This window comes from Silvimonas sp. JCM 19000 (genome assembly GCF_054652575.1).
The window spans coordinates 171,045-284,130 of record NZ_BAAIHC010000002.1 but is presented as its reverse complement, the minus strand read 5'-3'; the positions used below and the strand labels follow the sequence as shown (position 1 = coordinate 284,130).

General features: G+C 60.4%; 106 protein-coding genes, 1 tRNA gene and 2 pseudogenes (2 of these 109 only partly in view). 61 read left to right on the top strand and 48 right to left on the bottom strand.

Features of this window, described 5'->3' with window-relative positions; all coding sequences use genetic code 11:
• Nucleotides 1-452 carry the 3' end of an HdeD family acid-resistance protein gene (locus tag ACYQ1A_RS03675; protein ID WP_499360296.1) on the top strand. Its footprint begins 913 nt before the window's first position, so only the last 452 of its 1,365 coding nucleotides appear in the window; its start codon lies beyond the left edge, outside the window; it ends in the stop codon at nt 450-452.
• A 21-nt stretch (nt 453-473) separates the two neighbouring features.
• On the opposite strand, the gene ACYQ1A_RS03670 is transcribed toward ACYQ1A_RS03675, so the two are convergent.
• Entirely contained in the window at nt 474-710 is a 237-nt protein-coding gene (locus tag ACYQ1A_RS03670; protein ID WP_062225131.1) for a hypothetical protein, read from the bottom strand.
• 292 nt (nt 711-1,002) lie between these two features.
• Here ACYQ1A_RS03670 and ACYQ1A_RS03665 point away from each other — a divergent pair, with 292 nt between their 5' ends.
• The 5 genes from ACYQ1A_RS03665 (at nt 1,003) to ACYQ1A_RS03645 (ending at nt 6,709) form a co-directional block, all read left to right on the top strand.
• The gene (locus ACYQ1A_RS03665) at nt 1,003-2,988 is read left to right on the top strand and encodes an arylsulfatase (RefSeq protein ID WP_499360294.1); all 1,986 of its coding nucleotides are present in this window, start codon (nt 1,003-1,005) and stop codon (nt 2,986-2,988) included.
• Nucleotides 2,989-2,990: 2 nt separating this feature from the next.
• Nucleotides 2,991-4,016, top strand: a complete 1,026-nt coding sequence (locus ACYQ1A_RS03660) for a formylglycine-generating enzyme family protein (protein ID WP_499360292.1) — start codon at nt 2,991-2,993, stop codon at nt 4,014-4,016.
• A 1-nt stretch (nt 4,017) separates the two neighbouring features.
• Entirely contained in the window at nt 4,018-4,782 is a 765-nt protein-coding gene (locus ACYQ1A_RS03655) for a MetQ/NlpA family ABC transporter substrate-binding protein (RefSeq protein ID WP_499360290.1), read from the top strand.
• Entirely contained in the window at nt 4,776-5,579 is an 804-nt protein-coding gene (locus ACYQ1A_RS03650) for a YkgJ family cysteine cluster protein (protein WP_499360288.1), read from the top strand. The genes ACYQ1A_RS03655 and ACYQ1A_RS03650 overlap by 7 nt, the downstream gene beginning before the upstream one ends.
• 215 nt (nt 5,580-5,794) lie before the next feature.
• A complete protein-coding gene (locus tag ACYQ1A_RS03645; protein ID WP_499360286.1) occupies nt 5,795-6,709 on the top strand; it encodes a LysR family transcriptional regulator in 915 nt (304 codons plus the stop codon).
• Nucleotides 6,710-6,721: 12 nt separating this feature from the next.
• Here the strand turns inward: ACYQ1A_RS03645 and ACYQ1A_RS03640 are convergent, their stop codons facing one another.
• The 5 genes and pseudogenes from ACYQ1A_RS03640 to ACYQ1A_RS03620 form a co-directional block, all read right to left on the bottom strand.
• Entirely contained in the window at nt 6,722-9,568 is a 2,847-nt protein-coding gene (locus tag ACYQ1A_RS03640; RefSeq protein ID WP_499360284.1) for an ImpA family metalloprotease, read from the bottom strand.
• A 145-nt stretch (nt 9,569-9,713) separates the two neighbouring features.
• A pseudogene (locus ACYQ1A_RS03635) lies at nt 9,714-10,148 on the bottom strand (methyl-accepting chemotaxis protein); the annotation flags it as partial.
• Between the two features lie 120 nt (nt 10,149-10,268).
• Nucleotides 10,269-10,946: pseudogene (locus tag ACYQ1A_RS03630) on the bottom strand (PAS domain-containing protein); the annotation flags it as partial.
• A gap of 238 nt (nt 10,947-11,184) precedes the next feature.
• On the bottom strand, nt 11,185-11,454 hold the full coding sequence (locus tag ACYQ1A_RS03625) for a hypothetical protein (protein ID WP_499360282.1): 270 nt from the start codon (nt 11,452-11,454) through the stop codon (nt 11,185-11,187).
• Between the two features lie 191 nt (nt 11,455-11,645).
• Nucleotides 11,646-12,779 carry an ABC transporter substrate-binding protein gene (locus tag ACYQ1A_RS03620; RefSeq protein WP_499360280.1) on the bottom strand — a complete coding sequence of 378 codons (1,134 nt, stop codon included), beginning with the start codon at nt 12,777-12,779 and terminating at the stop codon, nt 11,646-11,648.
• 446 nt (nt 12,780-13,225) lie between these two features.
• Between ACYQ1A_RS03620 and ACYQ1A_RS03615 the strand changes: the two genes are divergently transcribed.
• Nucleotides 13,226-15,340, top strand: coding sequence for an acyltransferase family protein (locus ACYQ1A_RS03615; RefSeq protein WP_499360278.1), 2,115 nt, complete (start codon nt 13,226-13,228; stop codon nt 15,338-15,340).
• Here the strand turns inward: ACYQ1A_RS03615 and ACYQ1A_RS03610 are convergent.
• Nucleotides 15,324-16,526 (bottom strand): MFS transporter, encoded by a 1,203-nt coding sequence (locus ACYQ1A_RS03610; protein ID WP_499360276.1) that lies wholly within the window; start codon nt 16,524-16,526, stop codon nt 15,324-15,326. The two genes, ACYQ1A_RS03615 and ACYQ1A_RS03610, sit on opposite strands and share 17 nt — an antisense overlap.
• A 169-nt stretch (nt 16,527-16,695) precedes the next feature.
• Here ACYQ1A_RS03610 and ACYQ1A_RS03605 point away from each other — a divergent pair, with 169 nt between their 5' ends.
• From ACYQ1A_RS03605 to ACYQ1A_RS03590, 4 genes are all read left to right on the top strand, one after another.
• Nucleotides 16,696-17,220 (top strand): GNAT family N-acetyltransferase, encoded by a 525-nt coding sequence (locus ACYQ1A_RS03605; protein ID WP_499360274.1) that lies wholly within the window; start codon nt 16,696-16,698, stop codon nt 17,218-17,220.
• A gap of 281 nt (nt 17,221-17,501) precedes the next feature.
• A complete protein-coding gene (locus tag ACYQ1A_RS03600) occupies nt 17,502-17,786 on the top strand; it encodes a hypothetical protein (RefSeq protein WP_499360272.1) in 285 nt (94 codons plus the stop codon).
• Nucleotides 17,787-17,886: 100 nt separating this feature from the next.
• Nucleotides 17,887-19,473, top strand: coding sequence for an aspartate:alanine exchanger family transporter (locus tag ACYQ1A_RS03595; protein WP_499360271.1), 1,587 nt, complete (start codon nt 17,887-17,889; stop codon nt 19,471-19,473).
• Between the two features lie 9 nt (nt 19,474-19,482).
• The gene (locus tag ACYQ1A_RS03590) at nt 19,483-20,853 is read left to right on the top strand and encodes a TAXI family TRAP transporter solute-binding subunit (protein WP_499360269.1); all 1,371 of its coding nucleotides are present in this window, start codon (nt 19,483-19,485) and stop codon (nt 20,851-20,853) included.
• Nucleotides 20,854-20,877: 24 nt separating this feature from the next.
• Here ACYQ1A_RS03590 and ACYQ1A_RS03585 read toward each other — a convergent pair whose 3' ends face one another.
• The 4 genes from ACYQ1A_RS03585 to ACYQ1A_RS03570 form a co-directional block, all read right to left on the bottom strand.
• Nucleotides 20,878-21,396 (bottom strand): cupin domain-containing protein, encoded by a 519-nt coding sequence (locus ACYQ1A_RS03585; RefSeq protein WP_499360267.1) that lies wholly within the window; start codon nt 21,394-21,396, stop codon nt 20,878-20,880.
• A gap of 35 nt (nt 21,397-21,431) precedes the next feature.
• Nucleotides 21,432-21,614: a hypothetical protein gene (locus ACYQ1A_RS03580; protein ID WP_499360266.1), complete on the bottom strand. Its 183-nt coding sequence runs from the start codon at nt 21,612-21,614 to the stop codon at nt 21,432-21,434.
• A gap of 82 nt (nt 21,615-21,696) precedes the next feature.
• The gene (locus tag ACYQ1A_RS03575; RefSeq protein ID WP_499360265.1) at nt 21,697-22,281 is read right to left on the bottom strand and encodes an FxDxF family PEP-CTERM protein; all 585 of its coding nucleotides are present in this window, start codon (nt 22,279-22,281) and stop codon (nt 21,697-21,699) included.
• 41 nt (nt 22,282-22,322) lie between these two features.
• Nucleotides 22,323-24,227, bottom strand: a complete 1,905-nt coding sequence (locus ACYQ1A_RS03570; RefSeq protein WP_499360263.1) for a S53 family peptidase — start codon at nt 24,225-24,227, stop codon at nt 22,323-22,325.
• Between the two features lie 1,340 nt (nt 24,228-25,567).
• Between ACYQ1A_RS03570 and ACYQ1A_RS03565 the strand changes: the two genes are divergently transcribed.
• Entirely contained in the window at nt 25,568-26,257 is a 690-nt protein-coding gene (locus ACYQ1A_RS03565; protein ID WP_499360261.1) for a CTP synthase C-terminal region-related (seleno)protein, read from the top strand.
• Nucleotides 26,258-26,421: 164 nt separating this feature from the next.
• Here ACYQ1A_RS03565 and ACYQ1A_RS03560 read toward each other — a convergent pair whose 3' ends face one another.
• Nucleotides 26,422-27,603, bottom strand: a complete 1,182-nt coding sequence (locus ACYQ1A_RS03560) for a CHASE3 domain-containing protein (RefSeq protein WP_499360260.1) — start codon at nt 27,601-27,603, stop codon at nt 26,422-26,424.
• A 117-nt stretch (nt 27,604-27,720) separates the two neighbouring features.
• The gene (locus tag ACYQ1A_RS03555; protein WP_499360258.1) at nt 27,721-28,764 is read right to left on the bottom strand and encodes a LacI family DNA-binding transcriptional regulator; all 1,044 of its coding nucleotides are present in this window, start codon (nt 28,762-28,764) and stop codon (nt 27,721-27,723) included.
• Nucleotides 28,765-29,073: 309 nt separating this feature from the next.
• Here ACYQ1A_RS03555 and ACYQ1A_RS03550 point away from each other — a divergent pair, with 309 nt between their 5' ends.
• The 4 genes from ACYQ1A_RS03550 (at nt 29,074) to ACYQ1A_RS03535 (ending at nt 34,659) form a co-directional block, all read left to right on the top strand.
• Nucleotides 29,074-30,348, top strand: a complete 1,275-nt coding sequence (locus ACYQ1A_RS03550) for an extracellular solute-binding protein (protein WP_499360256.1) — start codon at nt 29,074-29,076, stop codon at nt 30,346-30,348.
• A 103-nt stretch (nt 30,349-30,451) separates the two neighbouring features.
• A complete protein-coding gene (locus tag ACYQ1A_RS03545; protein ID WP_499360254.1) occupies nt 30,452-31,378 on the top strand; it encodes a carbohydrate ABC transporter permease in 927 nt (308 codons plus the stop codon).
• 3 nt (nt 31,379-31,381) lie between these two features.
• On the top strand, nt 31,382-32,227 hold the full coding sequence (locus ACYQ1A_RS03540) for a carbohydrate ABC transporter permease (RefSeq protein WP_499360252.1): 846 nt from the start codon (nt 31,382-31,384) through the stop codon (nt 32,225-32,227).
• Nucleotides 32,228-32,292: 65 nt separating this feature from the next.
• Nucleotides 32,293-34,659 (top strand): glycoside hydrolase family 3 N-terminal domain-containing protein, encoded by a 2,367-nt coding sequence (locus ACYQ1A_RS03535; protein ID WP_499360251.1) that lies wholly within the window; start codon nt 32,293-32,295, stop codon nt 34,657-34,659.
• 9 nt (nt 34,660-34,668) lie between these two features.
• On the opposite strand, the gene ACYQ1A_RS03530 is transcribed toward ACYQ1A_RS03535, so the two are convergent.
• Complete coding sequence (locus ACYQ1A_RS03530) at nt 34,669-35,271, bottom strand: TetR/AcrR family transcriptional regulator (RefSeq protein ID WP_499360249.1); 603 nt, start codon at nt 35,269-35,271, stop codon at nt 34,669-34,671.
• A gap of 77 nt (nt 35,272-35,348) precedes the next feature.
• On the opposite strand from ACYQ1A_RS03530, the gene ACYQ1A_RS03525 reads away from it, so the two are divergent.
• The 5 genes from ACYQ1A_RS03525 to ACYQ1A_RS03505 all read left to right on the top strand — a co-directional run bounded on the left by ACYQ1A_RS03525 (nt 35,349) and on the right by ACYQ1A_RS03505 (nt 39,019).
• Nucleotides 35,349-36,077 (top strand): SDR family oxidoreductase, encoded by a 729-nt coding sequence (locus tag ACYQ1A_RS03525; protein WP_499360248.1) that lies wholly within the window; start codon nt 35,349-35,351, stop codon nt 36,075-36,077.
• 121 nt (nt 36,078-36,198) lie between these two features.
• Nucleotides 36,199-36,714 (top strand): hypothetical protein, encoded by a 516-nt coding sequence (locus tag ACYQ1A_RS03520; RefSeq protein WP_499360246.1) that lies wholly within the window; start codon nt 36,199-36,201, stop codon nt 36,712-36,714.
• Between the two features lie 3 nt (nt 36,715-36,717).
• Nucleotides 36,718-37,233, top strand: coding sequence for a hemerythrin domain-containing protein (locus ACYQ1A_RS03515; RefSeq protein ID WP_499360244.1), 516 nt, complete (start codon nt 36,718-36,720; stop codon nt 37,231-37,233).
• A gap of 87 nt (nt 37,234-37,320) precedes the next feature.
• Nucleotides 37,321-37,878 (top strand): GNAT family N-acetyltransferase, encoded by a 558-nt coding sequence (locus ACYQ1A_RS03510; RefSeq protein ID WP_499360242.1) that lies wholly within the window; start codon nt 37,321-37,323, stop codon nt 37,876-37,878.
• 322 nt (nt 37,879-38,200) lie between these two features.
• Complete coding sequence (locus tag ACYQ1A_RS03505; RefSeq protein ID WP_499360240.1) at nt 38,201-39,019, top strand: hypothetical protein; 819 nt, start codon at nt 38,201-38,203, stop codon at nt 39,017-39,019.
• Nucleotides 39,020-39,086: 67 nt separating this feature from the next.
• On the opposite strand, the gene ACYQ1A_RS03500 is transcribed toward ACYQ1A_RS03505, so the two are convergent.
• Both ACYQ1A_RS03500 and ACYQ1A_RS03495 read right to left on the bottom strand, forming a co-directional pair.
• A complete protein-coding gene (locus ACYQ1A_RS03500; protein WP_499360238.1) occupies nt 39,087-39,620 on the bottom strand; it encodes a hemerythrin domain-containing protein in 534 nt (177 codons plus the stop codon).
• Between the two features lie 182 nt (nt 39,621-39,802).
• Complete coding sequence (locus ACYQ1A_RS03495) at nt 39,803-40,882, bottom strand: YeiH family protein (RefSeq protein ID WP_499360236.1); 1,080 nt, start codon at nt 40,880-40,882, stop codon at nt 39,803-39,805.
• Nucleotides 40,883-41,103: 221 nt separating this feature from the next.
• Between ACYQ1A_RS03495 and ACYQ1A_RS03490 the strand changes: the two genes are divergently transcribed.
• From ACYQ1A_RS03490 to ACYQ1A_RS03470, 5 genes are all read left to right on the top strand, one after another.
• Nucleotides 41,104-41,433: a CzcE family metal-binding protein gene (locus ACYQ1A_RS03490; protein WP_499360234.1), complete on the top strand. Its 330-nt coding sequence runs from the start codon at nt 41,104-41,106 to the stop codon at nt 41,431-41,433.
• Nucleotides 41,434-41,486: 53 nt separating this feature from the next.
• Nucleotides 41,487-42,164: a heavy metal response regulator transcription factor gene (locus ACYQ1A_RS03485; protein ID WP_499360232.1), complete on the top strand. Its 678-nt coding sequence runs from the start codon at nt 41,487-41,489 to the stop codon at nt 42,162-42,164.
• The gene (locus ACYQ1A_RS03480; protein WP_499360230.1) at nt 42,161-43,558 is read left to right on the top strand and encodes a heavy metal sensor histidine kinase; all 1,398 of its coding nucleotides are present in this window, start codon (nt 42,161-42,163) and stop codon (nt 43,556-43,558) included. Before ACYQ1A_RS03485 ends, ACYQ1A_RS03480 begins: the two co-directional genes overlap by 4 nt.
• Nucleotides 43,559-43,805: 247 nt before the next feature.
• Nucleotides 43,806-44,912 (top strand): catalase family peroxidase, encoded by a 1,107-nt coding sequence (locus tag ACYQ1A_RS03475; RefSeq protein WP_499360229.1) that lies wholly within the window; start codon nt 43,806-43,808, stop codon nt 44,910-44,912.
• Nucleotides 44,909-45,451, top strand: a complete 543-nt coding sequence (locus tag ACYQ1A_RS03470; RefSeq protein ID WP_499360228.1) for a cytochrome b — start codon at nt 44,909-44,911, stop codon at nt 45,449-45,451. The genes ACYQ1A_RS03475 and ACYQ1A_RS03470 overlap by 4 nt, the downstream gene beginning before the upstream one ends.
• 63 nt (nt 45,452-45,514) lie before the next feature.
• On the opposite strand, the gene ACYQ1A_RS03465 is transcribed toward ACYQ1A_RS03470, so the two are convergent.
• Nucleotides 45,515-46,810, bottom strand: a complete 1,296-nt coding sequence (locus tag ACYQ1A_RS03465; protein ID WP_499360226.1) for a sugar MFS transporter — start codon at nt 46,808-46,810, stop codon at nt 45,515-45,517.
• Nucleotides 46,811-47,583: 773 nt separating this feature from the next.
• On the opposite strand from ACYQ1A_RS03465, the gene ACYQ1A_RS03460 reads away from it, so the two are divergent.
• Nucleotides 47,584-47,674: transfer RNA gene (locus ACYQ1A_RS03460), tRNA-Ser, on the top strand.
• Between the two features lie 521 nt (nt 47,675-48,195).
• Here the strand turns inward: ACYQ1A_RS03460 and ACYQ1A_RS03455 are convergent.
• The 4 genes from ACYQ1A_RS03455 to ACYQ1A_RS03440 form a co-directional block, all read right to left on the bottom strand.
• Entirely contained in the window at nt 48,196-48,576 is a 381-nt protein-coding gene (locus ACYQ1A_RS03455; protein ID WP_499360224.1) for an SseB family protein, read from the bottom strand.
• A 909-nt stretch (nt 48,577-49,485) separates the two neighbouring features.
• On the bottom strand, nt 49,486-50,529 hold the full coding sequence (locus ACYQ1A_RS03450) for a WD40 repeat domain-containing protein (RefSeq protein WP_499360222.1): 1,044 nt from the start codon (nt 50,527-50,529) through the stop codon (nt 49,486-49,488).
• Nucleotides 50,530-50,622: 93 nt separating this feature from the next.
• Nucleotides 50,623-51,069 carry a hypothetical protein gene (locus ACYQ1A_RS03445; protein ID WP_499360220.1) on the bottom strand — a complete coding sequence of 149 codons (447 nt, stop codon included), beginning with the start codon at nt 51,067-51,069 and terminating at the stop codon, nt 50,623-50,625.
• A gap of 629 nt (nt 51,070-51,698) precedes the next feature.
• Nucleotides 51,699-52,094, bottom strand: coding sequence for a beta-barrel domain-containing protein (locus tag ACYQ1A_RS03440; RefSeq protein WP_499360218.1), 396 nt, complete (start codon nt 52,092-52,094; stop codon nt 51,699-51,701).
• A gap of 850 nt (nt 52,095-52,944) precedes the next feature.
• On the opposite strand from ACYQ1A_RS03440, the gene ACYQ1A_RS03435 reads away from it, so the two are divergent.
• From ACYQ1A_RS03435 to ACYQ1A_RS03425, 3 genes are all read left to right on the top strand, one after another.
• The gene (locus ACYQ1A_RS03435) at nt 52,945-54,201 is read left to right on the top strand and encodes a porin (protein ID WP_499360216.1); all 1,257 of its coding nucleotides are present in this window, start codon (nt 52,945-52,947) and stop codon (nt 54,199-54,201) included.
• Nucleotides 54,202-54,463: 262 nt separating this feature from the next.
• Entirely contained in the window at nt 54,464-55,405 is a 942-nt protein-coding gene (locus ACYQ1A_RS03430; RefSeq protein WP_499360214.1) for a sugar kinase, read from the top strand.
• 192 nt (nt 55,406-55,597) lie between these two features.
• Nucleotides 55,598-56,326 (top strand): GntR family transcriptional regulator, encoded by a 729-nt coding sequence (locus tag ACYQ1A_RS03425; RefSeq protein WP_499360213.1) that lies wholly within the window; start codon nt 55,598-55,600, stop codon nt 56,324-56,326.
• A gap of 137 nt (nt 56,327-56,463) precedes the next feature.
• Here ACYQ1A_RS03425 and ACYQ1A_RS03420 read toward each other — a convergent pair whose 3' ends face one another.
• From ACYQ1A_RS03420 to uxaC, 4 genes are all read right to left on the bottom strand, one after another.
• Nucleotides 56,464-57,738 (bottom strand): MFS transporter, encoded by a 1,275-nt coding sequence (locus ACYQ1A_RS03420; protein WP_499360348.1) that lies wholly within the window; start codon nt 57,736-57,738, stop codon nt 56,464-56,466.
• A 249-nt stretch (nt 57,739-57,987) separates the two neighbouring features.
• Nucleotides 57,988-59,433, bottom strand: coding sequence for a tagaturonate reductase (locus ACYQ1A_RS03415; protein ID WP_499360211.1), 1,446 nt, complete (start codon nt 59,431-59,433; stop codon nt 57,988-57,990).
• Between the two features lie 20 nt (nt 59,434-59,453).
• A complete protein-coding gene (locus ACYQ1A_RS03410; protein WP_499360209.1) occupies nt 59,454-61,055 on the bottom strand; it encodes a UxaA family hydrolase in 1,602 nt (533 codons plus the stop codon).
• Between the two features lie 67 nt (nt 61,056-61,122).
• Entirely contained in the window at nt 61,123-62,517 is a 1,395-nt protein-coding gene (uxaC, locus tag ACYQ1A_RS03405) for a glucuronate isomerase (RefSeq protein WP_499360207.1), read from the bottom strand.
• A gap of 403 nt (nt 62,518-62,920) precedes the next feature.
• Between uxaC and ACYQ1A_RS03400 the strand changes: the two genes are divergently transcribed.
• Nucleotides 62,921-64,531 carry a methyl-accepting chemotaxis protein gene (locus ACYQ1A_RS03400; RefSeq protein WP_499360206.1) on the top strand — a complete coding sequence of 537 codons (1,611 nt, stop codon included), beginning with the start codon at nt 62,921-62,923 and terminating at the stop codon, nt 64,529-64,531.
• 65 nt (nt 64,532-64,596) lie between these two features.
• Here the strand turns inward: ACYQ1A_RS03400 and fnr are convergent, their stop codons facing one another.
• Nucleotides 64,597-65,337 carry a fumarate/nitrate reduction transcriptional regulator Fnr gene (fnr, locus tag ACYQ1A_RS03395; protein WP_062221998.1) on the bottom strand — a complete coding sequence of 247 codons (741 nt, stop codon included), beginning with the start codon at nt 65,335-65,337 and terminating at the stop codon, nt 64,597-64,599.
• A gap of 249 nt (nt 65,338-65,586) precedes the next feature.
• Between fnr and ACYQ1A_RS03390 the strand changes: the two genes are divergently transcribed.
• Nucleotides 65,587-66,546, top strand: coding sequence for a hypothetical protein (locus ACYQ1A_RS03390; RefSeq protein ID WP_499360203.1), 960 nt, complete (start codon nt 65,587-65,589; stop codon nt 66,544-66,546).
• A 281-nt stretch (nt 66,547-66,827) separates the two neighbouring features.
• Here ACYQ1A_RS03390 and ACYQ1A_RS03385 read toward each other — a convergent pair whose 3' ends face one another.
• A complete protein-coding gene (locus ACYQ1A_RS03385) occupies nt 66,828-67,097 on the bottom strand; it encodes a hypothetical protein (protein WP_499360202.1) in 270 nt (89 codons plus the stop codon).
• On the opposite strand from ACYQ1A_RS03385, the gene ACYQ1A_RS03380 reads away from it, so the two are divergent.
• On the top strand, nt 67,090-68,772 hold the full coding sequence (locus ACYQ1A_RS03380) for a rhamnogalacturonan lyase B N-terminal domain-containing protein (protein WP_499360200.1): 1,683 nt from the start codon (nt 67,090-67,092) through the stop codon (nt 68,770-68,772). The genes ACYQ1A_RS03385 and ACYQ1A_RS03380 overlap by 8 nt on opposite strands.
• A gap of 125 nt (nt 68,773-68,897) precedes the next feature.
• On the opposite strand, the gene ACYQ1A_RS03375 is transcribed toward ACYQ1A_RS03380, so the two are convergent.
• Complete coding sequence (locus ACYQ1A_RS03375; protein ID WP_062224160.1) at nt 68,898-69,620, bottom strand: glycoside hydrolase family 16 protein; 723 nt, start codon at nt 69,618-69,620, stop codon at nt 68,898-68,900.
• Between the two features lie 46 nt (nt 69,621-69,666).
• Nucleotides 69,667-70,611: a LysR family transcriptional regulator gene (locus ACYQ1A_RS03370; RefSeq protein WP_062224149.1), complete on the bottom strand. Its 945-nt coding sequence runs from the start codon at nt 70,609-70,611 to the stop codon at nt 69,667-69,669.
• Nucleotides 70,612-70,737: 126 nt separating this feature from the next.
• On the opposite strand from ACYQ1A_RS03370, the gene ACYQ1A_RS03365 reads away from it, so the two are divergent.
• Both ACYQ1A_RS03365 and ACYQ1A_RS03360 read left to right on the top strand, forming a co-directional pair.
• A complete protein-coding gene (locus tag ACYQ1A_RS03365; RefSeq protein WP_499360197.1) occupies nt 70,738-72,177 on the top strand; it encodes an NAD-dependent succinate-semialdehyde dehydrogenase in 1,440 nt (479 codons plus the stop codon).
• 12 nt (nt 72,178-72,189) lie between these two features.
• Nucleotides 72,190-72,528, top strand: coding sequence for a carboxymuconolactone decarboxylase family protein (locus ACYQ1A_RS03360; protein ID WP_499360195.1), 339 nt, complete (start codon nt 72,190-72,192; stop codon nt 72,526-72,528).
• A 96-nt stretch (nt 72,529-72,624) separates the two neighbouring features.
• Here the strand turns inward: ACYQ1A_RS03360 and ACYQ1A_RS03355 are convergent, their stop codons facing one another.
• Nucleotides 72,625-73,830 carry a serine hydrolase domain-containing protein gene (locus ACYQ1A_RS03355; protein WP_499360193.1) on the bottom strand — a complete coding sequence of 402 codons (1,206 nt, stop codon included), beginning with the start codon at nt 73,828-73,830 and terminating at the stop codon, nt 72,625-72,627.
• 463 nt (nt 73,831-74,293) lie between these two features.
• Here ACYQ1A_RS03355 and ACYQ1A_RS03350 point away from each other — a divergent pair, with 463 nt between their 5' ends.
• Nucleotides 74,294-74,497, top strand: a complete 204-nt coding sequence (locus tag ACYQ1A_RS03350) for a hypothetical protein (RefSeq protein WP_499360192.1) — start codon at nt 74,294-74,296, stop codon at nt 74,495-74,497.
• 226 nt (nt 74,498-74,723) lie between these two features.
• Here the strand turns inward: ACYQ1A_RS03350 and ACYQ1A_RS03345 are convergent, their stop codons facing one another.
• Together ACYQ1A_RS03345 and ACYQ1A_RS03340 are read right to left on the bottom strand one after the other, a co-directional pair.
• Complete coding sequence (locus tag ACYQ1A_RS03345; protein WP_499360190.1) at nt 74,724-75,275, bottom strand: hypothetical protein; 552 nt, start codon at nt 75,273-75,275, stop codon at nt 74,724-74,726.
• Nucleotides 75,276-75,402: 127 nt separating this feature from the next.
• Complete coding sequence (locus ACYQ1A_RS03340; RefSeq protein WP_499360188.1) at nt 75,403-75,912, bottom strand: hypothetical protein; 510 nt, start codon at nt 75,910-75,912, stop codon at nt 75,403-75,405.
• Between the two features lie 281 nt (nt 75,913-76,193).
• Between ACYQ1A_RS03340 and ACYQ1A_RS03335 the strand changes: the two genes are divergently transcribed.
• A complete protein-coding gene (locus tag ACYQ1A_RS03335) occupies nt 76,194-76,928 on the top strand; it encodes a PEP-CTERM sorting domain-containing protein (protein WP_499360187.1) in 735 nt (244 codons plus the stop codon).
• Nucleotides 76,929-77,054: 126 nt separating this feature from the next.
• Here the strand turns inward: ACYQ1A_RS03335 and ACYQ1A_RS03330 are convergent, their stop codons facing one another.
• Both ACYQ1A_RS03330 and ACYQ1A_RS03325 read right to left on the bottom strand, forming a co-directional pair.
• Nucleotides 77,055-77,258, bottom strand: coding sequence for a hypothetical protein (locus ACYQ1A_RS03330; RefSeq protein ID WP_062225560.1), 204 nt, complete (start codon nt 77,256-77,258; stop codon nt 77,055-77,057).
• Between the two features lie 237 nt (nt 77,259-77,495).
• On the bottom strand, nt 77,496-78,422 hold the full coding sequence (locus ACYQ1A_RS03325) for a LysR family transcriptional regulator (RefSeq protein ID WP_499360184.1): 927 nt from the start codon (nt 78,420-78,422) through the stop codon (nt 77,496-77,498).
• Between the two features lie 122 nt (nt 78,423-78,544).
• Here ACYQ1A_RS03325 and ACYQ1A_RS03320 point away from each other — a divergent pair, with 122 nt between their 5' ends.
• Both ACYQ1A_RS03320 and ACYQ1A_RS03315 read left to right on the top strand, forming a co-directional pair.
• Nucleotides 78,545-78,973 (top strand): DMT family transporter, encoded by a 429-nt coding sequence (locus ACYQ1A_RS03320; RefSeq protein ID WP_499360183.1) that lies wholly within the window; start codon nt 78,545-78,547, stop codon nt 78,971-78,973.
• Nucleotides 78,974-78,986: 13 nt separating this feature from the next.
• A complete protein-coding gene (locus ACYQ1A_RS03315) occupies nt 78,987-79,484 on the top strand; it encodes a DMT family transporter (protein ID WP_499360181.1) in 498 nt (165 codons plus the stop codon).
• 104 nt (nt 79,485-79,588) lie between these two features.
• Here the strand turns inward: ACYQ1A_RS03315 and ACYQ1A_RS03310 are convergent, their stop codons facing one another.
• Entirely contained in the window at nt 79,589-80,464 is an 876-nt protein-coding gene (locus ACYQ1A_RS03310; protein ID WP_499360179.1) for a manganese catalase family protein, read from the bottom strand.
• Between the two features lie 416 nt (nt 80,465-80,880).
• Here ACYQ1A_RS03310 and ACYQ1A_RS03305 point away from each other — a divergent pair, with 416 nt between their 5' ends.
• Nucleotides 80,881-81,798: a pyridoxal-phosphate dependent enzyme gene (locus ACYQ1A_RS03305; protein ID WP_499360178.1), complete on the top strand. Its 918-nt coding sequence runs from the start codon at nt 80,881-80,883 to the stop codon at nt 81,796-81,798.
• A gap of 97 nt (nt 81,799-81,895) precedes the next feature.
• Here ACYQ1A_RS03305 and ACYQ1A_RS03300 read toward each other — a convergent pair whose 3' ends face one another.
• Complete coding sequence (locus ACYQ1A_RS03300) at nt 81,896-82,612, bottom strand: SDR family oxidoreductase (RefSeq protein ID WP_499360177.1); 717 nt, start codon at nt 82,610-82,612, stop codon at nt 81,896-81,898.
• A gap of 120 nt (nt 82,613-82,732) precedes the next feature.
• On the opposite strand from ACYQ1A_RS03300, the gene ACYQ1A_RS03295 reads away from it, so the two are divergent.
• Complete coding sequence (locus ACYQ1A_RS03295) at nt 82,733-83,674, top strand: LysR family transcriptional regulator (RefSeq protein WP_499360176.1); 942 nt, start codon at nt 82,733-82,735, stop codon at nt 83,672-83,674.
• Nucleotides 83,675-83,905: 231 nt separating this feature from the next.
• On the opposite strand, the gene ACYQ1A_RS03290 is transcribed toward ACYQ1A_RS03295, so the two are convergent.
• Nucleotides 83,906-85,069, bottom strand: a complete 1,164-nt coding sequence (locus ACYQ1A_RS03290) for an MFS transporter (protein ID WP_499360174.1) — start codon at nt 85,067-85,069, stop codon at nt 83,906-83,908.
• Between the two features lie 123 nt (nt 85,070-85,192).
• Here ACYQ1A_RS03290 and ACYQ1A_RS03285 point away from each other — a divergent pair, with 123 nt between their 5' ends.
• The gene (locus tag ACYQ1A_RS03285; protein WP_499360173.1) at nt 85,193-86,074 is read left to right on the top strand and encodes a LysR family transcriptional regulator; all 882 of its coding nucleotides are present in this window, start codon (nt 85,193-85,195) and stop codon (nt 86,072-86,074) included.
• Between the two features lie 24 nt (nt 86,075-86,098).
• Here ACYQ1A_RS03285 and ACYQ1A_RS03280 read toward each other — a convergent pair whose 3' ends face one another.
• Nucleotides 86,099-87,202, bottom strand: coding sequence for a nickel/cobalt efflux transporter (locus ACYQ1A_RS03280; protein ID WP_499360171.1), 1,104 nt, complete (start codon nt 87,200-87,202; stop codon nt 86,099-86,101).
• Nucleotides 87,203-87,321: 119 nt separating this feature from the next.
• On the opposite strand from ACYQ1A_RS03280, the gene ACYQ1A_RS03275 reads away from it, so the two are divergent.
• From ACYQ1A_RS03275 to ACYQ1A_RS03240, 8 genes are all read left to right on the top strand, one after another.
• Nucleotides 87,322-87,594, top strand: a complete 273-nt coding sequence (locus ACYQ1A_RS03275) for a metal/formaldehyde-sensitive transcriptional repressor (RefSeq protein WP_499360169.1) — start codon at nt 87,322-87,324, stop codon at nt 87,592-87,594.
• Nucleotides 87,595-87,706: 112 nt separating this feature from the next.
• Nucleotides 87,707-88,408: a RibD family protein gene (locus ACYQ1A_RS03270; RefSeq protein WP_062225336.1), complete on the top strand. Its 702-nt coding sequence runs from the start codon at nt 87,707-87,709 to the stop codon at nt 88,406-88,408.
• A gap of 149 nt (nt 88,409-88,557) precedes the next feature.
• Complete coding sequence (locus ACYQ1A_RS03265) at nt 88,558-89,070, top strand: ferritin-like domain-containing protein (protein ID WP_499360167.1); 513 nt, start codon at nt 88,558-88,560, stop codon at nt 89,068-89,070.
• A gap of 116 nt (nt 89,071-89,186) precedes the next feature.
• Nucleotides 89,187-89,771 carry a (2Fe-2S)-binding protein gene (locus ACYQ1A_RS03260; RefSeq protein ID WP_499360164.1) on the top strand — a complete coding sequence of 195 codons (585 nt, stop codon included), beginning with the start codon at nt 89,187-89,189 and terminating at the stop codon, nt 89,769-89,771.
• Nucleotides 89,768-90,832, top strand: a complete 1,065-nt coding sequence (locus ACYQ1A_RS03255; RefSeq protein ID WP_499360162.1) for an FAD binding domain-containing protein — start codon at nt 89,768-89,770, stop codon at nt 90,830-90,832. The genes ACYQ1A_RS03260 and ACYQ1A_RS03255 overlap by 4 nt, the downstream gene beginning before the upstream one ends.
• On the top strand, nt 90,829-93,132 hold the full coding sequence (locus ACYQ1A_RS03250) for a xanthine dehydrogenase family protein molybdopterin-binding subunit (RefSeq protein ID WP_499360161.1): 2,304 nt from the start codon (nt 90,829-90,831) through the stop codon (nt 93,130-93,132). Before ACYQ1A_RS03255 ends, ACYQ1A_RS03250 begins: the two co-directional genes overlap by 4 nt.
• Nucleotides 93,133-93,357: 225 nt before the next feature.
• Nucleotides 93,358-93,726, top strand: a complete 369-nt coding sequence (locus ACYQ1A_RS03245; protein ID WP_499360159.1) for a VOC family protein — start codon at nt 93,358-93,360, stop codon at nt 93,724-93,726.
• 94 nt (nt 93,727-93,820) lie between these two features.
• The gene (locus ACYQ1A_RS03240) at nt 93,821-95,743 is read left to right on the top strand and encodes a hybrid sensor histidine kinase/response regulator (RefSeq protein ID WP_499360157.1); all 1,923 of its coding nucleotides are present in this window, start codon (nt 93,821-93,823) and stop codon (nt 95,741-95,743) included.
• Here the strand turns inward: ACYQ1A_RS03240 and ACYQ1A_RS03235 are convergent.
• Together ACYQ1A_RS03235 and ACYQ1A_RS03230 are read right to left on the bottom strand one after the other, a co-directional pair.
• A complete protein-coding gene (locus tag ACYQ1A_RS03235) occupies nt 95,692-96,315 on the bottom strand; it encodes a PEP-CTERM sorting domain-containing protein (RefSeq protein ID WP_062223931.1) in 624 nt (207 codons plus the stop codon). The genes ACYQ1A_RS03240 and ACYQ1A_RS03235 overlap by 52 nt on opposite strands.
• A gap of 3 nt (nt 96,316-96,318) precedes the next feature.
• Nucleotides 96,319-96,921 (bottom strand): PEP-CTERM sorting domain-containing protein, encoded by a 603-nt coding sequence (locus ACYQ1A_RS03230; RefSeq protein WP_062223933.1) that lies wholly within the window; start codon nt 96,919-96,921, stop codon nt 96,319-96,321.
• Nucleotides 96,922-97,174: 253 nt separating this feature from the next.
• Here ACYQ1A_RS03230 and ACYQ1A_RS03225 point away from each other — a divergent pair, with 253 nt between their 5' ends.
• The 8 genes from ACYQ1A_RS03225 (at nt 97,175) to ACYQ1A_RS03190 (ending at nt 105,210) form a co-directional block, all read left to right on the top strand.
• Complete coding sequence (locus tag ACYQ1A_RS03225; protein ID WP_499360155.1) at nt 97,175-97,531, top strand: hypothetical protein; 357 nt, start codon at nt 97,175-97,177, stop codon at nt 97,529-97,531.
• A 446-nt stretch (nt 97,532-97,977) separates the two neighbouring features.
• Entirely contained in the window at nt 97,978-98,883 is a 906-nt protein-coding gene (locus ACYQ1A_RS03220) for a ribokinase (protein ID WP_499360154.1), read from the top strand.
• Nucleotides 98,880-99,278, top strand: a complete 399-nt coding sequence (gene rbsD / locus ACYQ1A_RS03215; RefSeq protein WP_499360153.1) for a D-ribose pyranase — start codon at nt 98,880-98,882, stop codon at nt 99,276-99,278. The genes ACYQ1A_RS03220 and rbsD overlap by 4 nt, the downstream gene beginning before the upstream one ends.
• Before the next feature lie 10 nt (nt 99,279-99,288).
• Nucleotides 99,289-100,818, top strand: coding sequence for a sugar ABC transporter ATP-binding protein (locus ACYQ1A_RS03210; protein ID WP_499360152.1), 1,530 nt, complete (start codon nt 99,289-99,291; stop codon nt 100,816-100,818).
• A 43-nt stretch (nt 100,819-100,861) separates the two neighbouring features.
• Nucleotides 100,862-101,800 (top strand): ABC transporter permease, encoded by a 939-nt coding sequence (locus ACYQ1A_RS03205; RefSeq protein WP_499360151.1) that lies wholly within the window; start codon nt 100,862-100,864, stop codon nt 101,798-101,800.
• An 89-nt stretch (nt 101,801-101,889) separates the two neighbouring features.
• Entirely contained in the window at nt 101,890-102,840 is a 951-nt protein-coding gene (gene rbsB, locus ACYQ1A_RS03200; RefSeq protein WP_499360149.1) for a ribose ABC transporter substrate-binding protein RbsB, read from the top strand.
• Between the two features lie 316 nt (nt 102,841-103,156).
• A complete protein-coding gene (locus ACYQ1A_RS03195) occupies nt 103,157-104,158 on the top strand; it encodes a substrate-binding domain-containing protein (protein ID WP_499360146.1) in 1,002 nt (333 codons plus the stop codon).
• Between the two features lie 80 nt (nt 104,159-104,238).
• The gene (locus ACYQ1A_RS03190; RefSeq protein ID WP_062223348.1) at nt 104,239-105,210 is read left to right on the top strand and encodes a gluconeogenesis factor YvcK family protein; all 972 of its coding nucleotides are present in this window, start codon (nt 104,239-104,241) and stop codon (nt 105,208-105,210) included.
• Between the two features lie 185 nt (nt 105,211-105,395).
• Here ACYQ1A_RS03190 and ACYQ1A_RS03185 read toward each other — a convergent pair whose 3' ends face one another.
• The 4 genes from ACYQ1A_RS03185 to ACYQ1A_RS03170 all read right to left on the bottom strand — a co-directional run bounded on the left by ACYQ1A_RS03185 (nt 105,396) and on the right by ACYQ1A_RS03170 (nt 108,657).
• Complete coding sequence (locus ACYQ1A_RS03185; RefSeq protein ID WP_499360144.1) at nt 105,396-105,932, bottom strand: hypothetical protein; 537 nt, start codon at nt 105,930-105,932, stop codon at nt 105,396-105,398.
• 168 nt (nt 105,933-106,100) lie between these two features.
• Complete coding sequence (locus ACYQ1A_RS03180; RefSeq protein WP_499360143.1) at nt 106,101-107,618, bottom strand: fumarate hydratase; 1,518 nt, start codon at nt 107,616-107,618, stop codon at nt 106,101-106,103.
• Nucleotides 107,619-107,807: 189 nt separating this feature from the next.
• Nucleotides 107,808-108,260 (bottom strand): hypothetical protein, encoded by a 453-nt coding sequence (locus ACYQ1A_RS03175; RefSeq protein WP_499360141.1) that lies wholly within the window; start codon nt 108,258-108,260, stop codon nt 107,808-107,810.
• Nucleotides 108,261-108,324: 64 nt separating this feature from the next.
• Nucleotides 108,325-108,657 carry a hypothetical protein gene (locus ACYQ1A_RS03170; RefSeq protein WP_499360139.1) on the bottom strand — a complete coding sequence of 111 codons (333 nt, stop codon included), beginning with the start codon at nt 108,655-108,657 and terminating at the stop codon, nt 108,325-108,327.
• A 208-nt stretch (nt 108,658-108,865) separates the two neighbouring features.
• Here ACYQ1A_RS03170 and phnF point away from each other — a divergent pair, with 208 nt between their 5' ends.
• Together phnF and ACYQ1A_RS03160 are read left to right on the top strand one after the other, a co-directional pair.
• A complete protein-coding gene (gene phnF, locus ACYQ1A_RS03165; protein ID WP_499360138.1) occupies nt 108,866-109,597 on the top strand; it encodes a phosphonate metabolism transcriptional regulator PhnF in 732 nt (243 codons plus the stop codon).
• Entirely contained in the window at nt 109,597-110,409 is an 813-nt protein-coding gene (locus tag ACYQ1A_RS03160) for an NUDIX hydrolase (protein WP_499360136.1), read from the top strand. Before phnF ends, ACYQ1A_RS03160 begins: the two co-directional genes overlap by 1 nt.
• A 68-nt stretch (nt 110,410-110,477) precedes the next feature.
• Here ACYQ1A_RS03160 and ACYQ1A_RS03155 read toward each other — a convergent pair whose 3' ends face one another.
• Entirely contained in the window at nt 110,478-110,756 is a 279-nt protein-coding gene (locus ACYQ1A_RS03155) for a hypothetical protein (RefSeq protein ID WP_499360135.1), read from the bottom strand.
• 294 nt (nt 110,757-111,050) lie between these two features.
• On the opposite strand from ACYQ1A_RS03155, the gene ACYQ1A_RS03150 reads away from it, so the two are divergent.
• The gene (locus ACYQ1A_RS03150; RefSeq protein ID WP_499360134.1) at nt 111,051-111,302 is read left to right on the top strand and encodes a hypothetical protein; all 252 of its coding nucleotides are present in this window, start codon (nt 111,051-111,053) and stop codon (nt 111,300-111,302) included.
• Nucleotides 111,303-111,404: 102 nt separating this feature from the next.
• Here the strand turns inward: ACYQ1A_RS03150 and ACYQ1A_RS03145 are convergent, their stop codons facing one another.
• From ACYQ1A_RS03145 to ACYQ1A_RS03135, 3 genes are all read right to left on the bottom strand, one after another.
• Nucleotides 111,405-111,923 carry an HhH-GDP family DNA glycosylase gene (locus tag ACYQ1A_RS03145; RefSeq protein ID WP_499360132.1) on the bottom strand — a complete coding sequence of 173 codons (519 nt, stop codon included), beginning with the start codon at nt 111,921-111,923 and terminating at the stop codon, nt 111,405-111,407.
• A 73-nt stretch (nt 111,924-111,996) separates the two neighbouring features.
• The gene (locus tag ACYQ1A_RS03140; protein ID WP_499360130.1) at nt 111,997-112,536 is read right to left on the bottom strand and encodes a DUF4142 domain-containing protein; all 540 of its coding nucleotides are present in this window, start codon (nt 112,534-112,536) and stop codon (nt 111,997-111,999) included.
• 14 nt (nt 112,537-112,550) lie between these two features.
• Nucleotides 112,551-113,086 carry the 3' portion of a hypothetical protein gene (locus ACYQ1A_RS03135; RefSeq protein WP_499360128.1) on the bottom strand. Its footprint extends 451 nt past the window's final position, so the window shows 536 of its 987 coding nt (coding positions 452-987); its start codon lies beyond the right edge, outside the window — the gene reads right to left on this strand; it ends in the stop codon at nt 112,551-112,553.

Here is a 113,086-nt window from a genome sequence, read left to right as displayed (position 1 = left end):
GTTTGTTCCAGCCCAGCTACGCCTATGAATCCCAGGCCTGGTGCGAATCCACCGTCAAGGTACGCATCCGTAACTACAGCCCGGAACGCCTGCGTTTGTTCTGGGAGCAATATCGGCAAGACAGCACCTACAACCTGACCTGGCGCAATTGTTCCAGCACCGTGGCGCGGGCGCTGGAGGCGGCGGTGGAAGGCTCGGTCGGTCATTTCTACGGGCGTGACCGCGGCTGGCAGGCGTTTTTCCGCATGCTGTTGACGCCCGAACTATGGGTGGCCGCGCAAATCCGCAAGCGCGCCAAAACCATGGCGTGGACGCCCGGCTTGACGCTGGATTACGCCCGCGCCGTCAGCATGCTGGTCGATCCGCGCCCGTTTGGCTGGTTCAAGATGGCGCGTGTGGCCATCCGCAAAATGGTGCGCAACCGGCGCGAACAAACCCGCCGCGCCGCTTGAATCCAGCGCCCGCAGCGGTGCTTATTTGTGAAAACGCGCCGTCAATTTGCGCGCAAAGATATCGATACGTTCGCGCACCGACACCTCGGTCTTCAGCGCTTCGTAATAGCGGTCCAGCGCCAGCCGCAGCTCCGGGCTTTCTATGCCTTCAGGCGTTTGCCCCGCCACTCGGTACAACACCTTGCGGGCATCGATCACGTCCAGACTGGCGCGTTCGGCCATGTCCAGCGTGGCCAGTTCGTCTTCCGGAATCAACATGGCAGTTCCCTCTTCTGGTCAGTTCAAAACAGCGTAGTCAGATAGAGGGATGGTGCATCGCAACGTATCAGCGCGGCAGCGCAGCGCGGATTAAAGCGTTGCCAGACAGCCACTGACGGCGCTGTCATCAGCGCTGTCCGTCTGGTTGGGGCGGCCCCGGTCGGGCGTTGATTCTGCTCACAAAGCGCCATCCGCGGTTACAAATCGCATATGGCTAGCTACATTTGTTCTTTCAGTTTTTTATAACCAACTCATAGGATCGCCGTCGTCTCTTATAACGCGAAGCGCAATCATGAGCCTACGGCCACCGCATTCCCTCCGCCATACCTTGCTTAACGCCACCCTGATCGGCAGCACGCTGCTGGCCGGTTGCGGCACCGGTAACGATGGCAGCACGGCAACGTCGACCACCCCTGCCGTCACCACCACGCCCACTGCCACGCCCACGCCGACCCCGGTGGCGCAGAAGAAACCCAACATCCTGTACATCATGGCGGATGACCTGGGCTATTCGGATATCCACGCCATGGGCGGCGAGATCGATACGCCCAACCTGGATGCGCTGGTGGCCCAAGGCCGTATCCTTACCAACCATCACACCGGCACCGTGTGCGCCATTACGCGTTCGATGCTGATTTCGGGCACCGATCACCATCTGGTGGGCGAAGGCACCATGGGCGCGCCCAGCGATGAACGCAAAGGCTTGCCCGGCTACGAGGGCTATCTGAACGACCGCGCGTTGTCAGTGGCGCAACTGCTGCAAGACGCGGGTTACCACACCTATATCGCGGGCAAGTGGCATATCGGCTCGGGCATTGTGGGCGCGGCCAGCGGCTCGGGCCAGACGCCAGATCAATGGGGCTTTGAACACAGCTATGTGTTGCTGGGCGGCGCAGCCACCAACCACTATGCGCATGAGGCAGCCGGTTCCAAAAACTACACGGAAGACGGCGTGTATGTGCAGCCAGGCCAGCCGGGCCAACCAGGCGGCACCGGCGGATCTCCGGCCACGTTTTATTCCACCGATTTCTATACGCAAAAGCTGATCAGCTATATCGACGCCAACCACGCCGACGGCAAGCCGTTTTTTGCCTATGCCGCGTACACCTCGCCGCATTGGCCGTTGCAAGTACCGGAACCCTATCTGCACCAGTACGCGGGTAAATACGACGCCGGGTACGACGTGATCCGTGCCGCCCGCATTGCGCGGCAAAAGTCGCTGGGTTTGATTCCGGCCGACTTTACCCCCAGCGCCGGTTTTGCTCGCACGCTAACGCGCAGCCCGGCCAGCACCAACAATGGCACCTCGGCTGCCAAATACACCAGTGCCGTGCATAGCCCGGCCGACGGCTACGTGGATTATGGCCAGGGTTACGTCAACAAGAAGTGGGCCGATCTGACCCCGCTGGAGCAAAAAGCCCAGGCGCGTTATATGGAAATCTACGCCGGGATGGTGTCCAACCTGGACCACAACATCGGCCTGCTGATCCAGCATCTGAAGGACATCGGCGAATACGACAACACCTTCATCATGTTCCAGTCCGACAACGGCGCAGAAGGCTGGCCGATTGATTCGGGCGCTGATCCGCAAGCGACGGATGAAGCCAATGCACAAGATCCGATCTACTCAACCCTGGGCACCGATAACGGCCTGGTCAACGCACGCCGTCTGCAGTACGGCCTGCGCTGGGCCGAAGTCAGCGCCACCCCGTTGAGCCAGCTCAAAGGCTATCTGGGCGAAGGCGGCGTATCGGTGCCGGCCATCGTGCATTTGCCTGGCCAGACCACCGCTTTGCCCACGCTCAGTGCGTTTACCCATGTGACTGACAATACCGCCACGTTCCTGGCGCTGGCTGGCGTTACCCCGCCATCCACGCCTGCGCCGGCGTTGATCGACCCCGCTACTGGCGTCGACAAAAACAAGGGCAAGGTGGTGTACAACAATCGCTACGTGTATCCGGTGACGGGCGTGTCTTTGCTTGGCGTATTGCAAGGTACGGCGAGCGGCGAGGTGCATACCCAGGCCTTTGGCGATGAATCGTACGGCCGCGCTTATCTGCGCAGCGCCGACGGCAAATGGAAAGCACGCTGGACCGAACCGCCGTCGGGCCCGGTGGATGGGCATTGGGAGCTGTTTGACATCGGCGCGGATCGCGGCGAAACCAACGATCTGGCCGCCGCCAACCCCAGCATCGTCAGCGGTCTGGTGTCGCAATGGCAGCAATATCTGGGCAATGTGGGCGGGGTGGAACCGCTGCAACCCAAGGGTTATTACTAAGCATGAAACGCGCATACACCGTTGTAATCGCCAGCGTGGTTTTGGCCGCGCTGGCGGGTGGCGCGGCCTGGCGCGCCCAGGCGCAGTCGGTGGCGGAACATCCGCCGCTGGCGGCCCTGGGCACGCCGCAGCAATGCAGCCAGTATTCCGGGCTGCCTGCGGGCTGGGGCAAACAGAACAATGCCGGCATGGTGCACGTGGCCGCGGGCAGTTTTACCTTTGGCACCACGCTGGGTTATGCCGATGAACGCCCGGCGGGCGACGGCAAAACCCATGTTGCAGGCTTCTGGATTGATCAGACCGAAGTCACCAATGCGCAATTCGCCAGCTTTGTGGCCCAAACGCATTACGTGACGGATGCCGAACGCCAGGGCGGCGCAGTGGTTTTCCACGTGCCGACCGATAGCGAGCTGCATGCGCGGCCGTATGCATGGTGGAGCTGGGTCAAAGGCGCGGACTGGCGTCATCCCACCGGCCCGGACAGCCAGCTGGAGAGCGCACAAAACAATCATCCCGTAACGCTGGTCACGCAAGCGGATGCACTGGCCTATGCGCACTGGCTGGGGCGCGATCTGCCCACCGAAGCGGAATGGGAATACGCCGGTAAAGCGGGCCACGATGGCGCAAAGCTGGAAGTAGCGCCGCGTTACGCCAACGGCAAACCGTCGGCCAATTACTGGCAAGGCGTGTTTCCGCAAGTCAACAGCGCGGAAGACGGCAACGCCGGTCTGGCCGCAGTGGGCTGCTACACCGCCAGCGATTTCAAGCTGTACGACATGATCGGCAATGCCTGGGAATGGACGCGCGATGCCTATAGCGGCGTGCATCAATATCACAGCAATGGCGATACCGCGGCCGTGGCCAACCAGGCCACCACGCGTAAATCCGATACGCCGATGGTGATCAAAGGCGGCTCATTCTTGTGCTCGCCCGATTACTGCGTGCGCTACCGTGCTTCGTCACGCGAGGCGCAAGAAGCGGATTTGCCCGCGTCGCATATCGGCTTCCGTACCATTTTGCGAGGCTGAAGTGATAAAGACATTTGTGCAATTGAGCGCAGGCGCGCTGGCACTGCTGGCGGGCCTGGCGCAAGCGCAAACAGTACGGATCGGCGTAGTGGACGGCATCGACGCTGAGGTGATGCAGCAGGCGGCGCAGGTGGCGGCAGCGCGCGGGCTGACCTTGCAAATCCAGCCCTATGCCGATCTCGAAAAACTGCACGCCGCAGTGGCGCTCGGCGCGGTCGATGGCGCCAGCCTGCCCGATGCGCAAACCCTGGCGCGCTGGCAGCAAGGCGCGCTCAAGGAAGTCGGCACCAGCATTACCTTGCCCATGGGTTTGTATTCACGCCAACTCCCCAATCTGCGCGCCTTGCGTAACGGCGCGCGGATCGGCATTCCGGCAGAACCGGCCGCGCAAAGCCGCGCCTTGATCTTGTTGCAGAACTACGGCCTGATCCAGTTGCGCGATAACGCTGGCATCCATGCACGAATTGCCGACGTGAGCAGCAACCCGCGCGGCTACCGGCTGCTGGCGCTGAGTGAGCCCCGCTTGCTGGCCGCCCTGCCCGATCTGGCGCTGGTGGCGTTGCCGGGCGACTTTGCCATGCAACACCAGCTGTATCCGGCGCGCGATGGCCTGGGTATGGAAGATGCACGGTCACCGTGGGCGGGCGTGCTGGTTGCCGTCACGCCAGGCGCATGGACAGCGCAATGGCGCGCCGCGTATCAATCTCCGGCGGTGGCCGCGTTTGTACTGACGCGCTATCAGGATTCGGTGCGGCGGCCATGGTAAGCGCAGACTGGTCGCTGCATTGCACCGCCTGCGGCCGCTGCTGTAACTCGCCACCGCTGCTGTCGCTGGATGAACTGTGGCAGCACCGGCACACGTTTATAGGCTGCATCAGCGTGCGGCGTTTGCCGCGCAATGCATCGGCCGGCCAACGCGCACTGGCCGCGCAATTGCTGCCCGGCGGTGCGGCCGATGATCTGGTGTTGCTGCTGCAAGGCTATCAGTGGGCTAGCCAGCCGTCCTGTCCGGCGCTGCAAAGCGATCAGCGCTGTGGCGTGCACGGCGCGCATAAGCCAGCCACCTGCCGCGTGGTGCCGTTGGATGCGTTGTTACCGGACGCCGAACAAGCCCTCTTGTTGCCACAACGCGCCGAAAGCGCGGCCTTTATCGGGGCGGATTGCTTGCAGCCAAACGTGGCTGGCGCGGGCCAGATATTGCTGCGCCAGCTGCAGGTGGTAGAACCGGAATATCTGGGCGCGCTGCAACAACGACGCGCTGATCTGGCGCGGGACCGCACGCTGTGGGGCGACGCGCTGCATGCAATACTGCGGCCGGAGCTGGCACGTTCAGGGCGCAATCTGCAGGACGGGTATCTATCGCTGCCACTGGTGCCCTTGCTGGCGCATCTGGCCTTGCACGATGCGATCTGGCGCGAGCGCGTGCACGCCCTGCTCGATGCGCAAATCGCGCTGATCGAAAGCGGCATCGCCGCCGCGCTACAACGCAAAGACCCGCGCGACCGCCCCGCCACGCAAGAAATGCGCCAATTCTTAACGGCCTATCAAAAGCTCCGGGCATAGGGTGGGTCGAGACCCACCACGCAAAGCCGTCGCCAAGGACGAGAAACTCGCGGGTCATATCGTCGGCCGTGACTGGATTGAGCCATCGCATTCCGAATCACCGGCTTTGATGGGTGGGTCTCGACCCACCCTATGCAACGGAATCAGTCATGCCGGGCAAGCCGAGTCAGACTCGATGCGCTACCATCCGTGCGCATTGATTCCGGAATGATCCGATGAGCTCCATTCTTGATCTTGAAGTGTTGGTGCGCACCGCCGACAGCGGCAGCATCTCGGCGGCCGCGCGCGCGCTCGATATCACGCCTGCGGCGGCCAGCGTGGCGCTCAAGCGGCTGGAAGACCGGCTGGGCACGCGTTTGTTTGTGCGCTCCACCCGCAGCATGCGCCTGACCGAAGACGGCACGCGCTATCTGGAAAGCGTGCGGCTGGCCTTGGGCGCGCTGCACGAGGGCGCAGCCGCATTGCGGCATAAAACCACGGGCTGGAGCGGCGTGTTGCAGCTGTCCGCGCCGTCCGACCTCGGCCGCAACCGGCTGCTGGGCTGGCTGGATGAACTCAAGCTGCAGCATCCGGCTTTGCGTATCCAGTTGCAGATAGGCGATCGGCAAAGCGACCTGTATCGCGAGCCGGTCGATCTGGCTTTGCGCTACGGCGTGCTGGCCGATTCCAGCATGGTGGCCTTGCCCATCCTTGAAACCAATCGCCGGGTTTTGTGTGCCAGCCCGGCGTGGGTACGACAACACGGCCCGCTGACGCATCCGACGCAACTGGCGCAACACAAAGCCGTCCTGTTTTATCTGAACGGCCGCCCCTATTCCAGCTGGCGCTTCAGCCAGGGTGACCAGACCGTAGAAGTAGAAATGAGCGGCGATCACCTGTGTGATGACGGCGATGTAGCGCGGCGCTGGACCGTGGCCGGGCACGGCGTGGCGTATAAGTCACGGCTGGATGTGGCGGCCGATCTGGCCAGCGGCGCGCTGGTCGATGTTTTGCCGCAGTGGGAAGGAGAACGCAGCCCGCTGTATCTGGTATGCCCGCATCGGGCCATGGCGTCGGGACGGGTCAGCATGCTGCAGACGTTTTTACGCCAGAAATGTGCGGCCGCCGTCGCACCGGCGGCGGCCGCTTGATTGCGCTGGCCGTCAGACCGGGTACGGCGGCGTGCTGCTGTCGATATTCATCCAGACGCCAGTCTGCAACTGGTTATGTTTGAGCGCTGGCAAGGCATAGAACTGCGCTGGCGCCACCGGCAAGCCCAGATCGACAATCGAACCCAGCGCATCCGCGCTGAGCGGAATGCCATACATGGCAAACATCTTGCGCAAGTCCTGGCCGATGATCTTCGAGCTCAATACGTAGAGCAGATCTGAATTGCCTATTGTGTTGCTGGCATAGCGGCCCATGCCGTAACTGGCGGCGTTGGCGCTGCTGAAGTTTTTGGCCACCAGCCGGTCACCCTTGGTCAGCAGGCTGAAAAAATCCAGCGTGGTTTCCATGGTGGGCTGGGCCAGACCGCTGCGATAGCGGGTAAACAGATAGGCCAGCTGGAAATGCACCGGCCGCATCACGTCCTGACTGGGGTTGCTCCAGACCCGCGTTTCCATATCGGCAATCTGCGCATCGCCGCTCAGACCCGTATTGCGGTTGGCCACAATCAGGCTGTACAGGCCCGGGTTATCGAGCGGATGGCCGCCGCTGATTTCGATGCCCAGCGTTTTGTACACGCGCAAGGCGGTGGTGCTGGCAAGAATGTTGTTATCGCATTCCACCACGCAGCCGTGAGTACCATCGGGCACGATATGCATCACGCGCTGCACCGTGTTGTGGCCCATTTCGTGCGCGTAACCCCAGCCGATATCAATACCGGCATAGCCATCGATCGGGTTGCCCGAACACAGATAACCGCAGGCGGCCAGCCAGCCGACAAAGTGCTGCACCACCGGCGCGTTATGGATCGGGCCATCGCAGGTCCAGCCCAGCGTGGCGCACAGATTGGCCACTTCGGTGGTCATGCCGGCGTCGTTGTAGCCATTGGCGATGTGGTTGCTCATGAACAGACCATCGCGGATGCGCTGGTTAACGTACACGGCCGGATCGGTATTACCGATGACCGCCTGCGCCAGTTTGGTGGTCTGTTCGATTTCGCCGCCGACCAGCTTGGTGGTTTGCCAGCCAAACGTGCCTGCTTTGAGGGCGGCCAGGGCATCGGCCGTGTCAGTCGCGCTCATGCTGCGGGTGAAATCAAAATGCGCGTATTTGGCGCCGCCTTTCACGCGCAGTTTGACCACGCTGTTGGCGGTGGCGCCGCTATATGACAGCACCAGCGGGCCCCCAAACGGCGTGACAAAATTCGTCGTCGCCGTGGTTAGCGGAATGTTGAAGGAATTGGGGCGGCGTGGCCGCAGATAGGTCGCATCGCTGTCCGTCAACGGGTTGCCCCAGGTGCGGATATAGCTGGTCTGGATACCCAGACTGCTGGCGCCTGCCGCATCGACCACCTGAATCTGCAAGGGTTTGCCGGGTATGGCGGCGCGGCCGATCAAGGTATTGCCGCTGGCTTGCGCGATGGTCACCTCGATCTCTTCCCAATCGCTGGCGACGGCCATGGTCTGCGCCGAGGCAGGCATGTAATCCCCCTGCCCGCCTGGCGAAACGCGGGTACCGACGCGGTTGTAATCCACCCACGAATCCGCGGCATAGGCGCGCAGAAAATTAGCGGCATCGCTGCGTAACACCTTGCCGTACACGATATTGGGCCGCCACAGATCGGCCCATAACACCAGCAGGCGCTGCAGCGCGTAACGCGCGTCTCCGGCAAACAGATCGACGCTGGCGCTTTGCAGTGTTTGCAGCTCGTTCATGCTGCGGGTGATGGCGCTGGGCGAACTGGTATCGCTGGCCAGATCGACGCTGATGCTGGCTTGCTTGAGCTGATTGAGCGTAGTCACCAGCGGCGTCAAGGTATCGGCGCTGGCCAGGGCCGCTGCGATGGTGCGCGTGCTGCTGACCGACACCGCCGCAGTCGCGGCAAAGTAGTTGCCGGGATAGCCGCCCAAAGTCATGCCCATGCCCGCCAACACCTGGCGCCCGCCGACGGAATCTCCCCAGCCCGGCTGCATGTAAACCACGGCTTTGCCCGCCGCCAGATATTGCGTTACCAGCGCCTGCAGCCCGGCATTGCTGGCGACGCTACCGCCAAACACCAGCACATCAGCGTTGTTCCAGCAGGTATTGGATGGACTGGTCAGATCGCAGCTGACGGCGACGGCGGTGCTGCCGGTACGTTCGATCAGCGCTTTGACATTGGCCGCGGCGTAACCGGCGGTGGCGTAGCGCACGCTGGCTGGCAGGGCGCTGTTGGCGTTGCCGCTCAGCAACCAGCCCCAGGCGCGGCGGAACAACGGATAGTGCTGCTGTTCTTTAGTGCTGCCCGCCATCCATGCCAGCACGTCGGCGCCATAGGCCAGCGCGCGGCCATTGCCGTAGGTGGCAATCGCGGCCAGGCTGCTGCCGTCATCGGCCGCCAGCAAGGTCATGGCAGTGGTCGCGGCACGCGGCGCGATATCGCTGCTGTTGGTACCGATATTGAGCGCGAGGCTGGGCACCAGCGTGCTGTTGCCATAGATGTTGGCGAGGATGCTGGCCTGCGCATCCCGCGTGCTGGTGGCGCTGGCGATGGCCATATCGAGCAAGGTGGCAGCATCGTCACTGGTCAGACCCGCCGGGTTGCCACTGGCCGCGGCGGCCGCGACGCGGTCCGCGCTGCTTATCGGCACTGGCGTGGTGCTGCCAGCGCTGCCGCTGCCAGCGCCGTCCACCGGCGCGCCACTGCCACTACTGCCGCTGCCGTTGTTACCACCGCTGGCGACACCGCCGGCGCCGGTATTGCCCGCCGTGCCCGTCGACCCATCGGCACCGCCACCGCCACCACACGCACTCAAGCCTGCCGCCAGGCACATTGCCAGCAGCCACGCACTCACTCGCATCATTCGTACACCCCGTATTTTGTTTTGTAGTGATTTGCGTCATTGCGTAACGCAGATACACAGGGCGGCGATGATAGTGGGATTAATCCGGCGCGCCGTACGGCGACGCCGGATGGTGTAGATGTCCGCAGCGCGGATAGCGCACGGACTAAGCGCTGGCGGCGTCACTCATCGAAAACTGGCCGATCATGCCGGCCACTTTCTGGTTGCCGGAGAGGATTTCGCGGATGGCCGCGCCAGCGTGAGTGGCGTGCGTCAGGCCTTGCTCAGCCTGCGCCAGCATATTGTGCACGCTGCTGATGGCATCACCGGTGCCGCTGTCGATACTGGCGATCATGCCCGCAACTTCTGCCGTCGATTGCGTGGTGCGCTCAGCCAGCTTGCGGACCTCGTCCGCCACCACCGCAAAACCGCGTCCGGCCTCCCCGGCGCGGGCGGCTTCGATGGCCGCGTTGAGCGCCAGCAAATTGGTCTGATCGGCAATGGCACGGATGGTGGCGACGATGCTGTTGATGCGCGAGGTTTGCGTGCCCAGCGTCTCGATCAAACCGGCCGCGTTCTTGGCGCTGGCCGCAATCGAGCCCATTTCTTCGACGGTTTTCTGTATCACCACACCGCCGTCACGCGACACGGCTGCGGTCTCGGCAGACAAAGCGCGCATGCTGCCGACCAGTTGCATGTCTTTGCGGATACTCATTTCGCGTTCGGTCACGTCGGTGGCAAATTTGACGATCTTATACAGACGGCCATCTTCGTCATACATCGGGTTGTAGGAGGCCTCCAGCCAGATCACCTTGCCGTGTTTGCCGCGCCGTTCAAACAGACCCGAGATATATTCGCCCGCATCCAGCCGCCGCCAGAACGTGGCGTAGGCCGGGCTGGAGGTATACGCCGGATCGCACAAAAGACGGTGATGCTGGCCCACCAGTTCGGCCTCGGTATAACCCACCGCATTCTGGAAATTCTGGTTGGCCTTGAGGATGGTGCCGTCGGGCGCAAACGCAATCACCGCCATCGACCGGTCCGCCGCCTTGATCTTGTTCTGGTATTCGTGTTCTTCCTCGGTGACGGCGGTGACATCCTGGGCAAATTTGACCACGCGCACCACTTGCCCGGTCTCATCGCGGATCGGGTTGTAGCTGGCCTCCAGCCAGATGGTGCGGCCCCCTTTGCCCACGCGCCGGAACTTGCCCGAAACAAAATCGCCATGACGCAGGCGTTGCCACAGTTGCTGGTATTCCGGGCTGTTGACGTAGCCGGGCTGGCACAGCATGCGATGGTGCTGGCCAACCAGCTCGGCCAGGCTATAGCCGACTACCCGCAGGAAATTGGCGTTGGCATCCAGAATGACGCCGTCCAGATTGAATTCAATCACCGCCATCGAACGGTTGATGGCGTCGAGCAAGCCCTTTTGTTGTGCCAGGGCGTGGCATTGCTGCTGCAGCAGCGCCTTCTGCTTGTGCATGAACATCCCCGAACCCCCTACTGATCTTGTTTTTGAATAATGAACAGGGTTTTTTAAATGCGTGTGGCAGGGTTCAGTCTAGCGCACGCCAGGCACGTCGCAAGGCGGCTTAAACCGCCTGGCTACGCGCTGGAACGGGGGCTGGCGCTCACGCTCAGTACGGCTGTTTGCCTTCGGCGCGCAGGGTTTCGCCGATGGCTTTGGTCAGTTGCGCATAGGCGGCGCTGACGTCGGCCGGATTGTGGCTGTTGGCGGCTTCGGCCAGGGCATTGAAGGTGACTTGCCAGGTTTCGGGGTTGGGCGTGTGTTCGCTTTCTTTTTTGACCAGCGCGTAATCCAGCGCGGCCTCCAGCGTGGTGAGCGTACGGTGCAAACCACCGGTTTCACCGGTTTCGATAGCAGGGGTCAGCGCGATGGTGGACATGGTTGGCACTCCGTAATGAACAAGGTGGGCGCAGCAAGCGCGACGTTTGCAGTATAGCCAGCGCCCCAAAGTAACAACGGCCCGATCGCACATGGCGTTTACCCCGTTCTGTCGGCTGGTTTAAGGCGATAAAAAACCCGGCCCTCTGCAGGAGGGTCCGGGTGGGTGCTGATGGCGGCGCTGTGGCGGGCTTAACGCGCCAGTGCCCCGGTCGGCGAAATCATCGTCATGTCGACAAAACGCGAACCGACGCGGCCATCGCCAAAGTCGAGCACATAGCCGCCCAGATCCACTTTCTGCAAGGAACTCAACGCTTTGAATACCAGCGGGCGGGTTGGACGTTTGCCGGCTTGCTTGAGGGCATCGGCCAGCAAATGCGCGGCCAGATAACCTTGCAGCAAGGCATATTCCGGTACACCCTGGTTCAGATAGGGTTTGGCATCGGACTGGAATTCGCGCACCAGCTTGCCGGAATAGCTGGCTGGCGACGGGTAGACCTGCGAAATCCCCAGGCCGGAGGCGGCAGCCGCACCGGCCAGGCGCACCACTTCGGTGGCCTGAATCTGTGACAAGCCATACAACTGCGCCGTGCCGCCCAGACCCTTGAACTGTTTGATAAAGCTGGCGGCCGGGGCCGACGGCACCATCAGAATGACCGCGTCCGGCTGCACTTTGTACAAGGCGCCGGCAGCCGTCTGGGTGTCATTGGCGGTCTTGTCATACCAGCCCTCGCCCACCAGTTGCAGCTTGCGCCGCGCCAGCTCGGCCTTGAGGGCGGCAACATTGGCTTCGCCCGCGCCGTCCTTCTGCGCCAGGACGGCAAACTTGCTCATGCCAAGCTTGCCATTGAGCAGGGCAACGATTTTTTCGATTTCCTGGCTGGAGCTGGCGCGCAAATGAAACAGATACGGGCTGCCCGGCTTGCGCAGATTCTCCGCACCCGAATCAACGCCCACCAAGGGCACGCCCGCGTTTTCCAGCGTTTTGCTATCGAGCAGTTTGCGCACCGCGTCGCCGTTCTGATAACCAAGTAGCGCCACCACATCGTTCTTGTTAACCAGATCGAGCGTATTGCTGACGCTGCGAGCCGGTTCGCCGCCATCATCAAGCGTGGTCAGCTTGACCTCTTGCCCAGCGATACCACCCTCCGCATTCAGATGCGAAAAATAGATGGACGCGCCCAGCGCGATGGCTTTGCCGGTTGCGGCATCGGGGCCGGAGGTGGCCACCGACTGGCCGACATTGATGTCTGCGTGAACCAGGGAAGATGCCGCCAGTGCGGCGACCGTCAATGCGGCCGTGAATACTTTTTTTGTCTTGAGCATGCCGGATGAAAACTTCTGCAAGGGCGATGCGGCGCCGAGGGATACGCAGGCCGCACTAGCGCCGTTAATCAAACGTAGTGCCGCTCGTGGACGGAACTAAGGGGCGCCATGATAAATGCATACAGGCACGCCGCCGCTAGTCGCGGGCTTGCGGTGTGGCTTCTGTGCACAGCTTTGCTGCAACGCGGCAAAAGCTTGTACTGCTTGTCAGCAAAGCATGCTGCTGCGCCGCAGCATCCAGCCACTTTTTTGCAATCTGTAAAGGAACTTCTGACAGACGACGCCACCTATACCGCATGGCAAGTCGCGTAGGCGACATCACCACGTAAGCTATCTTGTCTTTCGTTTAAGCTTTTGGCATAGTGCCCAAGGACGCCACGTGCCGTCCGCAGTCGCGGCCGACCCCGCTGCGCTGCAGCCCTTGCAATCTGGAGTGATGGACCCGCATGAATTCTGGACGTAAAGCACATATCGCGGCCATAGATGGCCTGCGCGCGGTGGCCGTGCTGGCCATTATCCTGTTCCACATCCAGTCCGCCTGGCTGCCCGGCGGCTTTATTGGCGTTGATATCTTTTATGTGATCTCGGGCTTTGTGGTGGCCAAATCAGTGGCCTCGGCGCCCACTGAGGGCCTGCTGGTTTATTTTCAGTGGTTTTATCGGCGTCGCCTGCTGCGCATCCTGCCGGCAGCGGCCGTATTCATTATCTTGATGTCGCTGCTGTCCACGCTGTTTATTCCGCCCTACAGCCGCTTTATTGAAGTCACCGGCATTTCCGCCCTGTTCGGCCTCAGTAACTTTGTGCTGCTGTATACCTCGGGCGACTATTTTGCCGCCGCCAGTTCCTACAACCCGTTTACCCACACCTGGTCGTTGGCGGTCGAAGAACAGTACTACCTGCTGTTTCCGTTTTTCTCTTATCTGATTCTGATCAGCCCGCGCACCTCGCCCCAGCGGCGCAAGCAACTGCTGTGGGGCCTGGGGCTTATTACGCTGGCTTCGATGCTGTATTGCGCCTGGCTGACCCCGCGCAATGGCGCAACCGCGTTTTATATGCTGCCCACGCGCTTCTGGGAACTCGGCGCCGGCTTCTTCGCCTTTGTGTTGTGCAAAAACCCCGACGGCAGCACCGGCCGCATTCTGCAGCGCCTGAACCAGCACGGCGCATTCAGCCTGCTGGCATTGCTGGCTTTGGGCGTGGGTTTGTGGATTGCCAACGAGAAAATGTTTCCATGGCCATGGGCGCTGTTGCCATGTATCGCAACCAGCGTGCTGGTGATCGGCACGGTGTTTGGCAGCACCAACCTGGTCAACCGCCTGTTGGCCAATCCCCTGTTTACCGCCATCGGCAAGATTTCGTATTCGCTGTATCTGTGGCACTGGGGCGTGATCGTGCTGATGCGCTGGACCACCGGCATCGACACCCCGGCCCTGCAAGCGCTGTCCATGGTGTTGATGACCGCCCTTGCCATCGCCAGCTATGTCTTGATCGAGAAGCCGCTGCGGTTTAATCCGTGGCTGGGCCAACGCGGTTATCGCCAGTTCTATTCCGTGGTGGCGAGTGCGCTGGTGGTGCTGTCGATTTTCAGCACCGCGCTGTATCTGGGCAAACCTGAGATCGGCCTGTTTGCAGCACGTGATCAACAGGTCTGGTCGGCGGAGACCTATGCGCCGCACCAAGTGGGCGACTGCGCTGCACCCAAGACGTTCAGCCATTGGCAAGGCGGCATGATCATCGCCTTTGACGGCAGCGACTGCGCGCAGGAAAAGCCGCAGCACATCTATATATTTGGTGATTCGCATGCCAGCTCGTATGAGCGCATGGCGCAGCGGCTGGCGGCCAAGGACGGTTATCAGGTTGAGATTGTCACCATGGGCGGTTGCAAGCTGGTGGGCTATCTCGACGCCGGCACGGTGGCCGGTTGCCCCGAGTTCCGGGTGCAGGCGCTCAAACGCATCGAAACCGAAGCCAGACAAGGTGACTATCTGTTGCTGGCCGGTCTGTACACCCGGCGCTTTCGCGATATCTGGGACAAAACCTATCTGCCAACCGACCAGATTGATCTGGCCATCAAGCCCGAGGATCACGTGGCGGCGGAGCAAATCCAGACCGCACTCAAACCCCTGGTCGACAAGGGCATCAACGTGATTCTGGAAGCGCCCAAGCCGGTGGTGACGGTGGCGCAATTCCGCTGCGCTGACTGGTTTAACCGCATCAATTCATATTGCCGCTCGGAAACCGAACCGACCCGCAGCGAGATGTTGCATCGCCGTTCGCGCGCCAACGCTTTGCTGCAGGAAGTGGCCACCGAGCCCGGCGTCAAAGTGTGGGATCCGTTTGATACCTTGTGCCCGGGCGCAATCTGCAAAGGCTATATCGACGGTAAACCGGTGTTTGCCGACACCGACCACCTGAGCGCGTTTGGTAACGATCTGCTCTATCCGGGCTTCAAGAAAGCCATGCAAAGCGGCAATGCCACCGCCAGTACCCGCCCGCGCGCCGCGCAAGATCAGGCCGCCCGCCCGGCAGGCAGCAGCGCCAGCCCTAACTCCGCTGGCTAAGCGGCGCGCCGGTGGGGGCGTCTTGATTGGCAGGATGCGCCGTGTTGCGCACGCGCCAGGCATTGGCGGTAATCGCCAGCATCAGCAGGCTGATGCCGCCAAAGGCCAGAGGCAAAGACGTCGCGTGTGCGGCATAGCCGACCAGGGCCGGCCCGAGCAGGATGCCGGTGTAACCCATCATCACCGCAGTGGGCAGCGCCACGCTGGCGGGCACGCCCGGCATGCGGCTGGCGGCGCCAAACAACACCGGCACGATATTGGAAGCGCCGAGGCCCACCAACACAAACCCTGCCACGCTCAAGGCCGGTAACGGCGCCAGCACGATGGTCAGCACGCCGCTGGCGGCGACCAGGCTGCCGCCCAGCACCACGCGAAACGGGCCAAAGGCCTTGATGATGCGATCGCCCGTCAGCCGCCCCACCGCCATTGCCACCGAGAACACCGAGAAACCAATGCCGGCACTGGCTTCATCAACGCCACGTTCAAAGCGCAAAAACACGGCGCCCCAATCCAGCATCGCGCCCTCGGTCAAAAAGGCGCAGAAGCACAGCGCGCCAATAATCACCACGCCCCGGTTATTGAACGCCAGATGGGTTTTGTGTTCGGCCGCCTCGGCCGGGCCATGCGGGATCAGCGCGGCGTAACTCCAGACACAAGCAATCGCGCATAACAATCCCACCGCCACCGCACAAACGCCCAGCGACAAGCCGGACTTGAGCAGGGCCGCCAGGATAGCGCCGCCGACCAGGCCTCCCGCCGAATACAAGCCGTGGAACGACGACATCAACGGCCGTGCGGCGATGTTTTCGACGGCTACGGCCTGGCTGTTCACGGTGATATCCAGCACACCGTGCTGCGCGCCAAAGATAAACAGCAATACCGCCAGCGCCCATGGTGTGGGCGCCAGCGCCAGCGCCGGAATCGACACCACCAGCAAAGCACCCGCCACGCGGATCAATTGCGCACTGCCCCAGCGTTTGATCAGATGCCCGGTGAGCGGCATCGCCACCATGGCGCCCCCGCCCAACGCCAGCAATATGCTGCCCAGTTGCGCGTCGTCCAGTTGCAGCCGGATCTTGGCGTACGGCACCATCACCGCCCAACATGCGGTGGCGACACCGATTACCAGAAACACCAGCCGCGTGGATAAACACGCTGGCTTCCAGGCCACAGATTCATTACTCATCGAAACCACTCCGGCAAATTCAAGGCGCATTGGCGACACGTGAATAGTGCCAATCTGCACTAAATCAAAGTTTGCTTATGGCCCGAATTTCTCCACAATCAGCTCATTCAAGCGCCCACTGAAAAGCCGATCCATGCATGCCCCCATCCAGCTCGAAACGCAGCGCCTGGTGCTACGCCAGCTGACTGCGGCGGACCGCGCCCTGTTTTTTGCCCTGCACCGCAATCCGGAGGTGATGCGTTACGTGGCCGATCCACAATCCGATCACCATCTGGATGCCAGGTTTTCCAGCCGGCTGCCACCATGGACAGCACAGTCACGGCACTGGCTTACCCTGGTCATGCAACTCAAAACCAGCGGCGCAACGATCGGTGTGCATGGCATGCAAATCCAGCAGTCCGGAATGGCGGACCTGGGCTATTTGCTGCTGCCGCAATGGCAGGGCAAGGGCTACGCCAGCGAGGCGACGGCGGCAGTCATCGCTTTTGCCTTCGAGCACTGCGGACTGCATACGCTGCAGGCGTGGGTGACGGCTGGAAACGTCGCTTCAGAACAGCTTTTACGTCGCCATGGCTTTGTGCTGGCGGCACGACTAGCTGGCGCCGTGCCGCTGCATGGCGAGGTGTATGACGACCAGAAGTTCATTCTCGAAGTGACTGAATTTATTAAGCATTCTCAGAAATTTCAGGATTGATCTGGCTCAATTTTTTGAGGGTGAAATCCTTTGCTGACGGCAAGCATTTGGCGCAAGCTGGCTGCACTCAATCACAAGGATCGCATCATGCCCCTCGCCGTAGACCCGGCCGCCGAAGACGCCGATATACGCCGCCACAGCCTGGTGGTACACAGCGGCTCTGATGGCGACTGCCGCCACTGTGAGTTGCTCTGGATTTTTCTGGCATACGCGGTCAGTTCACAGCGGTGGAGCATCAATTCGCAGAGGTGTATCAGCGCTTGAACCACATAGAGCTACGCTTGAACAGCATCGACCTACGCATGGATGGCATCGATCTACGCCTGGCCAGTATCGATCAGCGCTTATCCGAGGTAGATCGTCGTTTCGACAAAGTCGACCAGCGTTTTGATCGGCTGGAAGACTATATGGAAAAACGCTTTGATCGCGTCGACGATCGCTTTATCGCCATCCAGCACGAAATCAAAAGTGATTTCCGCATACTGTTCGGCGCGCTGATCACCGTGGCGCTGGGTCTGGCCGGGATGATTTTTCAGCTCACCCAACTGGTCCACACCCTGGTTTAAGCCAGGCCCGATTCCCTGCCCCGTTCTGTCCGGTTAGATCGCAATGCGCCCACTATATTAAGAGGCGGGCGCAGCGGGCCCGCATCTGACAAGGACGGCTATGGAAGTCATCAAGGCATTTCTGGAACAACAACCGTTGATGGTGATGTTTCTGACCATCGCACTGGGCCACCTGGCCGGTGAACTCAATATCAAAGGCTTTTCACTGGGTGTAGGTGCGGTGTTATTCGTGGCTTTGGCGGTGGGTTGGCTAGTGCCCAAAGCTGCGCCCGCCCCGATGATAGGCACACTCGGGCTGGCGCTGTTTTTGTATACCGTGGGCATACAATATGGCGGCCAGTTCTTGCTGGGCCTGACCAGCGTGGCCGGGCGCCGGGCCAATCTATTGGCGATTATCGGCGTGGTCTGCGCGGCGCTGGTGACTTTGCTGATCCAGAAATTCACCGGCATCAAACTCGGCTATGCCCTCGGCCTGTTTGCCGGTGCCGGTACCAGCACGGCGTCGTTGCAGGCCACCATCGCCACGCTGGGTAATGATGATGCCGCGGTCGGCTATTCCATCTCTTATCCCTTTGGCGTGGCCGGGCCGATTCTGCTGTTGTATATCGCGTTTCTGCTGCTCAAGCCGAAAATCGACGCTGCCGCCCCCACCGGCGCACGCGCATTGGAAGTCACCTTGCACAACCCCGATCTGGTCGGCAAAACACTGGCCGAGATCACCGCCGCCTTGCCCTCCGATGCGCAAATCGTCGCCCTGCGAACCGGCCACCACAACAAGCCAGCAGCGCCCGAGCTGGTGGCGCAAGCGGGCGACGGTGTGCTGTTGGTGGTCAGCAACGCCAACGTGTTGCAGCAAGTCAGCGCCATCCTTGGCGAGCTCACGCCAGGGCGCTTGATCCGCGACCGCACCGACCTCGATTATCTGCGCGTGTTTGCTTCACGCCCGGGTATAGTCGGGCGCGCCTTGGGCGATCTGGATGTGCCTGGTGGGCCTGGCGTCGTCATTACGCAGTTGCGCCGCGGCGATACCAACATCATGCCCAACCCGGATGCCGTCATCGAGTTTGGTGACCGCATCGGCATGCTGGCGCAGCGTGACCAATTTGCCACCTTGCGCAAGTACTTCGGCGACTCGATCAAAGGCACGGCGGAGTTCAGCTATATCTCGATTGGCCTGGGTATGGCATTGGGCTTTTTGCTGGGCGCCATCCAGATTCCCATGCCGGTGATCGGCAAACTGGCGGTCGGTGTCTGCGGGGTGTTGATTGTGGCGCTGCTGCTGGGCATCGTGCGCCGCACCCGTGGCATTAACTGGACCATGCCGCTGTCGGCCAATATGGTGTTACGCAACCTGGGCCTGACGCTGTTTCTGGCGCAAGTCGGGATGTCGTCCGGGCCCAAGTTCGCCGCCACCATCGCCGACACCGGCCTGCTGATGCTGGGCCTGGGTGCAATCGTGTTGCTGGCGTTGGCGCTGCCGGTGCTGCTGTTGGGCATATTTGTGTACAAGCTGCCCTACGACGAGCTCGCCGGTATTGTGGCGGGTGCCTGCGGCAATCCGGCCATCCTGGCCTATTGCAACAAACTGACGCCCACCGACCAGCCTGATGTGCGTTACGCGATGATTTTTCCGGCCATGACCATCGTCAAGATCTTGATCGTCGACGTCATCGGCTCGGTTTTATAAAGGAGCAGCATGCAGCACACGCCGCGGCCACAGCCGCATCTGGAGCAAGGCCGCCTGGTCATTCCGCGCCGCGATTTGTGGATGTTATGGGGTGGCATAGTCGCGATTATATTGCTGGCCCTCGCCACCCTGTTCTGGCTGGTCGAGCCTGCCCCGCCGCGCACCCTGGTTATCAGCGCCGGGGCGCAGGACAGCTCGTTTTTGCCCGCTGCGCAGGCTTATAAAGAAATCCTGGCGCGCAATGGCATTACGCTGAAAATCCTGCCGTCCGATGGCTCGCTGCAAAACCTCAGGCGCCTGCTCGACCCAAGCCAGCACGTTGATATCGCGCTGGTGCAAGGCGGCGTCGCACAAGGCCTGGATACTTCGCGCTTGATGTCACTCGGCAGCATGTTTTATGCGCCGGTGATCGTGCTGTATCGCGGCGAAGGCGTATCGCGCTTGTCACAATTTGCCGGCAAGCGCATCGCCATCGGCCAGGTGGGCAGCGGCACGCGCGTGCTGGCGCTGGATTTGCTCAAGGCCAACGGCATTACGCCCGGCGGCCCGACCACGCTATTGCCTATGGATGGCGAAGACGCAGCCAGGCAACTGGTGGATGGCACGGTAGACGCGGTCATCCTTAATGGCGATTCGACGGCGCGTAACACCATGGTGCGGCTGTTCAAAACGCCGGGCATTGCGATGCTCGATTTCAGCCAGGCTGCGGCTTATACCCGGCGCTTTCGCTATCTCAACGAAATTGATCTGCCCGCTGGCGTGCTGGATCTGGGCCAGAACATTCCGCCCGATACGGTGCATCTGGTCAGCCCGATGGTGGAATTAGTGGCGCGCGCCAGCCTGCATCCGGCGATTTCGGATTTGTTGATCGAGGCCGCGCAAGAAGTTCATGGCAAATCAGGCTTGTTGCAGCATGCGGGCGAGTTTCCCAACCCGGTGGCCCATGAATACCGCATCAGCGAAGACGCCGCGCGCTATTACAAATCGGGCAAAGGGTTTTTCTATCGCGCGCTGCCGTTCTGGCTGGCCAGTCTGGCCGATCGCATGCTGGTCTTGCTGCTGCCGTTGGCGGTGCTGATCATACCCACGCTGCGCGCTTTGCCCGCGCTGTACCGCTGGCGCGTGCGCTCGCGCATTTATCGCTGGTACGGCGCGCTGATTGCCATTGAACGAGGCGCGATGGCCAATGCGGTGGGGGCAGAGCGCGAGGCCTTGCTACGCCAGCTCGACCAGATCGAAAACGCCGTCAACCGCTTGAAAATGCCGCTGGCGCACGCCGATGCATTTTATGTGCTGCGCGAGCACGTCAACTTTGTCCGCACTCGTCTGCAGCAAGGCCACAACAGCCACGACGACGCTGAGGCCGGGACCAATATATAAACCGGGCCCGCCTGCCGCCGTAGCCTAAGGCTGTGCGGGCGTGTCGACGTCTTCGCCATCCCAGTAGCCGGGCACCACGCTGTCGGCATAGCCACGTCCGGTCAGTTTGACTTGCACAAAGCCGTTGTCCGTATGGATGGCCACATCATGCGGATGCGGCGTGCCCCAGACCAGATAGCGACAGGGTTGCTCGGTGTGGTTGATCAGCGCATGGCCCGCCTTTTGCCCGGCCGGAAAACACACATAGTGATCCGGCGTCATCACATAACGGGCGTCGCCCAGGCGCAAGGTGAGACTGCCCTCAAGGATCAATACGTGTTCTTCTTCCAGCAGGTGATAATGCGCGGGGTTGGCCTGGCGCCCGGGCGGCAAGGTTTCCAGCGACACGCTGATCTGGCTGCCCCCGCCGTAGCTACTCAGATGGCGATAATCCATGCCAAAGCGCAGACCATGGCGATGCTGCACCAGCGGCACTTGCGCCACATCAAACGGCTCGAACAGTCCGTCTGCATTCTGTGAGGTCGGTTCTGCTGCTTCTGTCATAACGGGCTCCTGCCGCGTTCGGTGGTATGCCCATACTAGAAAACCTTGTTGCGGATTACAGCCATGATTGCATTGATATTTCTGCTGGCCAGCGCGGCCAGCCTGCCCGCTACGGCCTGTACGCCAGGCCCGGCGGCGGCCGCCGCCGCAAGCAGCCCGGCATTGTTGTACACGCCGATCAGCAACAAGCGCCGCCGCATTGCAAACGAGGACAACACATGCGTTGTCCCCGTCCGTGGCAAATCTACAGCAGCGCCAGCCAGTGCACCGGCCGCCGCAGCGGCCAGCGCGCCAACACCATCAAGCCAGCGCGACTGAAGCCACCTGCTTGCTTGCCGCGCGCCGACGTCGGCTGGCCGCCCACGCGCCTATCCCACCCATCGCCATCAGCGCCCAGGTTTCTGGCTCCGGCACCGGCTGAATGGCCGCCAGAATGCCGGAGTAAGTCGCGCCGGTTTTCAGATAAGTGCCGGTCAGTTCAAAGTAGTAAGTGCCGCTGTCCAGCGTGACGTCGCCGCCATTGATAAAGAAACCGACGCTGCTGCCGCTGCCAAAAGTGGGCGACGTGCCGTCGCCCCACGGCCCGACATACAAGTAATTATCAAACTTGATGCCCAGCGCATCAGCCCATGCGGTAAAGCTGATTTCGCGCGTGTCCGGCACATTAAAAATAAACAGATCGTCAAAGGTATCGCCCTTCAACCGATCGCCGCCACCGGCGACATCGTTGGAGAAGTCCCACGACAAATCGGTATCGCCTGGGGTGTCGACGGTGCTGGGGGGCAGAAAGAAAACATTGGTTTCAACCACGGCGTGGGCCGCGCTGGCTGCGCCAAAGCTGGCCGCGGCCAGCACAGAAAGTGCGAGTGTTTTAAAGCGGGTCATGGCAAGTCCTGAAAGTGATGGTGTCAATCTATGAGCCTGGCTTATTTGCCGCCCAAGGCTGCGCTCAAGGCGGTAACGTCGAGCGAACCCAGGCCGCTGGCCGGGTTATAGCTGGCGCTGGCCTTGTAATACTCGTTATCCCCGGCCGTGATGGCCTTGAACGGCGAGCCGCTGGCGTAGCCTTTGCTCTTGAACAGTGAATACAGCTGCGGATTGATCGGGCCGACGCGGCCCGGCAAGCCGGAAGCAATCAGGGTCAGAATCCCGTTCAATTGCGGTGACACAAAGCTGGTACCGCCATTGCCGCTGCCCCACTCACCGTCTTGCAGCACGGTATAGCCGCTATACGGATCGGCGTTCAAAGACACGTCTGGCAGATTGCGCCCGGCCACTTTGGCGGGCATATCAATCACGTCGGTCCAGCTGGTGAACCCGGCGCCATCAAGCAGCGGACCGCAAAACATCGACTGCGCCGAAGCCGAAACCTGCACGCCCGCCAGACCGGCCTGATAGTCAGGCACTGGCTGCGTCACGCTCACGCCACCGCCGCCACCCACCGTGTAGTAGTTGGAGTAATACGTGGCCGTGCCGTAGTACTTGACGATGTAATCCTGCAGATAATTCCAGCCCCATGGCCGTTCATACAGCTCGGTGACCGGCCCCAGCTTGTGCTGGAAGGTATTTGGCAAGGTGGTGCCGCCTGCTGCCAGCACGCCGGTATCGGCGGCCGGAAAGTCAACCGACAACAGCGTGGTGCATGCCGGATAGTAGTAACTGCGGTTGATATCAAACGCACCCGCATCGCCCGACGCCGCAATCACCGGAATGCCTTGCAATGCCGCCTGCAGGAATACCGCGTGATACGCGTCCAGCATGGCCTGGTCGTAGAAGATTTCCGGCGAGCCCCAGCTCACGGACAAGGTATCGATCACGTTTTCGTTGATGGCCTGCGCAAACACATCAAGAAAGCCAGCATCGGTGTTCGGCGCGATATACACGCGAATATCCGCCCCCGGCGCCACGCCGCCCGATTGCTGCACATCCAGCGTGGTCTCGCCCGCCCCGGCCGTACCCGGCCCCGCATCCGCATCCGCCCCACCGTCCACCGAAATATCGGTAATGCGGTTCGGCTTGACGGTCAGGCCCACGGCTTTCCAGTAGTCATAGGCATCCGACTGGTTGTAACCCGCCAGCGTGGCAATGCCGATGGTGCGCCCGGCACCGGTCAGGCCCTTGGCGTACAACGGATTGATGTTGTATTTGGCCGCCAGATCAGCCACGGTCCAGTCGCCAAAGGCATTGCCCGCGGTGGCTTTCGGCTTGGCGTTGCTCAGCCCGACGGCATCACCGGCCAATTTGCCGCTGTTGGGTACCCTGGTGGCATAAGAGCCCAGGCGCGGCCGGGTATTCAAGCCCGCCACCGACGTCACCACCCCACCGATGGCGGTCGGGATAGCAACGGCCGTAGCCGGTGCTTGCCAGGTATGAACGCTGTCGGTGTAGCTATGGATGCTGGTGCCGAACACGGCGGCAAATTGCGCGTTGGTGCCGGTCACGGTGATCAACAGGTTATTGGCAAACACCTTGTTGATCTGAAAGCCTTGCGCGGCCAGATATTTGGTCACTTGTGCCACGGTGGCGGCGCTCTGCCCGTACTGCGCGGCAAACTGCGCCGGGGTCAGAAAATGCCGGTAATTGGGGCTGGCCGGATTGGTCAGGCTGGCCAGATAGGTATTAAGCGCAGCCTGATTGCGCAAGCCCATCGCCAACGTAACAGTCTTTAAATCCCCCGCACGGGCGGCGCCCAGATCCTTGACGCGCGCATCCGCCGAAATACGTACCGCCGCTTGCGCCGGAACGCTAACGGCAAAGGTGGTGGCTAGCAGCATAGCCATTGCCGTCAGCCGCAAAGGCGTAACGGCTTGAGCCAGGTTCAGTTTTTTCATGGAATAGCAACTCACTCTTCTGTTTGAAAAGACGTTGAAATCAAGCCGTCGTCGCACGGGTCTACGTGACTGTCACGGCCGGGTGCCTGAACCAACAAAACGTGGCGACCACAACGGCGCGCCACGTTTCGTAAGGCGATTTATTACAAATGCAAGGCAATCTCTACCATAGAGGCCAGACTGACCATGTCAAGGCTTTCATGGATATGACTATTGCAGCATGGTTACAGCACGAAACATGCCAGTTACGCGCGTAATGAATCACGACGTATTGCGCACAATGTTTGCACCAGCATCGAGCCACGCCAGCCCACCACGCCCCAGCGAGGCGCAGCAAGTGTTTGAATTGATGAGTAAATATTAGAGATGACTGATTTAGGCTGCACGCAGAAAGAACCGATCCGACAAAGCCGGACAAAGTCACCCGCCGCAAACCTGGGCAGCCCCATTGAGGTTGTTGACCGCGCGGGATGTGCAAATCGCGGTGATGTAGCGATGGCTTTGGCTGGTGGGTCACGACCCACCCTATGGATCATCGTCACGGCCACCCCGGGTATCAAAAATGCGCCGCAGGCTAAGCGGTAAAAGGTTTCAAAGTCACCCGCCGTAAACCTGGGCAGACCCATTGAGGTTGTTGACCGCGCGGGATGTGCAAATCGCGGTGATGTAGCGATGGCTTTGGCTGGTGGGTCACGACCCACCCTATGGATCATCGTCACGGCCACCCCGGGTACCAAAAATGCGCCGCAGGCTAAGCGGTTAAAGGTTTCAAAGTCACCCGCCGTAAACCTGGGCAGACCCATTGAGGTTGTCGACCGCGCGGGACGTGCAAATCGCGGTGATGTAGCGATGGCTTTGGCTGGTGGGTCACGACCCACCCTATGGATCATCGTCACGGCCCAGCCACCACGCCCACCCGATGTTGCCGAAGGCAACGAGGCCAGCGGTCGCAGCTATGCCACGCCATCTCCTGAGCGCGCGAAGGTAGGAGACCCGAAGGGGCTCCGACTGAGCGTCGCGTCCGCGGAGCGGCAGCTGAGCCATCGAAGTAACAGACGGTCCGTTTCGGTTTTTGACCTGCGGGCCCCCTGGCGAGCGAAGGATTCGCGAGTGGGGTCGCCTTTCTTTTGCTTACTTTTCTTTGGCGAAGCAAAGAAAAGTGAGGCGCAACGGGGCGCCCCCCGGTTTCAAACATGCGCCGCAGGCTAAGCGGTAAAAGGTTCCAGGTCCGGCAACGCCGGACACGCCGCACGCCCAAAAAAACCCAGCCCCACCCAACCACAGCGCATCAAACTGGCATAATCCCCCAAACCTCCCGCCCACCCTCCGGAGCCCCCCGCATGCTCATCCGTATCGGTCTGATCGGAGACTTCAACCCCGAAGTCGTCGCCCACCAAGCCATCCCGCTCGCCCTGGCCGACGCCGGCCGTGCCCTCGACGTTGAATGGCAAGCCGACTGGCTGCCCACCGAAACCATCACCTCGGCCGCCGCCCTTGCCGGCTATCACGGCTTATGGGCGGTGCCGGCCACGCCCTATCGCTCCATGGACGGCGCGCTCCTCGCCATCCGCCATGCTCGCGAATCCGGCTTGCCGTTTCTGGGTACTTGCGGTGGCTTCCAGCACGCGCTGGTGGAATACGCCCGCAATGTACTGGGCTGGGACGACGCCCAACACGCCGAAGAAGCCCCCGGCGTGGGCCGTGCCGTGATTGCGCCGCTGCATTGCGCGTTGGTCGAAGTGACCGACCAGATTCGCCTGCTGCCGCAAAGCAAACTCGCCCATGCCTATGGCGAAGACGCCGTGCACGAGGGCTACCACTGCCGCTACGGTCTTAACCCGGAATTCCGTGCCGCGCTGATCGGCGGCCCGTTGCAGGAAAGCGCGCTGGATGATGCGGGCGACGTACGCGCGGTGGAGCTGACGTCCCACCCGTTCTTTGTCGGCACTTTGTTCCAGCCGGAACGCGCAGCCCTGGCGCAACGCCGCGCGCCCATCGTCGAAGCATTCCTGCGCGCTGCCATCGCATAAACCGGCGTTGTTGGCATAGGGTGGGTCGCGACCCACCCTTCCAAGCCGTGGCGAAGCGCGCTCATGCTGGACCAACACGGACCGGTGGCAAGGGGTTAACGCCGGCGCACTCCCACAGTTTCGCGATGCTGGACGCCACTTTGATGGGTGGGTCCAGACCCACCCTATGCGGTGGTGGCGCGGGCGCGTAGCAAGGACACCTCGATGCCGTGGCCGATGGCCACCTGCAAGCGTTCCAGCAGCATCACCTGATCACTGCTCGGCGTTTGCAGAAAGCCCAGCTCGATCACGGCATTGGTGCCTTCGCTGCCCGCCATCGGCAGCGCCAACACGCAGCTGGGCGCCATATCGCCGAGCTGCGACGCCAGCGGCATATAGTTGGACGGCACATCGTGCAGCCATTGCGCCTGCTGGGTACGGGCGCTTTCACCTGCCACGCCTTCACCCACGGCAAAGCCATCCACCGCGTGGCTTTGCCGCACGATGCCGTGGCCGCTGATACGGGCAAAGCGCAGGCCGTCATCGGCGGCCACATAAAAGGCGCCGACCAGCGCGCCGCTCCACTGGCACAGCATGGCCAGCAGACCCTGGCCGATATCCGCCAGATCGCCGCTTTCCACAAACAAGCGCGCCACGCGGCTTTCCGCCTCTGCCATCGCCGTCTGGTGTTGCAACACGGCGTTACTGCGGGCAAAAGCCATTTCGCCCTCCTGCTTGAGCTGGGCCACACGCTGTAATTCGGCCCGCCCGCGGACGGCAAACGCCAGCGCCAGCGCCACAAAACCCGCCAGTACGCCAAACGCCAACACCGCCAGCGTCATTCCGGCGCGCTTCAGCCCCGCTGCGCGACGCAAGCGTTGCCGCTCGGCGATCACTTCCAGGTTGTCGGCGATATTGGTAATCAGCAAACGCCCGCGGCCCTGGCGGATAACCGGCACGACGTCGACGCCCTGGGCCTGCTGTTCAATCAGCGCATCCACCCGCACATGCCAGGTGCGGAAGGTTTCTTCGGCCAGTACTGCATCGCGCAGTGAATCGGCATCGCCCGCTAACATATGCTGCAAGCGCTGCAACTGAGTGTGCAGTCTGGGCACATTGTCTTTATATGGCTGTAAAAACGCATCATCGCCGGTGAGCAGATAACCGCGCTCGCTGCTTTCGGCCTGATGCAATTGCGTGCCGATATGCGTCGCCAGCTTGGCAATTTCGGTGGCTTTGCCGCTATCGAGCATGCTCAGGTACAAAAACACGATGATCACACCCAGGCCGAGCACAGCGCCGCCAGCCACGCCGAGCGGCAGCAGGATGAGTTTGCGGAAGGACTGATTAATAAACTGGTTAGGCATGACGATAAGCACGGGCAAGAAGTGGCGCGATTATGCAATGAACCGGCGCGCCCGGCATGCCGATCTGCAGGCAATTCACCGGGTTTGCCGCGCCAGACACAAGGCGTGTTGCGCACGTCACCTTGCGGCAGCGTGGTCCTCACGCGATGGGAGCCGTGGCGGCGCGGTGGAGCCACGCACCACCAGCTCGGTCGGCAACACAATCTGCGGCGAAGCGGCTTCCAGCCCCGCGATCAGCGCCAGCAAGGTATTGACGGCGGAGCGGCCCATTTGCTGCATGGGCTGGCGCACGGTGGTCAGCGGCGGATGCTGTTGCTCGGCCGCCGGGATATCGTCAAAGCCCACCACCGATACATCGTCCGGTATCGCCAGACCTGCATCGCGGATGGCCTGCAACGCACCCAGCGCACTCATGTCATTGGCCGCAAAAATGGCGGTCGGCCGTTGGGGCAAAGCCAGCAGCGTCTGCGCGGCGGTATAGCCCTCAGCCTTGGTGTAATCGCCGGGCAAAACCAGCGCCGGATCATGCGGCAAACCCGCTTGCGCCAACATGTCCAGATAACCACGATGCCGGTCTTGCGCGGACGCCATATGTTCGTTGCCGGTGATAAAGCCGATGCGGCGATGGCCTTGCGCAATCAGATGCCGCATCGCCATGCAGGCCCCGGCATAGCTATCGGCGGCAATCGACGGAAAGCGCGAATACTGGCCGTGCTGGTCCACCGTAATCACCGGTACGCGTGCCGCCACCAAGGCATCCAGATAGCGGTATTCATAGGGCAACAAAGCGATGATGCCGGCGGTGACTTGCTGCATCAGCTTGAGCACGCTGAGCAGCGGTGGCTGGTCATGCTCGACCAGCGAATACACCAGCAATTCATAACCGGCTGGTCGCGCCGCCCGCCCCACCCCGGCCACCAGTTCGCCAATAAACGGATTGTGCAATTCGGCCGTGATCAGCCCGACGATCTGGCTACGGCGGTCAGACGAACGCTGCTCGGCCCGATGCCCCACATAACCCAGTTCGGCCGCGATACGCAGGATCTCATCGCGCTTGTCGCGCGACACGCCCGGCTTGCTGCCAAGCGCACGGGACACCGTCATTTGCGAAACACCAGCGGCGCTGGCGATATGTCCCAGGGTGACATTCTGGCGGGGCATGGCTGTTTTCTCGATGGGCGTTCCGCAGCGATGTTACTACGTTAGAGATAACGTTAGAAATCATAAAAACTTGCGTTAGAACATGCCGCTGCATCGACCACCGCGGTAGTGCCGCACCCGGCTGCAATGCGCGTTATTGCTGGATTGCGCGGCAACAAACCGCCCGCAAAACACTTGTTTAAATCCGCCGTTCATCGGGCTTGCTACGTTAGCGTGTAGTCGCGCAATTGACGCTACATTCCCGCGGCCAATAACGTTGCCTCCGCTTTACGCGACTCTGACAAACGCACTGGATGCGGGAGAACAACGATGCACACGATCACTACCCTGCGCGGCTGGCTGGCCTTGACGGTGGCGCTGGCGACAGGCACCGCCCTCGCGGCGGACCAGGTCATTACCGAATGGGACCAGATGACCAATGCCGCCGCCAGCAAGATCATGAACGACGCTGGCGCACGCTTTGAAAAAGCCAATCCGGGTTTCAACACCGAGCAATCGCACATCCTCAATGAAGCCTACAAGACCAAGCTGAAGATTGCGTTTGGCGCGGGCCAGCCGCCGTGTGTCTTTGCCAGTTGGGGCGGCGGGCCACTGCGCGAATACGTCAAAAGCAATCAGGTCCGTGATCTGACGCCTTATCTGGCCAAAGACCCGGCTTATAAAGATCGCTTTGTGCCGACCGGCTTTAATGCTGTCACCATCGACGGCAAGATTTATGGCGTGCCCGCCGAAAACACCACCGCCGCGGTGATCATTTACAACAAGGAAATCTTTGCAAAATACAAGCTGGAGCCGCCGCAGAACTGGGACCAATTGCTCAATGTGGTCAAGGTGCTCAAGGCCAACAACATTGCGGCTTTTGCACTGGCCAACAAAGCCAAATGGCCGGGCTCGATGTACTACATGTATCTGGTTGATCGCATCGGCGGCGCCGAGACTTTCCGCGATGCCGTCAGCCGTAAAAATGGCGGCAGCTTTGCCGCCCCTGCCTTTGTCGAGGCGGGCAAACGCATCCAGGAACTGGTCAAGGCTGGCGCCTTTGCACCGGGCTTCAATGGCCTCGACTACGACGTCGGCGCCTCGCGCCGCTTGATGTACTCGGGCAAGGCGGCAATGCAATTGATGGGCAGTTGGGAGCCTTCGACCATCCAGAACGAAAACCCGTCTTTCGTCAGCAAGCTGGGTTACTTCAATTTCCCCGCCCTGCCCGGCGGCAAGGGTGATCCCAAAGACGTGATCGGCACGGTCGGCGATAACTTCATGAGCGTGTCGTCCAGCTGCAAAAACCCCGACGCGGCCTTCAAGCTGATCCAGGCGCTGACCGACGATGCCTCGGCGCAGGCACGGCTGGCGGACAAGCGCGTGATGCCGCTGAAAAATCTGAATGTGACCGACCCCTATCTCAAGCAGATCCAGGCCTTGGTGCTGCAAGCGCCCAGCGTGCAGCTGTGGTACGACCAGGAACTGCCGCCCAAGCTGGCCGAAGTGCATAAGGACACGGTGCAAGCGCTGTTTGGCTTGAGCCTGACGCCAGAAGCCGCAGCGCAGCAGATGGAAGCGGCAGCCAAGGCTGAGCTGCATTGACCGGATCGGAATGTTGGATTGCGGGCGCGCGTAGCGCGCATGGCCTGCCACCGGGCGTGGCGGGTCTCGACGGGGACGCCGAGTCCCACCCTGGGGTGTGTTTATGCATATGACCTTGAATCGTCCGGCCGCGCTGCCTGCGCTGCGCTGGCCGCGGCCCCCGGCATGGCTGGTGCCCGCATTGTTTCTGGCACCTGCGGTGCTGATGCTGGCGGTGTTTCTGCTCTACCCGCTGCTGACCAGTTTCCAGCTGTCGTTACTGGACTGGAACGGCCTGGGTGAGCAAGGCCGTTTTATTGGCCTGGGCAACTGGCTGCATCTGCTGCATGACGCGCTGTTCTGGCGCGCCTTGGGTAATAACGTCTGGCTGGCCGTGTTCTCCATCGTCATCCAGTTACCGGTGGCGCTAGCGCTGGCCGTCTTGCTGGACAAAGCAGGAGCGGCGGCGCGCTGGTTGAAGATCGTCTATTTCTTGCCGCTGTTGATGTCGAGCGTCGCCTTGGGCGTATTGGCCAAGAATCTGTACGACCCCAACTTCGGCCCGATCAATCTGCTGTTGCAGCAACTGCATCTGGACGGCCTGGCGCATGACTGGCTGGGCGATCCGGCCTACGCCCTGGGCGCGGTGATTGCCGTGGTGTGCTGGCAGAACGTGCCGTTTTACATGGTGCTGTTTCTGGCCGGACTGGCGTCGTTTCCGGAAGACCTGACCGAGGCCGCCACGCTGGATGGCGCCAGCGCCTGGACCCTGTTCTGGCGCATCAAACTGCCGCATCTGCGTGGCACCGTGCGCACAGCAGTGTTGCTGGCCATCATCGGCTCGCTGCGTTATTTCGATCTGGTGTTTGTGATGACGGGTGGCGGCCCCGAGCACGCCTCCGAACTGATGGCCACCTATATGTATCGCACCGTGTTCAGCGGTTTTCAGCTGGGCTATGGCAGCACCATTGCCTCGGCCATGTTCCTGGTCGTGACATTGATTGCCGCGCTGGCTTTGCGGCTCTCGCGCCGCTTTCAGACGGAGGTGTAAACCATGGCCACTCCGCTGTTGTTGCAAAAAATCCGTATCGGCCGCGTAGCGATTCCGGTGCTGGCCTTGTTCTGGCTGAGCGTCACCTTGCTGCCGTTTATGTTGATGGTGTTCACCAGCCTCAAGTCGCAAGAAGACAACTTTGCCAGCCCGATGTGGGCCCTGCCCAGCCATCTGGAATGGGGCAATTATCTCAGCGTATTGCACGGCTCGTTTCTGCTGTATCTGCGCAATAGCCTGTTTGTGATCGGGGTGTCATTGGGGCTGACTTTGCTGTTTGCTTCGATGGCGGCGTATGCGCTGGCGCGGCTCAAGTTCAAGGGCCAGGGCTCGCTGTTCGGGCTGATTGTGGCCAGCATGATCGTGCCGCTGCATGTCACGCTGGTGCCGGTGTATTTGCTGACGCGCAATGCCGGGCTGTACGACACGATGTTCGCGCTGATCGGCCCGTATGTGGCGATGAGCCTGCCGGTGTCGATCTTTATCCTGACCGAATTCATGCGCCAGATTCCGCGCGAACTGGAAGAAGCGGCGCGCATAGACGGCTGCGGCCCCATCGCCGTATTTACCCGGATCTTTTTGCCGCTTTCCGGCCCTGGCCTATCCACCGTCGCTATCTACAACGGCATCAATCTGTGGAATGAATTCATCTTTGCCTATGTGCTGACATCCTCGCCCACGCACCGCACGCTGCCGCTGGCAGTGTGGGATTTCCAGAGCGAATTTGCCGCCAATATCCCGGGCATGATGGCCGTGGTCACGCTGACTGCCCTGCCGCTGATCGTGGCGTATGCGTTTGGTCAGGAAAAAATCGTCAAAGGCATGATGGCGGGCGCGCTCAAGGGCTAAGCGCCCACGCCTTGCCCGCCCGCATTGCGCCCCACCCTCTACCCGCTTGCAGGAACCCATCCGCCATGACCGCGCTGTATAAAGACCCGCAACACCCCGTGGCCGACCGCGTCGCTGATTTACTGGCGCGCATGACCCCCGCCGAAAAGATCGCGCAAATGCACGCCTTCTGGCTGCTGCTATCGCCCGATGGCGAACACCGCGTGCGTGAAGACACGTTTACCGGCAAGAGCGATCCAGCCACCTTGCAAAAGCAGCTGCGGCTGGGCCTGGGCCAGATTACCCGGCCGTTGGGCAGCCACACCGTGGATGCGCGCAGCGGCGTGCTGGCATTTAACCGCTTGCAACGTTTTATGCTGGAAGAAACCCGATTGGGCATCCCGGTGATGGCGCATGAAGAATGCCTGCTCGGCTTGATGAGCAAAGGCGCCACGCTGTTCCCTTCGCCACTGGCCATGGGCGCCACCTGGAACCCGGCCTTGATTGAACACGTAGCCGCGCTGATCGGCGACGAGGCCCGCAGCGTCGGCTGCCATCAGGGGCTGGCGCCGGTGCTGGACGTGTCGCGCGATGTGCGCTGGGGCCGTACCGAAGAAACCTTCGGCGAAGATCCCTATCTGGTCGGCGTGATGGCCACGCGGTATGTGCGCGGTTTGCAGGGGCCCAAGCGCGATCTGTACGCCACGCTCAAGCATTACGTCGGCCATTCATTCAGCGAAGGCGCCCGCAACCATGCGCCAGTACATCTGGGTTGGCGCGAGCTGAACGACACGTTTTTGTTGCCGTTTGAAATGGCGGTCAAACAAGCCAACGCAGGCTCGGTGATGCCGGCCTATCACGATATCGACAACGAACCCAGCCACGCTTCGCACCATCTGCTGACCGAGGTGCTGCGTGAGCAATGGGGCTTTGACGGGCTGGTGGTGGCCGATTATGTCGGCATCAGTTTGTTGTACCAGCACCATGGCCTGGCGCGCGATCAGGCCGAGGCAGCCGCGCTGGCCTTTAATGCCGGTCTTGATATCGAACTACCGGGCGACGATTGCGCCGCGCATCTGCACAGCGCGATCGAACGCGGACTGATTGCCAGCGCAAAAATCGACGAGATCGTGGCGCGCATCCTCACGCATAAATTCCGCCTTGGCCTGTTTGAACAACCCTATGTCGATGTCGACCAGATTCGCCTGCGTACCCCGGCGGCACTGGAGGCTGCGCGCGCGGTGGCGCAGCAATCCATCGTTATCCTGGAAAACAACGGCATCCTGCCGCTGGCTGCCGCAGCGCAAAAACTGGCCGTTATCGGACCCACCGCCGACGATGCCCTGGCCATGCTGGGTGGTTACAGTTTTCCGGTGCATTTGATCCTGAGCGAAGCCAACCAGGCCGAGCAAGCCGTGATCACGCCCTTGGCCGGTTTGCGCGCCCGTTACGGCGCAGACCACGTCGGCTATGCCCAAGGCTGCGCCATCCTGGAAGAACGCGTTTACGGCACGCCGGTGTTTCCTGGCGACGTGGCGGACAGCAGCCAGCTATTGCAGCAGTCGGCGGTATCGCAAGGCACCGAGGGCATTGCGGCGGCAGTGGACCTGGCGCGAGCGGCGGATGTCGCCATCGTTTGCGTGGGCGATCTGGCGGGCTTGTTCCAGACCGGCACGGTGGGTGAAGGCTCGGATACCGACAGCCTGGATTTGCCTGGCGTGCAGCAACAGTTATTGCAAGCCGTCGTCGCGACCGGCAAGCCCGTCATCGTCGTGCTCACCGGCGGCCGTCCCTACAATCTGCAGGGGCTGGAGCAAAGTGTTGCTGCGGTGGTGATGGCGTTTACCGGCGGCCAGGAAGCTGGCACCGCGCTGTCGGCGGTCCTGGCCGGCGACGTCGAACCGTCGGGGCGCTTGACTGTGTCCATCCCGAAAAACGTCGGCGCGATGCCGTATTACTACAACCACAAACTCAAGAGCGCGGGCACGCCGGTGGCGTTTCATTTTGGCAGCGCCTACCCCTTTGGCTACGGCCTGAGCTACACCCGGTTCGATTACGCCGATCTGCAACTGGCGGCGCGCGAGATCGATATCGAGACCGGCGACATCGTATTCAGTTTTAGTGTGCGTAACAGCGGCAGCCGCGCCGGGGTGGTGGTGCCGCAGATTTATGTGCGCGATCAATTCGCCTCGCTGGTGCGGCCGGTCAAGGAATTAAAGGGCTTTGCACGACTGCAACTGGCAGCTGGCGAAACGCGCACCGTGCTGGCGCGCATTCCGGTCGATATGCTCAATTTCACCGGCTACAGCGGGCAGCGCATCGTCGAGCCCGGCGATTTTGAAATCATGGTGGGCGAGCACAGCGCCGATATCCGCCTGCGTGCCGTGGTGACGGTAAACGGGACGGTACGCACGCTGGGCCGGGACTGGCGTATGGAATCCAGCGTGGCTTGAACACGCCGCTCAGGCCAGATAGGCCCGCGCTAGCCGCACCAGTTGCTGGCGCATGGCATCGAGTTGTGCCGGGCTCGGCTCGTCTTCCAGCCAGCGCTGGATCGGGCCGGTCAGCGCGCCCAGCAAGGTCTCGGCCATCAGCGCACGCTGGGGCAGGCTGGGGGGCAAAGCGGCGACCACGGCGCTGCCGATGCGCTGGCGCACGGTGTCGATCAACGCCCGGCTATCGACCATGGCCGCCACCGCGTACAAGGCGCTGGACACATCGGCACGTTGGATCTTGGCATTGAAATACGCCGTCGCCACCGCCGCGCCCACCTCGGAGGCGGGCGCGCCCTGCACGTGCACGCAGGCCTCTTCCACCGCCGCCACCACATGCAATAGATGTTTTTCCAACACCGCCGCCAGCAAGGACTGCTTGTTGGGGTAGTACTGATACAGGCTACCCACCGACACCCCGGCCCGTGCCGCCACCCGGGTGGTGTTGAACCTCTCCAGCCCTTCGGCGCGCAAAACCTGAATGCTGGCCTCAAAAATCGCTTCCACCGTAACCGTCGAACGCGCCTGAACCGGCCGCCGCCTTGGCGCAATGGGGATGTCGTTGGGCTTCATAAGAAAGCGAATTCCGAATGTGAAGGATTCTTCATAATATAGACGGACTCCAACCACCACCATCCCGGGAAGCCCTCATGTCCTCCGCAAAACAAACCGTTCTGATCAGTGGCGCCAACAAAGGCATCGGCCTGGAAAGCGCGCGCCAGCTGGCCGCTCTGGGCCATCGCGTTTATGTCGGCAGCCGCGACCTGGGCAACGGCCAGACCGCCATTGCGCAATTGCAAGCGCCGGAGCTAGATCTGCATGCCATCCAGCTCGACGTGACCGACGCCGCGTCGGTGGCACGCGCGGCTGAACGCATCGACGCCGAAGTCGGCCAACTGGATGTGCTGATCAATAACGCGGGCATCGCCATCGATCTGGCCGCGCCATCGCAAGTCGCCATCGACAAAGTACGCGCCACGTTTGAAGTCAACGTGTATGGCCCGCTCAGCCTCACCCAGGCCATGTTGCCGCTGCTGCGCAAAAGCCAGACGCGGGTGGTGGTCAATCTGTCGAGCGAACTGGGCTCGATCACCTTGCACGGCTATCCGGATTTTCCGTATTACGGCGTCAACCTGGCGGCCTACAACACCTCCAAAGCCGCGCTGAATATGCTGACCGTCTTGCTGGCGAAAGAACTGCGCGATGAAGGCTTTCATATCAACGCCATCAACCCCGGCTACACCGCCACTGACCTCAATCAGCATCGCGGCACACGCAGCGTGCAGCAAGCCGCCGCGGTGGTGGTCAAATACGCCACGCTGGACCACACCGGCCCCAATGGCGGCTTTTATACCGAAGGCGGCGCCATGCCGTGGTAAGCGTTGCGGGCGGTCTGCCTGGGCTGGATTGCTCCGCACACTGACAGGCAGCGCGCCCGCGCGTGCTTAAGCTGCAGATATCTGCGGGCCACGCCCGCCTCACCGTCTGCAGGAGCACATCATGAGCAATACCCGCGTCGAACTGGAACAACGCCCCGGCCACGATCCGATCACGGGCGAAGATGAATTTCATCCGGCCGGTACCGCCGGAGGGGCCGTGGTCGGCGGCGTCGCTGGCGTCGGCGCCGCTGCTGCGGCGGGTGCGTCACTGGGTGCGGTTGCCGGCCCGCTGGGCATGGCTGCCGGGGCCGCCATCGGTGCTGTCGCTGGCGGACTGATCGGTAAAGCCGTCACGGAAAAACTGGACCCCTCGGCCGAAGACACCTACTGGCGCGAAGCCCACGCCAACCAGCCCTATGCCAATCCGGAGCAACCGTATGAGTACTATCAGAGTGCTTATCGCGCCGGTTATGAGGGCGCGGTGCGCTACCCCGGTGAACGCTTTGAAGACGTCGAAACGCATATCCGCCGCGATTACGAAAGCAACCGCGGCGCCGCCGACCTGGACTGGCCCGACACCCGCGACGCCGCCCATGCTTCCTGGGATCGCGCTTCGAGCCGCCTGGTGCCGCGTTAAGCCATGGATATCACGCAACTGATCCTGGACGATCATCACGAACAACGCCGCATGTTCGCCCTGCTGGAACAGATTGACCCCAGCGAAACCGAAGCGCTGGGGGCGGTCTGGTCACGGCTGGCGGCATTTCTGGAAATCCATGCCGAGGCGGAAGAACGCTTTTTCTATCCCGCCTTGTTGCGCAAAGGCCGCGGCGAAGGCGGCCGCGATGATGCCGCTGATGAAACCCGCGACGCCATCAAAGACCACAACGAATTGCGCCAGGCCGTCGCCGCCGTGGCGCAATACCACGTTGCCACGGAAGAATGGTATGCCGCCGTCGCCAAAGCCAATGAAGCCAACGGCGACCATATGGCCGAGGAAGAGCGCGAAGGCCTGACCGACTTCCGCCGCACCGCCTCGCTGGCCTTGCGCGAAAAGCTGGCGGTGCAGTTTGTCGCGTTTGAGGCGCAGCATTATCGCGGCGTTAAACCGGTGGACAAAGACCCGCAACAATACGTTGAAGCACACCAGGGCTGAACGCAGCGCGGCCACGCCACGGCGGCTTGCCCAGCGCCGGGCGTGTCATTTAAATTGATCGGCCCGACCTTTGCTGCGGCCCATCCCATGCTGATTTCCCACCCGCCCGCCGCTGGCGTGCCTGGCTTTTCACTGCGTCAGATCGAGGTCCGCGATGCCAACGCCTGGTATGACTATCTGCGTTTGCCCGAAGTGATTGCACACACCAGCTGGAATCTGCAATCGGCCAACGACCTGGTGCCGCTGATTGAATACTATCGCTCAGAGCCGCCCGATACGGCTCGCCGCATGGTGTTGATCGACGACAGCACCGGCCAACTGGTTGGCAGTATCGGCTTTCACACGGTTTCGCTGACCAACCGTAATGCCGAGATTGCTTACGACCTTGCGCCGCATTTATGGGGCCGTGGCATCGCCACCACCTTATGCCGCAATGTCACCGCCTGGGCGCATCGCGAATATGACTGGCTGCGGATCCAGGCCACCACATTAAGCAGCAACGCCCGCTCTGCCGCAGTGCTGGCGCGAAGCGGCTATCAGCAGGAAGGCCTGCTGCGCGCCTACCGCATCGTGCGCGGCACGCCGGGCAATTTTCTGCTGTTTGCGCATCTGGCCAGCACTCTGGCTGCGGACGCAGCGGCCTGATGCTGAACTCACGCGTCAGTGTATCGATAAAGTATCAGTTTTTATCTGACACCTTCCTACAATTTGACGCCCTCTTACGCGTCATGTCATCGTGCCCCTCGCCCGCCGCGCGTCCGCGCTGAGCGGGTACAAAAACAATAAAAACCGCACTTTCCGCACCTGGTCGCTCCATCCGTCTGTAGCCCATAAATGCCGCACCCGCGCTTGCTTCGCACAAGCCCGGCAAGGTCTCGTCACGCCCGGCGTTTGCGCAAGCGTGCGCGGGTAATGGCCCGGTGTGGTGATGGCCAAACCAAATTCAATTAATAACAAAGAGATGAGCATGCAAAAAATTGCATTACTTTCCGGAGTGATCCTGAGCGCATTGCTGGCAGCGTGTGGCGGCGGTGGTTCAGATGACAACAGCGCCAGCGCCAATACCTCACCCGGCGTGACCGCCACGCCCACCCCGACCAGCGCGCCTACGCCGACGCCGTCCCCAAGCCCCACGCCGACGCCCTCGACCGATGCCACCTACACCCGCATCGTCCCCACACTGGGCAGCCAGAATACCTATGCGAAAACCATGCACGACAACCGCGGCAACACCATCAGTTACAGCTATAAAGTCACGGTCAGCGCAGTCGGCACCGATGGCAGCGGCATCCAGTCGTTCGCTTCCTTGCCTGGCGGCGTCAACCTGATTCTTAATGGCTACGATCGCACGCAATATCCCGAGTCAGATGACATCGATAGCGCCGGGCGCACGCTGCAATATCGCTATACCGGCGCGTCGGGCATGGAAACGGCGTGCAGCTGGAACCCCCACGGCGGCGGCGCGCCAGCGACCATGAAAGTGGGCGCATCGTTTCACACCGACGCTGATCGCACGTGCACCACCAATGGCGTGACCTATGTGGATCATTTTGTCGAAGACGCCACGCTCACGCGGGTGGAGTCGATTACCGTGCCCGCAGGCACGTTCCAGGCATTCCGTTTTGATTACGTGGTGCACTGGAATTCCAATGAAACGGACACCGGCACCTTCTGGCGCCAGGCTTCACCGACCAGCACGCGCCTGCTGCGCGAGACATTTACCAGCAGCTACACCAACCCTGGCTACGGCTGGCTTAGCGACGTGGACCGCGTGCTGATCAACTAAGTGCCAGCGCCAAACAAAACGGGCGACCGCCGCAGCGTGTCGCCCGTTTTTAGGGTTAGTGCCCGCGTTATTGCTTGCTTGGCACGTTAGCCATCAATTCTTCTTTGCGCGCAGCCATTTGTTGCGCCAGTTCCGGCATCTGTTCACGGCCTTTGGCGCGAACTTCAGGGAACCACTCGCCTTCTTCTTCTTCAACGTGGTGCTCGATCATTTCGCTCAGCACGGTAAAGCGCGCGTCGTACATATCGTCGCCGGCGTGCATGGCTTCGAGTTGCGCAATCAGCTCTTTACAGCTGGCGTGTTCGACCAGCGATTCGTCGATTTCATCGTCATCACCCAGAATCTGGCGGCTGGCCGGATAGAAGATTTCTTCTTCGATCTGGGTGTGCATGGTCAGCTCCATACAGGCCTCGCGCACGATGCGTTCTTTTTCGGCCAGGTCGTCGCTGTCCTTGATCTTTTCAAACTGGCGGAACAGCGCCTTGACCTTGCGGTGGTCAGCGATCAGCAGATTGGTTGCGGCATCGGACTTGCTGCCCGGTGCGGCGCGCTGGCTGGTGGATTTACGGGGTGCCTTGTGGCTGGAGGCTGCAGTGGCCATGGTGTTTACTCCGGGTGCGTTGAACATGCATGCAGCTTGCCACCACACTCGCGGCAAAACTGTCGGCACGCCCACGAACCCGGCGTAGGCGCGATGAAGCCCGCGCCCGCCAGCCGCTGACATACGCGCTGGCGCAGTCCGGCATGGCACGAGCGCTGGCGGTCATCCGCTCGCGCAGGGCCTTAATGCCCCAGCAAGGCATTGACCAGCGCCCCGCCCAGCACCAGCCAGGCAAACAGCAACGCGCCCAGCACCAAGGGTCGTAGCCCGGCGACGCGCAACGCGTCGAAGCGGGTGCCAAGGCCGAGGGCGGCCATGGCGGTGGCGAGGATCAGCGTATCCAGATCGTTGCAGTGTGCCTGCCAGGTCTGCGGCAGCAGGTGCAAGGAGTTGAACAGCACGACGCCGATAAAGCCGAAGGCAAACCACGGCACCGCGAGGGTGGCGGGACGGGCGTCAGCCTGCGGGCGGCGGCCGCGCCACAACGCCAGCGTCAGCAGAAAAGGCGCCAGCAACATCACCCGCACCATCTTGGCGATGACGGCACTATCGGCAGCCTGCGGGCTGATGCTGCGCGCCGCCGCGACCACCTGGGCGACTTCGTGGATGGTAGAACCGGCGTAAATGCCAAAGCCACTGGCGCCGCCCTTGATGACATGCCAATGCAGGTTCAAGGCGTACAAGCACGGATACAGCAGGATGGCCAGCGTGCCAAACAAGACCACCGTTGCCACCGCCACACTGACCTGACCGGCTTTGCCACGCACTACCGGCGCGGTGGCCAGTACCGCCGCCGCACCACAGATGGCGCTGCCCGCGGCAATCAACGTAGCAGTCTCGCGGTCCAGTTTCAGCCAGCGGATGCCTAGCCAACAGCCCAAGCCGAAAGTGCTCAGCAGCATGGTGGCGTCTATAGCGACGCCACTCAGGCCGACGTGGCCGATATCCTGCAGCGTTAAACGCAAGCCATACAACATTACGCCGCAACGCAACCACGGCCCGCGCGCCCACTGCACGCCGACGGCACAGCTGGTTTCGAGAGCGGGATAAGCGCTGTTACCGAGCGCCAGTCCCAGCAAAATCGCCAGCGTTAGCGCGCTCAAACCATGGGCCGCAAACCACGGGATTTGCGCCAGCCACAAAGCAAGGCTGGCCAGCACGGCGCACAGCAGCAGGCCTGGCCCAGCAGAGCGCCAATCCAGTTGCTGGCGCTGCGCCGTCATGGCGGCTGGCGCCAAGGCATTGATGTGCTGCGTGGACATGCTGCTTATTCCATATGGATTTAACTTTATGCAATTTATGCATATTAAATACATTCGTCCAATGGATTGTTTGCATGTTTATCATCGATATGCTCGATAAGCGCGGCGGTGGGTAAATGACATTTTTGTAATGGTTTGGTCATGCCGTTTTGCGCCGTGCGGGCCTAAATTGCCCTCCATGCCGCGCCATTCCGGAGCGGCCCCTCACTTCTGGAGCCATTATGAAAACCAGCGCATTCCGTACCTTGTTGCTCGCCGCCTGCTTGAGCGGAGCCAGCCTTGCCGCCGTTGCCGAAGACCACAGTGCCCTGGCCTACGGTGAGCCGATCGCCGAAAACACGGCCAACGCGCCGCGCCAGATCAATCTGGACGCGCATCAATCTGTTGATGTGCAAAAAGGCGAAACCGTAGAACTGGTCAGCAAGGGCGCGCACGAAGACTGGAAGTTTGATGGCGTGCAGCGCGAATTCAGCCTGGCGCATGTATTCCCGACGGCCGATCATGCAGACAGCATTCGCGTGTATGTTGACGATCCGGATCATCAGGACTGAAGTTTGCTCAACACCGTTCTACCCAGCCCAGCCGCCCGCCCACGGAGATTGCAGTGCATATATTGATCGTCGAAGACGAACCCAAAACCGGTGACTACCTGCGTAAAGGTTTGCAGGAATCCGGTTTTGTGGTCGACCTGGCCCGCAATGGCATCGATGGTCTGCATCAGGCGCGAGAGGTGCCGTACGACCTGATCGTGCTGGATGTGATGTTGCCGGGGCTGGACGGCTGGCAAGTGTTGACGCGGCTGCGCGAAGACAGCCAGACGCCGGTGCTGTTTCTGACCGCGCGCGATGAAATCGCCGACCGCATCAAAGGCCTGGAGATGGGCGCCGATGATTATCTGATCAAGCCGTTCTCGTTTGCCGAGCTGGTGGCGCGCATACGCACATTGTTGCGGCGCGGGCCCATGCGCGAGGCCGAACGCCTGCAGGTGGCCGATCTGCAGATTGATGTGCTTAAACGCCGCGTTACCCGTGCGGGCGTGCGCATTACGCTCACCAACAAGGAATTTGCCCTGTTGCAATTGCTGGTGCAGCACGAAGGCGAAGTGCTGTCGCGTTCGCAGATTGCTTCGCAAGTCTGGGACATGAATTTTGATAGCGACACCAATGTGGTCGATGTGGCCATCCGGCGTTTACGCGCCAAGGTCGATGAACCGTTTGTACCCGCGCCACGGCTGATCCACAGCGTGCGTGGCATCGGCTATCGCTGTGAGGTGGTCGCTTGAGCACACACACGCCGTATTCCTTGACCTTGCGCCTGGCCTTGCTGTTGGCCAGTTTGTCATTTGTGGTGAAGGGCCTGGTGGGCGCGGCTTTATATAACGTGCTGGCCGTGCAATTGCGCCTGCGCGACGACGCGGCGCTGGTGGCGCGCGTCGAGCAGATTCGCGCTTTGCTCAAAGACACCAACACGCTGGAATTGATCCATCGCAAGCCGACGCTGTTTGCCAATATGTTGAACAATCGCGAGGCCATGCTGATGTTGCGCTACCCCGGCCAGCCGCCGCTGATCGAGGTCAACCCCAACCACGCCAGCATCCCCACGCCCGCGCCAGTGCCGGCCGACGCGCCGGTCGCGCTGAATGCAGTGGCGCATTCGCGTACCGCCAGTGATATCCCGGTCAGCGCCGTTAGCGCGCTGGCCGTGGCCGATGGTGCAGCAGGCCAGATCGAGATCACCGCCGCACGCACGATGCTGGATCGCACGCGCTTGCTGGCCTTGTATCGCGAGCGGATTTTTTCGCTGGCCTTGGCAGGCGCGCTGCTGTTTGCGCTGGTGGGGTACTTTTTATTGCGGCGCGGCTTGCAGCCGCTGCGACAACTGGCTGCGCACGCCGATAGCGTGAGCATTGCGCGACTGGATGGCCGACTGCAGAGCCGCGATGCCCCGCGCGAACTGCTGCCGCTGATCACGGCCTTTAATGACATGCTGGCGCGGCTGGCGGACGGCTTTATGCAGCTGAGGCAAATTTCGGCCGATCTGGCACATGACTTGCGCACACCGGTCAATAATTTGCTAGGCCAGACGCAGGTGGCGCTGGGGCGGCCACGCAGCGTGGAAGAATATGAAACCTTGCTGGCATCCAATGTGGAAGAGCTGGAACGCCTGATCCGGATGTCCGACAACATGTTGTTTCTGGCGCGCTCGGAACACGCGCAAATGGTGGCGGAAATCCAGCTCCTGCCCATCGCGCAAGAGCTGGCGCGGGTAGCGGAATATTTTGAAGGGCCGGCAGAAGAACGCCAGTTGCGCATCCATGTGCACGGCGAGGGCGAGATCGCCGCCGACCCGATTCTGCTGCGCCGGGCGCTGGGCAACCTGCTGGCCAATGCGGTGGCGCATGCCGATGTGGGCAGCGAAATCCGCGTGCTGGCTGAGCATGGCGACCGCAGCGTCACGCTCAGCGTGGAAAACCAGGGCCCCACCATCGCCGCCGAGCATCTGGAACGCGTCTTTGACCGTTTCTACCGCATAGACGCGGCGCGCACACAATCGACCACCTCCAACGGTTTGGGGCTGTCGATCGTGCGCAGCATCATGCAACTGCACCACGGCGCATGGCAGGCCCACAGCGCCGCTGGGCTGACGCGCTTTTCGCTGACCTTCCCGACCCCATAGCGCGGGGCCGACCGCCCCGCCCGCCCCTCCATACAAACCCCGCCCCTGAATGCACTGCCAAGCGGGCCAGCGTCGGCCGCCTGGCGTGCCCCACGGTGCGCGCTCATGCAGCGGCGCGCGGCATGGCGCCGCCGCCCCGCTTGATGACAATTTTGTCATTCGCACGTCATCCGCGCGTGCGCGCCTGGCCCCTAATCTGCACCCAGCTGCCGCATGGTGTGGTGGCGCTCAACCGATGGGATGGCCGATGGCGACTACTTTTCCTCCACTACGCGCATTGCGGCAGGCGCTGCATGTGCCGCCCGACGCGCCGCTGTTGCGGCCCTTGTTATGGATAGGCGCCGCTGGCGTGGCGGTATTGGGCGCGTATGGCGCCGCCTCGGGTTGGTTTAGCCCGGACCGGCTAAGCCCGCGCCGGATCATCAGCACCTTTAACGCCAACTTTGGCGAACATCCCGGCTTTCGGCGCAACCATGCCAAAGGCGTGTGTGTGCTGGGCTATTTTGACGGCAATGGCAGCGCCAGCAGCTTGTCGACGGCCGCCTTGTTTGGCGCGGCCCGCACCCCCGTGATCGGCCGCTTTGCCGTGCCCGGTGGCAACCCCGGCATTGCCGACGGCAGCGTGCCGGTGCGCAGCATGGCGCTGCAATTTACCCTGCCTGGCGGCGAACAATGGCGCATGGGCATGAACAATACTGCGGTGTTTGCGGTGAATACGCCGCAAGGGTTTTATCAACAATTACTGGCCACCCGGCCTGATCCGGCCACCGGCAAACCTGATCCGGCCAAAGTCGCCGCCTTCTATGCCGCCCACCCCGAAACAGCTGCCGTGCGCGCCTGGAGCAAAGCTCATCCGCCCTCCAGCGGCCTTGGCAATGGCACCTATTACAGCATCAATGCGTTTGAATTGATCGATGCGCACGGCCAGCGCCATGCGGTGCGTTGGGCCATGCAACCCGAGCAAGCCTACCAGGCGCTGAGCAAGCCAGCGCCCAAAGATGCGGATTTCCTTAGCCATGACCTGCAGCAGCAACTGCAACAGGGCCCGCTGCGCTGGCATCTGATCCTGACGCTAGCCGCGCCGGGCGACCCCACCAATGACGCCACCAAAGCCTGGCCCGCTGACCGCCCTACTGTCGACGCCGGCACCCTCACCTTGCAGAGCAGCGCACAACAAGCGGATGGGCCGTGCCGCGACATCAACTTTGATCCAACCATCCTGCCGCACGGCGTCACCGTGTCGGACGACCCGCTGCTGGCCGCGCGCCAGGGCGCTTATTCGCGCTCGTTTAATCTGCGCACCCATGAAGAAGCCGCCGCCCACGCGGCCCCGACCCGCAAGGTGACCCCATGAGACCCACCCGTTTTTCTTTGGCCGCGCGCGTACTGCATTGGCTGATGGCGCCCGCGATCTTTGTAATGTTGTTGCTGGGCAGTGGCATGGTCAGCACGCTGTCGCACTGGCGTCCGCTGTTGCTCGACAGCCATAAGATGCTGGGGATTTTGTTAATGCTGCTGGTGCTGCTACGCCTGGCCATCCGCTTTAGCCGCCCTGCTCCCGCCTTGCCCGCCGAAATGCCCGGCTGGCAGCGCGGGCTCGCCCATTTATCGCACTGGCTGTTGTACGGCCTGATGCTGGCCATGCCCCTGATCGGCTGGGCCATGTTATCGGCGGCGGGCTACCCCTTGCCCGGTATCGGCAGCTGGCATCTGCCCGCGCTGATGGCGCCCGATATTGCGCGCTACGCCGTGCTGCGCCATGCCCACGGCGTGCTGGGACGGGTGTTTTTCTGGACTATCCTGGTGCATCTGAGCGCGGGCCTGGCCCACGCCTTGTTATTCCGCGATGGTGTTTTCAGCAGCATGGCACTGCGCCCGCGTCGATTGCATTGAGCATAAAAAAACCCGGAGGGCCAGGCCTTCCGGGTTTTGATCAGATCTGCGAGCTGGCCGCGATTAACGCGCCGCAGCCGGTGCAGCCAGCGGTGCCGCAGCCTTGGCGGCCGCATCGGCATCCACGCGATGACCACGCACACCAAAGTGCACGATGTAGAGATAGCAAACCAACGGGATCGCGAACGACGCCAGGATATTCATATGATCGGCAAGGAATGCTTGCAACACCGGCACCAAGGCGCCGCCGACGATGGCCATGCTCAGAATGCCGGAGCCTTCCGAGGTATGTTCGCCCAGGCCTTCCAGCGCCAGCGAGAAGATGGTCGGGAACATGATCGAATTAAAGAAGCCCACCGCAATCAGCGCCCACATGGCGATATGACCGCTGCACAGCATAGCCAACGCAATCAACACCACATTCATCAGCGCATTAAACGCCAACAAGCGGGCCGGTTTGATTTTGGTCATCAGCGCGCTACCAATAAAGCGGCCGACCATGGCGGCGCCCCAATAGATAGACAAATAACGACCTGCCGCTTCCGGGGTCAACCCGGCGATTTGCGGTTGGCCCATCAGGCTGACCAGGAAACTGCCAATACCCACTTCTGCGCCGACATAAGCAAAGATGCCGATCGCGCCCAGAATCAGATGGCGATAAGCCCAGACACTGCCTTTTTTGGCCGTCGCAGTGGCGGGGGATTTAGCCGCCGGTTTCACCGCTTCTTCAATCACTGGCAAACGCACTAGCCAGATTGCCGCGGCCAGCGCCAACAAAATGCCGGTCAAAACCAGATATGGCGTTTGCACGGCGGCGGCTTGGGCTGCGGCATTGCTGGACGAACTCGCTTGCGTGCCAGCAATACCCAGAATCACCGTCGCGCCCAACAAAGGGCCCAATGTTGCGCCCAGCGAATTAAACGCCTGGGTGAGATTAAGACGGCTGGATGCGGTTTCCGGTTTGCCCAGCGCCAATACATAGGGGTTGGCTGCCACCTGCAAAAAGGCAATGCCGCTCGCCAGGATAAACAAGGCACCGAGGAAGAACGCATACGATTGCGCGCCCGCCGCCGGATAGAACAAAGCACACCCCACGCCCGCCGTAATCAGACCGACGATAATGCCGCGCTTGTAACCGATCTTGCGGATCAAGGCACCCGCCGGAAAAGACACGACGAAATAGGCAGTAAAGAAACAGAACTGAATCAGCGCGGCTTGCAGATAGCTCAGCGAGAACAGTGCTTTCAGATGGGGAATCAGAATATCGTTCAGTGAGGTAATCAAACCCCACATAAAGAACAGCGAAGTCAGGACGGCCAGCGCCTTGCCAAACTTCGGGTTATGGGCAGATGGGTACATGCAGAAAACTCCACAACGCAACTTGCAAAAACAGGGCGGCATAACAGCCAGCCCGGCACGGGAATCTGCATAAAACGCGCTAGGCCAGCCACTGTCCATGGTGGCGGTTCTGGATCGGCATCGCGGTTTGTTCGCTTCAGGCAGAGCGTCGTCAGTGATGTCCGTGGGCATTGCCTATGCTCAGGCAATAATCCAGCCGCATCCCGATCGCGCCTGCGCATACTACCGCCGCATGCGGACCGCTTGATATACCTGGAAACGTGGATTAGAACGTAGCCGAATGGCCTACAAGCGAGGTTTTTCGCACCATTGCTGGGCTATTTGCTGCGGGGCAACAATTAATTTCCTGTTTGTTGATAATCGAGTCGGCAACGTCAATTTCTGCCTGGCCCACCGCCGAATATCAAATCGGTATTCAAGGTTGCGCCAAGGATAATCGAGCGCACTTGTCGATGAGTCGTGCCGGCGAATGGGTATAGCCCGGTGACACAACCGTGAGCGGGCAAGCCCACCACCACACCAGCGCCATCCGCTCTTATGCACATGACAAGCCTGCTCCAGACCCGCCCCCCACTTCAAAGTGGTCATATATATATAAAACGCTTGGGCCAATGAAAAAACCAGCGCATTTACAAGGACTTCGGATCACACAGCCTGGAGTAAAAGGCGATATTTCCGAGCCCAAATAAGCTGCAATTGCATGAGCGGCGACAGTCTGCGGCAAAAGCGCTTGGCAATTTTGTAGGGATGACGTATAGTGCGGCCTCTTCCGCGGAGAGATGGATGAGTGGTTTAAGTCGCACGCCTGGAAAGCGTGTATAGGTTAATAGCCTATCGGGGGTTCGAATCCCCCTCTCTCCGCCAGCCGGATTTAAAAAAGCCCTGATTGCTCAGGGCTTTTTTGCGTTTGGGGTTTTCTTACCCACGTTTCTAGCCACATTTAAATTTTCGCTTGATGAACATTGGCTGGCCAACCAGTGTTTTAGCGGGGCCAGCAAATTGCCAATGGCGACTTGCTCAGACGCCTCCTTAATCTGGCCCTCTTCCCAACTCCATGCCACGTTGCGGAACTCGGCGTGGAACAGCTTAGTGGCTGACCAACGCTGAAGCGGATATTTGCATCACGCACCTTGCCCCGGCCTACCTGGTCCACGGCAGTCTGCACGTTGTTGTAGATGCCGCGCCACGGAATCCCACCCTAAGTCATGAGCAACGGGTAATGGCATCGAACAGCATTTCCTGGATCTGCAACGAAGAGGGAGATCCTTTCCCTTAACGCATAAAACCATCTACACCATATGCAGGGCACCCACGAGGCCAAGCCATTGCTTCATGTTGAATTGGCAAATCCAGGTGCGTTTTTTCCAAAATCAGTTACCTGCTTGCTAAATGAAATCGCGGATGATTTGCGCAACTCCCTCCGGTGATATATCGAATCCCACCTTCTCGCCAGGATTCACAACCAGACCGTAACTTACAGGTAGGCGTCGCAAGAGGTCGCGGCCTTTCATCACCATGCAATAAGGTGCCATTGCCGCAAAGTCACCAATTCGCTGTTTATCTGAGAAACAGGCAAGCATAAAGAAGTCACCTTTTGGGAATAGCAAAGGCTCAAAGCCGGTTCCATCCGCCATCACCTCTGCTGCACTTGGCACAGCCAAATCCGAAACCAACAGGTGCCTAACGATATCCTGCATCTGTAGCTTTCCGCTCTGCGCCCGCTCTAATCCTGCTTCGAAGTCATTCAGCGGTTTAAACGCTTCCATTACGTGCCACCTTTTGAGAAGGCCTTTGGGTAAAGCTTTTTTGCTTCTCCCTCCTGGATGGTATCGGCCAAGCGTTCATCCTGCTCCCAGTATGTTCCGCAGACTTCACAGCAATGTAGTCGTGAATGCAATTCATAGTTGATAGCCAATTCAGGCGGTGGTCGCCCGGTCTCCCAAAGGCCGCGGCAAACACTGCAGCCCTTCTCCTGCCAACTAGACCCCATCAAAACCTCCTGGAGAGAACCCACTCACCATTGGGCCCTGATTTAAATAGCTTGTTAACCGCTCGTGCCATCATTTACCCACGTTTCTACCCGCATATATGAGCTAGATTCTAGTGCACTCTCTGAGATGACCATCGCCTGCGCTAGCTATCGCTACTCAATACCGACTGGCACCCCTGTCCCACCACCCAATTTGCTGATTTTCCAACGATCCAAGTCCTCATACTCAAATTTGATTTCATAATCAAAGTTTGAATCTATAACCAGCAGGAACACACCCTCCGCCTTGCCTGGTGCAGCCAAAAGGTCTTGACCCTTTTTTGCGATCGGGTGGAAAAAAAACTTTGTGCTTGACGACGTCAATAACATTGACGCCTGATTCAAACACGTAGAAACCCTTCGCCTCAGAAACTGAATCGCGCAGGCAAAATCGCAAATATGCCTTACGCCAAGTCGGGTCAATTTCGCGAACGAGAGATATAAAACGCTACGCAATATCAATGACCAGAGGCGTGGTTGTGTCGTTGACCATTAATACATCCTTCTAACGTAGGTTTGTTCCGGCCCCTGCTGGGGTGTGTTTGCATAAAAGAACAGCATAAAACGGTTATTGCAGCGGGATCAACCACCTGGGAACACCCAAAGTTGGTTCGGCCGAAAAGAAAAATTATATGTAGACGACATATTAGTATTCCAATATAAGAATTTTGTTTCCGCTTGCAACACAAAACTTATTTTCGCCAGGGCCAATCGCCATACTACTAATATAATTTCCCACTGTCAGTTCCGCGATAACTTTAGAGTCGCTTATGTTAACAATATCGATTACGCCATTTCTGTCACGCCCGGCTACTACCAGCGACTTTCCGTTGAGACTAAATTGAATTCTGGATACGCGCCGTTTTAAGGGAGTGAATCGCGGCGAGGGGCTAACTCTTTTAATGTCCCATATCATTACGGGGTCAGTAATAGCATCTTTGCTTGTTTGGCCTATCGCCATCACCAATTCTTTTCCATCGGACGAAAAATCAATATCTTGGATATCCGCCTGCTGATTTCCGAATGGATGAAATGGTTCGCCAGGCTTGTCCTCATTCATATTCCATAGCACAACCCCACTTTGCAGGTCGCGGGGCCAGAATCCAACCTGAGAGATCGCAACCATATGGCTATCTGGAGAAAATTTCACTTGTGTATTGGATACAGGGAAGCTCAGCTGAAATGCATAGCTTTTTTCAACCGTCCAGGTTTTTACATCAAAAATTAATGTACTTTTCCTTGATGAAATAGCAAATTGCTGCCCGTCTGGAGACGCAGACATTGACTTGCAACCGCTGCCCGGCCCCATCAGAACGTCCCTGACCTCCCCAGTCGATACGTTCCAGATTCTAAAAGCGACGGGACGCCCCCCGCAGGTAGCCACGTATTTTCCATCCGTGGTCCAGGCAATATTGTGACCTCCCGGAAATCCATTACCCCCAATATCGATAGTCGATACCAATCGCGCTCTCTCTACGTCCCAGAGATCCACATTTGAATCGTGATCACTTAATGATGCGACATACTTCCCATCCGGACTCAAGGCGATCGCAGATATATAGGAAGAAGAATTCAGTGTTGCAATTTGCTTTATTGACCGCGGGACGGATCCTTCAACGCCTTCAGCGCCACTTACTTCAAGGGAGCCTGTTAAAAATAATACACACATAATTATATTAACTATTCTCATGCATTCCCGGTTAATTTCGATAAATGTGACAAATTAATTGCGCAGCCAATGCCGCTAGAACCAAAGGCTTCACCGGCTTGCTGCCAGGCTTGACTAATTGATGCTCAGCGTTTGCGCAATCTCGGCGGTGCTGGCCATTAGTCCGGCCCGCCCCACGGAAACGACCTCGCCTGCGGCATTAATCGTAGCGCCGGTTTTTAAGGTGTTAATATATTGGCTTATGGTCGTAGATGCTCCATTTGCAATATTAGCGATCTGGTCTAAAGATACGGATTCCCCGTTTTTTACCGCCATGTAGAGCTTGCCCGCCTGAAATATTGTCAGGCTCCCACCTAAGCTCATTGCCAATCCTCCGGCATACGGGACGGCAGCTTTAACGTCAGAGACAACATTTAACCCTGCGCTAACGAGCTGCAAAAAATCAAGAAAACTGTCACTAAGCTTTTTATTGCTCTCCACATCCTCAAACGCGTCTCTTCCTGCAAAGTAGCTTTGCATTAAATCGGAAACAAGGGACGCAACATCATCTGAAGCTGACATCTATTATATTTCCATTAATTTTTCGAAAAAAAGAAGTTTATTTTCATTGAAACAAACAAGATAAGAAATGCAAATGCAAGCCAAACAATTGAGTCAAATAGATAAAATTTATCAAATATTTCGCGATGCAACACGGATTTACCTGGCGAATCAACCTTGAAATATATTGATACTTCCGTACCAATTGGCAAATCTATTTTCGGAAACCCCTCGCATGGCTCCGGGCCCAAATAAATTCCGTGCCCCTCAAATTTATTTTTGGCTACGTGATAAGAATATGTCACATTAGAGGCGATGCAATTTTTATTTGAGACATCTCTCATATTTTTACTTTGTGTGTAATTCTCATATGAAATATTGATCAACGTCGCTTTTGTCTGTTGTCAGCTCCCGCACGCACCTAGCTCGTCACATTTATCTTGCAAATAACCAATCATTCCACCCAAATTCGCAATCACAAAAAAAAGGAAAATCCCAGTGACAATAGCGCCACCCAAGGCGAAATACATTCTTTTTTTACTATATTGAAATACGTAAACTTTACCATAAAATTTCTCTATAGAACTTTGGCTAATTTATATAAAATAATTTGTTTGCTGTCTATATAAAAATCATGAAATTTCGCCCCATCAACGCTCCCGCAAACTCTCACTCGCATATTCAACCAGCGGACTTAAAAAATACTCCGCAACTCTTCTCTTCCCGGTTTTAACCTCCACCGTCACATTCATCCCCGGTGTCAGATTCACCCATTTGTTATCCACATGAATTCGATTCGTCGGCAATGTCACACGTGCCGGATAAATCAAGCCTTTCTTTTTATCCTGTGCCGCATCATTACTGACCTTGATCACTTTCCCGGTCAGATAGCAATAACGCGTATATAAAAACCTTTCGATCTTGATGATCGCGTCCTGCCCTGCATCCACAACGCGGATGTCTGTGTTACCCACACTCACTTCAATGTCGAGCCTGGCGTCCGGCCCGATATCTCTGTGCGATTGCCCGAGGCGGTATGAGCGCATCGGCAATTCTATGCAAATGCATCCCGCAAGCGTGAGGCGGTTAAAGCATAAGTCTGCACTTTCGCAACTGATGCGGCGGCGCGATCAAGAACAGCGGCAAGTTCCACCTGCACAGGTTTGAAGATAGCTGCCACTACGCAGGCCGACGCTGCGGCGATTGTTCTTTGGGTTCAAGAGTGGCTGTCATGGCTGACAGGGGCAGCGTTGTCTTCCCGATGAATTCGCATCCATTTAAAGACTGACCGGCCGCAGCAACAAGCGCGGACATCGCCTTGGCCCTGGCCTGGCCGGCTGCTCTGGATGAGGATTAACGAGCACGCACCGGGGATCGCTCGCTACTACATCAAGACCGAAGCGCACGAAGGCGTCCAGGTGGCGTGCCAGTTGGCTTGGTGCTGATTTTATTGCGGGTCAATTCCGTAGTTACCGTTCATTTCCAGCAAAAAATCCCGAATTTAAATTACAAAATCCGGACATATAGATTCGCAATTGCGCACCGTAAGCGCTGTGCCAAGCCAGCACTGTTGCATTAAAACCCGTTCTTGCAATTCCACGCCCCTATCGAATTATTGTTTGCGCTAGATCAGTTATTGCCCTGCGTGCCCGCTGATATATTAGGCCCGTCATTCTGATATATCACAAATAAGATAACAAACCGAGTAAGGGCCAATATGGATAATACCGCCGGATCAAGCGGGTAGCCGTTTCCGGGCACCGCACACCTTAAACACGCCTCGTATTTAATTTCCGTTTAATTTAACGGGCGGGGATTTGTGCGCGCTAAATTTAACAATGCGTTCGTCTTTATTTAATGAATAGCAATAAACCATTTAATCGGGGAGTCAAAAAAATGAAGAAGGTCGACTACTGCAATCTAAAAACAATGCTGGTGCTCGGTGCAACGGTATTTACAGCGCTGTCCAGCATGGCCCATGCGGCTGATCTGGGCACGGCCACCATCGGCGATTTAAAGATCGAAACCAAGGTATACGGCTTTTTGAATGCGCAAGTTGAATCAGTGAGAGCCGAAGGCGGTGCTACGCCTTACGATAGTCGCGGGCGGGTGTCAGATGGTAATTCACGGTTGGGTTTTTCGGGCACGATCCCGGTTAATGCCACCACCAAAGCGGTGTGGCAGCTCGAAGGCGGTTTGAACAGCTTTGAGAATGGCGGCGTTAATGATCAAGGCAGCTCCGCCACGCTGGAATCGCGCAATTCCTTTATCGGCATTGATGACACGCGTTTTGGTCGTTTGATTGCGGGCAACAACGACTCGGCCTATCGCAGCCTGGTGGGTTCCGGTGGCCAGCTGGGCGGCAACCTCGGCCTCAGCGTGAATGGCCTGGATTTGTTTAATAACACCACCGCGCAAATGACCGGTAATTCAAACAGTATTTTCAGTCGCGGTGAATCGCGTATGAAGAACTCGGTTCATTACTTCTCGCCTTTCCTCAGCGGTTTTCAGTTTGCTGGTTCGTATGGTTTTGATGAATCGCAAAGCAGCGGTAGCAATCGCGAACGTTATTCGCTGGGCGCCAAATATAGCGTGAGCGGGCTGCAGGTGGGCCTCGGCTATGATCGGCAAGCCAATACTGGCGTGCTGGTGGACAACATCGCCAAGGGCACCGGCTTCAGTACTGGCGCGGTGAACAATGTCGACACTTCGTTTTATAAGGCGGTGGCTTCTTATACCTTTACCAGCAAAACCTACGTCGGCGTGGGCGTAGAACGGGCCAGTTACGGCTATAGCAAAAACAGTGTCGACGGCAGCATGAAGCAAAACGACTGGATGATCTCGGCCGCGCAAGATATCCGGGACGATGTCACATTAAAGATTGCCTATGCCAAACTGGGCGGTCTGAGCAATGCCACCACCGGTAGCAGCGACGATTACGCCGCAAAACAATGGGCCATAGGCGCGCAATATAACTTCAACCGCTTTATCTCAACGTATATCTATTACACCGACATCAAGAATAACGCGTTGCAAAACGTCAATTTTGGGCAAGCCCCGGTTTACAGCAATAATTCGGGCAGTTCTTCGGCCTATCTGGCACCCGGCGATAGCCCGCGTGCTGTGGGCGTGGGTTTGATCGCACGCTTCTGAGGTTTTTTGTAGCAACAACAACCGGAATATCACGTTGGCCAGCGCAAGCTGCCGGCGCGGTATTCCGGTTTTTTTATTTGGCCGGAATATGCGCCGATTTTCGGCAATAAATCGAAACCAGGTGCGGGCAATTCTAAAGACTTTGATCAGGATCAGCGCCGGATTTGTGGCTTGTCGCACTATAGCGCTAGCTCGCCGCGCTGCGCAGATCTTGCGCTGCCCGCGGCCCCTTTTCAGTCAGGAATCACAAGGACGCTCAACCATGAAATCCATCCAGCGCATTGCCTTGTTTGGCGAATGCATGATTGAACTACAGGAACAAGTGGGCGGCCAATTGCGCCGTAGTTTTGGCGGCGACACCCTCAATACCGCCATTTACCTGGCGCGCATGCTGGCGGGCCATCCGGCCGAGGTCAGTTATGTCACCGCACTGGGGGATGACCGGCATAGCCAGGCCATGCTGGACGCGTGGCAGGCTGAAAACATCGATACCCATCTGGTTTCACGCCTGCCGGGCCGGGTGCCTGGCCTGTATATGATCCAGGTGGATGCGGCGGGCGAACGCACCTTTAGTTACTGGCGCGACAGCAGTGCGGCGCGGGCTTATTTTGATACCGAAATCAGTGCGCTGGAGCTCGAATTGAGCACGCTCGACGTGCTGTATTTCAGCGGCATCAGCCTGGCCATACTGCCCACCGCCGGGCGCGAACGTCTGCTGGCGGCGGCGCAAGCGGTGCGCGCCAACGGCGGCAAAGTGGTGTTCGACAACAATTATCGGGCGCGGCTGTGGCCCGATAGTGCAGAAGCGCGTAGCTGGTACGCGCGGGCCTTTGCCCAATCTGATATCGCGCTGATCACCCTGGATGACCACACCGCCATGCAGGCCGAAGCGATGACGCTGCAAGACGCGCTGGCGCAGGTCTGGGCGCTGCCCACGCCCGAAGTGGTGGTCAAGCAAGGCGGTGCCGATACGCTGGTGCGCCTGGCCGGCCACGCGCCGGTGTCGATCCCGCCCGCCCCGGTGGCGCATGTGGTCGATACCACGGCTGCGGGCGATTCGTTTGCTGCAGGTTATCTGGCGGCGCGTTTGTGCGGCCACGATGTGATCAGTGCGGCGGAAACCGGCAACACCGTAGCCGGCACAGTCATCCGCCATCGCGGTGCGATTATTGCGCCGACTGCGATGCCGAGCATTCAGCTGTAACCCCGGCCGCCGCCCTGCTCCCGCTCAAGCCGCTACTGCGTTGCCGTGGCGGTTGCTGCGCCGCAGGGCGCTTATCGTAAAATGGCCGTCGGGCGCGCGCCGCGCCTGATGTCGTAAAACATCGCGGACTGATTGAGTGCGGCGCTCGATCGCCAGTCGCTGCCCCATTCCATCCTCACCGGACCAACTCTTATGAAGGCGTCCAGCCAGCCGGCCGCAGCAGCCGATAAAACAGCACTGCAACCCAGCGCAGCGCGCCGGGTATATCAGGATTTACGCCAGCAAATCGTCGATATGACGCTGTTGCCGGGCACCCGTATCAATGAAAAGGACATCGCCATCGCCCACGGCACCAGCCGCACCCCGGTGCATGAGGCGGTGCAACGGTTAGCGGATGAAGGCTTGATCGAAATCATGCCGCGCGTGGGCACGTTTGTGGCGCGCATTCCGCTAGATACATTGGAAGAAGCCATGCTGGTGCGCACCGCGCTGGAGTTGGCGATCGCGGCCAAAGCGGCCGAGCGCGCCGATGCGCAGCAAATCCTGCGCCTGCAAGACATGCTCAAACAGCAACGCCGCTGCGCCCAGGACGGCGATACCCGCGGTTTCCATCATGGCGACGAAGCATTTCACGCCGCGCTGGCCGAGATTTCGGGCCATCCTGGCGTGTGGCCGATGGTGCTGCAGGCCAAGACGCAGATCGATCGCTATCGGCGGCTGACCTTGCCGATGCCAGGTCGGATGGAAGGCGTAGTGGACGAGCATGAAGCCGTGGTCAGCGCCATTGCCAACAACGACGGCGCCGCAGCCACCGCCGCCATGCGCGCGCATCTGGATCACGTACTGCCTATCCTCGAAGTCACCCGCACCATGCGTCCGGAATACTTTATTGCGCATTTGCCCAGCACCACCCCGCGTTAACGCACGCGACGGGCTAGATTGCAAGACGTCCACGCGCGCTGGCTTTACGCGCCAAGCCGCAAAAACAAAACGCCCGCTGATTAATTCAGCGGGCGTTTTGCTTATCTCCTCTACCCTCGTTTTTTTGGCTCAGGCTTTTATTTGGCAGCCAAAGGCATGGCCGCATGCGGCATGCTCACGACGGCCGGGGTGCTACGTTCGCGCGCCAATACGCACAGGGTGATGGCGGCAATTACATCGAAAATCGCCAACAACACAAACAGCGGGCTATAGCCAACTTGCGTAACCAGCACGCCAAAGAACAGCGTAAAGATGGTTGCCCCCAGATAGCCACACATACCGCCCAGGCCAGTCGCAGTGGCGACTTCATTTTTGCCAAACATGTCAGAAGTAATGGCATACAACGCGCCCGATAAAGTCTGATGCGCAAAACCACCCACGCACAGCAAGGCAATGGCGGTGTACGGGCTGCTCACCAGGCCAATACATGCCGGGCCCACCATGCAAACAGCACCGGTAATCATCACCAGCTTGCGCGAGGTAAACAGCGGCACATTGCAATACTTGTGGAAGAACGGGCTGAGATAACCGCCCAATACACAACCCAGATCGGCAGCCAGGAAGGGCAACCAGGCAAACATGGCAATTTCTTTCAGATTCATATGGCGTTCAGTGGCCATATACAGCGGAATCCAGGCATTAAAGGTTTGCCAGGCCGGTTCAGACAAAAAACGCGGGATGGCAATGGCGCGGAAATTGCGGCTTTTGACAATCTCGGTCCAACGCGCCTTGGGCGCGGCAGCGGCACTGGATTCGTCGCGATATTGCGCTTCCTGGCCCGCCAGAATGTATTCGCGTTCGCTATCCGACAGCGCTTTCTGATGTTTGGGATGTTTGTAGAACAGCATCCACAATGCGGTCCAGACGCCACCCAACACGCCCACAATCACAAAGGCCCATTCCCAACTGCCAGCCATAATGGCCCAGACCACCAAGGGCGGCGCCAGCAGCGCGCCTATCGACGAGCCGATATTGAACCAGCCTATGGCAACCGAGCGTTCTTTGGCCGGAAACCATTCGGTGGTGGCTTTAACCCCGGCGGGTATCCCTGCCGCCTCGGTCAAGCCCAACATGCCACGGAACACGGCCAGGCCTTGCCAGTTACCCGCAAAAGCGGCGGCGGCGCAGGCAATTGACCACGCGCATGCAAATATCGCAAACCCAATTTTTGTGCCAATTGCATCCAGGATATAACCCGCTACCGGTTGCATCAGGGCGTAACACGCTTGCCATGCCACCACTACATATGAATATTCTTTCGTCGTCATATGCAGGTCATGCATCATTGTCGGCGCAGCCACCGATAATGTATTTCGCGCCAGATAATTCACGATCAATCCGGCCGTGACCATCCCGACCATCCACCAGCGCATTCCTTTGACTTTACCCATGATTTTTTCCTCGCACCTTTAAGTTTTGCAAGCTGGCAATTAACCGGTCTTTGCCGGTGTATCTGCCTTTCAAAACTGGATTCGGGTTGCTGGTTGCCTGATGGCAACCGCGGCCTCTTATGTATGCCTGACGCTATTGCATTTTTTTATCACGCACCGGCTTTTTAATACCGGCGCGTGAAATTGCGTTTTTCCAGACTTCACTTTATTTCAGGAATTTTCTGATTCTAATTCGGTCAATACTTTGCGAACCCCGTTTATATCAATGAATTGCAAAGTATTTGCCAGCGTTTCGGTCAGTTGTGGTACCTCATTCAAATCGGCAGCCCACAGCGCTTTATTCGCCAGCCAGCCTTGGGCGATTTCAGAGAAAGTAATGCGATGGGTACGGAATTTCTCCCAGGCTTCTTCAAACCAGAGCAAATGCGCCTGGTCATCCGCCAATTTCAGCATTACGCCGCGGTACAACAGCATATTGGCGGCCAGGGAAATCACCAGCCGTTGTGGCAACACACCGTGGGCGCGCTGGTATTGCAGCAATTGCGGCATTACGCGCGCGGCAAATTTGCTCCAGCTGTTTAGTGAAATTGATTCAAGCCGGTGCTGGATATAGGGATTGCGAAAACGCAGCAACACATCTGCAGCAAAGGGGTCGAGTTCGGCGCGCGGCAAGGGCAGCGCCGGAATGATTTCCTGGTCCAGCGTTTGCAGCAGAAAGCGGCTGACCAAAGGGTCTTCCAGGGCGGCACCCACGGTATCAAGCCCGGCCAGCAGGGCCACCGGCACCATGCTGGTATGACCGCCGTTCAGCACGCCCACCTTGCGCTGCTTATACGGGGTGATGTCATCAACCAACTGGATATTCAGATCAGCACCGGCCAGTTTCAATTCGTCGGCCAGCCAGGCCGGGCCTTCAATCACAAACAGATAAAAGTATTCGGCGGTGACCAGAAATTGATCGGAATAGCCCATTTCGCGTTCAATCGCGCTGATTTCGCTGGTGGGATAACCCGTGACAATCCGGTCCACCAGCGTCGAACAAAACGTGCAAGCGCTATCCAGCCAGGCATTAAAGCCGTCGCCCAGTTTCCATAAGCCGGCAAAATGCTGCACCGCGCTTTTCAGTGCTGCGCCATTGTGGTCTATCAATTCGCAGGGTAATAGCACCAGGCCTTTATCGGCTGCAGCCTCAAAATGGCGATAACGCTCAAACAGAAAGCGGGTTAATTTGGCGGGAAAACTGGCCGGCGGAAAATCTTCGAAGCCATCCACGTTATTGATGCAGATGCCCGCCTCCGTGGTATTGGAAACCACAAAGCGCAGCGCAGGGGCGTGCGCCAAAGCCAATACGTCATTCCAGCGCGCGGTGGCATCGATTTCCCCTTTAACGCACTGTATCTGCCGATATTCTTTGACCGGTACGCCCGTTTCATTCAGACCGCGAATCAAAGTGGTGTACACCCCGCCTTGGGTATTCAACAAAGGCATATCCGGGCGTGCAATGGGCCGCACAATAACCACACTGGCATCCAGGCCAGTGCGTTCATTCAACAGATCAATTTGCCAATCGATAAAGGCACGCAGGAAATTACCTTCACCAAATTGCACAAAACGAATCGGCGAGGTATTAGGTTGAGTTCGATCAAGTTGTTGCATAAGTCCTCCGGGATACTCGGCTAAAGCGAGATATCACGCTTCCAGAAAATAAAATCGTATTGCTGCAATCGGTCGGCTTTGACGCGGTATTGGCCTGCGGCGGTTTGCACCACCAGCTTGAACAGGTCTTCGGCCACGTCCGGCAACGGCGTGCCGCTAATCACCGGGCCACAATCAAAATCGATCATGTCTTTGAGGCGGCTTGCCACCGTGCTATTGGTGGCGATCTTCAGCACCGGCACGACGGGATTGCCGGTCGGGGTGCCGAGGCCGGTGGAAAACAACACCACATTGGCGCCCGAGGCCACGATGCCGGTCACCGATTCGACATCGCCGCCCGGCGTACACAGCAAAGACAAGCCCGGCTGAGCCGCGGGCTCGGCGTAATCAAGCACCGCCACGATGGGCGAGGTGCCGCCTTTTTTGGCCGCGCCGGCTGATTTGATGGCATCGGTGATCAGGCCATCGCGGATATTGCCGGGGCTGGGGTTGGCGGCGAAGCTGGTGCCCACGGCCAGCGCTTTGGCTTCAAAGTCGCGCATCATGCCAAGGAAACGCCGCTTGTCGTCGTCGTGCTGGCAACGCTCGATCAGGCTGGCTTCCACGCCACACAGCTCGGGAAACTCCGCCAGGATCGAAGCGCCCCCCAGCGCGACCACCATGTCCGACACCAGGCCCATGGCCGGATTGGCCGACAAGCCAGAAAAGCCATCCGAGCCCCCGCATTTCACGCCGATCTTCAGCTCGGACAGCGGCACCGGTTGGCGCACCACCGCATTGGCGGCCTTGAGGCCGTTGAGCGTGTCTTGCAACACGGCCTTCATCATCGCGTCTTCGCTTTCCCACTTTTGCTGCTCATAGATCAGACAGGGCTTGGCGAAGTCCGGATTGCGGGCTTTCAGCGCGTCCTGGAACATGCTGATCTGCGCGTTCTGACAGCCAAGGCTGAACACGGTAATGCCAGCCACATTGGGATGATCGGCATAGGCCGCCAGCACGCGGCAGAGCGAACGGGCATCGGCGCGGGTGCCGCCACAGCCACCGGCGTGCGTGATGATGCGTACGCCATCCACGTTGGCAAACGGGCGGGTAACGGCGCGCGGCGGCGCCTCCATTTCTTCGCCCAGCAAGGCCAGGGTATAGGCGGCCAGATCATTGCTGGCATAGCCGAGCGGCCCTTCCAGCGCGTTGCGCAGATGTTCGACATTGCGGTTTTCGCAGAACACCAGCGGAAAAATCAGCCAGTAATTGGCCGTGCCCACCCGACCATCCGCCCGCACCACGCCCTCAAACGTGGCGCCTTGCCAGCGCTGCATATCGGGCGCATGCCATTGGTACGGTGCGGTGGCGGTGATTTCAACTTCGGCGGCGTAATGCTGCAGGTTGTCGGTGGTGACTACTTCGCCGCGCTTGATCGCTACCACGGCCTTGCCGACCGGCACGCCATACAGCTTGAGCAAGTCGCCTTGCGCCAGATTGCGGCGGGCAAATTTGTGTTTGGCAGCAACCGGCGTGTTGATCAGGATGGCATCGCCTTCCCACGTCACCAACTCGCCCGCGGCCAGATCGACCAGCGCCACCAACATGTCGTCGTCCGGGTGGATGCAGAGTATTTTTTGCATAGCCCTTGGCCCTCTCAGCCTGGTTGGGTGCGGCGTTGCGGCGGCGTATGGCCGCCGCAACGCCGGGTTACAGCGCGAAATAGCGCTTGGCGTTCTCGTAGCAAATACCGCGCACCACGGTGCTCAGCGCCGCAAAGTCAGCGGGGAACTCACCGGCGGCCACCCACTGCCCCAACTGGCGGCACAACAAGCGGCGGAAGTAATCGTGGCGGGGATAAGAAGCAAAGCTGCGCGAATCAGTGACCATGCCCACCGAAGTCCCCAGCACACCGTGATTGGCCAGGGTAATCAGCTGCTGCAAATTGCCTTCTTTGTGGTCGTTGAACCACCAGGCCGGGCCGTACTGCAACTTGCCGGCGATGGAGCCGTCCTGGTAATTGCCGATCAGCGTCGACAGGATTTCGTTCATGCCGGGGTTCAGGCAGAACAGCATGGTTTTGGGCAGGCGTTGTTCGCGGTCCAGCGTGTCGAGCAAGGCGGCCAGGCCAGCGCTACAACTCATATCCGAGATCGAGTCATAACCGGTATCAGCCCCCAGCCGCGCCATCATGCGGCTGCTGTTATTGCGTTGCGCGCCGATATGCAGACACATCGCCCAGTCATGTTGGGCGTAGACGCGGCCGAGGCCGGTCAGCACGGCCAGCACGTATTGCGCGACTTCAGCGTCGCTTAGCAACGTGCCGCCCAGGCGTTTCTGGAACAGCGCTTCAATCTGTTCGGCGGGCAAGGCGGTGACCGGCAGCGCCACATCCACCGCGTGATCGGAGATGCGCGCGCCTTGCTGGTGAAAGAAGGTCACTCGCTTGGCCAGCGCCGTGATCAGCGCGGAGAAACTGCGGATTTCCACATCTGCCACCCGGCCCAGCGTGCCGAGGTATTCGACAAAACCTTGCTGATTGATGCGCATGGCTTTATCGGGCCGATAAGCCGGCAGCACGCGGGTTTTAAGCGCCATCTGTTTGATGGCGGCATGTTGGGCCAGATCGTCGGCCGGGTCATCGGTGGTACATGCCACCTCGACCCCGGCTTGTTCCAGAAAGGCCCAGGTATCCATCTCCGCCAGCCTGGCGTTGGCACGCTCCCAGATTTGTGCGGCGTTCTGCTCGTTGATCAGCAGATCAATTCCGAAAATGCGGCGCAGTTCCAGATGGCTCCAGTGATAGATCGGATTGCCGATGGCCAGCGGCAGCACTTTGCAGAACGCGCGGAATTTTTCTTCGTCAGTGCGTTTACCGGTAACAAAGTCTTCGCTTACACCAGCACTACGCATCAAGCGCCACTTGTAATGGTCACCACCCAACCAGAGCTCGGCGATATTGCGGAATTTCTTGCGGCTGGCGATCTCGCTTTGCTGCAGATGGGAGTGGTAATCGATGATAGGTAAGTCGGCTGCCACTTCGTGATACAGCCGCTGGGCCACGTCGGTATCCAGCAGAAAATCCTTGTCCATAAATGCAGTCATACAGCCTCCTCGATGTGATGGAGCAAGGCTGCAATCCAGTAAAATCGCGGCCTTGCGCTCCTGATATATCAAGTTGGGTGATGTGATATATCAGAATGACAGCGCATTTGTAGGCTCTTCAGGACCGGTTACATCTGACCTGGATCAAACATTGTCGAGATGATGATTTGCAGTGGAAGGAAAACAACAAGACGCCCGCCTGCGGGGCATGGATGCCGGGCTTGGGCATGGCTGGAGTGGCCGGCAATTATCGTAATCTGCCGTAATATTCCTTGATTTTTGTCAGATTGCTCAGGCAAAGGTCGATCAACAATGGCTCCGGACGCAACATCCTGACGCACTGCCAACACGCTCGGTGCTGGCCGTGTGCAGGTCTTTCGGTACACGTTTCGGAGTAACTCCATTGAAATTATCAACACGGCTCGCGGTGATCGTAGGGATCGCCATCCTGGGCCTGAATGTGGTGGCCCTGTTTGCTTTGCAGACTTTGCACAGCACCATGCTGGCCGATCGCCACGAAGAAATCCGCGCGGTACTGGGCCTCGCAAGGCAACAAGTCAGCATGTATCAGACGCAGGAAAAACAAGGGAAACTGTCGCATGCAGAAGCGCAAGCCCGGGCCATTGCCGCGCTTGAAGGCTTACGCGATGGCAAGCTCTATCTGTGGGCCCGCACCAAAGATGCGGTGGGCCTGGTCCACCCCAATCCGCAGGTGATAGGCAAAGTGGATTGGGGTGCGCCACTGCCCAGCGGTCGCCGCAATGTGGAGGAATACCTCTATCAATTGCAGAGCACCGATTTCGCCTTCTTCAATGACATGAGCAAGCGCTCGGCCAGCAGCGCGCTTGCCCCCAAAATCAACGGCGTAACCCAGGTGGAAGGCTGGGGCTGGCTGATCGGCTTTGGCGTATTTGTTGACGATATCGATCAAGCCTGGTGGCGCCTGGTTTGGCATTTTATGGTGATCGGCGGAGTGTCGTTGCTGGCGGTGACCGGGCTGGCGGTGCAGATGTCGCGGCGCATTTATCTGCAATTGGGCGGTGAGCCCGAATACGCGCGCCAGGCCGCGCTAAAGATTGCTGCGGGCGACCTTAGCCATCAGCTGGGCGTGCGCGGCAGCAGCCAGAGTTTGCTCGGCGCCATCGCCACCATGCAGGAAAGCCTGCGCGCCATGATTACCGGCATCCAGCAGGGCGAAGCCGCGTTGTCGCTGGCGGCGGGCAGCTTGACCAGCGAAATGAGCCATATCCATTTATCCTCGCGCCAGTCATCCGACGCCACCGCCTCTACCGCCGCGGCCATCGAGCAAATGTCGGTCAGCATTGATCAAATTTCGCTTAGCGCGCGCGAAACCGAACACAACTCCGCCCGCACCACCGAACTGGCCGATCAGGGCGACGCACTGGTTACCCAGGTATCCAGCCAGATCCACGATTTGCTCGGTGATGTGACGCATGCGGCCGAGCTGATTGTGGGCCTAGCCGAGCGCTCGCGCGAGATTGAAGGTATGTCGGCGCAGATCAAGGACATTGCCGATCAGACCAATCTGTTGGCCCTCAACGCGGCCATCGAGGCCGCCCGCGCCGGCGAACAAGGTCGCGGCTTTACCGTAGTGGCGGACGAAGTACGCAAACTGGCCGAGCGTACGACGCAAGCCACCGCGCAGATCAATCAGATGGTGCAACGCATCCGCAGCGACACTGCCGACGCGGTCAAAAGCATGCAGGCCGTTACGCCGCTGGTGACCGGCAGTGTGGAAATGTCACGCAAGGCCGCCACGGCCCTGCGCGAAATCAACCACGGCGCCAACGCCAGCCTGGAACGCGTGCGCGATGTGGCCAATGCCGCGGCCGAGCAAAGCCTGGCCAGCAATACCGTCGCCAATAATGTGGAGAAAATTGCGCAAATGGTGGAAAGCGCGGTGCACTCGGTCCAGGTGGCCAATCAGAATGTGGCCGAGCTGGAGCGATTGTCGGCGGCGCTGCATCAATCGGTAGCGCGTTTCCGGTTATGAGACCAAGGCGGCCGTAGCGGACGGTTGGACCGGCCCCCGGCCCCACCGCCGCGCCTGTCACACGCTTATTTACAGGCCGCGCCGATGTTTTCCAGCGCGTCCATATCAAGAATGGTCACCAGCCGGCCCTGCACATCCAGGATGCCTTGTTGCTGCAAACGGGCAAACATCCGGCTGACCGTTTCCAGGGTCAGGCCCAGATAGCTGCCAATTTCTTCACGCGTCATGCGCAGATGAAACGCCGAGCCGGAATAACCGCGCTGGGCGTGGCGCAAAGACAGCGTATGGATAAAGGTTGCCACGCGCTCGTCGGCCTGCATCTTGCCCAGCAGCAACATCATGCCGTGGTCATTGCGGATTTCGCGGCTGAGCACGCGATACAGATGACGGCGCAAAGCCGGGATGCGCGTGCTCAGCGCTTCCATGGCCGAAAACGGAAAAGTGCACACCTCGCTGTCTTCCAGCGCCACCATGTCGGACGAATAAGTATTACGCTCGATGCCGTCCATGCCCATCAGATCGCCCATCATCGAAAAGCCGGTGATCTGTTCCTGGCCACCTGCGCCCAGCACGCTGGATTTGAACGAACCAAAGCGGACGGCATACAGATTTTCAAACGCGCCATTGGCGCGGAACAATACCTCACCGCGATGCAGACGGCGCCCGCGCGACACCAGGTCGGACACGCTTTCCAGTTCTACCGTGGACAAACCCACCGGCAGACACAGCTCCCGCAATGAGCAAGTGGAACAATGCCGTTCGCTGTGTTTAAGGGCGGCGGATTCATGGCAAGTACGCGAGTTCATGGTAGGTCTCCGAAAGGTGGGCGATGGGTACGCTAGGGCGGCCTGACCTGGCCAACTTGTTGTGTGAACAGCTTAGCGCCTTCTTATAACACGACAGACCAGGACTCCTCCTGGTCAGACCGCCGATATGCACGATAAAACCGCGCTGGCGGCGTGTTGGCGGGGCCACCCGATGAACTTCCGCCGGGCGGTAGGGCTCTTGATCATAAGCTGCCCCCCTCACCGCTCGCGGCCCAAGGAGACTCACCCATGCTGCAACCCGACCACGCCGCGCCGCATCGCGCGCCTGCACCGCGCGCAAACAGCGTGCGCCTGGCCTCGCTGCTGCTGGCTTGCCTGGCCACCCTCGCACTATCCCCGGCCGCAATGGCGGCCACCCCAACGCCCATCACCGCGTCGGCGAGCGTACCGGCCAGCAAAACCATTTTGTTCGTCGGCAACAGTTTTACCTTTGGCGCCAACTCAGCGGCTTTTCATTACCGCGCCGACAGCGTGACCGACCTTAACCACGGCGGTGATGGCGGCGTGCCTGGCCTGTTCAAGAACTTTACGCGGCAAGCCGGGCTGGATTACGCGGTTAGCCTGGAAACCGCGCCCGGCAAAGGCCTCGATTTTCATTACCAGCACAAGCTCGATCTGATCGCCAGGCCGTGGGACGTGGTGGTGTTGCAAAGTCATTCCGTGCTGGACGAAGCTGCACCGGGCGATCCGGCCAGTCTGATCAACTTCAGCGGCAAACTGACGCGCGCGCTGACCGCGCAAAACCCCAATGTCACGATCTATCTGGAATCGACCTGGTCCCGCGCCGACCAGACTTATCAAGCGGGCGGCCACTGGTACGGCAAGCCGATCACGCAAATGGCGCGCGATGTACGCGCCGGCTATGACCAGGCCAAAGCCGCGCATCCGGCCATTGCGGCGGTCATCCCGGTTGGCGAGGCGTGGAACCGCGCCTTCAACCGGCTGGCCGACCCGGATCCCTACGACGGCATCAGCTACGGTCAGGTCGATCTGTGGAGCTGGGACAACTACCACGCCAGCAGCTACGGCTATTACCTGGCGGCGCTGGTGCTGTTTGGCCAGATCACGGGCGTAGACCCACGCACGCTCGGCCCGCACGAAAGCAGCGCAGCGGAGTTGGGGATCTCGCCAGCGCAGGCGAGCGCATTGCAACAGATTGCCTTCGAAACCCTGGCTGCGGGCGGATAAAACCACAGCGCTAATCTCGCGCTGCAACAGTCCGCCTGCTGATCCCACCCGCGTGTTATCGCGCAGCAAATTTTGTGGCCGCAAGCCCGGCACTGCCCGCCAGGCCGCACAGCCATCGCCCGTCCGCCGACGTCCGTCCGCAAGTTAAACAGCCGTTTGATTCGCCAGTGATAGATTGCCCGCCAGTTCGAAGTAAACAAAAACAAAAATCAATAACACAGGCCAAGCGACGGCGATGCGCCGGCTTGGCCCTTATCCAGACTGGGGGGTTTGATGGTGAGTCAGGCATGGGCACGCGGTGCCGTTTTGTGGGTAGCCAGCACGTTGCTGCTGGCGGGTTGTGGCGGCGATTCGAATGGGGACAGCTTGACCGGCAGTGCCACGGGCACCGCCACAAATACAAGCAGCGCCAGCAGCGACGGTTCTACCACCGTTACGGGTGCCGGCAGCACCAGTTCCAGCGGGACGGGCACCACACCCACGCCCACACCGACGACAACCAGCACGTCCACGGATAACAGCGCGGGCGATGCCGCTGCCAGCGTGCTCACTGGCTCTACCGGCGCCACTTTGCAATCGGGCTGCACCACCGCCATCGCCAAGCCCACTCTCGATACCAGTAGCGCCAGCAGTTTTGGGCTGACCACCAGCAGCACTTATTACACCGTCGATACCGGCGCTGGCCTGGTGTTTAAAGTACGGCGCGGCGATTACTCGGCCAGTACCCAGGCACCGGGCGATCTGGCCTCGCTGGTCTACAAAGGCGTTGAATATCAAGACACCTCGGCGGGCACGCAGCTGAATGCGGGCGCGGGCTACCTGTATACCGATACCAACGAAGACGCCGTGGTGGTCGACGCCGCGCTTCTGGATGCCGACCATATCCGTATCACGGTCACCGCCGGCGACATGACGCACTACTACCTGGCGCGCCGTGGCGATCCACGCGTGTATATGGGCACGATCTTTGCGTCCGAACCCAACCAGGTGAACGAAGGCTTTGTGCGCTATCTGGTGCGCGCGCTCAAGTCGCAAGTGCCAACCGGCCCGGCTGCTTCCGATCTGACCGATATCACCGGCACCATCGAATCGGCCGATATTTTTGGCACGGCCAATGGCGAAACCCGATCCAAGCATTATTCCAACCAGCGTTTGCGTGACTGGTATTACATCGGCGCGCAAGGCAGCGGTGTGGGCATGTGGGTGGTACGCGGCAATAGCGAAGGCATGTCCGGTGGCCCGTTCTACCGCAGCCTGCTTAACCAGGGCACCAGCACGCAGCAGCAACTGACCTACATCATCAACTACGGCATGGCGCAGACCGAGGCCTTCCGCACCAGCGTGTTGAATACCTACGCCCTCGCCTTCACCGACGGCAGCGCGCCCGACATCATCGACACCAGTTGGTATGCCGATATGGGCCTCAAAGGCTGGGTGGGCGCCAGCGGCCGCGGCACCGTCAGCGGCACCGGGGTGAGTGGCCGCGACAGTAACTATCGCTACACCGTGGCCTTTGCCAACAGCGCTGCGCAGTACTGGACCACCATCGACGCCAGCAGCGGCAATTTCAGCTGCGCGGGCATGTTGCCCGGCACCTATGCAATGCAGGTCTACAAGAATGAGCTGGCCGTTGCCAGCCAGGACGTCACCGTCAGCGCCGGCAGCACGCTCAATCTGGGCGCATTGGCCATCAGCAACGATCCGTCCGCGACCACCGCGCTGTGGCGCATCGGCGACTGGGATGGCACGCCACTGGAGTTGCTCAATGGCGACAAGGTCAACCGCATGCATCCGTCCGATGTGCGCATGGCCAGCTGGACGCCGGGCACTTTTGTGGTGGGCACGTCCACCGCCGCCACCGGTTTCCCGGCCTATAGCTGGAAAAGCGTCAATGGCGCGCAAGTCGTGCAGTTCAATCTGAGCGCCAGCCAATTGGTGGCCAGCAAAGTGCGTATCGGCATCACCACCGCCTACGCCGGCGGCCGGCCGCAGATCGTGGTCAATAACTGGAGCTCGGCCAACCCCACTGCCTCCAGCCAGCCGGATACCCGCAACATGACGGTGGGCACCTATCGCGGCAACAACACGCTGTACACCTATAGCGTGCCCGCCAGCGCGCTGGTGGCGGGTACTAATACGCTGACCATCAATGTGATCAGCGGCTCGTCCGGCACCACCTATCTGAGCCCCGGCGTAGCGTACGACGCGGTGGATTTTGTGCAATAAAGCGCTGCCTGCCGCAGCAACGGCCGCCGCAATTGCGCGCGGCCGTTTTTTTATGTGCCGATGGCCCGCCGCAGCGCCGCTGCAATCAGCTGCACCAGGTCAGTCCGCAGCGCGCGGGCCCGGTGTCAGAGCGGCTCAAACGAGAACGAGCGCAGCACAACTTCCACCGGCTGGCGATCGGTCGGCGCCTCGCCATGGTTGAGCCACAGATTCAAATGCAGCGGCATCGGGGTTTGCGGCACGGCCGCCAATTGCGGCGGCGCGTAATGCCAGCGCCCGATCACCGGCTGTGTGGTGCTTTGCGACAGCCAACCCTGGTAGCTGAGGTATTCCACCGCCTTGGGCGACCATGTCCATAAATGCGTGCTGGCATTGCTGTCCAGCTGCAACGGCAGCGCGACATGCCCGGCTTTGCTGCCGCCATGCGCCGGATAGACCGTCCAGTTGAGACGATCCAGATTGTTGGCCTTGCCCCATTGCGCAAACTCGATATCGATCTCGTTATTGCCATCCGGCCCGGCGTAATTGAACAAGCCCAACACCACATTGCGATCAAACAAATCCGGCCGTCCCGCCAACTCGACCTGGTAATGTCCAAAGCCCAGCGCCTGGCGCGTGGTCAGTTCGGCGCAATACCAGGCGCCGTCGTGGTAGCTGATGCGCAAATGCAGGCCGTCTTTATCCAGCCAGACATTGCGCTCATCCCATGCATTCGGCCCCGGCCCGCCGCGGCCACTGCGTACAGTCCAGGTGTAGCCGCCAAATTCCAGATCGCGCGCTTGCGCCAGCGGCAGCGCCAGAACCAGCGCCAGCCCGGCGCTGAACAGAGGTAAACGAGAGATGTGCATGCCGTCGGTTTCCTGAATCAAAATGCCTGGTCAAATCGTCGTGCGCTCAGTCCGACGTCGCTGCTGTGCGCGCGTCCACGGCCCAGCGCGGCGGCGTGCCGATGTGCGCGCGCAGACCATCCAGCAAGGCGGTCACGCGCGGTGACGGCTGGCGCAATGCGCGCAAGGCATGGATGCCAGTACGGCTGGCCGCTTGTTGCGACCATTGCGGTAACACCTGCACCAGCTCGCCCGCCTGAATATCCGGCCCCACTACCCAATCCGGCAAATACGCCACGCCCAGGCCTTCGCATGCGGCCAGGCGCATCGCTTCAAAATCGTCGCAGTAAAACACGGCGGGTTTGCCCAGTTGCCGCAGCGCTTGCGGCAATAGATCAGCCCAGCCCAGCAGATCCGCGCCATGCAGTTTGTCGATCAAACGCTGGTCAGCCAGATCGCATGCGGCATGGATAGGCGTGTGGGCAGCCAGATAAGCCGGGCTGGCGCACAGCACGCGGGTTTGCGTGGCCAGCCGGGTGGCGATCAGCGTGCTGTCGCCGAGCTCGCCCATGCGGATAACGATATCCACCCGCTCCGCCACCGGATCGGCCAGGCGTTCGGTCAGATCGAGTTCGATAGCCAGCGCGGGATATTGCCGCATCAGCGCGCTGACTACCGGAATGACATAGCGTTTGCCAAAACTGGGGAAACACGCCACGCGCAAAGTGCCCGAGACTTGCCCGCTCATCGAAGCCACTTCCTGGTGCGCATCAGCCAGCGCGTCGAGGATGTGCCGCGCCCGCAGCAACAGGGTGTGGCCGGCATCGGTCAGCGTCAGCAGGCGGGTGGAGCGGATAAACAGCGGTGCTGCCAGTTGCGCCTCCAGGGCATCGATCTGCCGCGCCACCGACGACGGCGTAATGCCGCGCCGCCGCGCCGCGCCCGAGAAGCTGCCCTCGCGCGCCACGTCGGCAAATACGCCGAGAAACTCTGCCATCTTTTCGATCTGCATCTATGCGTCCCGTGCAAAGCCGTTATGGGTGACGGCGGTATTATCGACCAAAGCTCAGCGGCATAAGCTCCTTTCTGCGCGCACCACACCTCTGTTTCCACCCGTGTAGTCCGAAGGAGCCTGACCATGCAAACCGCAGAATATGATCCGCTGTTCTTGTTTATTGGCGGCCAGTGGATCGACGCGCAAGCGCGCACCACCGCCGCTGTCATCAACCCCGCCAGCGCCGCTGTAATCGGCCAGGTGCCGCTGGCCAGCAGCGCCGATCTGGATGCCGCGCTAAGCCACGCAGAGACCAGTTTCAGACTGTGGAGCCAGACCGCCCCCGCCGAACGGGCGCGCATTCTCAAACAAGCCGCCACGCTGATACGCCAGCGTGCCGAGCATATCGCCACCCAGATGGTGCTGGAAGAAGGCAAACCGCTGGCCGAAGCACGTGACGAAGTGCTGCGCGCCGCGGATTACTTTGAATGGTTTGCTGAAGAAGCGCGCCGTATCGACGGCCGCGTGGTGCCGTCCAACCGGCCCGGCGTGCAGCAACTGGTCAAGCGCCAGGCCATCGGCCCGGTGGCGGCGTTTACGCCGTGGAATTTTCCGGCCATTACCCCGGCGCGCAAGTTGTCGGCAGCGCTGGCGGCCGGTTGTAGCGTCATTATCAAGCCAGGCGAAGAAAGCCCCGCCACCGCTCTGGCATTGGCGCGGGCGCTGGACGATGCGGGTCTGCCCAAAGGCGTGCTGCAAGTGGTGTTTGGCGTGCCGGACCAGGTATCGCGCCAGTTGATTGCTTCACCACTGATCCGCAAAGTCACCTTCACCGGCTCGGTGCCGATTGGCCGCTTGCTGGCCGAGCGCGCAGGTGCGGGCGTCAAGCCGATTACGCTGGAACTGGGCGGACACGGCCCGGTGTTGGTGTTTGACGATGCCGAGGTGGAGCAAGCCGCCGTGCAAGGCGCCGCCAATCGCTTTCGCGGCACCGGGCAGATCTGCATTTCATCCACGCGTTTTTTGATCCAGCGCGGCGTATACGCGCAGTTTGTCGAGACCTTTATCGCCGCCACCCGCGCGCTGCAAGTGGGCGATGGTCTGCAGCCCGGCACGCAAGTGGGGCCGCTGGCCAACCCGCGCCAACTGGCCAAGATGGAAGAACTGGTGGCCGACGCTATTGCCCGTGGCGCGCGCGTTTTGACCGGCGGCAAACGCATTGAGCGCGATGGCTATTTCTTTGAACCGACGGTACTGGCCGATGTGCCGATGGACGCCCGCGTCATGCATGAAGAACCGTTCGGCCCCATCGCCATCCTGCGGCCGTTTGATGCACTGGAAGACGGTCTGGCCGAGGCCAACCGCCTGCCCTACGGTTTGTCTGCCTATGCGTTTACCAGCAACGTGCGCACGGCCATGACCGTCGGCGACCGGCTGGAAGCCGGCATGATCGGCATCAATCAATACCGCATCGTGGCCACCGAGTTGCCCTTTGGCGGCCTGAAGGAAAGCGGCATCGGTTCGGAAGGCGGCCGCGAAGGCATCGATCACTATCTCACCCACAAATTTATCAGCCAGGCCTGAACGGAGCCCATCATGAGCAAGCTTGATTTCAGCAGTCCGCGCGAAGCAGCCCGCGCGTTTACGCCCAAACTGTCGCAATTTGTCGACGACACGCTCTACCCGCAATTCTGGCAAGACGCCGCCTTGAGCCCACGCGACCGCAGCATGATCACCATCGCCGCGCTGATTGCAGGCGGCCATGCCGACGAGTTGCCGGCGCATTTGCGCCGCGCCATCAGCAACGGCGTTACCGCGCCCGAACTGGCGGAGGTGATTACGCATCTGGCGTTTTATGCCGGCTTTCCGGCGGCCATTTCGGCCTCGGCCATTGCCCACGCGACGCTGAACGCTACCAGCCAGGCGCAGGCTTGAAGCGCGCCAGGCGGGACCATCAATCTGGTCACGCTTGCACCATGCAACAAGCCACCGTCCCGACACTGCGGGCGGTGGCTTGTGCGTGGCGTGCGTTCAGTGAACCTGGGCGGCCACGGCGGCAAACAGCGCGTCACGCTCAGCCACCCGCTCTGCGTCAGTGGCGTGCGGCCAGGCCGCCAGTTGCACCACCACCAGATCTTTGGCCGGATCAAAGTACATGGCCTGGCCAAAGATGCCGCGCGCAGTGTAAGTGCCGTGCGCGCCGGTCCACCATTGATAGCCATAACCATGGTCGGTGTTGGCGGTATCGGCCACCGAGGTAGTGGCCTGACGGGTCCAGTCGGGCGGCAGGATTTGTGTGCCATCGGCGGCCTTGCCACCGTGCATGAAGAACTGGGCAAAGCGGCCGTAATCGCGCAAGGAACTGCTCAGGCAACATCCGCTCATGGCCGTGCCGTGCGGACCGCTCACCCAGAATGCGGCTTGTTCCATGCCCACCGGCTGCCAGATTTTCTGCGACAGATAATCCGCCAGCGGCTGTTGGGTGGCGCGGCTGACCAGCAGACCGATCAGATCGGATTCGCCGGTTTTGTAGACAAAGGCGGTACCCGGCGCGGTGTCGCGCGGCAGTCTGGCCATGTAATCGAGCAAGCCTGCATCGCCCTTCTGCATCACCGCGGCGCCCAGTTTGTTCACATCGGCGCCGGGGTCACGGTAGTCCTCATTCCAGCGCACGCCGGAGGTCATGGTCAGCAACTGCCGCACCGTCACATCGCGATAAGCGCTGCCTGCCAGTTCGGGCAGATAGCGGGTGACCGCATCATCGACGTTATGGATGGATCCATCCTGAATCGCTGCGCCGACCAGCGTCGAGGTGACCGATTTGGCCATCGACCAGGAAGTCCAGCGCCCGCTCTGGCTCAGGCCCAGCGCGTATTTTTCCAGCACAATCTGGCCGTGCGACAGCACCAGCAAGCCGGAGACATTCTGGTCTTGCATATAGCGGGCCAGGTCGGTGGTTTTGCCTTGCCAGTTAAAGGAGACGTCGATGCGCTGGGCGGCTACGGGCAAGGTGCTGGGCGTGGCGGCGGCAGGCGCCGTGCGGCCGGGGAAAATCCGTTCCATCTGTTGATAGCCAACGCGTTGCTCTTCGGGTGACCAGAACAACAGTTTGCTGCGCTCGGGCAAGCCCGGCTCAGCTTGCACTGCTGCGGCCGGGGCGGATGCGGGTGCGCTCCAGGCGGCGCTATGCAGGGCAATCAGGCTGGTCAGGGCAAGGGCTAAACGATGCAGGTTCATGGTGTCGGCTTCCGCGTTGAGATGTAGCCATTCTCGGCACAAGCGGGCTGGCCCGGCTGGACTTGCGACCAGCCGTCATCAGGCGCGATGAACTGCATGCAGCGCGGATGAGTTGCAGCGTGGCGCGGATGGGCGCGGCGCAGTAGGTGCGGTTGCGGCGGCGGACCGTGTTGGTGGCGCGGTTTGATACGGCGCGCTGCCCGGCCTGCAGCGCACCAGAATGAGACATGGGCGGCAGCATTCGGCCTGCAACCCAAACCGCTTGCGCCTTAACGGCGCCTCAGGCTTTAGATGACAACGGGATGTGCGCATGGCCGATAAAGCAAACGCTGTTACAAGCGGACAATAAGAACTATCGAAATACACCGCAGCAGGCCGTTCCGCCGCCGCATTCGTAGCGGGCAAAAACGCAGTAACGGGCCAGGCTGGGGTGATTTCCGGTTCATCACAAGGAGGCAGCATCATGACCGAAAAATCGATGAATGCAGGCCAGTTTGCTTTTATCAAAGGGGCACTGGCACACACCCTGAGCGAGCGCGCTGACCACGATCCGGATCGTGCCGCGCTGGTCAGCCTGAGCGAACACCTTTCGACCTTCCCCGAACGCCGAAAATACATCCGCCTCGCCTTCGGCGCCCCCGCGCCCGACCACAGCACGGTGAGCTAAAACCGCTATCGCGCGGGTCCAGACCCATCTTATGCATGCATAGGGTGGGTCAAGACCCACCACCCAAAGCCGGCAAACAAAGTTCCAATCGCATGCATCTCCCATAGGGTGGGTCGAGACCCACCACCCAAAGCCGGCAAGCAAAGTAGCAATCACGTGCGTCTTTGAAAGGTGGGTCTAGACCCACCCCATGCATGGGCAGGTGGTGCTCTAGTCACTACGCCGCTCACGCCGCGCAAACGCTGGTCACTTTAAAGTTCTTGAAGGGTCGATCGCGCAAATTGGCCACCAGCTCGGGGTAATCGCGCGCGACAAACTTTTTCGCCGCAGCAAAATCGTGCCCATACGCCAGGCTGAACAGGCCTTTATCTTTGGTCAAATGCACGTCGCCGACATACACCACCTCACCCGCCTTCAACGGTACCGCGGGCACCTGATCGCCCTTGCAATAGCGGAAATACGTCTTGCCACCGGTGGCAAATACATCGGGGCCAAAGCGGCCGCTGTCATCGGCGGGCACTTCAATCACGATCATGCTGTGCGCCTGCGGCAGTTTGATCACAAAGGCGTCGTCGGCCGGCTTTTTGCTGACCGAGCCGCCACCTGCTTTGGCATAACTCCAGTAACGCCATTCGCTTTCGGTCAGCGTATCCACGCCCACCACCACCGTGGCCACGTTTTTGCGGTCTTTGGCGGCGATGGGATAAAAGCTGGCCTTGGGCGTGCCGCAGCCTGCCACGCACAGCGACGTCAATAACATCCAGGTTAACTTGCGCATAGGGCCTCCCCGCCAGCGTGCATCGCTCAGACATGACTGCGGGCGCCGCAAATACGGCGCCCTGCGCGGACGAGCAAGGCCGGCATTGATGCCGGCCCGCCGTTCCTGACTTCAGCCTGCGCGGCGCTTAGCGTTCTACGCGTTGTGCCACGATGCGATCCCACGAGGCGCGCGCGGCGTCGCGTGAGTCCGGCCAATCCAGCGTTGAATCGCCCCGATTACGCGTGTAATCGGCTTGCAGATCGGGTTCGACTTCATCAAATGTCTTGTCCGGATAGCGGTCAGCGCCTTCATAGCCGGTGCGATAAGCGCCGTGGAAATCATCAAACGGGCGGCCTGCCGCAAATGTTTGCGTGGCATGGCTTTCGCGCCAGTAGGCGTCTTCCACGGTCGGATCGACGCGCTCAGCCACGGCTTTGCCTGCCAGGCCACCGGCCACGGCGCCGACAATCGCGCCCGCTGCCAGCCCTACCGGCCCCGCTGCAGCGCCCAGAGCGGCACCAGCCGCTGCCGCTGCACCGATGCCAACTGCGCCGCCCACTGCGGCACCGCCAGCGGTACCCGCCGGGTGAAACTCGCCTTCGCCGGTCACCGGGTCGTGATTCGGTTCGTGCTTCAGATCTTTGGTATCAGCCATCGTCCTTCTCCATTCAGTCGTGTGGGGTTCCCGCTTTGTCTGGCTGCGGGTGAGATTGCAGTGTGCGCGCGGGGGGCTGGGCGCGCTGTCGGCGGCAACGGCAATCGCTGCCAGGTGCCCTGCTCGTTCTGGGGCAGGCGGGCGCGACAAAAAGGGGCGTTGCACCTACACAAGGCGGCCATTGATCGATTGCCGCGCCGTCCAGGCGGCCGCTACTTTCGTAATTGCTTTAGCTATGCTGACATGCAGCTTCTATCTAGCCCTGGATAAGGAGTGCCGTCATGCAACGTGCGATCGGGTTTATTGCCAGCCTGCTGCTCAGCCCCTGCGTCTTTGCCGAGGCGCAGGTCAACGCGGGCCTGTCTATTTACTGGGATCAGGCGGCGCTCAGTTTTATCGACCGACCCGGCAGTACCGGCACGGTAACGCTGGGGGATTACTCGCCGTTTTCCTACGTCTATTACGACCCCGCTGGCGCCTGGACGTCGACCGATCCCAATGCCACCTTCAGCTTTCCCAATGGTCAGTCCGGCCTGGTCAGCACCGACGGCAGCGCGGGCCAGCCGACTATGCGCGACTACGCGCAGGTGAACGGGGACAACGGTTGGGCTGGCATCCAGCTAGGCAGCACCTGGACCGTAAACGTGACTGCGCCCGGCACCATCTGGATGCGCCTGCCCTATACCTTTACCGCCTCGGTGGTGGGCATGCAGTCGTGGGCACAAGTCACCACCAGCAATCTGTTCGAGACCAATTTCGGCAGCGAACCCACCAATGGCGACATCGATGACCACAGCTGGACCGCCAGCGGCAGCGAAAGCCGGAGTGGCATTTTTGAGCGGTATATCGATGTGGACGCGCCGGGCACCTATACCTTTGCGTTTGTGGTGGATACCAGTGCCAACATCACCACCGCGGTGCCGGAACCCGAAAGCTGGGCCTTGCTTGGCATCGGCGCGGTGGCTTTGCTGGCACGGCAACGCAAGCACAGAGCAGATCGCGCGGCGCAAGCCTGAGAATGCCGCCCGGTTCAGCGCCCTGGTGCGCGGCGGCGGCCTCGGCCAGCGTAAAGGTGCTGCCACAAAACAAAAACCCGCAATTGCGGGTTTTTGTTTGATCCCTGCCAGCAGGCGGCGGCGTGTTCAGGGCTGATCGTTGGCGGCGGTTTCAACATCTGGCGCGCTAGCGGGGCTAAGCGTATAGGCGCTGCTGCCACCAAAACCTTTGTACAGACTGCGCGCCACATGGCGCGGCACCGGCGCGCTTTCGGCGACTTTGGCATTGCGATGGCTGGCCCAGTTGATGCGCTCGGCTTTGCGACGATCGGGGATGGAGATATTGGACATGATGCTGCTCCTGCGCGGCACCCGGTGGCATTCCCGAGCCGCGTTCGATCCACCCTACGCCGATTCCGCGCTGCGGCCGAAATGCTTTGCCAACATTAGATAGACGGTGCGCAGCGGGCGTTAACGCCAGGGCATGGCTGCCATCTGCGCACCGCCCCATCCCTGGTCAGCGGCAAACAGCGGCGTCGCGGTCGTGCCGCAGCGCCCACAGCAACATCCTCTAACACGCGGCGTGGATCAGTCGGCCGCATCCCAATAGGGTGGCGTGCCGATTGCATCCAGCAAATACGCCGACACCGCGCGCACCTTGGGCGAGCGCAGCCGGTTTTCTGGCGAGAGCAGGTTGATCTGACTCGGGCTGGCTTCTTCTGACACGTCCCAGTCCGGCAGCAGCCGTTGCAGCGCGCCCGTGCTGAAATCGTCGCGGCGAAACAGCCAGCGCGGAAACAGCACGATGCCGCGCCCGGCGCGCGCCGCTTCGACCAGCACTTCGGCGTTATTGCTCCGCAGCGGGCCGTCGGCGTCGATCACGGTCACGGCCGGGTCCGCGGCCTGGCGAAAATACCAGCGTTGGCGCCCGCTCGCGCCTTGATAGACCAGGCCGTGGTGCTGGCGCAAATCCTGCGGCAGCAGCGGCTGGCCGTGCCGTTGCAGATAATCCGGGCTGGCTGCCAGCACGTAACGTTGTTGGCACAGCGTGCGCCCGATCAGACCCGAATCCGCCGCCTGCCCCACCCGCAAAGTCATGTCGATGCCCTCGCTCACCGGATCGATATAGGCATCGGTCAGGATCAGTTCCACCATCAAAGCCGGATGGCGTTGCTGCAAGCCCTGCAGCAGCGGTGCGATATGCAAGCGGCCCAGCGCCACCGGCGCGTTGATGCGCACCAGGCCGCGTATATCAGCGCCGGAACCCGCGATTTGCTCGTCGGCGGCATCGAGCAACTCCAGTACCTCGCGGATTTGCGCGTAATAGCGCTCACCTGCTTCGGTCAGCGTCACCGCCCGGGTATTGCGATACAACAGTTGCTGACCATGCTCGCGTTCCAGCGCCGCAATAAAGCGCGACACCGAAGACGCGGGCACGCCAAAGTGCCGCGCCGTAGCCGAGAAACTGCCCGTCGTCGCCACCATGGCAAAAAAGCGATGCGCTTTCAGATGCATAAGACCTCCCGGGTCGCAGTCGATGATTGCTGCAATCGCAATACTGTTTTGTTTAAGGGCTGGATTGTAGCGATTAGCGCAAGCCTGCACGATAGCGCCTCTTTCTGGGCAGGGACGGCGTGGTGAAGCATTTCTGGGTATTGCCGCTGGTGGTGCTGGCGGGCATGGGCTTATCGGTAGAGGCCGGCTTGCTGGGGCCCTTGGGCACGGCGGCCGGGCATTTGTGGGCGACGCTAGGCATCTTTGGCATCGGCACCGTGTTATTAACGCTGGGCCTGATCTTTAGTCGGCCGCGCCTGGGGCGCTTGTTTGCGCAACCGCGCTGGCTGCTTACCGGCGGCATCCTCGGCCCGGTGTATGTGGTGGCGTTGACGCTGGCTACGCCGCATATCGGCGTGGGCCTGACCATGGTGGGCATCTTGTTCGGCCAGGTGGCTGCCAGTCTGATCATTGATCACTGGGGTCTGCTGGGGAGTGCCCGCCGCGCGGTAGATCGCTATCGCGTAGGCGCGCTGCTCGCCATTCTGGCCGCGCTCTGGCTGATTCATTAATCAAGGAAGAACCATGGTCTGGTTGATGTTGTTGCTGGTGATCGTTAGCGGTGCGGTGTTGTGCGCGCAATCCGCGATCAATGGGCGGCTGGGTGCTGAGGTCGGGGTGCTGGAAAGCGCATGGCTGACCTTTGCGCTGGGTACGCTGATCAGCTTTTTGCTGGCCTTTTTTCTGGAGCCACCCCACGCCCACACCTTGTTCAGCGTGCCGCGTTGGCAAGTGGGCGGGGCGTTTTTTGGCGTGATTTACATGCTGGTCATCGTCTTTGCCATGCCGCGCATCGGCACCGCCGCCGCCACCGTCGCGGTGATCAGCGGCCAGTTGCTGATGAGCTTGCTGATTGATCACTTTGGCTGGCTGGGCAATGCGGTGATCACGCTGGGCCCAAAGCGCGAATGCGCCCTGGTGCTGTTGGCGCTGGCCTTGTTCCTGATTTACCAAAGCAATGCCCGACGCGAGCAGGATATGGCCGTCCCGGCCGCGCCGCCGCAGCCTGCTGCGCCCGTCTGATCGCCCACCACGCGCTCCGGGGCCACCTTGCCGCCGCAAACAAAAAGCGCCTCCGATTGGAGGCGCTTTGTTTACAGCCGTCATCCGGGCAAACCCGGCAACGCTTATTCCGGTTGCGGCGTCTGGCCCAGTTCGGCCCCGGTCACCGGGTCGATATCAGGGTCTGACATAGTGCGACGTGCCAGTGCTTTAAGGTTGGCGATCTGATCTTTGGGCAATTCGACCGTCGCGCCGCCACTGCCGCCATCGACGGCCGGTTGCGGATCGAGCACCAGCTCCAGACCGTTGCCCTGGTTCCACGGCCCCAACTCGGGTTCGGCCCCTTGCGACATCTTGAAATACAGGTCCGAATACGCCGGGTCGGCCGGTGCTTTGCCCGGCGGAAAGTTAGGCTGGATTGAATACAAGGCTTTTTCGAACGACTTCTGATGCGCCACTTCGCGCGTCATCAAAAAACCGAGTGCTTCCTGGATGCCCGGATCGTCAGTCACATTGATCAGGCGCTCGTACACAATCTTGGCGCGGGCTTCAGCGGCGATGTTGGAGCGGAAATCGGCGGTGGGTTCGCCGATGGTGTCCACATACGCCGCCGTCCAGGGTACCCCGGCCGAATTGACCAGCGCCGGGCCGCCGCCAAACAGCACTTGCGTCACATGGCTGTCGTTACCGGCACCGTTAATGGCACGGTACAGATCAGCCTGGCTTTGCGTGGCTTCGGCCAGTTCGCCCTTGGCGCCTTTGTTCAGCATGGCGATGATGGAGCCGATGATTTCCAGATGGCTCAGTTCTTCGGTGGCGATATCAAGCAGCAAATCCTTGCGGCCCGGATCGTCCTCGCTCACGGCCTGGGTGAAATAGCGCATGGCAGCAGCAAGCTCACCTTGCGGGCCACCGAACTGCTCCAGTAACAGGTTGGCCAGACCCGGGTTGGGCTGTGCCACCCGGACGGTGTATTGCAGTCGTTTGTTGTGGATAAACATGGAGATCTCCTGCGGTTAGCTGAGCCGCCCTTCTATTCAGGCGGTACCCGCATGCTGGCCAAGGCCCGATGCAGCGGGTATCAGCGACCACCTACCGCCACGTCATCACCCCATACGCGTCCTACAACGCGCATGGCGCAGGCCCTGCCTGTGGCGCTGTGAGGCAGGTTTTGTATCGTGGGCGGATGACAGCAATATCGGCCCGTTAAACCGCAAAGCCGGGCAATGCACCGCCATAAAGGGTAGGAAGTCATCCGACTGCAACAGCCCGCACTGGCCAGGCGCGGCTGATCGCCACCACCCGATGCGACGCTCCGCACCGTGCGCACGCGGTCCGCGCGCCGCGCTGCGGGCAGTTGACCGGCGTCCGGGCGTGCGGCATAAGTGCTTTCCACGCCCTCTTTCTGGTCTTGCCCATGCCTTTGCATATCGCCACGCCTCTGCTTGAATCGCGACCGCTTAGCACCGCTGCCCATACTGCCGTCTGGCTCAAGATGGAAGCCCTGCAGCCCTGCGGCTCGTTTAAATTGCGCGGCGTCGGCCACGCCTGCGAGACGCATTACAGCCGGGGCGCGCGGCGCTTTATCTCGTCCTCGGGGGGCAATGCCGGGCTGGCCGTGGCTTATGCCGGACGCAAACTCGGCCTGCCGGTCACCGTTGTCGTCCCCGCAACCACCACCGCGCGCGCCATTGAACTGCTGAAGCTGGAAGGCGCTGAAGTGATCGTGCACGGCGCTTCCTGGCAAGAAGCCAACCAGCTGGCGCAAACGCTGGTCTCGCCCACCGATGCGTTTATCCATCCGTTTGACGACCCGTTGCTCTGGGCCGGTCACGCCAGCATGATCGACGAAGTGGCCCACAGCGGCCTCAAACCCGACGCGGTGGTGTTGTCGGTGGGTGGCGGCGGTTTGTTGTGCGGCGTACTCGAAGGTTTGCAGCGCAATGGCTGGCCTGACGTGCCCGTGCTGGCGGTAGAAACCCACGGCGCCGCCTCGCTGCACGCCGCCATCCAGGCAGGCAAGCCCACCGCCATCGAACGCATCGAGTCGGTTGCGACCTCGCTGGGCGCCAAGCAGGTTTGTGATCAGGCATTTGCCTGGTCGCAACAGCGTTCCTTACGCAGCGTGCTGGTCTCGGACGCCCAGGCGCTGGATGCCTGCGAACGCTTTTTGAATGATCACCGCGTACTGGTCGAACCCGCTTGCGGCGCGGCTTTGGCATGGGCGTATCAGCCGGAGGCATTGGCGGAATTTGCCAATGTGCTGGTGATCGTCTGCGGCGGCGCAACGGCCACGCTGGCGCAGATCCAGCAGTGGAAACGCGCGGCCGGTTGAGCAAAGCGGCGCCTGCGCAGCGCCGTTATTCACCGCGCAGCACGCTGCGCGCACGGCGGCCGGGGCGCCACGCAGCGCTACCGTAGCGCAGCGCGCTTTACCACGGCACGACACGATGATTGCGATCCAGATATTCCAGGCCCGGTCGCGCGCGTTTAGCCAGCAGTACATCAACGATGGCAGGCATGGTTTCTGCCACACCAAACGGCGCATCCGGGCCGCCAAGTTCGGTGCGGATCCAGCCTGGCGCCATCAGCAGCAGCGCACGCGGTTCGCCAGCGTGGCGCGCGGCATAGCTGCGCATGTACTGGTTAAGCGCCGCTTTGCTGCCGCGATAAACCTCGTGCCCGCCTTTTTCGTTATTGGTGATGCTGCCCTGCCCCGACGACATCACACCGATCAAACCGTCGGGCTTTACCTGATGCTGCAAGGCCTCCACCACGCGCATCGGGCCCAGCGTATTGGTGAGCATTACGCGGACAAATTCATCGGTGGAGATATCGGCAATGGTTTCGTCCTGCCGTGTATTGGCGGTGCCAGCGTTGACAAACAACATGTCGAACTGGCGCTCGGCCAGGCGCTCGCGCAGCGCGGCAATCTGCTCGGGTAGCGTGATATCCAGTTGCTCGATCTGCAAGGCGTTTGCGTGCTGATCAGCCAGCTCATGCAAAGGCGTTGGCCGGGTGCCGCGCACGGTGGCGGTCACATGCCAGTTGCGCTGTAAAAACTCGGTCGCCATCGCCAGGCCAAGGCCGCGCGATGCGCCGATCAATAACAAGGTGGGTTGCGCGGGCTGTTGTATGGAAGCGCTCATCGGGCGTACCTCGGTGTGATGTGGGAACGCGTTTGATTCTGAGCGCCCGACCGGACTTGCACCAGCCGCATCACATGCAATAATCGATTGCATGCCATGCACACCTGGAAAGCATCCGCCATGCAATCTGTAGACCTTAATTTATTGCCCGCGCTGGAAGCGTTGCTGACGGAAATGAGCGTCACCCGCGCCGCGCGCCGGCTGGGTTTAAGCCCATCCGCCATGAGCCGCACGCTAACGCGCTTGCGCAGCGCCACCGGCGACCCCTTGCTGGTGCAGGCCGGGCGCAATCTGGTGCTGACGCCCTACGCCGAACAACTGCGCGATCAGGTACAAGGCCTGGCGCAAGCGGCCCAGCGCGTGCTGCAGCCGGCGCGCAGCAGCTTTGATCCAGCCACATTGCAACGCACGTTTACGCTGCGCGCCAACGATGGCCTGGTTGATCTGGTGGGCGCGACCCTGCTCACCGCGCTCGCCCGCACGGCGCCCCACGTTTGCCTGCGCTTTACGCCCAAATTTGACAAGGATGCGCAGCCGCTACGCGATGGCGCCATTGATCTGGAAATCGGCACGCTGGGCACGCTCGCCCCCGAAATCAAAACGCGTTTGCTGTTTGAAGACCGCTTTGTTGGCATCTGCCGGGTCGGGCATCCGCTGTTGGCGCATGCGGCGATCACGGCAGCCCATTACGTGAGCTATCCGCACGTGGTGGTGTCGCGCAAGGCGGATTTTGCGGGGCCGGTGGATATGGCGCTGGAGCAACTTGGTCTGCGCCGCACCGTCGCGCTGGTGGTGCCCAACTTTGCCAATGCGATGCAGATTGTGGGCAATTGCGATGCGCTGGGCCTGGTGTCGTCGGCCAGCCTGGGCCACGCGCTGGCCAGCGCTGCAACGGGCGCGCCCCGGCTACAGCATTTCGAGTTGCCCGTCGCCACGCCCACCCTCAAAATCGCGGCCATCTGGCATCCGCGCTTTGACGCCGACCCGGCGCATCGCTGGCTACGCGATCTGATCACCCGCGCCGTGCAGACGGCATTGCCCACCCTCGGCGCACCGCGCTAATCCAGCCGGGCCCCGGTTCCATGCCCAAGCAACAACATCACTGCAGCGTTGCGGTGCGGACCAGGCAGAGTGCTGGGCCGGTATCGCGTTACTTGCATATGGCTTGGTGAGGTGGGTCTAGACCCACCCTATGCATGTTTCGCAGACCGGCGCGTAGGGTGCGTTACGACGCCGGACGGCCCCGGCGGATCACCCGTTTTTCTATTTACCGCGCTCCCATCCAGCCAACCCTCAAGCCGAAGCCAGCGGCGCGCGTCCCCATGTTTTGATCAGCAGCAGCGTAATCAGCGCACTGGCCGCCATCGCCGCGCCAGCCAGCGACACCGCCGGATAGCCCAGCCCCGCATCGATGACCGCACCGCCCAGTGCCGCGCCGATGGCGTTGCCGAGGTTGAAGGCGCCGATATTGGTGGCCGAAGCCAGGTTGGGTGCGGCGGCCGCGGCAGTCATAACCCGCATTTGCAGCGGCGGCACAATGGCAAAGCTGGCGATGCCCCAGAACAGAATGGTGATGGCGGCGGGCACGGTCCAGCGCATGATCACGGCAAAGCCCAGCAGGATGACGGTGAGCGCCACCAGCGTGACGATCAGCGTGCGATCAGGCGCGCGGTCGGTGGCTTTGCCGCTCCACAGATTGCCGATGGTCATGCCGACGCCAAACAGCATCAGCATGGCCGAGACAAAGCCGGTTGAGGCATGCGTTTGTTCATGCAGGATGGGCGCGATGTAAGTGAACACGGTAAACATGGCGCTCGACCCCAGCACCGTCAGCGCCAGTGCTGACAGCACGGCGCGTTGGCCGAGCACGCGGATCTCCGCCATGACGTTATCGCTATGGCCAGCGGGCACATCGGGCAAGGCGTAACGCAACGCGGCCATCGCCAGCACGCCCAGACCGGCAATGCCCCAGAAGGCCGAGCGCCAGCCCAGGGTATCGCCCACCCAGGTCGCCAGCGGCACGCCGCCGATGGTGGCAATAGTCAGGCCCATAAACATGGTGGCGACGGCGCCAGCGCGTTTTTCTGGCGCCACTACTTGCGTGGCCACCACCGAGCCGACGCCGAAAAACGCGCCGTGACACAGTGAAGTGACCACCCGCGCCACCAGCAATGCGCTGTAGCTGGTAGCCAGCGCGGCCATCAGATTGCCCACGGTAAAAATCGCCATCAGCGCAATCAGCAACAGTCGCCGTGGCACCCGCGTGGTGCTCAGCGTCATGAACGGCGCGCCCAGCAACACGCCCATGGCGTAGCCGCTGACCAGCAAACCCGCCGTGGGTATGGAGACGCCCAGGTCGCTGGCGATGCCAGGCAGCATGCCCATGGGCGCAAATTCGGTCACGCCGATGCCAAAAGCACCGATCGACAAAGCCAGCAAGGGGGACATCGAACGCATTTTTATTTCCTCGTTTGTGCGTCAACAAGAATAATGGCGAGAATAAACCGCAACTAGTGCCGTTTCCGGACTAATAGTTTTGCGTGGGAGTCACAAATGGATGTAAGCGGGCGTTCAGGAGAAATGGAAGTCTTTGTGGCCGTGGCCGAACACGGCAGCCTGTCGGCAGCGGCGCGCCAGCTTGATCTGACGCCCTCGGCCATCAGTCGCATCGTGGCGCGCATCGAAGCCAGGCTGGGCGCGCGCCTGCTGGTGCGCACCACGCGGCACATTTCATTGACGGTGGAGGGGGATGCTTATTTGCATGCCGCACGCCGCATTCTGGCCGATATTGCCGAGGTGGAAGGAGCCATCACCGACCAGGGCGTACCGCGTGGACGCATCCGCGTCAGCGCTTCGCTCACGCATGGTCGCATTGCCATCGTGCCTTTGCTGGGGGAGTTCAGCGCGCGGTTTCCCCATATCGTGGTTGATCTGAGCCTGACCGATCATGTGGTGGATATCCTCGGCGGCCAGGCGGATATTGCGGTGCGCTTTGGCGCGCTGGCCGACAGCCCGCTGACCGCGCGCAAGCTGGGCGAGACCGGCCATGTGATCGTCGCCGCGCCGGACTATTTGCGCCGCCACGGCACGCCGCAGACGCCGGAAGATTTACTCAAACACAACTGCCTCGGTTTCAATTTCCGCCGTGCTGAAGCCGGCTGGCCGTTCCGGCGCGACGGTCGGGATTTTCGGCTGAAGGTGGCGGGTAGCATCGTCGCCAACAGCGGCGAAGCATTGACGCATCTGGCCCGCCACGGCGTTGGTATCGCGCGCGAAGGCGCGTTTGCGGTACGGGAGGATCTGGCCAATGGCAGCTTGATTGCACTGCTGGAAGACTACAACCCGCAAGATCGCGAGGCCTTTCATGCAGTATTTGTCGGCGGTCCGACCATGCCGGCGCGCGTGCGCGTATTTGTGGATTTTCTGGTGGAAAAATTTGGCGCCGGGCCGGCGCTAACTTGAACCGGGCCCGGATTGCGGCTCGCTTCAGCTCAGTGCGCGCAGCGCGTGGTAGCCCACGTACAAACCCACCAGCATGATCAGCGCGCCGGACACAAACGGAGCCTTGCGTGCGAAATCGCCAAAACCGCGCCAACGTCGCGCCACATGGTGGACCGACAAGGCGGCCAGCGTGCCGCTGAGGACCATGGTCAGCGCCAGCCCGATGCTGAAACACAGCACCAGCGCGGCGCCGAGGCTGATTTTCTTTAACTGCAGACACAGCAACAACACGGTGATCGAAGCGGGACACGGCACCAGGCCCCCGGTCAAACCGAACATTACAATCTGCCCGGTGGTCACGTTGCCGCTGGCAAAGCGGCGACGGATATCGTTGGCATGGGCGCGTTCATGCGCGTCCTGATATTCCTCCCCGCCTGCCGTCGTCGCGTCCGCGTCAGGCAAACCAAAGTCGAGGTCATAGTCATGACTGTGACCGGCGTGCCCCAGCGACAGGCGTGCGCTGAAGCACGGCGGCGCTGCGATCGGGTCGGTGGATTCCAGATAGCCCATCTTCGAGGCAAAACGGAAGCGCTGCTGTGTGCCGTCGGCACGCGTGGTTTCAAGCGCAACGTCTTTTGATAACCAGTGATGGCCCATCCGCCCCACTTGATACATGCGAAACACCTGGCCTGCCGCCGTATCCGCCAGCGTCAGCCGGATGGTGCCGTGGCCGGTATCGACCAGGCGTTCGGCCTCCCCCTGCGCAAGCGCGGTCTGCGCCAGCGCCGCCGCATGGGCCTGCGCGGCTTGTTGCTCGCGCCAGGTGCGCAACAACATCCACGCCGCCACCGCGATGATCAGTACCGCAGAAACCAGTTGAAACCACGGTTCCGCCGCTGTGGCATCCCAGTTGCGGCCCAGGTACATGCCGGTCAAAGCCACGGCCCACACCACCGCCGTATGCGACAAGGTGGCTGCCAGCCCCAGCAACACCGCCTGCCCCACCGTGCCGCGAATCGCCACAATAAACGCCGCCATCATGGTTTTGGAATGCCCCGGCTCCAACCCGTGCAGGGCCCCTAACAGGATGGCGGAGGGGATAAACAGCCACGCATTGCCGTGCTGCAACAGTGTTGAGAAATCAGTCATGACGAGGGCGCTAGCCGGTTCGAAAGTGATGGCTGGGCATACTACCCCCAAGTATGTGGGGATACTACCCCCTGGTATTAGTGCATGTTACCCTGCGCCATTGCCCACGGAGCTTGACGATGAGCCACACCATCCAGGACAAACCCAAACTGATGGCGCGGGTGCGCCGCATTCAGGGCCAGGCGGCCGCGCTGGAAAAACAACTGGAAAATGGCGACGATTGCGGCGCCATCCTGCAACAGATTGCCGCCATCCGCGGCGCGGTCAACGGCCTGCTGGGCGCGGTGATCGAAGGCCATATCACGCATCATCTGGTGCTGGAAGCCGACGAAGCGCAACGACGCGATGATCTCGACGTGGTGCTCCAGGTGATCCGCTCGTATGTGAAATAACCATGCTCCGGCCCGCCGACACGCATATCGGCGCCACGCCGGATGCGCCGCGCTGCCGCGCCAGGGTCTGATAGCAAGCGTCAATACTTTGCTGATCCGACCTGGAGCAACCATGAAACCGCACGTGATTTGCCACATGATGGCCCCGCTGGATGGACGTTTGCTGGTGGATGAATGGGCGCCCGAGGGCTCGCCCCTGCAAGCGGCCATGCTGGACGAGTACCAGCGCATCCATAACGGCTTTGCCGCCGATGCGTGGCTGGCCGGCACCACCACCATGAAAGAATTTGCCACCGGCGCCGCAGCGCCCGCTGCGGTGGGCGACAGCAAACCGGAGCGACCATGGCATGTGGCCGATGCCAGCGCCCGCAGCTACGCCATCGCCATCGATCGTAAAGCCGTGCTGCACTGGGACAGCCCCACTGCCGACAATGGCCACGTGGTGGTAGTGCTGACGCAAACCGTGCCGGATAGCCATCTGGCTGAGCTGATTGCAGCGGGCGTGTCTTATCTGGTGCAGCCGTCCGATGACATTGATCTGGCCGAAATGCTGCAGCAGCTCAATCAGAAACTCGGCATCAAGACGCTGTTGCTGGAAGGCGGCGCCACCATCAACGGTGCCTTCCTCAAAGCCGGGCTGGTGGATGAAGTAAGTTTGCTGCTCTGCCCCGCCATCGACGGTAAATCGGGCAGCCCGGCCATTTTTGAAGCGGGCGATCAGGGCCTGGGCCAGCAACTGCAGCTGGAGCTGGTGGCGGCGCGGGCAGGCGCGCATCACACCTGCCATCTGCAGTACCGCGTTAAAGCGGCCTGAGGCGTACACGCGGCATCGTTGCCGGACTACACCGCGCGATGGTGGCGGCTGACTATTTTGCTTTGTGCTTTTGCCCATCATGGTGGCCTTGAAGCGCGTGGCGCAGTTTGCGTCACGCGGCCTCATCGACATTACCTGGAGCAAGCACCATGACTACTGATCGTAAAGACAATCTGCTCGACTGGCTGCGCGACGCCCATGCCATGGAGCAACAAGCGGAACAAATGCTCAAGGCGCAATCGTCGCGGCTGGAGCATTACCCTGATCTGAAAGCGCGCATCGACCTGCATTTGCAAGAGACGCTGGGCCAGCAAAAACTGCTGGAAGCATGTATCAACCGCCTTGGCGGTTCGCATTCGGTGATGAAGGACCTCGGCGGCAAATTGATGGCGTTTGGCCAGGCCATCGGTGGCATGACCATGAGCGATGAAGTCATCAAGGGTTCGATTAGCGGTTATGTGTTCGAGAACCTCGAAATCGCCACCTACACCGTGCTGATCGAAGCGGCGCGGGCCGTGGGCGACGTGGAAACCCAGCGCGCTTGCGAACAGATCCTGCCGCAAGAACAAGCCATGGCCCAATGGCTGCTCGAGCACCTGCCGGACACCACGTATCAGTTCCTGGTGCGCGCGGAAACCCCGGGCATTACGGCGCGCCGTTAAGCCCTGCCTGACGCGCTGCGTCGCTGTCGCGCCTGCCTGGTAGTAGGCGCGACACTGGCTTTCTGGCGGCGGCGGAGCTGCCAGAATCGCTCATCCCCTCTCTGCGGAATATCGTCATGCCTGACAGCGCCCCGTCCTCCGCCAGCGCGGCACAGCCAGTGCCACGGCCTGCCGCCCCGCTCTATCCCGTTACGCTCACGGTAAACGGTGAGCGCCATCAATTTGAAATCGAAACCTGGGTCACGCTGCTGGATTTGCTGCGCGAACGCATGTTGCTGACGGGCAGCAAAAAAGGCTGTGATCACGGCCAGTGCGGCGCCTGTACCGTGCTGAGCAATGGCCGTCGCATCAACGCCTGTCTGGCGCTGGCGGTGAGCCAGAATGGCCATGACATCACCACCATCGAAGGCGTGGCCGACGGCGAGCAGTTGCATCCCTTGCAGCAGGCCTTTATTGACCACGATGCCTTGCAATGCGGGTATTGCACGCCGGGGCAGATTTGCTCGGCGCTTGGTTTGCTGCGCGAAGGCGAAGCCCATACCACCGCGGCCGTGCGCGAATTGATGAGCGGCAATGTTTGTCGTTGCGGCGCTTATCCGCAAATTGTGCAGGCGGTCAGCAGCGTGATGGGCCTGCGCGACACGTCGGCGCAAGCCGCGCCGAACGTCAGCCCGGAGACGGTGGGGACGGTGGCGCCATGAACCCGTTTGCTTATGTCGCCCCGCAAGACACTGCCGCCGCGTTAAACGCAATCCAGGCCGAGCCCGACACCGACAGCCGCATGCCCCCTCGCTTTCTGGCGGGCGGCACCAATCTGGTCGATCTGATGAAAGCCGATGTGATGCATCCGGCGCGGCTGGTTGATGTGAATGGCCTGCCGCTCGATCGCATTGAAGAAACCGCCGACGCTGGCCTGCATCTGGGCGCGCTGGCCCGCAATGCCGACACCGCCTACCACCCGCTGGTACGCACGCGTTATCCGCTGCTGACCGCGGCGATCCTGGCGGGCGCGTCCCCGCAGATCCGCAATATGGCCAGCAACGGCGGCAATCTGCTGCAACGCACGCGCTGCCATTACTTTTACGACATCGGCGTGCCGTGTAATAAACGCGATCCGGGCAGCGGCTGTGCGGCCATCGGCGGCATTACGCGCCAGCACGCCATCCTCGGCGCCAGCGCACATTGTATTGCCACCCATCCATCCGATCTGTGCGTGGCACTGGCGGCGCTGGCAGCCACGGTCCATGTGCAATCAACGCGCGGCACGCGCCAGATTGCGTTTGCCGAATTCCATCGTTTGCCCGAAGACCGGCCGCAAGACGACACCACGCTGGCCGCCGATGAATTGATCACACATATCACCCTGCCCGCCACAGCAACGGCATTTGCCGCGCATTCGGCCTATCTCAAACTGCGCGATCGCGCGTCGTATGCGTTTGCCCTGGTGTCGGTGGCGGCGGCTTTGCAGCTGGATGCCGCGGGCCGTATCAGCCAGGCGCGCGTAGCGCTCGGTGGCGTGGCGCATAAACCCTGGCGTGTGCCAGAGGCCGAAGCGCTGTTGCAGGGCGTGCTGCCGGATGAGGCGGCGTTCCGCGCCGTGGCCGCGCGGCTGCTGCGTGGCGCGCAAGGCCAGGGCGCCAACGACTTCAAGATTGAACTGGCACAACGCGCCATCGTGCGCGCCTTGCAAACCGCCTTGGCCGGCACCCGCAATAACACCGACGACGACTATCGCCAGAATGGCCCGGAGGCCTTGCAATGACCGATCTGATCGCTCCGCTCAAAACGCCCAGCGCCGAAATCGGCACCGGCATGGTCCAACCGGGGATGGCGGTGTCGCGCGTCGATGGCCGTGCCAAGGTCACCGGCGCGGCGCAATACGCGGCCGAGCATCCAGCGACCGATCTGCTCTATGGCGTGGTGGTGAACAGCACCATCACCAAAGGCCGCATTCTCGGTTTTGAACTGGACGCTGCCTTGCGCGTGCCGGGCGTGGTCGACATCATCACGCACGCCAACCGCCCACGCATGCGCCCGTTCAAGCTGTCGTACAAAGACATGACGGCGCCGGGTGGTTTTCCTTTCCGCCCCTTGTACGACAACGTTGTGTTCTACAGCGGCCAGCCGATTGCGCTGGTGCTGGCCGAGAGTTTTGAAGCCGCACGCCATGCGGCCAGTCTGGTACGCGCGGATTACGCCGTTGAAGCGCACCAGACCGAACTGGCCGCCCACCTCGATCGGGCGCACGACCCGCACGGTTTGAAAGCCGGCTTTGTGCCCCCGCCCAAAGAAAAAGGCCACGCCGAAGCCGCCTATGCGGCGGCACCGGTCAAGATCGCGGCCGAGTTCCATAGCGGCGTTGAGCATCACAATCCAATGGAGCTGTTTGCCTCCACCGTGATCCGCGCCGCCGACGGCCATCTGACCATCTATGACAAAACCCAAAGCTCGCAAAACAGCCGCTGGTATGTGTCGCATGTGTTCGGCATTTCCGGGCGCAAAGTGACTGTGCGCAATCCGTATGTGGGTGGCGCGTTTGGCTCGGGTTTGCGCCCGCAATACCAGCTGGCGTTGGCGGTGATGGGCGCGCTCAAACTGCAGCGTTCGGTGCGCGTGGTGCTGACGCGGCAGCAGATGTTCACCTTTGGCCATCGTCCGGAAACCCGGCAATCGATCAAACTGGCCGCCGCCGCAGACGGCAGATTGCTGTCGATCCAGCACGATGCGGTGGCGGAAACCTCGCGCCGGGAGGACTACACCGAAGTGGTGGTCAACTGGTCCGGCCAGCTTTACGCCTGCGACAACATCCGTCTTGGCTATCACCTGGTCGATCTCGACAACTACACCCCCATCGATATGCGCGCGCCGGGCGCGGCACATGGCGTGCATGCGCTGGAAATTGCCATGGACGAGTTGTCGTATGCGCTGCAGATGGACCCGCTGGCCCTGCGCCTGAAAAACTACGCCGAAGTCGATCCCACCAAAGATTTGCCTTTCTCCAGCAAAGCGCTGCGTGAATGTTATGCCGCAGGCGCGGCGCGCTTTGGCTGGGCGCAACGCCCGCCGCAACCGCGCTCGATGCGCAAGGGCAGCGAATGGGTGGGCTGGGGCATGGCCACCGGTACCTGGGATGCGCTACAGATGTTTGCGCGCGCCAGTGCCGTGTTGCATGCCGACGGCCGCCTGGTGGTCAGCAGCGCCGCCACCGATATCGGCACCGGCACCTATACGGTAATGGCCATGATCGCCGCCGCCAGCATGGGCTTGCCGCTGGAACAGGTGACGTTTCAGCTGGGCGACTCAACCCTGCCGGTGGCGCCGATTGAAGGCGGCTCCAGCCATGTCTCCACGGTGGGCTCGGCCGTGGCAGGCGCCTGCGAGAAATTGCAGAAGCGCTTGCTGAAACTGGCCAAAGCGCTGCCAGACTCGCCGTTTGCCCGCGCCAAAGTCAGCGATGTCGAATTTGTTGAGGGACAGTTGCGTTTACGCCAACAACCCGACGTAGCGCTGGCGCTGACGCAGTTGCTGCAGCAAGCCGCTGAAGCACGCGTCGAGGTCAAATATCTGATGCTGCCCAATATGCTGCAGCAAAGAAAATATCAGCGCGCCACGCATTCGGCCGTGTTCTGCGAAGTGCATGTGGATGAGGATTTCGGCACCGTGCGCGTTACCCGCGTGGTCTCGGCCATTGCGGCAGGCAAGATCATCAGCGCCAAAACCGCGCGCAGCCAGATCGTCGGCGGCGTGGTCTGGGGCATCAGCCAGGCGCTGCATGAAGAAACCTTCCAGGACCACCGCCTTGGCCGTTTCATGAACGCCAACTTTGCCGAATATCACGTGGCAGTGAATGCCGACATCCACGATATCGACGTAATTTTTGTGGAAGAAGACGACCGCGTGGTCAGCCGCATCGGCGCCAAGGGCGTCGGCGAAATTGGCCTGGTGGGCGTCTCTGCGGCAATCAGCAACGCCATCTACCACGCCACCGGCCGCCGGGTGCGCGATACGCCGATTACGCTGGATAAGGTGATGGCGGCACCGATAGAGATCGTGACGCGATAGGCCATGGTCGGCAGCCTCAACCGTGTCTATAAAGTCTTGTCCGGCGCTGGGCCCTGAACGTTGCAGATGATTTATAAACGGCATCACGCACGCCGCATTGCCTGCGAGGGCCTTGGGCTGCCCACGTCTTGGCGGCGCTAAAAGTAGCCAGCGCCGCCGCTTCCCTGACTGCATGCGCGACCACGCTGGATGGTCGTGCAGCACCGGCTATCCGCAGGAGTACTTATGTTTGATCATGTTGTTTTCGGCGTCAGTGACTACGCCGCCAGCAAAGCCTTTTACCTGGCCGCGCTCGCCCCCTTGGGCATCCGGCTGGTGGCCGAAAACGCGCTGGGGGTAGAGATGTGTTCAGACGATGAATGCTCGCTGTGCCTGTTTCCCACCCACGAAAAACCCGCGCATCTGCATCTGGCCTTCCGGGCGGACACGCGCGCGCAAGTGGATGCCTTTTACCACGCCGCCCTCGCCGCCGGCGGCATTGATCATGGCGCGCCTGGGCTGCGCGTTAATTACGGTCCCAACTATTACGCAGCCTTTGTCATTGCGCCGGACGGACATAATGTGGAGGTGGTCTGCCATCAGGCGGAAAGGTGATCCACTGCACAAGCATGGGGTCAGAATCGGCCCACGCACTCCGTCAGAATGGCGTTAGAATCGCCCCTTTCCATACAACTCTGTCGGTTTCGCAATGACCTCTGCCGCCCTGCTGCCAGACGATAGCGAACGCTATCGCATCCTCGTTGAAGCCGTCACCGACTACGCCATTTACATGCTCGACCCCAATGGCTGCGTGCTCAGCTGGAATGCCGGGGCGCGACGGTTCAAGGGTTATGAAAAGCATCAGATTCTGGGCCAGCATTTCTCCGCCTTTTATACGCAGGAAGATCGCGACCGCGGCATGCCGGAGCATGCGCTGAAGACGGCAGCCGCAGTCGGGCGCTTTGAAGGTGAAGGCTGGCGCGTGCGCCAGGATGGCACGCGCTTCTGGGCCAATGCGGTGATCGATCCGATCCGCAACGAAGCAGGCGAGCTGATCGGTTTTGCCAAAGTCACGCGTGATCTGACCGAGCGCAAGATCGCCGAAGAAGCGCTGCGCGAGAGCGAGCAGCGCTTTCGCTTGCTGGTGCAAAGCGTGATTGATTACGGCATCTACATGCTCGATATCAACGGCAATGTCACCAACTGGAATGCCGGTGCCGAACGCATCAAGGGTTATTCCGAAGCCGAAATCCTCGGCAAGCATTTCTCCAGTTTTTATACCGAAGAAGACCGCGCCGCAGGCGAGCCCGAGCGCGGTTTGCGCAAGGCGCGTGAAGAAGGCCGCTTTGAAAAAGAAGGCTGGCGCGTGCGCAAGGACGGCACGCGGTTTCAGGCTCATGTGGTGATCGACCCGATCCGCGACGAAAACGGCGATCTGGTCGGCTATGCCAAGGTCACGCGCGATGTGACCGAGCGGCGCGCGGCCCAGGTGGCGCTGGAAACCGCCAAAGAGGCCTTGTTCCAGTCGCAGAAACTGGAAGCGCTGGGCCAGCTCACTGGCGGCGTGGCGCATGATTTCAACAATCTGTTGATGGTGGTGCTCAGCTGCATGCAACTGGTACGCAAGCGCGTGCATGAAGACGCTGGCCTGGTGCGGCTGGTGGATAACGCCATCCATGGCGCGCGCCGCGGCATGGCGCTGACTGAGCGCATGCTGGCGTTTGCGCGCAAGCAGGATCTGGTACGGCAGCCGGTGGATCTGCCGGCCATGGTGCGTGGCATGGGCGATTTATTGCAGCGCGCCGTGGGCGAAAAGATCAGCATCGAAACCCGCTTTGCCTTGCAAGTGCATCACGCGATGGCAGATGCCAACCAGCTGGAGCTGGCGCTGATGAATCTGGTCACCAATGCGCGCGACGCCATGACGGGCAGCGGCGAAATCTTTATCACGCTCAAGAACCGCAGCCCGGCCGACGCCGCCGCCATCGGCTTGCCGCCGCAGGAATTTGTTACGCTGGCCGTCACCGACAATGGCAGCGGCATGGATGACGCAACGCAGAGCAAGGCGCTGGAACCGTTCTTTACCACCAAAGGTCTGGGCAAGGGTACTGGCCTGGGCCTGCCGATGGTGCACGGCGTGGCGCAACAACTGGGTGGCACGCTCAAGCTGCAAAGCAAACCGGGCGCAGGCACCACCGCCGAAATCTGGCTGCCGATTGCGCAAGACACCCTGATCCCCGAAGCCATCGCCGCCGTCAGCGCCGCCCTGCCCACGCACGGCCCGCTGTCTATCCTGCTGGTGGACGACGACGAGCTGGTTTTGCTGGGCACCAGCGCCATGCTGGAAGACCAGAAACACGTGGTCAACGCGGTCAGCAGCGGTGCCGCCGCGCTGGCTTTATTGCACGAAGGCCACGTGTTTGATCTGGTCATCACCGATTACGCAATGCCCGATATGACCGGCCTGCAACTGGCCGAAACCATTGCCGCCAGTTGGCCGCGCCTGCCCATCGTGCTGGCCACCGGTTATGCCGAATTGCCACCGGACGCCATGCCTTTGCAACGCCTGGGCAAGCCGTATCAGCAAGACGAACTGGCTCGTGTAATTGCTGGCTGCCTTGGGGTGCGTTGAGCCTGGCGTGCCCGACGCAGCAGCAGCCCCACCACGCCGATGCCCGACAACACCCAGGTCTCCGGTTCGGGTACGCCGGTAATGCGGAATGCATTAGTGTCGTATTGATTCAGCAGGCCGGGGCCGTCGCCGCCGATCACAAACCGATCGATCAGCCCGGTAAAGCCGGTATCAAACCAGCGAAACACGCCGTCGGTGATTTGGGGCTGGAACAACACGCTTTCCACCTCGACCCCGTTCAGATAACCGGTCACCGTGATATTGCGCACGGAGTATGGGCCGTAGGGATCGGTTTCCAGGTTCTGAAACGTGGACAGCGTGAGCGCATTCAGCACAAACGGCCCGCGCTGCGAAGTGACCGGAATCGACCAGCCGTTGTACCAGGTGCCGCTGGTGGCGCCGTCGCCTGGATTAAAGCGCGAGAACACCAGGCCTTGATACACATAGTCCCAGGTGACCGTGGCCGGGCCCGGATTGTGGTACTGGTCCAGCGAGATAATTGCGGCTTGCGCCAGTGCGGCGTCAAGCAACATCACGCTGGCTAACAGCGTGGTTTTGAGGTGACGTGACATGCTCTATTCTCCTGTCTGACTGACCATACCGGCACGGACCTTGCGACCGCGTCGCGCAGCCATAGCCACTGCGCCCACGCCCAGCAAGGCCCACGTTTCCGGTTCGGGCACAGGCGAAATATCCAGCGCATTCAGCGTGTAGCTTTGCAGCAAATCCTGGCCAGCGCCGACCAGCGAAATCCGGTCCACCTGCCCGTTGAAACCGCTGCTGTACCAGCGATACACGCCGTCGGTTTGTGTCAGATGAAGCGCCGTCGAACCCACGGTTTGATCGCCGAGATAGCCGGTTAGCGTGACGTCGGTGATGGCATAAGGCCCGGACGGATTGGTCTCGAAGTTCTGGAAGGTGGCCAGCGCCACCGCGTTGAGCGCAAACACGCCGCGATGCGAAACGATATCGATGGTGTAGGCGCTGTAATAGTCGGCGCTGGCGTAACCGCTGCCGGAGTTATAGGGCGAAAATCCGAGGCCTTCGTAAAGATATTCCGGGCCACCAAACGGGCCGGGATTGTCGTAATGATCGAGCGAGATCACTTCGGCCTGCGCGAGCGCGGCGCTTAAACCGAGCAAACTGGCTAATACCGTGCGTTTCAAGGCGTGCATCATGGCGCATTCCTTCCAGCATTGAGTCGAAGGACCGTCCGGGCGGGACGGCGGTGCGCGGGGTGTTGTTGTGGTTTGTCGCTAGCGTAGGCTTCTGGCGCTTTCATTAGAATGACAAACTACGATACATACGATGAAAGGCGGCCCGGCAGATCGACGGCGTGACGGTTTGCTTGCAAGGCAAAACCGGGCGGGTCTATACCTTGGTGCAGCGCCGCAGAGCGCTAGCGATCATGATTTGAGAAGGGAAAAGCTTATGTTTGCGCTACAGATTTCCGACCATATTCTGTCTGACATTGTGCTGCCGATTGCCATTAGCGGCAGCCTGGGTGGCCTGTTTGTATATGTCGCGTTTTGCGCCTGGGCGCACGGCATTCTCAGTGAAAACTATCCGGCTTTGCTGGGGGTTTCTTCGGGCGCGATGTCGTCAAATCTGGGCCAGGGCATCCGCGAGTTTTACGAAGTGCCACCCGCATTGCGCTCCGGCGAAATCTGGCGCATTAGCAATCCGCTGCATAAGTGGTTTTTTGTTGCCACGCGGGTGGTGGGATGGCTGTGGACCCTAAGCCTGGTGCTGATGGTGCTGGATCTGGTGCTGATGCCTAAACATTGAATTGTTATGGGGTGGGTCTGGACCCACCCATCAAAGCCGCCTACTCGAGCATCAGTCTTCTAATTCGCTACTTTGCTGGGTGGGTCTAGACCCACCCTATAGACGTAGAAATTTTACTACCTGATTTATTGATTAAATCTTGTAGTAATATTCCAAACAGCCGCCTGTAGCTACATAAATGCCGAAAGCTAAGCGCTTAAACAGACGAGCGGCGAGCGGACCTGCGTTTGAGCAAAAAAACCATTCAAGCCATTGAATTAACGCAACAATAACATCTTTATCGGCGCCTCATCCCGCGCCCTGATCGCTCTGTTTTGCCCCATTTCCGTAAGCAAAACCCCGTAGCCCTCTTCCCAGCCACTACATGCCAATGCTATAAATGCCGCCAATTGCTGAGCACGTTTTAGCTAAGGCTCAGCAGCACGATCAGTTAGCCGGAGAGATGGATGGCCAAGGTATTGGTGGTAGGCAGTATCAATATGGATCTGGTGGTGCAAACCACTGCGTTCCCGCGCTTGGGCGAGACCCTGTTCGGGCAGTCGTTTGCCACCTTCCCCGGGGGCAAAGGCGCCAATCAGGCGGTGGCCGCAGCGCGTCTGGGTGCGCAGGTCAGCATGCTGGGCTGTGTGGGGCGCGATGCGTTTGGCGCACAACTCAAAGCCGGTCTGGCAGGGGAAGGAATTGATACGCAGTGGGTGTTCGAGCGCGAAGTGGCCAGCGGCGTAGCCGCTATTACGGTCACCGGCGGCGATAACGCCATCGTCGTGGTGCCGGGCGCCAATTACGCGCTGACCACGGATGATCTGGATGCGGCCGAAGCCGCCTTTGTCGCCGCCGATGTCATCCTGACCCAGCTGGAAATTCCGCTGCCGGTGGTGCAACACGCTGCGGCGCTTGCATTGCGCCATGGCAAAACCTTCTTTCTGAATCCGGCGCCGGCCACCGTGCTGCCGCAATCGTTGATCAACGCCGCTACCCTGCTCACCCCCAATGAATTTGAACTGGCCGCCGCACTGGGCGCGCCTGATAGCGATTGGTCCACTTTGCTGCCGCGTCTGCCGGGCAAGCTGGTGATGACTCATGGCAAGCATGGCGCTTATTACGCCGACCACGCAGGCAAGGCGGTGCATCAACCGGGCTTTCCGGTGACGGCGGTCGACAGCACCGGCGCGGGCGACACCTTCAACGGCGCGCTAGCGGCGTTCTGGCATCTGGGCGTCGCCGACGCGGTGCGGCATGCCAATGCGGCAGGCGCGTTGTCGGTGACCACGGCAGGCGCGCAAAGCGGCATGCCCAAGCTGGCCGAATTGAACGACTTTTTGTCCAGCCAAACCCAAGGTCAAAAACAATGAAAAAACTGGGACATTTGAATCGCGATATCGCGCGTGTTTTGGCCAGCATGGGCCACACCGACAGCATCGTGATTGCCGATTGCGGTTTGCCCATTCCGCCCGGCGTGGAATGCATCGATCTGTCGCTGCAATTAGGTACGCCCGATTTCTTTGCCGTGCTGGATTCGGTACTGAGTGATTTCAAAACCGAACGCGCCGTTTTCGCCAGCGAATGCCTGACCGCCAATGCGCCGGTGGCCGCACGCGCCAGCCAGTTTGCCGCGCAAGGCGTGGCCGTTGATTACGTGACGCATGAAGAATTCAAGCAACGTTGCCGCAATGCCCACGCCATTATCCGCACCGGCGAATGCAGTCCGTACGCCAATGTAATCCTGCATTCCGGCGTGATTTTTTAAGGATCGCGTCATGCATGTTTCTTTACGCGGTATCAGCAAATCGTTCGGGCCGGTGCATGTATTGCAGGATGTCGATTTCAATATCCTTGGCGGCGAAATCCATGCCTTGATGGGTGAAAACGGCGCGGGTAAATCCACGCTGATGAAAATCCTCAGCGGCGTCTATCGCGCGGACAAAGGCGAGATTGTGATCGATGGCCAGGCCACGCCGATTACCTCAACGCAAGACGCCGAGCGCCTGGGCATTGCCATCATCCATCAAGAGCTGAATCTGATTCCGCAATTGTCGGTGATGGAAAACCTGTTTCTGGGCCGCGAGCCACGCCGTTTTGGCGTGATTGACAGCAAGGCCATGCGCACCGCCGCGCGCACCTATCTGCAAGCGCTGGGCGCAGACCGCATCGACCCCGAAGCCGAAGCCGGCCTGTTGTCGATTGGCCAGCAACAAATGGTGGAGATCGCCAAAGCGCTGGCGCTCAACGCCAAAGTGCTGGTCATGGACGAGCCCACCGCAGCGCTCACCGACCGTGAAATCGAAACGCTGTTTGGCATCATGCAGCAGCTAAAGTCGCAAGGCGTGGCCATCGTTTACGTATCGCATCGCATGGAAGAAATCTTCCGCATTTGCGACAAGATCAGCGTGCTGCGCGACGGCCATTTTGTCGGTGAGCGTGTGATTGCGCAGACCAGTTTTGATGAGGTGGTCAAGCTGATGGTCGGGCGTGAACTGGGCGACCGTTTTCCCAAGCGCGATTCGACGCCGGGCGCGGTGCGGTTGGTGGTTAAAGACCTGGCCGACGCGGGCAATATCAGCAAGATCAACTTTGAAGTGCGCGCCGGTGAAGTGCTGGGCGTAGCCGGTTTGATGGGCGCGGGCCGTAGCGAAATCCTCAAGACGCTGTTCGGGATTAACCCACGCACGGCGGGCACGGTAACGCTGGACGGCCAGCCGTTGCACATCCGTGATGCGGTTGCCGCCATCGCGCACGGGCTGGCGTTTGTGACCGAAGACCGCAAAGGCCAGGGCCTGGTGCTGGGGATGTCGGTGCGCGAAAACGCGACGCTGGTGCACCTTAACCGTTACGCGCATCTGGGCGTGGTCAGCAGCAAGGCCGAGACCACGGCGGTGGCCAAACTGATCGAACAATTGCGCATCCGCACGCGCGATGCCGAGCTCGACGTCAAATCGTTGTCGGGCGGCAATCAGCAAAAAGTGGTGTTCGCCAAATGGCTGGCGTTGCCACCCAAGGTGTTGCTGCTGGATGAGCCCACGCGTGGCGTAGACGTCGGCGGCAAAGCCGAGATCTATCACATCATCAATCAACTGGCGGCAGCGGGCGTGGCCATTGTGATGGTGTCGTCCGAATTGCCCGAAGTGCTGGCGATGAGCGACCGCATTCTGGTGATGCATCAGGGCCATCAGGCCGGCATTTTTGATGCCAAAGACGCAACGCAAGAAACCATCATGACCGCCGCCACCGGTGGCCAGACCGCGGCGTTTACTGCGGATGCGCCGCCCGTGGAAAACGTCACCGCATAACGCAAACCTTCCATTCGTACTGAAGACAAGAACAGGCAACGCCATGACTCCTCAACAAAAAGCCACGCTGCAAAAGCTCGGCCCGTTTATTGCACTGCTGTTGGTGGCCACCGGTCTGGCCATCATGAGCCCCGATTTTTTAACCGTGGGCAATTTGCTGACCGTAATGCGCCAGGTGTCGATTAACGCGCTGATCGCGTTTGGCATGACGCTGGTGATTTTGCTCGGCGGCATTGATTTGTCGGTGGGCTCCATCCTCGGTTTGTCCGCCATAGCCAGCGCCAGCTTGATGGCAGCGGGCTTTAATCCGGTGTTTGCGACGGCCGCCGGTGTGGTCGCTGGTGCGGCCATGGGCCTGTTTAACGGCCTGGTCATCAGCAAAGGCAAAGTGGCGCCGTTTATTGCCACGCTGGCCACCATGACCGTGTTGCGCGGCCTGTGCATGGTGTTCTCACACGGCAGCCCCATTGCCGGCTTTAGCAGCGACTTTTTCAGCATGCTGGGCGGCGGCTATGTGGCCGGTCTGATCCCGGTGCCGGTGGTGGGCATGTTGCTGATGTTTGCCGTGTTCTGGTTTGTGCTCAAAAAGACGGTGTTTGGTCGTCACGTTTACGCGGTGGGCGGCAACGAGGAATCGGCCAAGCTGTCCGGCGTGAAAGTCGATCGCATCAAGCTGTGGGTGTACACGCTGTCGGGCGCAATGTCGGCGCTGGCGGGCGTGGTGCTGACTTCTCGGCTTAACTCGGCGCAACCCAATGCGGGCGCGGGTTATGAGCTGGACGCCATCGCGGCGGTGGTGCTGGGCGGCACCAGCCTGACCGGTGGCCGTGGCTGGATTTTTGGCACGCTGGTGGGCGCTCTGCTGATCGGCGTGTTGAACAACGGCTTGAATCTGCTGGAGGTGTCTTCCTTCTACCAGCAGGTGATCAAGGGCGCGGTCATTCTGCTGGCCGTGCTGATCGACCGAGGCAATAAAAAGTAATCCCGTAAAGGCGCGCCGGCCGGTTCCCCATGACGGGCTGGCGCGCCGGTATGACTCTTCTAAAAAACACACGTATGACCAGGAGTTCGATGATGAAACGCATTATTTCCCCGCTGCTGGCCGGCTTGCTGTCGGTGGGCTTGATCGCATGTTCCAAACAGGGCCCGGATAGCGCCCCGGCCGAAGCCAGCGCACCGGCCTCCTCCGCCGCCGCAGCACCGGCGGGCGCGGCCACCGTAGGCCTGGCCATTTCGACGCTGAACAATCCGTTCTTTGTTTCGCTGAAAAACGGCGCTGAAGCCGAAGCCAAAAAAGAAGGCATCACGCTGATTACCGTGGATGCGCAGGACGACCCGGCCAAGCAGCAGGCCAGCGTGGAAGATCTGATCCAGAAAAAAGTCAGCGTCATCCTGATCAACCCGACCGATTCGGCTGCCGTGGCGCCAGTGGTGAAAGAAGCCACCGATAAGGGCATCAAGGTGATCTCGCTGGACCGTAGCGTAACTGGCGCCGAAGTCAGCGCGCATATCGCTTCGGACAACGTGGCCGGCGGCAAGATGGCGGCTGAGTTCTTGCTGGAAAAAATCGGCGGCAAAGGCAATGTGGTGGAGCTGGAAGGCATTGCAGGTTCGTCCGCTGCGCGTGAACGCGGTCAGGGCTTTCATAGCGTGATCGACGGCAAGGCCGATGTAAAACTGGCCGCGCGCCAACCGGCTGACTTTGATCGCGCCAAGGGCCTGTCGGTGATGGAAAACATCATCCAGGGCAACAAGCATATCGACGGCGTGTTTGCGCATAACGATGAGATGGCACTCGGTGCCGTGAAGGCGCTGCAAGCCGCGGGTATGAAGAAAGTTGTGGTGGTCGGTTTTGATGCCACAGCCGACGCGGTAGCTGCGGTAAAGGCCGGAGATCTGGCGGCCACCGTGCAACAGCAGCCGGAATTGATTGGTCAATCGGGCGTGCAAGCTGCGAAGAAGTTGATTGATGGTCAGACCGTTGATAAATTCATCCCCGTACCGCTGAATCTGATCAAGTAAGTGTGACTGGATCAGCCTGGCGCCGTTGACGCACCGACTGCCAAAACGAGCCTTAGGCCCTCGCGAAATTACGCGGGGGCTTTTTTCTAGGCACAAGAAATGAATACGCCATAGGGTGGGTCTTGACCCACCACCCAAAGGCGCAAAGCAAAACGCAGCATTCTTTTCGTCCACTTTGATTGGTGGGTCTGGTCCCCACCACTCAAAGGCCTACGCCAGTACGCAGCGTTCTGCTCATCCACTTTGAACGGTGGGTCATGACCCACCCTATGCGCAGCGGATTTTAGTAATCGTATTGACCCCAACAGGCGTAAACGTGTCCAGCTTTGAAAGACTGACCATCGACGATATCGCGCGCCTGGCACAGGTGTCGCGCACGACTGCCAGCATGGTGCTGAATGGCTATGCCGAGCGCTATCGCATTTCCAAAGCCACGGTGGAGCGCGTGCTCAAGGTGGCCGAAGAACATCACTTCAGCCCCAGCCAGTCAGCGCGCGCCTTGCGTTCACGCCGCAGCAATACCATCGGCCTGGTGATTCCTGATCTGACCAACTCGGCGCATTCGGCGCTGGCGCAGGCGCTGGAATCGCTGTGCCGCGCCGATGGTTATCAGATGGTCATGGTCACCAGCGACGAAGATCCGCAGCGCGAAACCGATGGCATTGCGCACCTGGTGGCGCGCCAGGTGGATGGCGTGGTGGTGGTGCCGTGCACGGCGGACGCATCCCGTTATCAGAAATGGACGCAGCGCTTGCCCTTCGTCTTTGTCGACCGGCGCATCGAAGATTCCAATATCCCGTCCGTAGTCAGCGATGCCACCGCCACCGTGGCGCAGTTGGTCGCCCGCGCCATCGAGCAAGGCGCGCAAGAGATTGTGTATTTTGGTGGTCAGCCTGCCCTGTCGGCCAGCCGCGATCGTCTGGCGGGTTATCGCAGTGCGCTGGCCCAGCACGGCGTGGCTGAGCAAGCCGACTGGGTATTTGAGCGCGACTTTCAACGCGAATCAGGCTATGCCCTGATGCGCGACTGGGTGGCGCAACATCAGCGTTATCCGCAAGCACTGTTTACCGCTTCGATTACGTTGCTGGAAGGCGTGCTCGCTTTTATCAATGACGCGGATTCGCAAAGCGGCGCACCCGGCCGTTTGATGACCTTCGATGATCACCGCTTGCTGGATTGCCTGCCCGTACGCATCGACGCCATCGTGCAAGATAGCCAGGCGCTGGCGCAGCAAAGTCTGGACGCGGTAATGGCTTTGCTGCAGGGGCAGACACCGGAATCGCGGCGCGTGCCCGCGCATATTCATCAGCGCACCTGATCTGGCGCAAAGTCTGGCGTTGGCAGAATTATCCGAGCGGTTTACGCTACGCAGTTCTGGCCCCCGGACACAGGAACAGCATGAATCTGCAATACCCCAAAGTAGTGGCCCTGGGTGGCGGCACCGGCTTGTCTGCCTTGCTGCGCGGGCTTAAGCGCTTTCCGGTCGACATCACTGCCATTGTGACGGTGGCCGATGATGGCGGCAGTTCCGGCATTCTGCATCGCGAATTGCGCGTGCCACCGCCCGGCGATATACGCAACGTGCTGGTGGCGCTCAGCGAAGCCGAAAGCATCTTCAATGACTTACTGCAATTCCGTTTCAAGTCCGTCGATGGCGGCCATTATCTGGATGGCCATTCCATGGGCAATTTGCTGCTGACGGCGATGTTTTCGCTGACTCAGGGCAATTTTGTCAAAGCCGTGGAAAACATGGGGGTGGTGCTCAATATCAAGGGCCGCGTTTATCCGGTCTGCCCCAATGCCACCGTGCTGCACGCCGAACTGGCCGATGGCCGCATCGTGCATGGCGAATCAAAACTGGCCACGCATGGCTCGGCGATCAAACGCGTGTTCTTTGATGCCGAAGTGCGTGCCGAACCGCTGGCCATCAAGGCCATCGAAGACGCCGATATCATCGTCATGGGCCCCGGCAGCCTGTACACCAGTGTGCTGCCCAATCTATTGCTGCCCGAGGTGGCCGCCGCGATCAACGCCAACACGCATGCGGACCGGGTGTATGTCTGCAACCTGATGACGGAAGCGGGCGAATCGGATGATCTAAGCGCCGCCGGCCACGTCCAGGCCATCCTCGACCATGGCATTACGCGCATCGACAAAGTCATCATCAACGATGAAAACATTCCGGACGATGTGGTGGCCCGCTACGCCGCAGAAAACGCCGCCCCGGTGATCAACGATTACGCCGCACTGGACGCGCTGGGCGTAGAAGTCATCCGCACCCGCATCGCCAGCCTGGCCGACGGCGTGGTACGGCACGACTCGATCAAGACCGCCGCCAGCGTGTACGCCATCGCGCTGGAAAAAGTCTAAGCCCCCGCTAATGCTGCGATAGGGTGGGTCTAGACCCACCAATCAGAGCCGTGGAGAAATAAGCTGCCCCATGCCTCTCGCTGGCACGGGCCATGCCCACCACCCAAAGCCGTGGCGAAATGGGTTGCATCATGCTTCCTGGCGCCATGGAATGGTGGGTCCAGACCCACCCTATGCACCGCAACTCACAAGCAAGGTTGCAGCACTTGTTTCAGCGCGGCGGCGTCGCTGGGCAGATTGAACTGCGCCACCAGCGGTTTGCCTTTGCCATCGGCGCTGGCCACTTCCACCTTCAGCGGCTTACCCGCATTGCTGAGCCACGCGGCCAGCTCTTTTTTGCTGGGCTGCAGCGAAAATGCAAAGTTCGGCCCTTGCGCCGCACCGCTGGCGTTGTATTTGGCGGCGGCTTTGGGGGTATCGACGCTAACCAGTTTTTCCTTGATGCCCGCGCCAGCCGCGCCTTCAAACGGTGTGGTATTGAAATTGGCGGATTTGCCGATGCTCAGATACGCGTACGGTTCGGCATTCGGTTGGCACGCCACCGACAAACTGGCGGTGTGGGCGCTGTCGCCGTTCAGGGTCGTGCTGGGCAGCGTAGCGGTTTGCAGTGTCTGGCCAGCAACGGGCTTGGCAACTTGCCAGGTGGTGGGCTGATTAGCCTGGGCCAGCGTAATGGTGGCCAACAAGGTGGCGGCAAAGACAGATCGGTGACGAATGTGCATCACAGAGGCTCCGATAAATTAGGATTTATCCGAGCTTAAAGGCATCAAGTCACACGATGTAACGGCATTTTTACCCAAAAAAGTTGCGGAACTTCACTGACTACACGGTCAGAACGACATAGACATGGGGCGTGGCCGCCCCATGTCCGTGCAGCTGGGTCACTTGATTTACGCGACCACCGGAATCTTGCCGATTTTCGCCTGCCACTGCTTGGGCGCTACCGCATGCACCGAAACACCGGTGCTATCCACGGCCACCGTGACCGGCATGTCGACTACATCAAACTCATAAATCGCTTCCATGCCCAGATCAGCAAAGGCCACCACCTGGCTGCCCTTGATCGCCTTGGACACCAGATAGGCGGCGCCACCCACCGCCATCAAATACACCGCCTTGTTGTCGCGGATGGCTTCGACCGCAGCCGGGCCACGTTCAGCCTTGCCCACCATGCCCAGCAAACCGGTGGTTTCCAGCATCTGGCGGGTGAACTTGTCCATGCGCGTGGCGGTGGTCGGGCCAGCCGGGCCCACTACTTCTTCCCGTACCGGATCGACCGGGCCTACGTAATAAATAAAGCGATTGGTAAAGTCGACCGGCAGTGTTTCGCCCTTGTTGAGCATATCGATCATGCGTTTATGCGCGGCATCGCGACCGGTCAGCAATTTGCCGTTCAGCAACAGCGTCTGGCCTGGCTGCCAGCTGGCGACTTCTTCACGCGTGATGTGGTTCAGATCAACGCGAACGGCATCGGCCGCAGGCGTCCAGGTCACATCCGGCCAGTCTTCCAGTTTGGGCGCTTCCAGCACGGCGGGGCCGCTGCCATCGAGCGTGAAATGCACGTGGCGGGTGGCGGCGCAGTTGGGAATCATCGCCACCGGCAAGCTGGCAGCGTGCGTGGGGCAATCCATGATCTTGACGTCCAGCACAGTGGCCAGACCGCCGAGGCCCTGCGCGCCAATGCCCAGCGCGTTCACCTTCTCGTACAGCTCGATGCGCAGTTCTTCCACCCGGTTTTGCGGGCCGCGCGCGATCAAGTCCTGAATATCGATTTCCTGCATCAACGATTCTTTGGCCATCAGCATGGCTTTCTCGGCCGTACCACCAATGCCGATGCCCAGCATGCCAGGCGGACACCAACCCGCGCCCATCAAAGGCACGGTTTTAAGCACCCAATCAACGATGGAATCGGACGGGTTCAGCATCACAAACTTGGATTTGTTCTCAGAACCACCGCCCTTGGCCGCGATGTCAATTCCGACGGTATCGCCCGCCACAATCTCGTAATGGATTACGGCCGGGGTGTTGTCTTTGGTGTTCTTGCGGCCGCCCGCGGGGTCTTGCAGGATGGATGCGCGCAACTTGTTGTCCGGATGCAGATAAGCCCGGCGCACGCCTTCATTGATCATGTCGCTCACGCTCATGGTTGCGTCGGCCCACTGCACATTCATGCCGACGCGCACAAAACAGGTGACGATGCCGGTGTCCTGGCAGATTGGACGCTGACCCTGCGCGCACATGCGGCTATTGGTCAGGATCTGCGCGATGGCGTCTTTGGCGGCCGGGCTTTCTTCGCGCTCATAAGCGGCGCCCAGTGCCTTGATATAGTCGGCCGGATGGTAATAGCTGATGTATTGCAGACTGTCGGCAATGCTGTCGATCAAGTCGTCCTGGCGGATGACGGCCATGCGAAAACTCCAGTGGGATCGGGTGTATGAAGAGAACGTGCTGCGGCGCGCAATTTTAGCAAAGCGGCTGTAGTTGCGCGCTGCCGATTACACCAGGTCCGCATTGTTCTACAACACGAGGCGGTCTGTGCACTGCCACCGAAGCCATAAGCGGTGAACGCTGGCACCGCCGTCAGCGGCGTGCGCCTATCATTGCGCGGAATCTTCAGCCGCAGCCAGGTCAGCCATAAGCTCGCAAGTCAGGGTGAATTCAGGTTGGGGGTACATGCCTGCAGCCGCCGCAAAGTAACTGGCGTTTCCGCCATACTCGATTGAAAAGACGAATCCACTGACGCACCAGACTTTCGCCTGCAATTTTTCCCGGTTCGATATTTCGACTTGCACCTTGGCCACCAGGAGTTCAGTTGTCCTGTTTGCGAATGCAAGGTCTTGGTCAAGATCCGAACGGCCATTCTTTATTCTGTAGAAGTTGGCTTCGACGCCCTCGGGCAGGCGCTGAACTTTATTGATTGCCTGGATCTGCCGGTTCCATGCCGCGCGCAAATGCGCGTCCAGATGCGCCGCGACACACTCAAGTATCATTTTTTCGAGCGCAGATAATTTCGTACCAGCGCCGAACATCCAGGCAAAAACAGTCTTCATCACTGACACGTGCAAGTCCCTCCGTACGCCTGCTGCATGACCGTATGCCCCGCTCGCGGGACCTCTATGCGCGCCGTAGCCTCAACCCAAGCGTATGGCAAACCTCTTCCGGATTGCGCGCATAGCACCGAACCATATGGCTGCAATAATCGGCCACAGTGAAGATCAGCAGATCCCCGCTGCCGAGTCGCTTCAAGTCAGCCTTATCAGACACGTCGCGAATGTCGTCGCTGAGGATATCAAATTCATTTCTTTTGAAATCGGATGAGCTGGTCGCAACCAGATTTTCACCAAACCGATCAGTTCGATCCAGAACGCCGACTTCTACAGCAAAAAGCCCGGCGATCCTTGCCATTGCGGCGTGCCAGATTTCGTCATGGGTGTATTTGTTATTCATAAAGCGCAATTCAGCCATTGGGGGCGAGGGATAAGTCCGCCAGCACAGATGGCCAGCGGCGGCCGCTTACCTGTCTCAAGCCCTGGGTCGGGGATTGGATGTATGTTGCCGGTACAACAATGATGCAATCATCTAGATGAAATCCAGGCGCCGTAAACTGTCAGTCATATTGCCCCAAGCGCGGGCGCATTACAGGAATCGACCAGCAATGAGCATCACCGTAGAGCGCGGCTCCGGCGTGGCCCTGTGGCGGCAAATCGAGGAAACCCTGGCAGGCGAAATTGCGCGCAAACAATTGCGCGAGCGCCTGCCCAACGAGGCCACGCTGGCGGAACGCTTTGGCGTAAACCGCCACACCATCCGCCGGGCCGTACAAGCGCTCGAAGCACGCGGCATGGTGCGCATCGAGCAAGGCCGGGGCACTTTTGTGCAAGAGGAGTTTATCGATTACAAGCTGGGCAAGCGCAGCCGTTTTTCGCACAGTCTGGAAAAACAACAGCTTGCTGGCACCAGCCAGGTTCAACGCAGCCGCAGCGTGGTGCCGCGCGATGAAGTCTGCGCCATGTTGCAGGTGCCCAATGGTAGTAGCGTGATGCAGATTGATGCACTAGATGTGGTGGATGGCCGGGTGATCGGCGTGTGTACCCAGTATTTTCCGCTGCCCCGCTTCAAAGGTTTTGATGTGCTGTATCAGCAAGCAGGCTCGGCCGTGCGCGCCTTGCAACAGCTCAATATCGAGGAATACAGCCGCAAGTTCAGCCGCGTCAGCACGCGTTTGCCCGAGGCCGATTGTGCGCAACAACTGGGCCAGCCCAAGACGCAGCCGATCTTGTTTGTCGAAAGCGTGTATGTGGATGCCGCGGGCGTCCCCATCGAATATGGCATTACCCGCTTTGCCGGTGATGCCGTGCAATTGGTGTTTGAACCGGAGCATGCCTGATGGATATCGCCGCCGCCCTCGCCGCCTGGCGCAGCACCCAGCCCGGGCTTGATACGAGCGGTCTCACCCGCTTTGCCGTGCTTGGCCATGACCTTGGCTGGTTGCAGCGCGAGACGGTGGAGTTCTTGACCGCATTTGACCCGGCGTTTTTGCTGACGCCGCAACGGCTGCGGCTGAATGTGTCTGATGTGGCGACGGCAGAAGTGTTACTGCAGCAGGCAGCGCAAAAGCTGTACGACACCGGTCGCATGCCGGGTTGGCGCAACGAGTTGTACGATCTGCACGCCCCCACGGCCGATGGCACGCCTGATCTGCAGCAGCCGCTCTTGAAGCTGGAGCGTGCCGCTTTCCGCCGCTTTGGTTTCACCAGCATGGCCGTGCATATCAATGGTTATCGCGACGACGGTCAGATCTGGATTGCGCGCCGCGCGCTCAGCAAACATGTCGATCCCGATCTGCTCGACAATCTGGCCGCAGGCGGCATCGGTAGCGGCGAGCGCATGGCGGCGTGTGCAATGCGCGAATTATGGGAAGAAGCGGGCGTGCCGCCCGATATGGCGCAACACGTGGTACCCGTGGGGCAGTTGCAGATGCAGCGCAATGTGCCCGATGGCGTGCATGACGAGATTTTGTATTGCTACGATCTGCGCTTGCCCGACGATTTTGTGCCCACCAATACCGATGGCGAAGTGGCTGGCTTTGAAAGCCTGAGCGCCGACGAAGTCGCTGCCCGCCTCGGTCAGATGACGTGGGACGCCGCCGCCGTCACCGCGGCCTTTCTCGAACGCCGCGCCGCGCTGCGCGCCGGATAAACCCGGCTGTGGCCAAGCAAAACGCCGCATGGGCTGCGGCGTTTTTCTGCACCTGCACCGGCGCTGGATTACTGCAAACGCGTCGCAGCAATACCCTTGTGCGGGCCGCTCCCCACCTGGGGCAGATTGCCCGCTTCGATCATCATGCGGGCCACGCGCAATGCTTCGGCATTGGCGGCATCTTCGCTTCCGAACTCGCTCGGCGCTGAAACCCGGCGCCATGGGACTACATATTGAGGGTCCACACCATCAGTCGGCAGGCCGATGGTAAGGGTGGGATACCAGTCCTGCGTTTCGATATCCTGCTCGGCGCAGGTCTCGATGAAATAGCCTTTGTGCTGTTGCATGGCGCTGCTCCTTGCCTGAATAAGCAATTAAATCCCAATAAAATCAATGCGAATCCGGTTGGGCGTGCGCGGCCTTGTCGACAGCGCGCCGTTGATACCAGTTTCTATAGATGCTGCGTTGCAACATATCGGCTGCCTGCCTATAAGTCTGTAAGTGAAAGCCTGTAACTACGTGTTTGACAGCGCGGCCTCACAGTCAGGTCAGCGTCTGGCCTACAGCATCCGGCAGACGCGGTGCCAGACAATAGTGGCCACACTAATCCTGAATCTTGCAAACCCTTAGCGGAGAAACCCATGGCCTGGAGTGGCGGCACCGAACTGTTTGAAGACGTAATCACGGCAGCGCAAAAAGGCATCCCCGACAATGACTTGCGCCGTGATTTTTATCTGGAGCTGATCGAAGCCTTCGAGCGCGAGGGTTGGGATGAGCAAGCCGATTGCCGCGGTCTGGACGCGGCTTTTGACGAAGCGCTGGAATCACTGCACCCGGAGCTGACCGAAGACGAGGACGACGAAGACGACTCGGATGACGATGTTTATCACTAAAGCAGCGGGCGGGGCTGGATGGGAGGATCTCCCATCCACGCCCTGCGCCGGTGCCGCATCGAGCCACTTGGCGTGATCGGCCCTGGCCCGGTGTTTACTGCGCTATGCGCCGGGATGTTTGGGGAATAGATAGGGCCCGGCTTCGCGCATGAAAATCTCGACCGTCTTCGGTCCCACCCCCTGCAGTTCAGCCAGCTTGTTTTCAAATTCCTGGCGGCTACGCGAACGTGAATACATCTTGCGCAGGCTGCCGCCGTAATCGTCAGTGAGTTGTTGGCACATGGTTTGCAAATTGCGCGCGGACGATTCATCCAGCCGCCGGTAATGGCCTTCGCCCAAGGCATCCACCAGCTCTTGCCAGCTTTTTTGCAGGATGGCGTGCGGGCTGCTCAAGCGTCTTTCCATAAACACATGCCACGTGCGCTCGGCCACTTCGGCCTGTACCGGTTTGCCAAACAGCCAGCTTGCCAATAGCCAGCGAAACAGACCGCGCTCGCCCACGATATTGATGCCCAGATCGCCCGCGGTCCGTTCACGCGTGCTGTGATGCGCATGGCCTCGGGCCGGGTTGTGGCTGGAATGGCTGTGTGTTTCGGTATGGGTGGCGCTGTGCTGAGTCATGGCGGCTCCTTGCCGCGCCGACGCAGCGGCGCGGAGTGCGTTTTTATAAAGTGATTGGGTCCGGGCCCGCCGCTCAGGCGGTCGGGTGTACCAGCTGTTGCGCCATCTCCAGATGATGGCGTATCACCGGCAGGGTCTGTTCGGCATAACGACGCAGATCAGCGTCGCTGCCGTTGCTGGCTTCCTGATTGAACAAGCGCTCGACCACGCTATGGGCATACACCCCGGCATGCTCCAGATACTCATCATCGAATTGGGCGCTATCCAGATGCCGCAATCGTTCCAGCAACTGGTTGTCTTCGGTGTCCGGCGCCAGTTCCAGCTCCACCCCTTTGTCGCGCGCCAAGCGTTGCAGGGCTTCGTTGTTCTTGCGATGTTCGCGCACCATCTGCTCGGCAAATTGCTGCACTTCCGGGCGCACCGCGTGGCTTTGCGCCAGTTCGCCCAGCGCCACTTCGGCCGCGCCCGCATGCGCCGCCTTGTACAGGAACATCAGATCGGATTCATTCAGACGCACCCCCATGCGTGCGGGGTCGTGCCCGAATACGCCTGGCATGCCGCTCATGGCGGACGAGCTCACCAGTTCGTTCAGCGACGTTTGCTTTGATTCCATCGTGCCCTCCTCGGTTAAGCCTGCGTATTCACCAACAGGCTGGTGTTGTTATTGGCTGCTTGCGCCGCAGTCGCGGCATTCACCGTATTGGTGGCCGTATTGGCGGTGGCGGCAGCATTGGCAGCCGCCTGATTAGCGGCCACGGCTTGCGCCTGGTTCAGCTGATTGGCCGGGTTCAGCGGATTGGTCGGGTTGTTGACGCTGGCCGGGTTTGCCGGGTTGTTGGGATTGTTGACGCTGTCGGGGTTCAGCGGGTTGTTGGGGTTATTCAGGCTCAGCGGATTGGCCGGGTTGTTCGGGTTATTGATGCTGTTGGGGTTCAGCGGGTTGTTCGGGTTATTCAGGCTGTCCGGATTCAAGGGATTGGTCGGGTTGTTCAGGCTTGCCGGGTTCAGCGGATTGTTGATATTGAGCGGGCTGTTCGGGTTGAGCGGATTGTTCGCGTTCAACGGACTAGCCGGGTTGTTCGGGTTATTGATGTCGTTGGGATTGTTGTTCAGCGTTGCTTCATTGGCTGCAGTCTGGTCGGTGGTGGCGGCGTTGATATTGT

Excerpts from the sequence above, each read along its gene's own strand:
- ACYQ1A_RS03300 (WP_499360177.1), bottom strand. The coding sequence starts at position 82,612 with ATGAGCGCTTCCATACAACAGCCCGCGCAACCCACCTTGTTATTGATC.
- rbsD (WP_499360153.1), top strand. The coding sequence starts at position 98,880 with ATGAAAAAACTGGGACATTTGAATCGCGATATCGCGCGTGTTTTGGCC.
- ACYQ1A_RS03660 (WP_499360292.1), top strand. The coding sequence starts at position 2,991 with ATGAAACGCGCATACACCGTTGTAATCGCCAGCGTGGTTTTGGCCGCG.
- ACYQ1A_RS03520 (WP_499360246.1), top strand. The coding sequence starts at position 36,199 with ATGAGCAATACCCGCGTCGAACTGGAACAACGCCCCGGCCACGATCCG.
- ACYQ1A_RS03280 (WP_499360171.1), bottom strand. The coding sequence starts at position 87,202 with ATGACTGATTTCTCAACACTGTTGCAGCACGGCAATGCGTGGCTGTTT.
- ACYQ1A_RS03450 (WP_499360222.1), bottom strand. The coding sequence starts at position 50,529 with ATGAGAATAGTTAATATAATTATGTGTGTATTATTTTTAACAGGCTCC.
- ACYQ1A_RS03335 (WP_499360187.1), top strand. The coding sequence starts at position 76,194 with ATGCAACGTGCGATCGGGTTTATTGCCAGCCTGCTGCTCAGCCCCTGC.
- ACYQ1A_RS03365 (WP_499360197.1), top strand. The coding sequence starts at position 70,738 with ATGCAAACCGCAGAATATGATCCGCTGTTCTTGTTTATTGGCGGCCAG.
- ACYQ1A_RS03525 (WP_499360248.1), top strand. The coding sequence starts at position 35,349 with ATGTCCTCCGCAAAACAAACCGTTCTGATCAGTGGCGCCAACAAAGGC.
- ACYQ1A_RS03355 (WP_499360193.1), bottom strand. The coding sequence starts at position 73,830 with ATGAACCTGCATCGTTTAGCCCTTGCCCTGACCAGCCTGATTGCCCTG.
- ACYQ1A_RS03505 (WP_499360240.1), top strand. The coding sequence starts at position 38,201 with ATGCAAAAAATTGCATTACTTTCCGGAGTGATCCTGAGCGCATTGCTG.
- rbsB (WP_499360149.1), top strand. The coding sequence starts at position 101,890 with ATGATGAAACGCATTATTTCCCCGCTGCTGGCCGGCTTGCTGTCGGTG.
- uxaC (WP_499360207.1), bottom strand. The coding sequence starts at position 62,517 with ATGACTGCATTTATGGACAAGGATTTTCTGCTGGATACCGACGTGGCC.
- ACYQ1A_RS03160 (WP_499360136.1), top strand. The coding sequence starts at position 109,597 with ATGGATATCGCCGCCGCCCTCGCCGCCTGGCGCAGCACCCAGCCCGGG.
- ACYQ1A_RS03595 (WP_499360271.1), top strand. The coding sequence starts at position 17,887 with ATGGAAGTCATCAAGGCATTTCTGGAACAACAACCGTTGATGGTGATG.
- ACYQ1A_RS03330 (WP_062225560.1), bottom strand. The coding sequence starts at position 77,258 with ATGTCCAATATCTCCATCCCCGATCGTCGCAAAGCCGAGCGCATCAAC.
- ACYQ1A_RS03445 (WP_499360220.1), bottom strand. The coding sequence starts at position 51,069 with ATGTCAGCTTCAGATGATGTTGCGTCCCTTGTTTCCGATTTAATGCAA.
- ACYQ1A_RS03430 (WP_499360214.1), top strand. The coding sequence starts at position 54,464 with ATGAAATCCATCCAGCGCATTGCCTTGTTTGGCGAATGCATGATTGAA.
- ACYQ1A_RS03290 (WP_499360174.1), bottom strand. The coding sequence starts at position 85,069 with ATGCGTTCGATGTCCCCCTTGCTGGCTTTGTCGATCGGTGCTTTTGGC.
- ACYQ1A_RS03250 (WP_499360161.1), top strand. The coding sequence starts at position 90,829 with ATGACCGATCTGATCGCTCCGCTCAAAACGCCCAGCGCCGAAATCGGC.
- ACYQ1A_RS03260 (WP_499360164.1), top strand. The coding sequence starts at position 89,187 with ATGCCTGACAGCGCCCCGTCCTCCGCCAGCGCGGCACAGCCAGTGCCA.
- ACYQ1A_RS03640 (WP_499360284.1), bottom strand. The coding sequence starts at position 9,568 with ATGATGCGAGTGAGTGCGTGGCTGCTGGCAATGTGCCTGGCGGCAGGC.
- ACYQ1A_RS03340 (WP_499360188.1), bottom strand. The coding sequence starts at position 75,912 with ATGGCTGATACCAAAGATCTGAAGCACGAACCGAATCACGACCCGGTG.
- ACYQ1A_RS03390 (WP_499360203.1), top strand. The coding sequence starts at position 65,587 with ATGCTGCAACCCGACCACGCCGCGCCGCATCGCGCGCCTGCACCGCGC.
- ACYQ1A_RS03620 (WP_499360280.1), bottom strand. The coding sequence starts at position 12,779 with ATGCTCAAGACAAAAAAAGTATTCACGGCCGCATTGACGGTCGCCGCA.
- fnr (WP_062221998.1), bottom strand. The coding sequence starts at position 65,337 with ATGAACTCGCGTACTTGCCATGAATCCGCCGCCCTTAAACACAGCGAA.
- ACYQ1A_RS03235 (WP_062223931.1), bottom strand. The coding sequence starts at position 96,315 with ATGTCACGTCACCTCAAAACCACGCTGTTAGCCAGCGTGATGTTGCTT.
- ACYQ1A_RS03565 (WP_499360261.1), top strand. The coding sequence starts at position 25,568 with ATGCTCATCCGTATCGGTCTGATCGGAGACTTCAACCCCGAAGTCGTC.
- ACYQ1A_RS03180 (WP_499360143.1), bottom strand. The coding sequence starts at position 107,618 with ATGGCCGTCATCCGCCAGGACGACTTGATCGACAGCATTGCCGACAGT.
- ACYQ1A_RS03550 (WP_499360256.1), top strand. The coding sequence starts at position 29,074 with ATGCACACGATCACTACCCTGCGCGGCTGGCTGGCCTTGACGGTGGCG.
- ACYQ1A_RS03325 (WP_499360184.1), bottom strand. The coding sequence starts at position 78,422 with ATGCATCTGAAAGCGCATCGCTTTTTTGCCATGGTGGCGACGACGGGC.
- ACYQ1A_RS03360 (WP_499360195.1), top strand. The coding sequence starts at position 72,190 with ATGAGCAAGCTTGATTTCAGCAGTCCGCGCGAAGCAGCCCGCGCGTTT.
- ACYQ1A_RS03270 (WP_062225336.1), top strand. The coding sequence starts at position 87,707 with ATGAAACCGCACGTGATTTGCCACATGATGGCCCCGCTGGATGGACGT.
- ACYQ1A_RS03275 (WP_499360169.1), top strand. The coding sequence starts at position 87,322 with ATGAGCCACACCATCCAGGACAAACCCAAACTGATGGCGCGGGTGCGC.
- ACYQ1A_RS03515 (WP_499360244.1), top strand. The coding sequence starts at position 36,718 with ATGGATATCACGCAACTGATCCTGGACGATCATCACGAACAACGCCGC.
- ACYQ1A_RS03455 (WP_499360224.1), bottom strand. The coding sequence starts at position 48,576 with ATGGAAGCGTTTAAACCGCTGAATGACTTCGAAGCAGGATTAGAGCGG.
- ACYQ1A_RS03205 (WP_499360151.1), top strand. The coding sequence starts at position 100,862 with ATGACTCCTCAACAAAAAGCCACGCTGCAAAAGCTCGGCCCGTTTATT.
- ACYQ1A_RS03230 (WP_062223933.1), bottom strand. The coding sequence starts at position 96,921 with ATGATGCACGCCTTGAAACGCACGGTATTAGCCAGTTTGCTCGGTTTA.
- ACYQ1A_RS03555 (WP_499360258.1), bottom strand. The coding sequence starts at position 28,764 with ATGCCCCGCCAGAATGTCACCCTGGGACATATCGCCAGCGCCGCTGGT.
- ACYQ1A_RS03305 (WP_499360178.1), top strand. The coding sequence starts at position 80,881 with ATGCCTTTGCATATCGCCACGCCTCTGCTTGAATCGCGACCGCTTAGC.
- ACYQ1A_RS03295 (WP_499360176.1), top strand. The coding sequence starts at position 82,733 with ATGCAATCTGTAGACCTTAATTTATTGCCCGCGCTGGAAGCGTTGCTG.
- ACYQ1A_RS03535 (WP_499360251.1), top strand. The coding sequence starts at position 32,293 with ATGACCGCGCTGTATAAAGACCCGCAACACCCCGTGGCCGACCGCGTC.
- ACYQ1A_RS03220 (WP_499360154.1), top strand. The coding sequence starts at position 97,978 with ATGGCCAAGGTATTGGTGGTAGGCAGTATCAATATGGATCTGGTGGTG.
- ACYQ1A_RS03255 (WP_499360162.1), top strand. The coding sequence starts at position 89,768 with ATGAACCCGTTTGCTTATGTCGCCCCGCAAGACACTGCCGCCGCGTTA.
- ACYQ1A_RS03350 (WP_499360192.1), top strand. The coding sequence starts at position 74,294 with ATGACCGAAAAATCGATGAATGCAGGCCAGTTTGCTTTTATCAAAGGG.
- ACYQ1A_RS03590 (WP_499360269.1), top strand. The coding sequence starts at position 19,483 with ATGCAGCACACGCCGCGGCCACAGCCGCATCTGGAGCAAGGCCGCCTG.
- ACYQ1A_RS03665 (WP_499360294.1), top strand. The coding sequence starts at position 1,003 with ATGAGCCTACGGCCACCGCATTCCCTCCGCCATACCTTGCTTAACGCC.
- ACYQ1A_RS03375 (WP_062224160.1), bottom strand. The coding sequence starts at position 69,620 with ATGCACATCTCTCGTTTACCTCTGTTCAGCGCCGGGCTGGCGCTGGTT.
- ACYQ1A_RS03500 (WP_499360238.1), bottom strand. The coding sequence starts at position 39,620 with ATGGCCACTGCAGCCTCCAGCCACAAGGCACCCCGTAAATCCACCAGC.
- ACYQ1A_RS03145 (WP_499360132.1), bottom strand. The coding sequence starts at position 111,923 with ATGACTCAGCACAGCGCCACCCATACCGAAACACACAGCCATTCCAGC.
- ACYQ1A_RS03650 (WP_499360288.1), top strand. The coding sequence starts at position 4,776 with ATGGTAAGCGCAGACTGGTCGCTGCATTGCACCGCCTGCGGCCGCTGC.
- ACYQ1A_RS03495 (WP_499360236.1), bottom strand. The coding sequence starts at position 40,882 with ATGTCCACGCAGCACATCAATGCCTTGGCGCCAGCCGCCATGACGGCG.
- ACYQ1A_RS03670 (WP_062225131.1), bottom strand. The coding sequence starts at position 710 with ATGTTGATTCCGGAAGACGAACTGGCCACGCTGGACATGGCCGAACGC.
- ACYQ1A_RS03530 (WP_499360249.1), bottom strand. The coding sequence starts at position 35,271 with ATGAAGCCCAACGACATCCCCATTGCGCCAAGGCGGCGGCCGGTTCAG.
- ACYQ1A_RS03310 (WP_499360179.1), bottom strand. The coding sequence starts at position 80,464 with ATGTTTATCCACAACAAACGACTGCAATACACCGTCCGGGTGGCACAG.
- ACYQ1A_RS03470 (WP_499360228.1), top strand. The coding sequence starts at position 44,909 with ATGAGACCCACCCGTTTTTCTTTGGCCGCGCGCGTACTGCATTGGCTG.
- ACYQ1A_RS03465 (WP_499360226.1), bottom strand. The coding sequence starts at position 46,810 with ATGTACCCATCTGCCCATAACCCGAAGTTTGGCAAGGCGCTGGCCGTC.
- ACYQ1A_RS03615 (WP_499360278.1), top strand. The coding sequence starts at position 13,226 with ATGAATTCTGGACGTAAAGCACATATCGCGGCCATAGATGGCCTGCGC.
- ACYQ1A_RS03435 (WP_499360216.1), top strand. The coding sequence starts at position 52,945 with ATGAAGAAGGTCGACTACTGCAATCTAAAAACAATGCTGGTGCTCGGT.
- ACYQ1A_RS03585 (WP_499360267.1), bottom strand. The coding sequence starts at position 21,396 with ATGACAGAAGCAGCAGAACCGACCTCACAGAATGCAGACGGACTGTTC.
- ACYQ1A_RS03225 (WP_499360155.1), top strand. The coding sequence starts at position 97,175 with ATGTTTGCGCTACAGATTTCCGACCATATTCTGTCTGACATTGTGCTG.
- ACYQ1A_RS03245 (WP_499360159.1), top strand. The coding sequence starts at position 93,358 with ATGTTTGATCATGTTGTTTTCGGCGTCAGTGACTACGCCGCCAGCAAA.
- ACYQ1A_RS03545 (WP_499360254.1), top strand. The coding sequence starts at position 30,452 with ATGCATATGACCTTGAATCGTCCGGCCGCGCTGCCTGCGCTGCGCTGG.
- ACYQ1A_RS03315 (WP_499360181.1), top strand. The coding sequence starts at position 78,987 with ATGGTCTGGTTGATGTTGTTGCTGGTGATCGTTAGCGGTGCGGTGTTG.
- ACYQ1A_RS03240 (WP_499360157.1), top strand. The coding sequence starts at position 93,821 with ATGACCTCTGCCGCCCTGCTGCCAGACGATAGCGAACGCTATCGCATC.
- ACYQ1A_RS03415 (WP_499360211.1), bottom strand. The coding sequence starts at position 59,433 with ATGCAACAACTTGATCGAACTCAACCTAATACCTCGCCGATTCGTTTT.
- ACYQ1A_RS03570 (WP_499360263.1), bottom strand. The coding sequence starts at position 24,227 with ATGAAAAAACTGAACCTGGCTCAAGCCGTTACGCCTTTGCGGCTGACG.
- ACYQ1A_RS03420 (WP_499360348.1), bottom strand. The coding sequence starts at position 57,738 with ATGGTCACGGCCGGATTGATCGTGAATTATCTGGCGCGAAATACATTA.
- ACYQ1A_RS03575 (WP_499360265.1), bottom strand. The coding sequence starts at position 22,281 with ATGACCCGCTTTAAAACACTCGCACTTTCTGTGCTGGCCGCGGCCAGC.
- ACYQ1A_RS03540 (WP_499360252.1), top strand. The coding sequence starts at position 31,382 with ATGGCCACTCCGCTGTTGTTGCAAAAAATCCGTATCGGCCGCGTAGCG.
- ACYQ1A_RS03265 (WP_499360167.1), top strand. The coding sequence starts at position 88,558 with ATGACTACTGATCGTAAAGACAATCTGCTCGACTGGCTGCGCGACGCC.
- ACYQ1A_RS03150 (WP_499360134.1), top strand. The coding sequence starts at position 111,051 with ATGGCCTGGAGTGGCGGCACCGAACTGTTTGAAGACGTAATCACGGCA.
- ACYQ1A_RS03190 (WP_062223348.1), top strand. The coding sequence starts at position 104,239 with ATGAATCTGCAATACCCCAAAGTAGTGGCCCTGGGTGGCGGCACCGGC.
- ACYQ1A_RS03625 (WP_499360282.1), bottom strand. The coding sequence starts at position 11,454 with ATGTCCACCATCGCGCTGACCCCTGCTATCGAAACCGGTGAAACCGGT.
- ACYQ1A_RS03170 (WP_499360139.1), bottom strand. The coding sequence starts at position 108,657 with ATGAATAACAAATACACCCATGACGAAATCTGGCACGCCGCAATGGCA.
- ACYQ1A_RS03475 (WP_499360229.1), top strand. The coding sequence starts at position 43,806 with ATGGCGACTACTTTTCCTCCACTACGCGCATTGCGGCAGGCGCTGCAT.
- phnF (WP_499360138.1), top strand. The coding sequence starts at position 108,866 with ATGAGCATCACCGTAGAGCGCGGCTCCGGCGTGGCCCTGTGGCGGCAA.
- ACYQ1A_RS03645 (WP_499360286.1), top strand. The coding sequence starts at position 5,795 with ATGAGCTCCATTCTTGATCTTGAAGTGTTGGTGCGCACCGCCGACAGC.
- ACYQ1A_RS03440 (WP_499360218.1), bottom strand. The coding sequence starts at position 52,094 with ATGCGCTCATACCGCCTCGGGCAATCGCACAGAGATATCGGGCCGGAC.
- ACYQ1A_RS03175 (WP_499360141.1), bottom strand. The coding sequence starts at position 108,260 with ATGAAGACTGTTTTTGCCTGGATGTTCGGCGCTGGTACGAAATTATCT.
- ACYQ1A_RS03425 (WP_499360213.1), top strand. The coding sequence starts at position 55,598 with ATGAAGGCGTCCAGCCAGCCGGCCGCAGCAGCCGATAAAACAGCACTG.
- ACYQ1A_RS03610 (WP_499360276.1), bottom strand. The coding sequence starts at position 16,526 with ATGAGTAATGAATCTGTGGCCTGGAAGCCAGCGTGTTTATCCACGCGG.
- ACYQ1A_RS03410 (WP_499360209.1), bottom strand. The coding sequence starts at position 61,055 with ATGCAAAAAATACTCTGCATCCACCCGGACGACGACATGTTGGTGGCG.
- ACYQ1A_RS03155 (WP_499360135.1), bottom strand. The coding sequence starts at position 110,756 with ATGCAACAGCACAAAGGCTATTTCATCGAGACCTGCGCCGAGCAGGAT.
- ACYQ1A_RS03210 (WP_499360152.1), top strand. The coding sequence starts at position 99,289 with ATGCATGTTTCTTTACGCGGTATCAGCAAATCGTTCGGGCCGGTGCAT.
- ACYQ1A_RS03140 (WP_499360130.1), bottom strand. The coding sequence starts at position 112,536 with ATGGAATCAAAGCAAACGTCGCTGAACGAACTGGTGAGCTCGTCCGCC.
- ACYQ1A_RS03185 (WP_499360144.1), bottom strand. The coding sequence starts at position 105,932 with ATGCACATTCGTCACCGATCTGTCTTTGCCGCCACCTTGTTGGCCACC.
- ACYQ1A_RS03370 (WP_062224149.1), bottom strand. The coding sequence starts at position 70,611 with ATGCAGATCGAAAAGATGGCAGAGTTTCTCGGCGTATTTGCCGACGTG.
- ACYQ1A_RS03560 (WP_499360260.1), bottom strand. The coding sequence starts at position 27,603 with ATGCCTAACCAGTTTATTAATCAGTCCTTCCGCAAACTCATCCTGCTG.
- ACYQ1A_RS03490 (WP_499360234.1), top strand. The coding sequence starts at position 41,104 with ATGAAAACCAGCGCATTCCGTACCTTGTTGCTCGCCGCCTGCTTGAGC.
- ACYQ1A_RS03345 (WP_499360190.1), bottom strand. The coding sequence starts at position 75,275 with ATGCGCAAGTTAACCTGGATGTTATTGACGTCGCTGTGCGTGGCAGGC.
- ACYQ1A_RS03285 (WP_499360173.1), top strand. The coding sequence starts at position 85,193 with ATGGAAGTCTTTGTGGCCGTGGCCGAACACGGCAGCCTGTCGGCAGCG.
- ACYQ1A_RS03510 (WP_499360242.1), top strand. The coding sequence starts at position 37,321 with ATGCTGATTTCCCACCCGCCCGCCGCTGGCGTGCCTGGCTTTTCACTG.